Genomic DNA, 112,371 nt, shown 5'->3' with positions numbered 1-112,371 from the left:
CGAGGAGCTGGAACTTTCATCCGTGGGCGAGGACGACGACGAGGATTATTGACCCGCTCCGCAACGTGATGCGCCCGTTGAGTGAAACATCGGGGAAATCGAGGGTGCGTACCGTCGTTCCATGTTGATCGAGCAACGTCCATCGGGCGACTCGGAAGTGATCGCGCTCGTGGTCGACCAGCAGGTCGAGCTGCGGGCGCGCGACGGTGGCCGGGAGGGTCACGTGTACGCGGTCGAGCCGGCCGCGCGCTACCTGGTCGCGGTCGTCGGCGGCGATGCCGTGGCCTGCGGGGCGCTGCTCGCGATCGACATCGACGCCGCCGAGGTGACCCGGCTCTACGTTCGCCCGGCGTACCGGGGGCGCGGGCTGGGGCGCCGGATGCTCGCCGCGCTCGAGGACCTCGCCGCCTCGCGCGGGCACCGGGTGCTGCGCCTGGAGGCGGGCGTCACCTCGCCGGAGGCCATCTCGCTGTTCCTCGGCGCCGGCTATCGGCCCATCGCGCGGTTCGGGCGCTACGCGAAGTACGAGGGCAGCCGCTGTTTCGAGAAGCGTTTCGACGACGCCGGGCGCGAAACGCGGGTGGTGCGCCGGGCCGCCGCCGATCCTTCCGTCGCGGAGCTGGTCGGGCTGTCGGCCGATGAGGCGGCCAACCGCTACGGCGATCCGGGGGCGCGCCGGTTCCCGGTCGACCCGCATGCCAAGTTCGTCCTGGCGACGGTGGACGGGGTGAGCGCCGGGTGCGGCGGCATCCAGCCGCTGGACGACCAGACGGTCGAGATCAAGCGCATGTACGTGCGGCCGGCATATCGCGGCAACGGCATCGCCCGGCGGATGCTCGCCGCCCTGGAGGACCTGGCGGCCGGCTCGCACTACCTGTTCATCCGGCTGGAGACCGGCCCGCGGCAGCCCGAGTCCATCCGATTGTACGAATCAGCCGGTTACCGACCGATTCCGCCGTATGGGCCGTACGTACACAGCCCGCTCAGCCTGTGTTACGAAAAACTCGTGATTGCCCCCGAGCCCATCGCGTCCGAGCTCGGCTGAGGCTAGTCTCTGGTCGGTGGGCATCCTTGAGCGGCTGACCCGACCGGCCCGTTCACCACGGGAGCGCTTCGCCGACCACGTGCTGGCCGAGCTGCGCAGACTCGGATTCACCGACGCTGAATTCCGCCCGACCCAGTTCGCCATCGTGTGCGAATGCGGCCAGGACGCGTACAGCACACTGTTTCTGTCGAAGGCTTTTACGCAGTACCAGCGCAGCCACGTGGATCGTAAGCAGTTCGTGCGGGAGTTCGTGGCGCACAGCCTCACCCCACCGGCCCAGCCGGCGTCCTTCGCCGAGGCGCGGCCCGAGCTGCGGCTCGCTCTTCGCCACGCGGCCCGGGGGACGCGCACGCTGCGCCGCCCCGCCCTGCCGCACCTGGATGAGGTCGTGCTCGCCGGCGACGTACCGCTGGACATCGACAGCCCGGCGCGCTGGGGAGTGAGCGCCGAGGCGATCTTCGCCGAGGCCCACTACCGCACCCTGGCCCGCGCGGAGCTGCCCGCCTCGGCCGGGTTCTTCGGCCCCTCGGTGCTGCATGTGCCCGACTACGGCGGCGAGCAGCTGGTCTCCTGGGTCCTGCTGGACGGCTGGCTGGCCGAGCTCGACGAGCAGGTCGGCGGGCGGGCCGTGGCGTTCCTGCCGAGCACGCTCATGCTGCTGGTCTGCGCCGACGAGCCGCGCCTGGTCGAGCAGCTCTACGAGCTGGCCGCCGACGAGTACGCCCGCACGCCCCGGCCGCTGTCGCCGATGGCCTACACGAGCGACGACGACGGGCGGGTCGTGCCGTTCCTGCCACCGCGCGGGCACCCCGCGTATCCGGCCGCGGCGCGGGCCGCCCGGCGGCTGGCCGCCGACGTGGCCGAGCACCAGCGGCGCACCCTGGGCGATCCGCGCCTGGTGGGGGCCACCCTCGCCGCCCGGCCGGACGGGTCGGCGTTCACGACGGCCCAGTGGGTCGTCGGCACCCCGGCGCTGCTGCCCGCCGTGGATCTGGTGGGCGTGTCCGTGCCGGGCGAGAAAGTGTTCCACGTGCCGTGGGCGCTGCTGATCGAGGCCGATCTCGTGCTCGAGGAGATCGACTACCGGCCGGCGCGCTTCAGCGTGGTGTCGGCGCCGTCGTCGGCGTCCCTGGGCTACCTGCGGGAGCGGGCTGTGCGGTGGTGAGTCCCATCGCGTTGCGGACTCTGCTCACCGTCGCGTCGGCGCGTTCCCTGGCCTGCGCGGCGCCTTGAGCGAGCGCTTGTTCGATGTCCTGCGGTGTCAGTTCGTGGTAGCGGCGCTGGATCGGCTCCAGCAGGGCGATGACGGCGTCTGCCGTGGCGGCCTTGAGTGAGCCGTAATTCTCGTACTTTGCGGCGATTTGCTCGGATTTATCGCCTGTAATGGCTGAAAGCAGGTCGAGCAGGTTGGATACGCCCGGCTTGCGCTCCGGGTCGTAGACGACCTCGGTGCCGGTGTCGGTGACCGCTCGCATGATCTTGCGGCGCAGCACGTCGGGCGGGTCGAGCAGGAACAGCACGCCGTTGGTCGAGGCGTTGGTCTTGCCCATCTTGGCGGTCGGGTCGGACAGGTCGGCGACCCGCGCGGCGACCTGCGGGAGGACCGCCTCCGGGACGGTGAAGACCGGGCCGAAGCGCTCGTTGAAGCGCAGCGCCAGGTCCCGCGTGAGCTCGACGTGCTGGCGCTGGTCGCGGCCGACCGGCACCTCGGCGATGTCGTGCAGCAGGATGTCCGCGGCCATGAGCACCGGGTAGGTGAGCAGCGACAGGCGGGTACCGCTGCCGCCGCCCTTCTCCTTGAACTGGATCATCCGGTGGACCTCGCCGTAGGAGGCGACGCACTCCAGCAGGTAGTGCAGCTCCGCGTGGGCGGGCAGGTCGGATTGGCGGTACAGGATCGTGCTTCGTGTATCCAGCCCGCCGGCCAGCAGCAGGCCCGCGACCTGGGTGGTCAGCTCCCGCAGGCGGGCCGGATCGTGCGGGACCGTGAGCGCGTGCAGGTCGGCGACGAACACGGTGGTCGGCTGGCGGTGCTGCGCCTCGATGACCGGGCGGATCGCGCCGAGGTAGTTGCCCAGCTGAAGCGGGCCGGTCGGCTTGAACCCGGAGATGCGGCGGTTGGACATCGATGGACCTCCTGGACGGAGGCCGCCGGGCCCGGGCCGCACCACACACGGAACAGCCGCCCGGACCGGGCGGCCTTGGTGGTGTGTGGGGTGTCGCGGTGCGCGAGATCAGGCCGCCCCTACGGGGCGCGCCAGCTGTTCGATCGGGTGGTGCGCGACATGGCGACAACACTAGCACCGGCGGGCGGGTTCGGGATTTGCTGGCCCCTCCCAAGCGGGGAATTGTGGTGTTCGCTTGGGGGGCGTGGGGAGGGCGACAACGGGGGTGGAGGCCGTGCGGAACATCGACGACGACATTGACGGGGAGCGGGCCTGGCTGCGGCTGGAGTGTCCGGTGTGCCGGGGGTGGCTCGGCGTGCCGGCGGACGTGCCGCGGGGGCCGGCGGCGTATCGGGTGGCGCGCCGGATCGACGCGTTCACCCATCGGCACCGCGCGTGCGGGCGGCGGCCGTGACGCGGGTGCGGCAGTTCCGGCTGCTCGTGGCCGGAGAGATCGGCGAGCCGGCGGCGGACGCGCTGTTCGGGCGGGCCGGCGATCTGTGCGTGGAGGTGCTGCCCGCGGGCGGTTCGCTGCCCGTGCACCCGGATCTCCCGGGCGGCTCGGCGTGGGTGGCCTGGGTGGCGTTCGACCGGGTGGCGCCGACGCTGCTCGACGCCGTGGTGTCCGGGGTGCGCGACCTGGACGTGGCGGGGCTCGGGATCGCGGCCGCGATCGCCGACGACTCGCTGGTGACGCCCGCGACCATCGCCGAGCGGTTCGGGCGGGCCGTGGCCGCGGAGCAACTGCCGGCGTCGCTGGATCCGCGGCGGCCGGTGTTCGACTGGGGTGAGGTGGTGCAGCGGCTGGGCGCCTCCTCGTCCTCGGCGGAGGACGAGGAGGCGGTGCTGGAGGCCGTCTCGCTCACGCTGCGCGTGCGCGCGCTCGGGCCGCGGCTGGGGCGGCTCGGGCCGCTCCGGTCGCTGCTCTAGCGCTTGACTCGGGCCCGTTGCGGGCCGTGGCGTTCGGGCGGGTGTCAGGCGACGTCGAACTCGCCGTCCTTGGCGCCCGCCACGAACGCGTCCCACTCGCCCTGGGTGAAGACGAGGACGGGGCTGTCCGGGTCGGCGCCGTTGCGCAGGCCGATGAGGTCGTCGACGAACGCCACCTCAACGCGGCTGCCGTGGCTGTCGCCGGGGGCCGAGCGCCACACGGCGCGGGAGTGGTCGAAATCACCCTTCGGGTGGGGCATCGTCATGGGCGCCACCGTACCGCTGACGCTTCGTGAGCGTCGTACCCGGCGCCCCGTTCGGGTGACCGGTTTTCGATCATTACGATGCGGTGATGCGTGTGGGCATCATGGGCGGCACCTTCGACCCGATCCACCACGGGCACCTCGTGGCCGCGAGCGAGGTGGCCGACCGCTTCGGGCTGGACGAGGTGGTGTTCGTGCCGACCGGGCAGCCCTGGCAGAAGAGCGAGTTCGCGGTGAGCCCGGCCGAGGACCGATACCTCATGACGGTCATCGCCACCGCCTCCAACCCGCGCTTCACGGTCAGCCGCGTGGACATCGACCGCGGCGGGCCGACCTACACCGTGGACACGCTGCGTGACCTGCGCACGGCGTACGGTGCCGATGCCGAACTGTTCTTCATCACCGGCGCCGACGCGCTGAGCAAGATCCTGTCCTGGAAGGACGCGACCGACCTGTTCGAGCTCGCGCACTTCGTGGCCGTCACCCGGCCCGGGTTCGAGCTCAACGCCGAGCACCTGCCGGCCGACACGGTGAGCCTGGTGCAGGTCCCGGCCATGGCGATCTCCTCGACGAACTGCCGGCGGCGGGTCGAGGAGGGCAAGCCGGTCTGGTATCTGGTGCCCGACGGGGTGGTCCAATACATCGCAAAGCGCGGTTTGTACCGAAAAGTCGGCAACATCTGAGAGGCAGAATGTCGTACCCGCGTGAGAGGCTGGAACCAGCCCGGTGAAACCGGCCGGGGTGCTTCGACGAAGGGAGTCCGGTGCCCGCCACTGATCGTGCCCGCGAGCTGGCGCTCACCGCTGCGCAGGCGGCCGCCGACAAGAAGGCCGAGGACATCGTGATCCTCGACGTGGCCGACCAGCTGGTCATCACCGACGCGTTCCTGCTCGCCTCGGCGCCGAACGAGCGCCAGGTCCTCTCGATCGTCGACGCGATCGAGGAGCGCCTGGTCCAGCTGCCGGACAAGGCGAAGCCGGTGCGCCGCGAGGGTGAGCGCGGCGGGCGGTGGGTGCTGCTGGACTATGTCGACATCGTCGTGCACGTCCAGCACACCGAGGAGCGCGAGTTCTACGCGCTCGACCGGCTCTGGAAGGACTGCCCGCAGATCGAGTTCGTCGACCGCGACCTCCCCGCGACCGCATGACGCTGCTGGTTCTGTGGCGGCACGGGCAGACCGAGTGGAACGCGGCCGGACGGATTCAGGGGCAGACCGACACGGCCCTGTCCGAAGTCGGCGTCGAGCAGGCCGCCGAGAGCGCGCCCCGGGTCGCCGCGCTCCGGCCGAGCGTCCTGATCGCCAGCGACCTGCGGCGGGCGGCCACGACGGCCGCGGCGCTGGCCGCGGTGTCCGGGCTCGCCGTGACCCACGACCCGCGGCTGCGTGAGCGCGGGTTCGGTGAGTGGGAGGGGCTCGACCACGACGAGGTCGGCGCGCGGTGGCCGGAGGCGTTCGCGCGCTGGAAGCACGGCGAGGAGGTCGGCGACGCCGGGGTCGAGGAGATCGAAGCGGTGGCCAAACGGATGGTCGAGGCGCTGCAGGAAACCGTCGCCGCGGCCGGGCCCGACGCCGTGATCGTCGCCGCGACGCACGGGGCGGCGGCCCGGTTCGCCACGGTCTCGCTGCTCGGGTGGCCGCTGGAGCAGGCTCCCCGGATGGGGGCGCTGCACAACTGTCACCGCACGCACCTTCGGTATCACCCCTTGCGGGGGTGGATGCTCGAGGCCCACAACCTTCCCTAGGTTCCTGCGGAACCGCTTCTGTGGGGCTAGCGTCGGAGTGTCATGAGGTTCGCAGCGCTGATCGCCGGTGGTGGGCTCCTGCTCGGACTCGCTGGATGCGGGTCCGCGTCGGAGCCGGTCACCGCGCCTCCGCCCTCGGTAGTGCCCCCGTCTCCGGCCTCCCCATCGGTCTCCCCTTCGGCCGGTTCGTCCCTTTCGATGACCACCTTGCGGGGGACGATCAAGGACGGGGTCGAGCCGGGGTGCGTGCTGCTCGCGACCGGGACCAAGACCTATCTGCTGGTTGGCGGGGACCGGGCGGCGATGAAGAGCGGGGCGGAGCTGACGGTCTACGGCACGCCCGAGCCCGACCTCATGACCACCTGTCAGCAGGGCACACCCTTCCGCGTCACCCGCGTGGAGAAGTGATCCCTTCGTGCCCGCGGGCGCGATCCGCTACCGTGCGGGCATGACCGGCCCACACCCCGCCGTTGCTGTGGTCACCGACTCGACCGCCTATCTGCCGCCGCTGCCCGCCACCGCCGCCGGCGGGGGCCTCACCGTCGTGCCGCTCGCCGTCGTCGTCAACGGCGTGCCGGGCCTGGAGACCGTCGACATCGACTCGGCGACCGTCGCCGAGGCGCTCAACGCGCGCCGGGTCGCCGTCACCACATCGCGCCCCTCTCCGGAGGCGTTTTCGCAGGTGTACCGCCGGTTGCTCGACGAGGGCGCGGAAAGCGTCCTGTCCGTGCACCTCTCGGCGCGGCTGTCGGGGACCTACGACGCCGCTGTCCTGGCCGCCGCCGAGTTCGGCGAGCGGGTCGAGGTCGTCGACACCGAGTCGACCGGGATGGGGCTCGGCTTCCCGGCGCTGGCCGCCGTCGACGCGGCCGCGTCCGGGGCGACCCTCGCCGAGGTGCGGGCCGCGGCCGTCGCGGCGGCGGCGCGTACGACCACGCTGTTCTACGTCGACACGCTCGAGTTCCTGCGCCGCGGCGGGCGGATCGGGGCGGCGGCGGCCCTGCTCGGGACCGCGCTGTCCGTCAAGCCGATCCTCCACACGACCGGGCAGGGCGTCGTAGTCCGGGAGAAGGTCCGGACCGCCTCGCGGGCCCTGGCCCGGCTCGCCGACATCGCGGTCGAGTCCGCCGGGTCCGCCGACGCCGACGTCGCGGTGCACCATCTGGCCGCCCCCGACCGGGCGGACGCCCTGCTCACGACGCTCAAGGAGCGGCTCGGGGAGCGGCTTCGGGGCGCGTATCTCACCGAGGTCGGAGCCGTCGTCGGGGCCCATGTCGGGCCGGGGATGGTGGCCGTCGTGGTCCACCGGGTCGAGGGTTGTCCACAGGCTGACGCGTAGTTGTCCACAGGGGGCGGCGGGGGTGGGCCGGTTCGGCCTAGCGTGCCGGGCATGGATGACGAGACTGCCGCCTCGGACCGGCTCGCCCGGGTCACCGAGCTGCCCGATGCCTATCCGTGGGATGAGACCTTTCAGGATCGGCGAAGACCCAGGCCCGCGCTGCCCTCGATCGATCCGGGGCGGCGTGGGGTCCGGGTGCTGCTGGTCGTGGCCGGGCTGGTGGTGTGCGTCTCGGCCGGCCTGGTGTGGTTCTCGCGGCCGCATGTGACCGCGGCGCCGGCGGTCAGCGGGGTTGCGTCGGGTGTGTCTTCCGCGGCACCGGTGATGTTGGTCGTTTCGGTCACCGGGCGCGTGAACCGGCCCGGTCTGGTGCGGCTGCCGCCCGGATCGCGGGTGGCGGATGCGATCGAGGCGGCCGGTGGGGTGGCCGCGGGCGTCGATCTCACCGGGGTCAACCTGGCCCGCAAGGTGGTCGACGGCGAAATGATCGCCATCGGGGTGACGCCGCCCCCGGCCCCGCCCGGCTCCGGGTCCGGGGGCGGGTCCGGGCTGATCAATCTCAATACGGCCTCCGTTGCCGAGCTGCAGAAGCTGCCCGGGATCGGGGAGGTCCTCGCGCAGCGGATCGTGGAGTTTCGCGATCAGCACGGCGGGTTTCGGGCCGTCACCGACCTGCGGCAGGTCGACGGGATCGGGGACGCGAAGTTCGCGCAGCTCAAGGATCGCGTGACGGTATGAGCGCGGATCTGCGCCTCGCCGGGGCGGCGCTGGGGTGCTGGTTCGCGGCGATCGGGGCGCTGTTCCTGCCGGCCGGGGGCGGGTGGGCGGTCGCCGGGGGCGCCCTGGTGGTGGCGGCCGTCGCGGGGCGGTTCGGGGACGGCCACCGGTGGGTTCTGGCCGCCTGCGCGCTCGGGGTGGCGTGCGGCGCGGCGGCGACGGCGGCCCGGGTCGGGCAGCGGGATGCCGAGCCGCTGCGGGGGCTGGCCGAGCGGCACGCCACCGTGCGGGCCGGACTGAGGATCTCCGACGATCCGCGGCTGGGGCGCAGCGCGACCGTCGTCGTTCCGGCCCGGCTCGAGTGGGTCGCCGCGGGGGATGGACGGCGGATCGCGATCTCGGCGCGCGTGCTGGTGCTCGCCCGGGACCAGGGCTGGCTCGGGCTGCTGCCGGGGCAGGAGGTCGAGGCCTCCGCGCGGCTGTCGCCGCCCGACGGCGGCGATCTGCGAGCGGCGGTGCTCTCGGTGAGCGCCGGGCCGCAGCTGGTGGGGCGGGCGCCGTGGGTGCAGCGGGCGGCCGGTTCGCTGCGGGCCGGGCTGCAGCGGGCCTGCCAAGGGCTGCCCGCCGAGCCGGGCGGGCTGCTGCCGGGGCTGGTGGTCGGCGACACCAGCCGGCTCGACCAGGCCCTCGCCGACGACTTCCGGACCACCGGATTGACCCACTTGACCGCTGTTTCCGGGGCGAATCTGGCAATTGTGGTCGGACTGGTGCTCGTCATCGTGCGGTGGTGCCGGGCCGGGCCCCGGGTGGCCGCGCTCGTGTGCGTGCTGGCGCTCGCCGGATTCGTGATCCTCGTCCGGCCCTCGCCCAGCGTGCTGCGGGCCGCGGCGATGGGCGGGCTCGGACTGGTGGCGCTGGCGGTCGGGCGGCCGCGGGCGGCGGTTCCGTCGCTGGCGGCCGGGGTGTTCGGGCTGGTCGTCGTCGACCCGGAGCTGGCCGTCGACGCCGGGTTCGCGCTGTCGGTGCTGGCCACCGGCGGGCTGGTGCTCATCGCGCCCCGGTGGACCGCGGCGCTGGAGGATCGCGGCTGGCCGCGGGTGGCGGCCGAGGCGCTGGCGGTCCCCGCCGCGGCGCAGGCCGCCTGCGCGCCCGTCATCGCGGCGATCTCGGCCGGCGTCAGCCTCACCACCATCCCGGCGAACCTGCTCGCGGCGCCCGCGGTCGCACCGGCGACGGTCATCGGGATCGTCGCGGCCGTGCTGTCCGTGGTGGCGCCGGCCCTCGCGGCCTTCGCGGCCTGGCTGGCCTCGTGGCCCGCGCGGTGGCTGGTGTTCGTCGCTCATCGCGGGGCCGACGTGCCCGCCGGGCTGCTGCCGTGGCCCGGCGGGGTCTGGGGCGGGCTGCTGCTCGGGGTGCTGATCGCAGCGCTGCTGGTCGGGTTCCGGTGGGCGGTCGTGCGGCGCTGGGTCCTCGTCGCCGCGGTGGCCGCGGTGCTGGGAGCCGTGCCCGTGCGGCTGCTGGCCTCCGGCTGGCCGCCGCCGGGGTGGCTGGTGGTGGCCTGCGACGTCGGGCAGGGCGACGCGCTGGCCGTGGCGGCCGGCCCCGGGGCGGCGATCGTCGTCGACGCCGGGCCGGAGCCGGACCTCGTCGACGGGTGCCTGCGGCGGCTCGGCGTGCGGCGGGTGCCGCTGCTGGTCGTCAGCCACTTTCACGTCGATCACGTCGGCGGGCTGGACGGCGTGCTGCGCGGGCGCCAGGTCGACCGGCTGCTGGTGCCGGACTTCGCCGAGCCCGCCGCCGCCCGCGGGAGCGTCCTGTCGCACGGGGTGCCGCGGGTCGCGGCCGGGGCGGGGTCGGGGCTGGATGTCGGGGGCGTGCGGATCGACGTGCTCGCTCCGGTGCGGCCCGTGACCGGCACCCGATCGGATCCGAACAACAACTCGCTGGTGCTGGCGGTGCGGACCGGCGGGGTGCGCGTGCTGCTGACCGGGGACGCGGAGACGGAGGAGCAGCTGAGCCTGCTGGCCGCCGACGATCCGGGGCTGCTGCGGGCCGACGTGATGAAGGTCGCCCATCACGGGAGCGCTTATCAGGACGAGGGGTTCCTGCAGGCCGTGGCGCCGCGGATCGCGCTGGTCAGCGTCGGGGCCGGCAACGACTACGGCCACCCCAGCGCCGTGCTCCTGGCGCGGCTGGCCCGGGGTGGGGCGCGGGTGATGCGCACCGACCAGCAGGGGGATCTCGCCGTCCTCCTCGACGGCGAAGGGCGCCTGGCTGTAGCGGCCGGGAAGGGATGACACGATGGCTGGCGTGTCGAACCTTCCCCGCCTTCGCCTGGTGATCGGCGACGAAGAGCTGCTCGTCTCCCGCGCCGTCGCCGAGACCGTTGCCGCCGCCCGCGACGAGGACCCGCAGACCGAGGTGCGGCAACGGCCCGGCGGCGAGCTGGTCGTGGGGGAGCTGGCCGAGATGCTCAGCCCGTCGCTGTTCGGGGGGCGGCGGGTCATCGTGGTGCTCGACGGACAGGACGCGAAGAAGGACGTGTCGGCGGCGCTGGTGGCGTATGCGAAGGCGCCCGAGGACGACGTCGTGCTCGTGGTCACGCACGCCGGCGGGGCCAAGGGCAAGGCGCTCGCCGACGGGTTCAAGGCCGCCGGGGCCGATGTCGTGCCCGCCGTGAAGATCAGCAAGCACCGCGAGCGGGTCGACTTCGTGCGCAACGAGATCCGGCGGCAGGGCGGCAAGATCGGCGAGGACGCGGCCGAGGCGCTGCTCGCGGCGGTCGGCAACGACCTGCGCGAGATCGTGGCGGCCTGCTCGCAGCTGGTGGCCGACACCGGGGGGCGCATCGACGCGAAGGTCGTCGCGCAGTATTACAAGGGTCGCGCCGAGGTCTCCGGGTTCACCGTCGCCGATGCCGTGATGGTCGGGGACGCGGCCGCGGCGCTGGAGGCGCTGCGGTGGGCGCTGCACGTCGGGGTCGACCCGGTGCCGATCGCCGACGCCATCGCGGACGGGGTCCGCACGGTCGCGCGGGTCGCCGCCGCCGGGAAGGGCAGCGCATATCAACTCGCGGGAAGTTTGGGAATGCCTCCGTGGAAGGTGGAACGCGCGCAGCGCCAAGCCCGTGGCTGGACGGCCGAGGCGCTCGTTGATGCCATGCGGGCGGCTGCGGAATGCAACGCCGCCGTGAAGGGTGGAGCGGATGACCGCGGCTATGCGCTCGAGCGGGCGGTGTTCGCAGTGGTCGCTGCGCGCGGTGGAGGAATAGGACGATGACGACGAGCAACGGGTTGGCGCACCAGGCACCGCTCTACGTGCGTGCGCTGCGGCTTCGGCACCTGCACGTGGGCGGGTTCGTGAGTTTCCTGCTGTTCGAGTGCATGGTCGCCGTCGGCGTCCTGCTGGCCCTCGCCGAGTTGGTCAGCTGGTGGGCGGTCCCCGTCCTCCCGGCCGTCGTGGCGATCATGGTCAAGGTCAACGACATGGTGATCGGCGGCTCCCGCCGCGCCCGCGCATTGGCTCGAGTCGCCGAGCGTGGTTCACCCGATCGAGCGTCATCCACTCGGGTGGATCGCGATGTCCGCACGGGCGAGAGGCCCTCGGTTCCCCGTCGGACCGCGACCGCGCTCGATCGCGCGGAGATCGCCCGCGCCGGCACCGCCGCGGCCCGCCCCGCCACCGCCGCCGGTTCCGGTACGGGCTCTGGCACGCCAGCCGGCGTGCGCACGCGGACCGTCGAGCCGCCGGCGCAGCGCAAGAAGGTCGGGGTCATCAAGATCTCGGTGCCGGCCCGGGACAGCGGGTCGCGGCACGCGGCCGGGGAGGGTTCGGCGGACGGGGCGCCGGTCGACGCCGGCTACGGGATCTCGCCGGCCTCGGACGAGGTGCCGGCCGACGCTGAGGCGGCGCCGGCTCCGGCACACGCCGACACCGCCGCGCAGCCCGAGACCCGATACTCGCCGGACGGCTACTCGACGCCGGACGGTTACTCGACCAGGGACGGTTACTCCACGTCGGACGGTTACTCCACGTCGGACGGTTACTCCGCGAGGGACGGTTACTCCGGGCCGGGCTACCCGCACGGCGGGTTTGCGGCGGTCGCGGACGAGTGGACGGACACCGACTCGCACGGGTTCCAGCGGTCGCGGCCGTTGCATCCTTCGGGGTGGAGCGACCGGCCGGCGCAGGACCCGTGGGCGGAGCACGCGGCCGAGCCGGTGCGGCCGGCCGGGGTGCCGGCCGGCCGGCCAGGGGAGACCAACGTGTGGGGGGACCAGGCGGCGTGGAGCATGCCGGAGACCGGGGGCAGCGCGCAGGCCAACTGGGGGGACGAGACGGCCTGGGGTGACCGGGCGGCCTGGGGAGAGCCCCAGCGTGGATATGGCGCGAACGGGGCCGGGTACCCGGGCTCGTACGGATACGGGGCGGACTCGCCGGGCGGCGCCGGGCAGCACTCGACGGGGCAGCATCAGGCGGCGCACCACGGCGGCGGGCAGTATCCGCCCGCCCAGCCGGCCGCGGAGTGGGACGACGAGACCGGGTGGGCGGATCAGGCGGCCTGGCGCAGCACGCGGTCTTCCTACGGGACGCGGGCCTCGTGGGGGATGTATGGGGACTGGGAGCCCAGCTACGCGTCCGACTACACGGGAGAGAGCCCCGGGGCCGAGTTTCAGCCGGCCAGCCGGGAGCAGGCGGCCCGGGACCTGGCGGCCCGCGGCGAGGCGTACCGGGCCGCCGAGGGGCGTCACGGGGATGGGTACGACGGCTCGCACGCGGGCGATGACGGCGAGCGGCGGCGGGATGCGACCGAGGGCCGCTCGCTGAACCGGGAGGCCGGCGGCGGACGGCATGCCCGGCAGCAGGCGCCCGGACGCCGGCGCGCGGAAGACGCCGACAGCGTCGCCTCCGGGCACTTGGCGACGGGGCGGCATGCCGATCGGGGCTGGCGCTCGGAGGACGAGGTGACCCGGCAGCGCACCGGGAGCGTGAACCAGGGCCGTTTCGCCTGATCGACGCGGCGACTGAACTTCGTTTCCGCCGGCCCGCCTCGCGAGCCGGCAGGTAACCGATAGATCCGATTTATCCGGCATGCGAGTGCCGGTCGTGCGGTGGCCTTGGAAGGGCTTGGCAGGCTGGGCTTGCCAGGGGCTTCCAAGGCCACTTTTTGCTTGAGCGGCCTGGAGTGCCTTCTAGTTGGGGAAGGCCCCGCGCTGGGCGGTGCGTGGTCGGTCGTTTCGGCCAGGGCAGGGCCGAGCGCGCGGGCCCGGGCAGCGGGTGAGTCCTGGCACCGGGTCGATGCGAGCCCGTTCCCGGTGGCGGGGGCGTGCCATCGGGGCGAGCCTGGGCAGTTCGAGGGGTCGGGTCGAAGCGAGCCCGTTCCCCGGTGGCGGGGCGTCCTATCAGGGCGAGTCGGGGCAGTTCGAGGGGCGGGCGCGGTGGCGGGATGGGCAGGGCGCGGGGTGCTTTGGTGGGGTGGGGCGAGCGCGGGTGGCGGGCGGGCCAGCCGGGCTGGCCTGGGCAGTGTCCGTGGCCGCCGAGAAGGTCCTCACTCGTGGCCAGTGAAGGTCCCCACCTCGTAGGTTTAGTTGATCTTTGGGATCGTTCGGGGCCGAGACTTGCGGCGCCAACCAGCACGTCTGCAAGCCCCGAAGGACCTCTCGATTGAACCCCTACGAGGAGGCCGAGCCCGGGCGGTGCGAAGAGAGTCCAGGCGTGGCAGTGCGGGAGTCCGAAGGGGGATTCAGGCAGCGTGAAGGGGCGCGGGGCGGGCAGGGCTGGGTAGGCGGGCTTGGGCGGTGTGAGGGGTGGGCCAGAGCGGTGCGAGGAAACTCTGGTGGGGCCGTGGGTGCCGAGTGCGCGAGCCGGGCGGTGCTGGAGGCGCCTTTGTGAGGGCAGCGTGGGTGGGGTCCGGTGGTGGGGCGGGTCAACCGGGCGGCTCTGGGCAGAGTGACGCGCTGGTGGGGTGGGAGTACGGGGAGGGTTTGGGCATAGCGAAAGCGCCGCTCCACGTTTTGTGGGCGGCGCTTTTCGCTGGTGCGGGTGGAGCTGGGCCGCGGGTTTGCGGGCCGGCCTGGGGTCAGGCGGAGGTCAGCGTGCTCAGCTTCTTGGTGATGGCCGACTTGCGGTTGGCGGCCTGGTTCTTGTGGATCACGCCCTTGCTGGCGGCCTTGTCCAGCTTGCGGGAAGCGTCACGCAGGAGCGCGGCGGCGGTCTCGTTGTCGCCGGCGGCGGTCGCCTCGTGGAACTTGCGGATGGCCGTCTTCAGCGACGACTTGACCGACTTGTTGCGCAGGCGGCGCTTCTCGTTCTGCCGGTTGCGCTTGATCTGGGACTTGATGTTCGCCACGCGACAGCCTCGTCTTGATAGCTCGGTTGGTTTCCTTGAGCGCATGGAACAACGACGCGTCACCGTGCGCGATGAATCAGGCTACCAGGTCACCCTGCGGCCAGCCAAAACGGGTCCTCCGGTGGAAGGCGACGGTCAGAGGGCGCTGCCCTTGACGTACTGGTCCCAGGGGAGTTCCCAGTCGGTCCAGCCGTCGCCGTACTTCACGCGCTCCTCGGTGCCCTTCACGATGACCGGGTCGCCGATGTGGGTCACGCCGTAGAGCCACTGGGCCAGTTCCAGCGAGATGTTCACGCAGCCGTGGGAGACGTTGCGTTTGCCCTGGTCGGCGACTGACCAGGGGGCGGCGTGGATGTATTGGCCGCTCCAGGTGATGCGCTGCGGAAACTGTACTTTGGTGCGGTAGCCGTCGGGGGAGTCGACCGGCACGCCGTAGGTGGAGGAGTCGAACCACTCCCACTCGTTCTTCACCATCACGATGAAGTTGCCGCTGTCGGAGGGGTTGCTCGGCTTGCCCAGGCTGACCGGCATCGTCTTGAGCACCACGCCGTCCTCGGTGATGGTCATCTTCTTCGTGGCGTTGTCGACGTCCATGATGAGCTTCTTGCCGACCGTGGTGTCGACCGTGAGGTCGTTGCCGCCGTAGCTCTTGCCGCCGAAGGAGACGCCACCCAGGGCCGCGCGCAGCTTCAGCTTGGTGCCCGCCTGCCAGTACTCCTTCGGGCGGTAGTGCACCTCCTTGGCGCTGAACCAGTTCCAGACGCCCTCCTGCGGCGGGTCGGAGGACATGAAGAGCCGCTTCTGCACCCCGGCCCGCGCGTCCTTCGGGATGTCCTGCGCGAAGGACAGGATCATCGGCATGCCGACCCCGACGACCTGGTTGTCGCCGACCTGGCTGGTGACGCGGACCAGGCTTGCCGGCTTGGCCATGGTGGTGAACTTCACGGTGCCGGTGGCGCCGTCGGCGGTGACCGTGGCGGTGTACTCCGTGGCCCATTTGAGCTGCTTGTCCGGCACCCAGTGGACACCGTCGGTGGCGGCCGACGGGGCCGGCGACGCGGCGGTCGACTCCTGGGCCGCCGCGCCGGTCACCTCGGCGCCCGAGGCGTCCTTGAGCGAGACCGTCGCCGTGGCCGGGCCGGAGAAGACCAGGTCAACGGCGGTCGGGACGTCCTTGGAGCCGTCGGCGGGCGAGGTGATCGGGATCTTCTTGGCCTCGGCGGCGCCTCCGGAGCTGCCGCCGCCCGGGCTCTTCCACGTCGTGCCGGAGTTCGAGCACGCGCTGAGTGTCAGCGCGCTCACCAGGAGCAATGGCAACCATCGGGACCGCATGGAACCAGCTTGCCCGAAGGAAGCAAGCACGCAAACTCGCCGGCAGTGGATGCGCGGCGAACAAACTCACGGGCAGTACGCGGGCAGGCGAACGACGAACGTGGTTCCCGGCTTGTCGCCGTGGTCGGTGAGCGTGATCTTGCCGCCGTGGCGTTCGACGACCGTGCGGCTGATGGCCAGGCCCAGGCCGGTGCCGGGGACGCCCTGGTTGCGGATGTTCGAGCCGCGGAAGAAGCGCTCGAAGAGCCGGGAGCGCTCCTCCTCGGGGATGCCGACGCCGGTGTCGACGACCCGCAGGGTGACGCCCGCCATGTCGCTGTCCAGGCGGATCTCGACGCGGCCGCCGGCCGGCGTGAACTTCACGGCGTTGGTGACGAGGTGGTCGACCACCTTGCGCAGGCGGGGCGGGTCGCCGGAGACCGGTGCGGCGCCCTCGGGCAGCAGTACCGAAACATCGAGGTCCTTCTCCTGCGCGGCCCCGGCGTTGGCGTCGGCCACCTCGCGCACGACGGCCGCGAAGTCCAGCGGTCGCTCGACCATCGTGACGTAGCCGCTCTCGAGGCCGGCGAGGTCGAGCAGGTCGTCGATGATCGCGCGCAGGTTCTCCGCGTTGCGCGCGATCACGGCCAGGAACTGCTCGCGCGTCTCGTCGTCGTCGTGCTCGTCGTGCAGCAGCAGTTCGGTGTACGACGAGATGGACGTCAGCGGCGTGCGCAGCTCGTGCCCGACCAGCGCGATGAACTCGTCCTTGGTGCGGGCCAGCTGCTGGGCGAGGTCCTCGGCGCGCCGGCGCTCCAGGAACTGCCCGACGTGCGCGGCGATGCCCGAGAGCAGGGCGATGAGCGACTGCGCGGGCTCCTCGGCGGCGTCGCCGAAGAAGCTCAGGGTGCCGGTGACCTCGCCACCGTGGCGGATCGGGATCGCCAGGCCCACCCGCAGGCCGTACTTGGCCAGGGGCGGGACGTTGAGGCGGCTGCCGACGGCGGAGATGTCGGGGATCCACGCCGGCTGGCCGGTCTGCCAGGCGACGCCGGAGACGCCTTTGCCGGGGGCGAGCGGATCGGGCGGCGGGATCTCGTAGCCGGGCTCGGTCCACATCCCGGCGCTGCGCAGCACGTTGCCGACCTTGTCGACGAGCCACATCTCGGCATGCGGCCAGTGCAGGGTGCGGGCCACGGTCTCCAGCAGCTCCGGGCCGGCCTCCTCGATCGAGGTCGCCTGCTCCAGGATTCGCGACACCGCCAGCTCGCACTCGATGAGGCGCTGGGCGCGGCGGCGCTCGGTGACCTCGTGCAGGGCCGCGACGGCGCCGAGGCGGGCGCCGTCGGAGTCGCGGATCGGCTGGGCGTTGACGGTGAACGAGCGGCGCGGCTGGCCGGGCAGGTGGATGACGAACTCGGCGTCGCGGATGTGCTCGCCGCGGAACGCGCGGGTCAGCGGCATCTCGTCGCCCTCGATCGTCTCGCCGCCGGGCGCGCTGCGCGGCGCGGTCCACGCGTCGGCGGTGGAGCCGTTCGCGTCGTGGCCGGTGATGTCGCGCATGGCCCGGTTGAACAGGATCAGCCGGCCGCGCTCGTCGCAGGCGACCACGCCGGCGTCGAGGTTGTCGAGCAGGGCACTGAGGAAGTGCCGCTCCCGGGCGAGTTGCCGCTCGGCGGTGACCCGCTCGCTGATGTCGTAGATGAACGCGTGCGCGTGGCGGCCGTACGGGCCGTCGACGACGTTGAGCGTGATCTCGACGGGGAACTCGACGCCGGCGCGGTTGACCGCGTAGAGCTGCAGGCGCTGGCCCATGAGCCGGGGCACGCCGCCGCGGGTGAGCCGGGTCAGGCCCGCGCGGTGGGCGGCCCGGAACCGCTCCGGGATGATCAGCTCGTGCACGTGCTGGCCGATCGCCTCCTCGGCCGACCAGCCGAAGGTGCGCTCGGCGGCGTGGTTCCACCGGCTGATCCGGCCCGCGAGATCGATCGCGACGAAGGCCTCGAGGGCGGTCTCGAGTACCGCATCCGTCTCCGCGGCGGCGAGCGCGATGTCCTCCCGGGAGGTCTCGGCGGCGAGCATCACCTCGATGAGCCCTGCGCACTCGGCGATCGCGGCGACGTCCTCGTCCGTCCAGTGCCGCGGCACCGAGTCGGTCACGCACACCGCGCCGAGCGTGTGGCCGGCCGCGTCGTGGACAGGCTGGCCGAGGTACGCGGTGATGTGCCGGCTGTGGACGACGCCCAGGTCGCGCAGCACCGGATCGTCGCGCGCGTCCCGGACCACCAGCGGGCTGTCCTCGCTGACCACGAACTGGCAGAACGAGCTCGTCGCCGGCACAGCCTGCACCCGGTCGAGGTCCGGCGGCAGGCCGTGCCGGCCGATGACGTGCATCCGCTCGTCATCGACGAGCGTGAGCAGGCCGACCGGGGCCGCGACGGAGCGGGCGGCGAGCCGGACAAGGCCGTCGACCGGGGCCGATGACGAGTTCAGCAGCATGTGGGCGCGGCGCAGGGCGCGCAGGCGTTCGGGCTGCGCGAGTACGCCGGTGTCGAGTTGCGGCATTCCACCCCCAACCCGCAATTCCCGTAGCCCGATGATACCTGTGAAAAGGGGCAAAACCCGGCTAAAGCCGCAGCTCGGTGGCGCGCGTCAGGGTCGATTCCGGCGGTTCGCCCGCCGGCGAGGCGGATCAGCCAGTCGCAGCGGGCCGCGATCTGCTGCTCGTGCGTGGCCGGCAGGACCGTTGTGCCGCGCTCGACGCGCATGGCCGGGTCGAGGTTGCCGGGTGGGCTCGTGGGCCGGCGGCAGCCGCGACCCGCTGCGGCTGGCCGACCTCGCCACGCGCCCCCGTAGATGTGCCCAGATGAACAGGGTCACCCGTAGGGTTCTGCGCATGCCGATCCATCACGCGGTGCTGTCGCTGCTGTCGCGCGGCCCGAGCCACGGCTACGAGCTCAAGGGCGCCTTCGAGACGGCGGTCGGGCCGCAGTGGGGACCGCTGAACATCGGCCACCTCTACCAGATCCTGGATCGGCTCTCCCGGGACGGGATGGTGAGCTCGCAGCGGCACGCGCAGGCGGTCAAGCCCGACCGGGTGGTGTACGAGATCACCGAGACGGGCCGGGCCGAGCTGCGCCGGTGGCTGGGCGAGGCGTCACCGCGCAGCGGCGGGTTCCGCGACGACTTCTTCCTGAAGGTCACGGCGGCGGCGCGTTCGGGCGACGCGGACACCGTCCGGACCGTGCTGACCCACCAGCGCACCTATCTCATGCGCGAGCTGCGCAACCTGGACGGCCTGCGCCGCAAGGCGGCGGATCCGGTGGTGGCGCTGCTGCTCTCGGCGGCGACCCGGCACGTGGAGGCGGACCTGTCCTTCGTCGATGACGCCGACCGCGCCCTGCTGCGCACCCCCGGCGCCCTGCCCGCGGCACCCGCCGTCCCGGCGGCGCGGGGCGAGCTCTCCGCCGGCGCGTAGGGGCGGTCCGGGCTCAGCGGGGGAGCAGGGCCGCGGGGCGCAGGCCCGGGATCTCGTACGGCTCGCCGAGGATCTGGGCCGCGGCCAGGCGGGCCAGGGCCGGGGCGGTCTGGATCCCGGTGCCGCCGAGCCCGGCGAACCAGAAGAGGCCCGCCTGCCGGGGGTCCGGGCCCACCAGCGGGTTTCGGTCGCGGGTGAAGGTGCGCAGGCCGGCCCAGCTCGTGCGGACCAGGGTCAGCCGCAGGGTCGTCGCGGCCGTCACGCGCTCCACCGCCAGGGCGACGTCCTGCGGCGCGGCGACCGTGTCCGTCGGCGGGGACGGGGTCTCGTCCGCGGGGGAGACCAGCAGGCCGCCGCGCTCCGGGCGGAAGTAGAAGCGGTTCGCCACGTCCATGACCAGCGGCCAGGCGGGGCCGACCCCCTCGGCCGTGGTGATGGCCACCGTGCGGCGCAGGTTCGTCAGGCCCGCCGGGGTGACCTCCAGCCGCGCCGCGACCGCGTCCGCCCACGGGCCCGCGGCGTTGACGACCCGCGTCGCGGTCAGCTCGCCACGGTCGGTGGTCAGGGTCCACTCCGCCCGGGCCGCGTTCCAGGCGCCCGTCTCCAGTCCGATGGCCGTACGCAGGACGGCGCCGGCGTTCGCGGCGCGGGTGCGGTACTGCCGCTGCAGCCCGTCCACGTCCACGTCCTGGGCCGTGCGCTCCACCGCGGCGCGGGCCGTGGCCTGCGCCCGCAGGGCGGGGCAGAGCGTCCGGGCCGCCGCCGGGTCGACGCCCCGCAGGCTCGGGTTCGCGGTGAGCAGGTCGTTGAGGGCCGGTAGGTCGTCCTCGCCGGCGACCCAGACGACCGGGCGGGTGCGCAGTAGCGGGGTGCCGGACTCGGCGCCGAGGGAGTCGAGGATGATCCGGGACGCGCGGGTCAGGGCGCGCAGCTCGGGGCTGCCCGCCGTCTCCGACAGGGCCGCGATCGAGCGGCCCGTGCTGTGGTAGGCGAACTGATTCTCCCGCTCGAGCAGCACGATGCGCAGCTCCGGGCGCGTGCCGCCGGACTGTTCCGCCAGCCGGCCGTCCAGCTCGGCGAGCTCGGCGGCGAGGGACAGGCCGGCGATGCCCCCGCCGATGATCGCCACGTCTGCGCGTTCGATAGGCCGATTGTCGCAGGGAATGAAGCGCGCCGAGTCGGGTACGGGCGCCCGGATGCAGACCTCAGGCAATTTCGCCGCGCTGGCCGAGGGGTGGCGTGACGCCTCGGTGCTCGTGATCGGGGACGCGCTGCTCGACGGGTGGCTGCGCGGGCGGCCGGCCCGGCTGAGCCGGGAGGCGCCGGTGCCGGTGATCACGCTGGACTCCACCCGGGAGGTGTGCGGCGGGGCGGCCAACACCGCGGCGAACTTCGCCGCGCTCGGGGCGCGGACCACGCTGGTCGGGGCGGTCGGGGACGACGACGCCGGGGCGCGGCTGCGGACCTGCGTGTGGGACGCGGGGGTGGCCGACCGGCTGGTGACGGCGATCGGGCGGCGGACGGTCACCAAGCGGCGGGTGGTCGCGGACGGGTACGTCCTCGTGCGCTTCGACGACGGCGACACCGTCGCGCTGTCCCCGATCGCGGCCGAGACGCTGGTCCGGCGGCTCGACGAGGCGCTGGGCACCGAGCCGGACGCGGTCGTCGTCTGCGACCACGGGATCGGCACGCTCGGGCCGGGGGTGCGGGCGCTGCTCACGGCGCGGCGGCTCGACCTGCCGCTGTTCGCGGTCGACGCCCACGACCTCGCGCCATGGGCGTCGGCCGGGCCGGACCTGGTGACCCCGAACCGGGCCGAGGCGGCCCGGGTGCTGGGCAAGGAGGCCCAGGATCTCGACCCGCAGCGCGATCGCGGGCAGCTGCTGCGGCACACCGGGGCGGCCGTGGTCGCGGTGACCCTGGACGTGGAGGGCTCGGCGGTGCTCAGCCTCGACGCGGAGAACGTCACCACCGCGGCGCCGCCGTCACCGGTCGCGCACGCGGCCGGGGCGGGTGGGGCGTACCTGGCCGGGTTCGTGCTCGGGCGGCTCGCCGGAGCGGAGCTCGCCGAGGCGGCGGCCGTCGCGCAGCGTTGCGCTTCGATGGCGATCCGTGGTGTCGGCACGGCGGTGGTGCCCGAACAATTGGCATCGGCAATGACGAAAACAAGCCTGTGATATAAACAAAAGTCGATGTATGACCTATTCGGCCGCGAAGTCGGCGTGCGGACCGTCGCCGGCGCAGCGCACGACCACCCGAATCGCGTGGCCGTCGGAACGGAATGTGACCCGGGACTCCGGCCCGGGCGCGTGGTCCGCGTCGGCGATGCGGAAGCCGGGGGCCGGGCTGAGATAGCGCACCATCACCTGCTGTCCGTTACAGCCTGCCACGATGTCGCCGCCGGGCGTGCGCAGGATCCGAGGCGAGCCGGGCGACGGCGAGGGGGAGGCCGACACGGGCGGGCCCGGCGCCGGACGGACGGCCTTGAGCAGGGCGTCCCGGGCCGCGTCGACCGAGTGCAGGCCCAGTGCGGAAAGTGCCCCCGCGGTCAGCACCCAGGCCCCGACCGCCATCACCCAGCGTCCACGTCGCATGGTGCCGGGCTGCCCCCGGACGCCTTTCGTACACCGGGCGAAGGGCGAGAAAAGGGGCGGAGCCGGTTTCAGACCCTGACGACCTTGCTGGTGACTTCAGGCCCTTCCTGTCCGTATCATGCCCGAGGCGCCACCCCTCTGCCCCGCAAACTCAGCGAGGAACCGACCGCATGAAGAGTCCGTCGTGGAGAATCCGCACCTGGTCGATCCGCACAAAGATCGTCACGCTGCTGGTGCCCCCATTGGCGTCGCTCGTGGTGATGTGGGTGTTCGCGACGACCCTGACCGCCGGGGCCGCGAACGAGCTGGTCAACAGCCAGACGTACCTCGTGCTGAGCGGTAAGCCGTCCGAGAACGTCATCGTCGAGCTGCAGCGGGAGCGCAAGCTCACGCAGGTGTACCTCGCGACCGGGCGCCAGGAGGGCCGGCCCGAGACCGCCGCCCTCAACGACCAGCGCACCAAGGTCGACGCGGTGCTCACCGACTTCCGCCGCCGCGCCGCCGACTCCAGCCTGCAGGACGCGATCCCGGAGCTGGCCCGCGGCCGGCTGCGGGAGATCATCGCCGAGTTCGACCAGCTCACCGTCGGCCGGACCGGGATCTCGCTCGGGCAGATCGACCGGGGCGAGGCAATGAACGTCTACAACAAGCCGATCGACGCGATCTACCGCTGGTACAACTCCCTGCCCGGCATCAGCGACGCCCAGCTCACCCGCAACGCCCGCACGGTCATCGCCACCAGCCGCGGCCGCGAGCTGCTCGCCCGCGAGGACGCGCTGATCAACGGGGTGGCCGCGGCCGGAAAGTTCCAGAAGACCGAGAGCGCGGACCTGATCGCGACCATCGGCGCCAAGCGCAACACCTACGCCGAGGCGGTCGTGGAGCTGCCCGCCGGCGGCCAGACGCTGTGGGGCCCGATCGTGGCCAGCGACTCCTACAAGCGGCTGCAGGACCTCGAGAACAAGATCCTGTCGGACGCCCGGGCCGGGGTCGCCCTGCCGGTCGACATCAACGCCTGGCGCGACGCCTACGACGGGCTCGCCGCCCAGCTGCGCGACTTCGACCTGCGCTTCGGCGAGGTCATCGTCGCCGACGCCGGACCGGTCGCGACCGGCATCATCCTGCGGCTGGTCGGCGCCGGCGTGCTGGGCCTCATCGCGGTCGTGCTGTCGATCCTGCTGTCGATCCGCATCGGCCGCTCCCTGATCCGGCGCCTGGTCGGCCTGCGCCAGGACGCGCAGGACCTCGCCGACGTGCGGCTGCCGGAGCTGGTCGCCCGGCTGCGGCACGGCGAGAAGATCGACATGGTGTCCGCGGCGCCGCCGCTGGAGTACGGCGCCGACGAGATCGGCAAGGTGGGCAACGCCTTCAGCGCCGTCCAGCGCACCGCCGTGCAGTCCGCGATCCACGAGAACCAGCTGCGCCAGGGCCTCAACGAGGTCTTCCTCAACATCGCGCGGCGCAGCCAGACGCTGCTGCACCGCCAGCTGGGCCTGCTCGACCGCATGGAGCGGCGCACCACGGACCCGGAGGAGCTCGAGGACCTCTTCCGCGTCGACCACCTCGCCACCCGCATGCGCCGCCACGCCGAGGACCTGGTCATCCTGGCCGGCGCCGCGCCCGGCCGCGGCTGGCGCAACCCGGTGCCGATGGTCGACGTGATCCGCGGCGCGGTCTCCGAGGTCGAGGACTACGCGCGGGTCGGGTTCCTGGCCCTGCCCGAGGCCTCGCTGGTCGGCCGGGCCGTCGCCGACGTCATCCACCTGCTCGCCGAGGTGATCGAGAACGCCACCGCGTACTCGCCGCCGCACACCCGCGTGCAGATCAGCGGCCAGCTGGTCCCCAACGGCTACGCGGTCGAGATCGAGGACCGGGGTCTGGGCATGGCGCCGGAGGCGATCGAGGAGGCCAACCTGCGGCTGCAGCAGCCGCCGGACTTCGACCCGGCCAACTCGGCCCGGCTCGGCCTGTTCGTCGTGGCACTGCTGGCCGCGCGGCACGGGGTGCGGGTCACGCTGCGCGCCTCGGCGTACGGCGGCATCACCGCGGTGGTGCTGATCCCGCCGCACCTGATCACCGGGGCCACCCACGAGCTGACCGCGCCGACCCCGGCCGAGGAGCAGCAGGCAGCCGGGGAGACGGTGCTGGAGCTGGAGCCGGCCGAGGTGGTGCGCCCGACGCTCGCCGACGCCGGGCCGGCCCCCGCTCCCCGCCATCGGCACGTGGCGAGCGAGCCGGAGACGCCGGTCGTGTACGTGCCGGAGCCGGCGGTGCCTCCCGCCGTACCGCTGCAGCGTGTGGCGGTTGAGGATCGCACCGAGGAGCCGGAGCTCACCGATGACGGGCTCCCGCGCCGCCGCCGCCAGGCCAGCCTCGCCCCGCAGTTGCGCGAGCGGCCGGAGGAGGAGATGACGGTCGACGGCATCCCGGCGGCGCAGTTCGCCACCACGTCGGTCGGCGGGCGCTCGCCCGAGCAGACCCGCGCCATGATGACCTCGCTGCAGGCCGGTTTCACCCGTGGCCGGCGCGACGCCGGGCAGGTCCAGCCCGGCCCGGAACTCGGCGAGGACGACGAAACGGACACTCCGGAAAGGGACGCATAGGTGACGCACTCGACGAGCCGCACCGGCAAGCTCGACTGGCTCCTCGACGACCTCGTCGAGCGGGTCGAGTCGGCGCAGCACGCCGTGGTGCTCTCCGCCGACGGGCTGCTCATGGGCGCGTCCAGCGGGCTCGGCCGCGACGACGCCGAGCACCTCTCGGCGGTGGCGTCCGGCTTCCAGAGCCTGGCGCGCAGCGCCGGGCGGCAGTTCAACGGCGGCTCCGTCCGCCAGACCATCGTGGAGATGGACAACTCGTTCCTGTTCGTCACCGCGGCCGGACAGGGCGCCTGCCTGGCGGTGCTCAGCGCCGCCGACTCGGACATCGGCGTGATCGCCTACGAGATGGCGATGCTGGTGACCAGGGTCGGGCAGTACCTCACCGCGCCGTCACGACCGGGTCCCTCCCACGATGCCGCCGGGTGATCACGACTGGCTGGACTCCGACGCCGGCCCGGTGGTGCGCCCGTACGCCGTGACGGGCGGCCGGGCCAAGCCGGCGGTCGGCGCCTTCGACCTGGTCGCGTTCGTGGTGAGCCGGGTCGACGGCTCGGGCGAGCAGAACCTCCTGCCCGAGCAGCGCGCGATCCTGGCGCGCACGAGCGAGCCGGTGTCCGTCGCCGAGCTCGCGTCCCATCTCGATCTCGCGCTCGGCGTTGTGCGCGTCCTGCTGGGCGACCTGCTCCAGCAGGGGCTCATCGAGATGCACGAACCGGAGTACGAACAGTCCGTCGGGCCGCTCCGGCCCGACGATCGCATCCTCAAGGCGGTTGTCAATGGTCTCCGAGCGCTCTGACGGTCACGTCCCCCTCGCGGTGAAGATCCTCGTCGCGGGCGGGTTCGGCGTCGGCAAGACCACGCTCGTCGGCGCGGTGAGCGAGATCCGTCCCCTGCAGACGGAGGAGGTGCTCACCAACGCCGGCGTCGGCATCGACGACGTGCACGGCGTCGAGGGCAAGCGCACCACGACGGTCGCCATGGACTTCGGGCGGATCAGCATCAGCCCGGACATCGTGCTGTACCTCTTCGGCACCCCCGGCCAGGACCGCTTCTGGTTCCTGTGGGACGAGCTGGCGCTGGGCGCGCTCGGTGCCGTGGTGCTCGCCGACACCCGCCGCCTGACCGACTGCTTCCCGTCGGTCGACTACTTCGAGCGGCGCAACACCCCGTTCCTGGTCGCGGTGAACTGCTTCGACGGGGTGCAGAAGCACAGCGCCGCGGCGATCGCCAAGGCGCTGGACCTCGACCCGGACGTGCCGGTCGTGCTCTGCGACGCCCGGGACCGGCGCTCGGTCAAGGACGTGCTGATCGCGCTGGTGGAGCACGTCATGACGCTCAAGCGGGTGGCGGCCTAGCTCGCCGGCCTGGGTCCGGATCTCGGCCACGGCGGTGGTCTCCCACCACGCGCCGCGCCTGGTCGGGCCGATCGCGTAGATGTTGCCGGCCGGTCCGATGATCCGTCCCCGCCCGTCCACGTCGAGGCCGGTGCCGGTCGCGTCGGGCTGGGCCAGGCCGTCCTCGATCAGCGCCCGGCCGATCGGCGTCGCCAGTGCGCCCTGCGGCCCGGTGCAGTTGATGACGGTCGCGTGGTGGAGTGCCACTTTTTGCGACGTGACGGTGAGTGTCTGATTTTTCATCATTTTGTGGATTTTTTCGGTTGTCCTGGGCGGCATGCGGTGGCGGTGGACCTCCCAGTACGCGGCCACGTGCCGCAGGAAGCGCAGCCGGGCGTCGACCGAGAGCTGCCACCAGAGCCGGTCGGCCTGCGGGCGGATCGCGTCCACCGCGGCGCGCCAGTCCGGCTGGGCCGCCGCGTACTCGCGCACCGCGCGCAGCAGGCCGGCGAGGTCGCTTCCGTGGTACTCGAAATCGCCGGCCGCCGCCGGCTGCGTCTGCGTGTGCGGGCGGGGGAGCAGGCCTCGGCGGGAGAACGCGACGATCGGCGCTCGCCCTTCGAGGCTCAGGGCCACGTCGATCGCGGTGAGGCCGGTGCCGATCAGCACCACCGGGCGGTCGCCGCGCACGGCGTCCAGCGCGCCGGGCGCCCACGGGTCGGGTATGTAGTGCGGGTGGTCGCGCAGCTCGGCGGCGAGCGCGGGCGGGCAGGCCGGCGCGGCGTGGCCGAGGGCGAGCACGGTCCGGTCAGCTTTCACGGGCGGATTGCCGGTGAGCAGCGTGCTGTCCCGGTGGATTCGGGTCGCCGTGGCGCGGATGTGGGTGAAGGGGACTCGGCGGAGGCGTTCGTGCAGGTAGTCGCCGTAGACGCCGCGCGGGGCGAAGTCGGCCGGGCCGATGTCCAGGCCCCGGCCGCGGCACCAGCGGACGAAGTCGTCCGGGTCGCCGTCGAGTGCGCTCATCGTCGCGGCGCGCGAGTTGAGCAGGTGGGCGGGGTTGCGGGTGCGGTACGCCGCGCCCCGGCCGAGCTCCTCGAAGGGCGCCGGATCGACGATCAGGATCTCCTGCGCCGCGTTGTCGTGCAGGTGGATCGCCACCAGCGCCCCGCTACAGCCCCCACCCACCACCACCGTGGTGCCCGTGCGCCCCATCGACATTCGCCCCCTCGCGGAAAATCCTATTTAACAGATAGATTTAACAGTACTCCCGGATGGTGTGACGTGTAGGAACGCGGTCCTTCGGGCAAGTCGTTGGCATGTCGTCCCTCTTACGCACCAAGTCGATCTTTCGCACCAAGTCGATCGAGCAGTCGATGCGGGACACCGACGAGCCCGGCCGCCGGCTGCGCAAGAACCTCTCCGCCTTCGACCTGACCGTCTTCGGCGTGGGGGTGATCATCGGCACGGGCATCTTCGTGCTGACCGGCCAGCAGGCGGCCCGCAACGCCGGACCGGCGATCGTGCTGTCGTTCGCCCTGGCCGGCGTCGTGTGCGCGCTGGCCGCCCTGTGCTACGCCGAGTTCGCCTCGACGGTGCCGGTCGCGGGGTCGGCGTACACCTTCTCCTATGCCACCCTGGGCCAGTTCGTCGCCTGGGTGATCGGCTGGGACCTCTGCCTGGAGCTGGCGCTCGGCGCCGCGGTGGTGTCGCGCGGCTGGTCGGCGTATCTGCAGGAGCTGCTGGACCTGCCCGCGTGGCTGGCCGGCGACAAGGCCCGCCCCGACTTCGGCGCCGCGTTCATCGTGCTGGTGCTCTCGATCGTGGCGATCGTCGGCGCCAAGCTCTCCGGGCGGGTGACCGGCGTCCTGGTGGCGATCAAGGTGGCCGTCGTCCTCTTCGTCATCGGCCTCGGGCTGTTCTTCGTCAAGGCGGCGAACTACACCCCGTTCGTCCCCGCGGCCCGGCCCGCCGCGAAGGAGTCCGGCGGCGACGCGCCGCTGCTGCAGGTGCTCGCCGGCATCGCGCCCCAGCACTTCGGCTGGTTCGGCGTCGTCGCGGCGGCCTCGATCGTCTTCTTCGCGTACATCGGCTTCGACGTGGTCGCCACGACCGCCGAGGAGACCCGCCGCCCGCAGCGTGACGTGCCGGTCGGCATCATCGGCTCGCTGGTCGTCTGCGCCGTGCTGTACATGGCCGTGTCGTTCGTGGTCACCGGCATGGTCCACTACGGCGACCTGGACACCGCGGCGCCGCTGGCCAAGGCCTTCGACCTGGCCGGGCAGGGCTGGGCGGCGAACCTGATCTCCCTCGGCGCGGTCTGCGGCATCACCTCGGTCATCCTGGTCCTGCTGCTCGGCCAGGCCCGGGTCTCCTTCGCCATGGCCCGTGATGGGCTGCTGCCGCCGGTGCTGGCGAAGGTCCACCCGCGCTTCGGTACCCCGTGGGTGATGTCGGCGATCACCGGCGCGATCGTGCTGGTGCTGGCCGCGTTCGTGCCGCTGTCCGAGCTGTCCGAGCTGACCAGTATCGGCACGCTGTTCGCGTTCGTCCTGGTCTCGGCCGGCGTGATCGTGCTGCGCCGGACCCGCCCCGACCTGCCCCGCGGGTTCAGGGCGCCGCTGGTGCCGTGGCTGCCGGCGGTGAGCGTGCTGGCGAGCCTGTGGCTGATGCTGAACCTGCCCGTCATCACCTGGGTGCGGTTCCTGGTCTGGATGGCGCTCGGCCTGATCCTGTACTTCGCCTACGGCATGCGCCGCGCCCGCCTGTCGACGGCTCGTTCGGAGGCGTCCGGTCCGTCGTCCTAGGCTGGGGGGTATGACCGATTGGGGGCTGCAGTCCGACGACTATCACTTCGACCTGAGTCCGGACGACGTCGCCGACCCCGAGGCGGTGTTCGGCCACGGTCCGCTGACGCCGTCGTCGTACGGCCACGCCGGGCTCAGCGCCGCCGACGACCCTGGCCTCTCGGCCGGGGAGATGGGCGGCGACGCCGAGACGGTCGGGTACGACTCCGACGGGGACGGCCATGTCGACATGCTCCTGGCCGACACCGACCACGACGGCCGGACCGACGTGGCGATGTGGGACACCAACCATGACGGCCTGATCGACCAGGTGGCGTACGACCAGGACCACGACGGCAGGATCGACCTGATCTACCACGACGACGACTTCGACGGCCAGGTCGACCGGGTCGAGTCGGTCGACGGGACCGATGACCTCCCGGGCTATGCCTCGAACTGAGCGTTATGGAATGTCACGTTCCGTATTGCTCAAGATCAATCATTTGGGCGGGGATGGTAAGGTGCAATAAAGCGGAACGCGCACCCGCACTCGGGCTACGGATTCCTGATCTTGTTCATCTGCTTCGCGTACGAGCGCTTCCCGACGGTCCTCCACAGCAGCCGGGCCGGCAGCGGCAGCAGCCCCAGGAACCGGTCCCGCTCCTCGGGCGTCGCCTCCTCCAGCAGTGCGCCGAGCACGAACAGCAGCTTGTCCTTCGGCGTCTTGGCGCGCGCGTGCTCGCTGAGCGCCGACCACTCCTCGACCGTGAGGTGCTCGTGGATCAGCGGCAGGACCTGCTGCTCCTCCTCGTCGAGGTGCAGCAGCAGGTCGCGGCGGTGCTGGGCGAGCGCGGCGACGAGGGCGTCGCGCTCCGGCTCGGCCGGGGACCGCTCCCAGGCGGCGAGCCGGCGTTCGACCTCCAGCAGCCCGGCATCGACGACCTGGTGCTGCTCCTCCATGCGCAGCACGAGTTCGGCGTCGAGGTCGACGCGGGCCAGCAGCTTGGGCCAGAGCAGCTCGTCCTCGCTGGTGTGATGGTTGTGCAGGCCCTCGATGTACTCCCGGGCGAGGCCGGCCAGGACAGCGGCGCGCGCCGTGTCGCCCGGGCGGACGGCGCCGATGAGGTCGTGCATGTACCGCGACTCCCGGCGGAAGACGCGGTGCACGATGACCATCTCCTGGACCCAGGGGCGCTCGGCGGTGACGGTGGTCATATGGGTAGCTCCTCACGTTGCGGCGGTTCGGTGCATCGACGGCCCGCGTTCATGGCGGGTTCAGAACTGGTGCGTCCATAACGTCGCCGTACTGTCTTGTAGTGGTCTTGGAGGCCGCTTGGCGGCGGCTACCATGACGCGGTCATGCTGCTGCGAGTCCTCGGCCCCTTCGCGGCCGAAACGGGTGAAGGCTTGGCGGTCGACCTCGGCGGTCGCCGCCAGCGCGCCGTGCTCGCGTTGCTGCTCTCCGCCCGCCGCGAGGTCGTCTCGGTCGACCGCATGATCGAGGACCTCTGGCGCGGCGAGGCCCCGCCGCGGGCGATCGCGTCCCTGCAGGCGTACGTCTCCAACCTCCGGCGCCTGCTGGAGCCCGACCGCGAGCGCCGCGCCCCGGCCCGCCTGCTGGTCAGCGCCCCGCCCGGCTACGCGATCCGGCTCCCGGCCGAGGCCGTGGACGCCTGGCGGTTCGAGCGCCTCCTCGCCGAGGCCCGCGCCGCCTTCCCGCAGGACCCGCACCGCGCCCGGCTGCTGCTGCGCGCGGGCCTGGAGCTCTGGCAGGGCGACGCGTACGCCGAGTTCGCCGGCGAGTCCTGGGCCGAGCCGGAGGCGGCGCGGCTGGAGGAGCTGCGCCTCGCCGCCCGGGAGTTGCTGCTGGACGCGACGCTGCGCACCGGGGCGGCGGCCGAGGCGGTCGCGGAGGCCGAGCTGCTCACCCGGCAGGCGCCGCTGCGTGAGGAGAGCTGGCGGCTGCTGGCCCTGGCCCTGTGGCGCAGCGGGCGGCAGGCCGACGCGCTCGCGGCCCTGCGCCGGGCCCGGACGATCCTGGCCGAGGAGCTGGGACTGGACCCGGGCCGCCCGTTGGTGGACCTGGAGGCGGCGATCCTGGCCGGCGATGCGTCCTTGCCTGGCTTCGCCGGCGTTGCTGAGCCGCCGCGTGTTCCCGCGAGCCTGAATCATCCCGGCCTTACCGATAAATCGGATATATCCGGTTTGTTCGGCGCTGCGACCGCTGGGCTGTTTGTAGCGGCCGGGCCTCCCAGCGGCGGGCCCGGCGAGCTGTCCGTAGCGGCGGGGCCTTCCGGCGGGGCGCCTGGGGAGCTGTTTGTAGCGGGCGGGCCTTCCGGCGGCGGGCCCGGCGAGCTGTTCGTGGGCCGCGCCGACGAGCTCGGTGCGCTCGTGGACGCCGCGGCCGGCGCGCCCAAGGTGGTGCTGCTCAGCGGCGAGGCCGGGGCCGGTAAGAGCAGCCTGCTCGGGCGGTACCGCCAGGAGCTGGCCCGGCTGGGCTGGCTCGTGCTCGTCGGGCGCTGCCCCGAGGTCGAGGGCGCCCCGCCGGCCTGGGCCTGGGTCGAGGCGCTGCGCCAGCTGGCCGAGGTCGCCCCGCCAGGGGAACTCGCCGGCGAGGTGCGGCCGCTGCTCGACGAGGATGCCGGCGGGATCGCCGAGAGCGAGGACGTGGCCGCGGGGCGGTTCCGGCTGCACCGGGCCGTCTCCCGGTGGCTCGCCGACGTCGCCGCCGAGCGGCCGGTTGCGGTCGTACTCGACGACCTGCACGCCGCCGACGACGAGACGCTCATGCTGCTGGCGAGCGCCGCCGAGCTGGTCGCGCAGGGCGGGCCACCGCTGCTGCTCGTCGCCGCGCTGCGCCCCGCCGACAACCGGGAGCGCCTCGCCGGGACCATGGCGGCCCTCGCGCGCCGGTCGCCGGTGCGGGTACCGCTGCCGGGCCTCGACCCCGGGGACGTGGCGCGGCTGGTCGAGGCGTTCGCGCGCATGCCCGTCGACGCCGGCACTGTCGCGGCGCTCGCCGAGCGCACCGGCGGCAACCCGTTCTACGTGCGCGAGTCGGCGCAGCTGCTCGCGTCCGAGGGCGCGCTGGTGGCCACCTCCGAGGTGCCGGAAGGAGTACGCGACGTGCTGCGGCGGCGCCTGTCCCGGCTGCCACCGGCGGTGGTCGCGGTGCTGCGGCTCGCGGCCGTGGTCGGGCGGGAGGCTGACGTCGAGACGCTGGTCGAGGCGGCCGACGCCGACGAGGGTGCGGTGCTCGACGCGCTCGAGGCCGGGCTCATCGCGGGGCTGCTCACCGAGCCGGCGCCCGGGCGGGTGCGGTTCGTGCACGGGCTGGTCCGCGACACGATGTACACCGACCTCTCCCGCCTGCGCCGCGCCCGGATGCACGCCCGGGTCGCCGCCAGCACCCGGCGGCTGCGGCCCGACGACTACCCGGCCCTGGCCCACCACTACGCGCGGGCCGCCTCCTCCGAGACCGCGGCGGCGGCCGTGGACTACGCGGTGCGGGCGGCGGAGCTGGCCGAGCGGCGCTACGCCTACGACGCGGCGGCCGAGGCGCTCGGCGCGCTCGAGGCCGCGGGCGCGGTGGCCGGCGACCGCGACGCGCTGCTTGTCGACCTGCTCGGCCGGTTGCTGCGGGCCCAGGCCAGCGCGGGCGCGGTGGCGGCGGCGCGGCGGACCCGGCAGCGGGCGGTCGACGTCGCCGAGGCCTCCGGGCGGGAGGAGTTGCTCGTCGCGGCGTTCACCGCGTGGACGGTGGCGACGCCGTGGCAGATCCGTGAGTACGGCGTCGCCGACGAGCGGCTCGTCGCCGTGCTGACCCGCCTGCTGGGCCGCCCCGGCCTCGCCCCGGGCGACCGCTGCCGGCTGCTGGACGCGCTCACCAATGAGCTGGACGGCGAGGGCGACGAGCGCGGCGTCGCGGCGGGGCGGGAGGCGCTGGAGATCGCTCGCGGCCTCGGCGACCCCCGCCTGCTCGCGCTCGGACTGGCCGCGCGGGGCCGGATAATGCCGTACGACCGGGACGTGCCCGCCCGCCGCGCGGTCGCGCTGGAGCTGCGGGCCCTCGCCGCCGAGCACGGGTTCGTGGCCTACCACTCGCTGGCCGAGCAGCAGCTGGGCAACTGCGCCGCCGCCGAGAACGAGCCGGCACAGGTGCGCGCGGCGATCGCCCGGCAGGGCACGCTCGCCGCGGCCTACCACCTCGCCGAGCCGCTCGCGATCGAGCTCGCCGGCCGCGCCACCCTGGCCCACATCGAGGGCGACTTCGCCGGGGCCCGCGCCCTCTACGACGAGTGCCACGAGCACCTGCGCCGCAAGGGCTCCCTGCACGGCGACGGCTTTCACTTCATCGCCACCTTCAGCGTGCTGCTGAGCGAGGGGCGCGTCGCCGAGCTCGTCGAGCCGACCCGGCTGATCAGCCGGCAGTTCGGCGCGCTCGGCCACGACGCGTACGCGCTCACCCTCGCCGCGGCCGGGCGCATCGCCGAGGCCCGCGCGGTCCCCATCGGCGAGCACCCGATCCGCGCGGACTACCTCGGCTCCGCCTTCTGGACCGTGCGCGCCCTGGCCGTCGTGGCGCTCGGCCGCGCCGACCTCGCCCAGCCGGTCATCGACGCCCTGCTGCCGGTGCGCGACCAACTGGGCGGGGTCGCGAGCACCTCGATCGCGTTGCAGCCCGTCGCGCTGAGCCTGGGGGAGCTGTACCGCCTGCAGGGCCGCCCCGAGGAGGCGGCCGACTGCTTCCAACTCGCCGCGGACGTGGCTAGCCGCTGGAACTCCCCGCACTGGCTGGCCCGGGCGAAGTCGGCGCTCCCCGCCTGAGCGCGCCGGCCGCGACGAGCGCGACGGCCCCGGCGGCGAACCCGGCGTTGCCCCACCAGCGGACCGGGTCCCCGGGCTCCAGAAGCGCGGTCAGGGCGAAGCCGCCCCAGGCGTACGTCAGCAGCGCCCCGGCCGCGAGCGCCATGACGTGCCGCTGCTCCAGGCGCGTCCCGGCGAGCCATACGGCGCCGGCGGCCAGCCAGGCGATGCCGAACCAGAATCCGGCCCACGACTGCGGCCGCGCGAAGAACACGCTGCCGGCCACGAACGCGATCACCCCGGTCAGCCAGACCCCCGGCGCCGGCCAGGCCGGCCGCCGCCGGCGGCGGGCGAGGAAGGCCAGGGCGATGAGCAGCAGGGCCGCGGCGGCCGTGCCGATGCGCTGCGCGGGACCGGCGACGAAGTGCTCGCTGTCGCGGATCTCGGCGTAGATGATCCAGGAGCCGAAGAGGTAGAGCAGCGCGGTGACGGCGAGGCCCGGCCGCCCGAGCCAGGGCCGGCGCGGGTCCCCGGGCGAGAGGTGCTCCACGAGGGCGATCGGCACGGTGATGCTCCAGATCGCGTGCCCCGCCACGAAGGACAGGGTGTTCGCGGCGCTCAGGCCCAGGGCCGGGACCGGGGTGACCGCCTGGAAGTCGTGGCCCTCGAAGGACGGGTTGAACATCGACTGGTCGACCAGGCCGGCCTCGATCACGCCGTACGCGGCGCCCAGGAGCAGGATCGCCGGGAAGCCGCGACCGGTCCGGCGCACGATCTCGCGGATCAGCAGGGCGCCGCCGCCGTACATGGGGACGAGGAACATCAGGGCCGGCAGGACCCGCACGGAGAGGTTGCCCAGCAGGTACTCGCCGACCAGCGGCGCGAGCAGCAGCAGGCCGGACACGGGAAGGAATCGGCGCACAGGCTCAGTGCAGCCGAACCCGAGCCGCGCTCCCAGCGGCAAAAGTCGATGGCCGCCGCTTTCGTAAGTGGACTCCAAGTGGACCGAAAGCGGTGTCGGGGAGGCTGACGCTTGAGGTACCAACGCGAATGCAACCGTCCCGGAGGACGTCATGTCTCGTTTGCTCGGCCGGCTCGGCGGCGCGGCCGCCGCTCACCCCTGGCGCACGATCAGCGCGTGGCTGATCGCGCTCGTCGCGTTCACGGCGTTGTCCGTGGGGTTCGGCGGCACTCCCCACGACGACTACAACGTGCCCGGCACCCAGTCGCAGGCCGGCACCGAGTTCCTGCGCGCGCACTTCCCGCAGCTGTCCGGCACCGACGCGCGGGTGGTCGTGCACGACGACCACGCGCTCGACCCGGCCGTGCTCGAGGCACTGCGCGGGCGGCTGGCCAAGATGCCCTCGGCCACGGTCGTCGCGCCCGCGCGGCTGTCGGTGGACGGCGACACGGCGCTGATCGGGGTGCAGTACGACATCCCGGTCACCGACTTCGAGGGCACCTCGGCCATGGACGCGCTGCGCGCCGCCGTCGAGCCGCTCAAGCGGGAGGGCGTGCAGGTCGAGCTCGGCGGGCAGGTCGCCGAGAACATCTCGGCCCCCAGCGGCACCGCGGAGGCGGTCGGCATCGTCGCCGCCCTGCTGATCCTGGTGCTCGCGCTCGCCTCCGTCGTCGCCGCCGGGCTGCCGCTGGTCGTGGCGATCGCCGGGCTCGGCATCGCCACCGCGGTCATCACGCTGCTGGCGAAGATCACCGACATCAGCAACACCGCCCCGACCGTCGCCACCATGGTCGGCCTCGGCGTCGGCATCGACTACGCGCTGCTGCTCGTCGCCCGGCACGTCGAGTTCCTGCGCCGGGGCCTGACCCCGCGGGCGGCGGCCGCCGAGGCCAACGCGACCGCGGGCGCCTCGGTCGTCGTGGCCGGGCTCACCGTCCTGGTGTCGCTGTTCGGGTTGAAGATCGCGTTGCTGCCGGTGTACGCCTCCTACGGCTACGCCACCTTCGCCGCCGTGGTCGCGGTGATGGCCGCGGCGCTCACGCTCGTCCCGGCGCTGTGCGGCCTGGCCGGGCACCGGGTCCTGCCACGCAACGTCCGCAAGGGCGTCGCGGCGCCGGTCCCCGAGCGGGCCAACCTCACCGCGCGCTGGGCCGCAGGCGTCGGCCGCCGCCCGGTGGTGGCCGCGCTCGCCTCGCTGGTCGTGCTGGCCGGGCTGGCGGCGCCGATGCTGGGCATGCGCACCTGGCCCCAGGACGCCGGCAGCCAGCCGGCGTCGAACACCACGCGCCTGGCCTACGACCTGGTCTCGGCCGAGTTCGGCCCGGGCGCCAACGGCCCGCTGCTGCTCGCCGTCGACACCACCAAGGTGACCGACGTGGACGCCCTGGTGGCCCGGCTGCGCACCGAGCCCGGGGTGGCCTCGGTCGCACCGCCGGCGCTCAACGGCACCGCGGCGGTCATCGCGATCGAGCCGACCACCGGCCCGCAGGACGAGAAGACCACCCGGCTCCTTTCGCACCTGCGCGCCGACGTGCTGCCCGACGGGGTGCTCGCGACCGGGCTGGTGGCGGTCTTCGCCGACATCTCCGACCGGCTCGCCGAGCGGCTGTGGATCGTCGTGGCGTTCGTGGTCGCGCTGTCGCTGCTGCTGCTCACCGTGCTGTTCCGGGCGCCGGTGGTGGCGGTGAAGGCGGCGGTCATGAACCTGCTGTCGGTCGCCGCGGCGTACGGCGTGATGACCGCGGTCTTCCAGACCGACGCGGGCGCGAAGCTGGTCGGCCTGCCGCACGCGGTGCCGGTCTCCAGCTGGGTGCCGATCCTGCTCTTCACCGTCCTGTTCGGACTGTCGATGGACTACGAGGTCTTCCTGCTGTCGCGGGTCCGCGAGGACTGGCTCGCCACCGGCGACGCCCGCGGCAGCGTGGTCCGCGGCCTGTCCGCGACCGGGCGGGTGATCAGCAGCGCGGCGGCCATCATGGTCGCGGTGTTCGTCGGCTTCGCGCTCGACCCGGACGTGACGGTGAAGATGATCGGGGTCGGGATGGCGGCGGCGGTACTCATCGACGCCACCCTCGTCCGCCTGGTCCTCGTGCCCGCCACGATGTCGCTGCTCGGCCGGGTCAACTGGTGGCTGCCCCGCTGGCTGGACCGCCTCCTGCCGCACGTCGAGGTCGAGCGGTCCCCGGCTACGGCCCGCCCAGCGAGTCCTGGGCAGCCTCCGCGATCTCCGCTCGGGTCAGCCCCGGAAGGCGCGCCGCCGGCCGATCGATCAGCGCCGAGCGCTACGCCTCGGTGAGTCCGGGTGCGGGCGCGTTCAGCAGCTGCTGGGCCGCCCGCACCACCAGGTCCGGGCGGCGACGGGCTGTTCCCGCCGGCGCCCGGCGGCGCGTACCATCAGTATCCAGCGGGTCGGGGGTCAGCGTGATGTGGCGATTACGACGGGTCACGGATGGCGCTGAGATTTGCGCTGAGATTTGGACGCGGCTGGTACGGTGAATCAGCGGAGCGGCACCGGGCACCGACCTGCCGCCCGTTTATCGCAGTCCGAGCGTCGCGAGCACCCTTCGGCTGGCGTCGGCGACGGGCCGCAGCACCCACGTGTGGACCCAGCGCGCGGGTGGCACGACGAGATGGCGCCACGCCCACGCGACGGGCACCACGACGAGGTAGCGCCAGGCCCAGGTGACCGGGATGACGACGAGGTAGCGCCACAGCAGCACCACGGAGTGCTTCCAGGCCCAGGCGACCGCCATCGCGACCGGGACGACCACCCACCGCCACACGAACGCGATGGCCTTGCCGATCGGGGTGAGGATGTAGCGGTACACCTGCGTGAGCGCCCAGCCGACGGCCTTCGCGACCTCGAGCAGCACCCGGCCCAGCGCCCGCCAGAACGGCCCGAGCGCGCGCACGAACCACACCAGGGCCTTCCACAGCGCCACGCACACCGGTGCGATGACGTGTTCGGCGAGCCAGACCAGCGGCACCCAGAGGATGTTGACCGTGATCCAGCGCAGCGGGACCCAGATCACGTAGTAGAACGGGAGCCAGATCGCGTAGTACAGGACCGGCTGGATGACGTACGTGACGAGGGGCGCGCCGACGTACTTCCACAGCATCCGCGCGATCCAGACCAGCGCGTCCCAGGCCAGCTTGACCGGCACCACGAAGATGACCGCCAGCACGCGGATCGGCCACGCCAGGCACCCGGGCAGCGGCTGCACCTCGTCGCGCGCGCTCGGGGCCGGCCGGCGCCGCGGCTGGCTCATGACCGGCCCTCGCCGCGACCGGCCAGCTCGTGGCGGGCTCGCATCAGGGCGAAGCCCAGCAGGTTCAGGCCGCGCCAGCGCGCCGGGTCGTTGGCCGCCCTGTCGTCCGCGGCCAGGCCGATGCCCCACACGCGGTCCAGGGGGCTCGCCTCGACCAGGACCCGCTTGCCGGTGCCGAGCAGGAACTCGCGCAGGCCGGCGTGGGCGGCGAACTTGGCGATGCTGCCCGCCACCACGATCGCGAAGCGCTCGCGCTCCCACGTGGGCTCGTCGAAGCCGGCGATCGTGCGGCCCAGGGTCTTCGCCTCGTTCGGGTGCGAAACATTCAGGATGCGGGCCGCGGTCGGCTCGTCGCCGAACAGGCGGGCCTTGCTCCACATCATGTAGTGCTCGGCCGACGCGAACCCGACACCGTCGGCCTCGAACGGGGCCGGCCACCACTGGCTCAGGCAGCTCGGGCCGATCGAACCATCGGGGCGGGCGCGGTGACCCCAGAAGTGCAGATACTTGACGCGTTCCCCGGACTCGATGCGGCGGAGCAGCTCTTCGGTGGACGACGGTGGCGCGGACATGACCCCGAGTGTGCACGATCCGCGCCGCCCGTCATGTCAGATAATCGCTGCCCGCGGCGGTGGGCAGGATCACGGTGACGGTCAGGCCGCCGCCGTCGCGGGGGTCGGCGAAGACCGTGCCGCCGTGGGCGGTGGCCACCGCGCGGACGATCGAAAGACCCAGGCCGGCGCCGGTGCCGCCGGCGCGCTCGGGGCCCAGGCGGCGGAAGGGCTCGAAGAGGTTGGGGACCTCGTAGCGGGGGACGACCGGGCCGGTGTTGCGGACCGTCACGTATACGCCGTCGGGACGGGTTCCCGACTCCACGCGGACCCAGCCGCCCGACGGCACGTTGTGGCGCACGCCGTTCTCCACCAGGTTGTGCACCATCCGCTCCAGCAGCACCGCGTTGCCGCTCGTCGGGGCCTCGTCGGCCACCGCGGTCACCTCGGGCGCCTCGGCCGTGTGCTGGGCGGCCACGTGCGACACGACGTCGGCGAGGTCCACATAGGACCGGTCGGCGACCGCGCGCTCGGAGCGGGCCAGCAGCAGCAGGCCGTCGATGAGCTTCTCGTGCCGCGCGTTGACGGCCAGCAGCGTGCGGCCCAGCTGGCGCAGCTCCGGGCCGGCGTCGGGCGTGTCGGTGCTGACCTCGAGCAGGGTGCGGTTGAGCGTGAGCGGGGTGCGCAGCTCGTGCGAGGCGTTGACGATGAAGCGCCGCTGGACGTCGAACGACTTGTCCAGGCGGGCGATCATGAGGTCGAAGGTGTCGGCGAGCTCCTTCACCTCGTCGTACGGGCTGTTGAGCGCGATCCGCTCGTGCAGCCCGCGGTCCGGGGCGCCGGCGATGCGGCGCGCGGTCTCGGTGACGCGGTGCAGTGGCTGCAGGAGGCGGCCGGCGATGAGCCAGCTGAAGGCGAGGCCGACCGCGACCACCACGGCCAGGGCGATCCCGCCCTGGGTGAGCAGCGCCTGCAGCGCCGAGGACCGGATCTCGCCCTGGATGTTGGCGACCGTGGTGCCGGACAGCCCGCCCCCCGCGCCGGGCGGTTGCAGCTCGGTGTCGAGGCTCTTGGTGATGAACATCTTGTCGCCGAGGCGCTGGAAGACCAGCAGGTACGTGATGCCGAGCAGCAGCAGGCCGCCGGCGAGGAGCATCCCGCCGTACACCAGCGTCAACCGCGTCCGGATCGTCATCTTTCTCATGGGATGCGGTACCCCACTCCCGGCTCGGTCAGCACGACGGCGGGGTCGCCCAGCTTCCGCCGCAGCTTGAGGATCGTCATCCGGACGGTGTGCGTGAACGGGTCGGCGTGCTCGTCCCATGCCTTCTCCAGCAGCTGCTCGGCCGAGACCGCCGCGCCCCGGGCCCGCAGCAGCTCGGCGAGGACCGCGAACTCCTTGCGCGAGAGCGGGACGTAGCGGCCGTCGCGGTACACCTCGCGGCGGTGCGGGTCCAGGCGGATGCCGGCCCGCTCCAGCACCGGCGGCGCGGCCGGGCGGGACCGGCGCCCGAGCGCCGCCACCCGCGCGGCCAGCTCGCGGAAGGCGAACGGCTTCGGCAGGTAGTCGTCGGCGCCGAGGGCGAGGCCCGCGACCCGGTCGTCGACGTCGGCGGCCGCGGTGAGCATGAGGACCCGGGCCGCCGACTCGCGCCGGGCGAGCTCGCGGCACACGTCGTCGCCGTGCACCACGGGCAGGTCCCGGTCGAGCACCACGACGTCGTAGTCGTTGACGCCGAGCCGCTCCAGGGCCGCCGCGCCGTCGTGGGCCACGTCGACGGCGTGCGCGTCGCGCCGCAGGCCCTGGGCCACGGTCTCGGCCAGCAGGGGCTCGTCCTCGACGACCAGTATCCGCATGCCCTCCATCGTCCCGCGCCCGTGTCAACCCGGCGTCAACGTTCGCGGTTACGGCCGGTTGACGCGCCGCGGCCTTGACTGGCCCACGGCGACCGGCGAGCGCCGGTCGTGTACATCGGATGGAGGGCATCATGCGCATCAGGACAGGGCTCGCGCTCGGCCTGCTGCTCGTGCTCGCGGCCGCCGGCTGCGCCCGCGGCACCGGCGACGAGGGCGTGGCGAGCGCGGGCGGGGCCACGCCGGCGGCGTCGTCGAGCGGCCAGGGCAACACGGGTCCCCGCAACCCGCAGGCGGACCAGGAGCAGTTTCTGAAGTTCGCGCAGTGCATGCGCGACCACGGCGTGCCGATGGAGGACCCGCAGTTCGACGGCGGCGCCGTCAGCCTCGCGATCCCGGAGGGGACGGACAAGTCGAAGGTCGACGCGGCGCAGGCGGAGTGCAAGCAGTACATGCCGGGCGGCGGCGAACCGCCCAAGCTCGACCCGGCCGACCAGGAGAAGCTGCGCAAGTTCTCCCAGTGCATGCGGGACAACGGGATCGCGAGCTTCCCCGACCCGAGCGAGGACGGCGGGATCCGCTTCAACGGCGAGGGTGGCGTCGATCCCAAGAGCGAGCAGTTCAAGGCCGCGCAGAAGGCCTGCGAGCAGTACCAGCCCAAGCCTCCCGGCGGCGGGGAGGCCGGCGAGGGCACGACGCAGAAGCACTCCAGCGGCGGTGGTGCGTGAGCAACCGTCGCAGGCGCGGTCGTGCCGGCCGGGTCGTTTTCGGGGTGGCCGCGGTGGCCGCCGTGGGCGCGGCCGCGGTGGCCGGTTTCGGCCTGCCCGACCAGGGCACCAGCGGCAGCGGTACGCATTCGACGCTGCCGCCCAAGACCGCCAAGGTGTCCCGGCAGACGCTGGTCGACACCCAGGACGAGGACGGCAAACTCGGCCACGGCGACAGCCGCACCCTCAACGGCCGCGGCCCGGGCACGCTCACCGAGGTGCCCGCCGCCGGCTCGACCGTCCAGCGCGGACAGGCGCTCTACCGCACGGACGACACGCCGGTCGTGCTGCTGTACGGCACGATGCCGTCGTATCGCAACCTGGCCGTCGGCGACGAGGGCCCCGACGTCAAGCAGCTCGAGGAGAATCTCGCGGCGCTGGGGTACACGGGGTTCACCGTCGACGACGAGTACACCTCCTCGACCGCCTCGGCGGTGAAGAAGTGGCAGGACGACCTCGGGCTGACCAAGACCGGCACGGTCGAGGCCGGGCGGGTCGTCTACGCCATCGGGGCGATCCGCGTCGAGGAGCACAAGGCGGAGGCGGGCGATCCGAGCGGGGGCGCGATCCTGGCGTACACCAGCACGACCCCGGTCGTCACGATCGATCTGGACACGAGCGACCAGCGGCTGGCCAAGTCCGGCAACGCCGTCACGGTCAAGCTCCCCGACGGCCGGGGCGTGGCCGCGAAGATCACTCAGGTGCGGACGGTCATCCAGCCGGCCCAGGGCAACGAGCCGGCGGCGACGAAGTACCGGCTCACGATCACCCCGGACGACGTGCAGGCGTTCGACGGGCTGGACCAGATGACGGTCACGGTCACGTTCACGGCCGGCAAGCGGGAGAACGTGCTCGCCGTGCCGGTCCAGGCGCTGCTCGCGCTGGCCGAGGACGGTTACGGCGTGCAGGTCGTGAACAACGGCGCAACGCGGGTCGTGGCGGTGCAACTCGGCCTGTTCGCCGCCGGCAAGGTCGAGATCACCGGCGACGGGATCGACGCCGGCACGGTCGTGGGGATGCCGGCATGAGCCCCGTCGTCGAGCTTGAGTCGGTGCGCAAGGAGTATCCAGGCGGGGTGGTCGCGGTGCGGGACGTGAGCCTGACCGTGGCGGCCGGGGAGTTCGTCGCCATCGTCGGGCCGTCGGGGTCGGGCAAGAGCACGATGCTGCATCTCATCGGTACCCTCGACCGCCCCTCCGCGGGCGCGGTGCGCATCGACGGCCACGAGATCGCCGGGCTGCGCGACCGGCAGCTGTCCGCGCTGCGGGCCCGGCGCATCGGCTTCGTCTTCCAGCAGTTCCACCTGGCCCCGGGCCAGCCCGCGCTGGACAACGTCGCCGACGGACTGCTCTACGCCGGCCCGCCCCGCGCCGAGCGGCGCCGCCGGGCCGAGGAGGCGCTGGTACGGGTCGGGCTCGGCGACCGGCTCGACCACCTGCCGCACGAGTTGTCCGGCGGCGAGCGGCAGCGGGTGGCGATCGCCCGGGCCGTCGTCGGGGAGCCCGCGATCCTGCTCGCCGACGAGCCGACCGGCAACCTCGACTCGGCCGCCGGGGCCGGCGTGATGCGGCTGCTCTCGGAGCTGCACCACGCCGGCACGACGATCCTCGTCATCACCCACGACCGGCAGATCGCGGCGAGCCTGCCGCGCCAGGTGCGCATGCGCGACGGGGAGGTGGTTCCGGATGACGACGTCGTTGGCGCCGGCGCGGCTGCACTCGGCTGACGTCGTGCGGGTCGGCGGGGCCGGTCTGCGGACCCGGCCGATGCGCGCGTTCCTCTCCGCGCTGGGCATCGCGATCGGCATCGCGGCGATGACCGCCGTCGTCGGCATCTCCTCGTCCAGCCGCGCCGAGCTCGACCGGCAGCTCGCGGCCCTGGGCACCAACCTGCTCACGGTGGCGCCCGGCAACGACCTCTTCGGCGGCAACGCGACGCTGCCCGACGAGTCCGTCGCGATGATCGGGCGGATCGCGCCGGTGACCGCGGTCGCGGCGGTGGGGAAGGTGCCGGACGTGCACGTGTACCGCTCCGACCGGATCCCGGCCGGGCAGACGAACGCGATCACGCTGCGGGCCGCCGATCCGGCCCTGCCCGGGACCGTCGGCGCGTCGATGGCCGACGGGGTGTGGCTGAACGCGGCGACCGCGCAGTACCCGACCGTCGTGCTCGGCGCGGCCGCGGCCCGGCGGCTGGGGATCGCCTCGGTGGAGGGCGGCGTCCAGGTGTACATCCACCAGCGCTGGTTCACCGTGATCGGCATCCTCGCCGAGGTCCCGCTCGCCCCCGAGCTGGACGCGTCGGCCCTGGTCGGCTGGGACGCGGCGAAGACCTACGCGGGCTTCGACGGCCACCCCACGACCGTCTACACCCGCTCGAAGGACTCACAGGTGCAGGCCGTACGCGCCGTGCTCGCCGCCACCGCCAACCCGTCCGCGCCGAGCCAGGTGAAGGTGTCGCGCCCCTCCGACGCGCTCGCCGCCCGGCAGGCCACCGACAAGACCTTCACCGGGCTGCTGCTGGGCCTCGGCGCGGTCGCCCTGCTCGTCGGCGGCGTCGGGGTGGCCAACACCATGGTCATCTCGGTGCTGGAGCGGCGGGCCGAGATCGGGCTGCGCCGCGCGCTCGGCGCGACCCGCGGACAGGTCCTGGTGCAGTTCCTCGCCGAGTCGCTGCTGCTGTCGGCGCTGGGCGGGGCCGGCGGGGTGACGACCGGGATCCTGGTGACGACGCTGTACGCCACCACGCGCGACTGGCCGGCGGTGGTGCCGGCGTGGGCGAGCGCCGGTGGGGTCGCCGCCACGCTCGTCATCGGCGCGATCGCCGGGCTCTACCCGGCGGTGCGGGCGGCCCGGCTCGCCCCGACGGAGGCGCTGGCCGCAACCTGACCGGCCTCGGCCCGGGCCTGCCGGGCGAACTGGTACGCGGCCATGAGGTGGCCGAGGTAGCGCTCCGCGGAGTACGCGTCCGTGGCGGCGCGCCCGGCCTCGGCCACCTCGCGGTGCAGCTCGGGGTCGGTGAGGACCCGGGCCAGGGCGCCGGCGAACGAGTCGGCGTCCGGGGCGGCGTTCAGCCGGCCGCCCGCCCCGCCGGGCCGCTGCGCCAGGGCGGCGTCGGCGAGCACGACCGGCAGCCCGGTCGCCTCCGCCTCGATCAGGACCAGGCCCTGGGTGTCGGTGGTGGAGGCGAAGGCGAGGACGTCGGCCATGCGGTAGTACGCCGCCATCCGGCTGTGCGGCACGGGCCGGACCAGCCGCAGCGCGTGCGCGACGCCGGCCTGGCGGGCGAGGCGGATGACGGTGAGCCGGTTCTGCTTCACGCCGACCATCACCAGCCGGGCGTTGGGCAGCCGGCGCAGCAGCCGGGCGAACGAGGCCAGCAGCAGCGCCGGGTCCTTCTCCTTGGTGGCCCGGCCCACGGCGAGCACCACCGGCGCGTCCTCGGGCACGCGCAGCGAGCGGCGCAGCTCGGCCCGGCCCAGCGGGCAGTCGGCGAGCTGGATCGAGGTCGGCACCGTCCACACCGGCGGCAGCCGCTCGAACTCGGTGAGGCCGGCCGCGGTCTTCGCCGACGGCGCGATCAGCACCGACGTGCGGTCCATGAACTCCTGCCCCAGCCGTACCAGCTGCGCCCGCCGCTCGGTGCCGGAGCGGGCCAGGCGCAGGTAGTCGCGCATCGTCCAGCCGAGCTCGAGGCGCTGCGCGGCGTGCACGGCACCGAACTGGATCTCCATGAAGTGCGCCGAGTACGCCAGCAGGTCGGTGTGCCAGGTCATCACCACGGGGAGGTCGTGCGCGCGGGCGTAGCGCAGCCCGCCGATCCCGACCGGCCCGGGCGTGTGCACGTGCACGACGTGCGGGACCGGCCGCATCCCGGAGAAGTGCGGCAGTCCGACCCGGATGTTGCGCAGCGGGACCGGCACCGAGCGGACCCCGCAGGGCTCGTCACGCCCGCGCAGTAGCGGTGCGGGCTGGTACACCTGGATCTCGTGCCCGGCCGAGCGCAGCAGGGACACCGTGGCGGCCACCGAGGTCGCGACGCCGTCGGAGCGCCCCGGGTGGCTGTCGCAGAAGTGCGCGATTCTCACGCCGGACATGGTGCGGTACGGCTCCCGCGCAGACGAGAATCCGCATCCGTTGTACGCCATGTGTTCATTGACCGGCATCCCCGCCGTCGACCGCGGGTCCATCGCCGCGGCATCCGCGCGTTCACGACGCGGTCATGACCAGGCCCAGGGCGGCGTCGCGGACCTCGGCGACCGGGTGGTCCCGCAGCGAGCGGACCGCGGCGCGCCACGCGGGCGGCCAGCCCAGGCGCCCGCCCTGGGCGGCGTAGGCGACGGCGATCAGGCCGTCGGCCAGGGCCGGGCCGGCGACCAGCGCGGTGACCATGGCCTCGGACGGCGGCTCGGGGGCCCGCTCCAGGCGCCGGCGCAGGGCCTCGGCCAGCCGCGCGGCCAGCACCGGGCGGCCGGCGGACAGCTCGCGCAGAGCGGCCAGGGAGCCGGGCGAGGCGAGATCGGCCGCCGCGACCAGCAGGTCCCCGGCGAGCGGCGCGAAGCCGTCGGCGGGGGCGAGGACCGCGGCGGCGGCGCCCGCCTCCGCGCGAGCCGGGGCGTCCGGCGCGGCGGTGGCCAGCCGGGTCGTGAGGATCCCCACGACCGTCTCGATGCGGCGCCGGGCCGGCCGGTCCGGCCGGGAGTCCTCGGCGTCGCCTCCGTTGTCCAGGGTGGACAGTGCGCGGCACGCCTCGGCGAGCAGGCCCGGCTCGGCGGTGCCGGCCGCGACGGTGTCGGCGAGGGCACGGGCCACCGTGGGCCAGACGGTGACGTCCTCCAGGTCACGCAGGCGGTCCAGGATCAGGGCGCCGGCGTCGGGGATGTGGCGGGCCCAGGCCGGGAACGCCTTCCAGGCCGCGGCGGCCGTCTCACGATCCCGGTCGCCGCACGCCGTGGCGATCAGGGACGCGTAGCCGGAGCGGTGCGGCTGCGGCAGGTCCGGCGGGGACGCGGCGAGGATGGGGACGGTGAGCGCGCGGCCGCCGCCGGCGATCGCGGCGTGCAGGATGCGCCACATGCCGGGGCGGTCGGTGTGCCGGCGCGCGGCCGCGACGATCGCGGCGCGCACGTCCGCGTGCAGGTCCGGCTCCTGCCACTGCCGCCACAGGAGGTCGGCGGCGGCGGGGATGCGGAGGTCGGCCAGCAGCCGGACGGCCTCCTTGCGGCTGGTCACCTTGCCTCGCACGGCCGCGAGCACTGCTGCGGCCTCGCCGGGCGGGGCGAAGCGGGCGGCGCGCCCGGCGGCGAACATCGCGACCCTGGCCCGGTCTCCGGCGGCGTGGGACAGCAGCAGCGGCAGCGTGTCGCCCGGGTGATCGGTGCGCGGCAGGGCCGCCAGGGCGGCCTCGGCCAGGTTCACCTCGTTGGCGTCGACCCAGCGCAGCAGCGCCGGGCGGCCGTGGCCGGGGACCTCGGCCAGCCGGCGCAGGGCCTCCGCCCGGGCGGCGGCGGTCTGGCCGGGGTCGCGGACCGTGGACTCGAGCAGCGCGGCGTACGCGGCGCGGTGGCGCTCGTCCCAGCGGCGCAGGTGGACGCGGGGCGGCGGGGCCGGGACCCAGCGCACGCCCCCGGTCACGAACCGCCCGGCCGGCACCGGGCCGCCCAGCACGCCGTCGAGAAGGTCCGGGCGGCGCGCCGCGACCGCGCGCCACACCGCCGGGACGGCTACCGCGGTCGGGTCGGCGCGCACGGCCTCGGCCGCCCTCGCCGCGCGGTGGGCCGGGTCGTCCAGCCAGAGCTCGATGGCGCGGCGGGCCACCGCCGCCGGGGTGTCGCCGGTCGCCGCGCGGGCCAGGAGGGACTGCAGGCCGGGCAGCGCGCGGGCGCGGCGGCCCAGGGACCCGGCGAAGGCGAACAGCGGCTCGAAGTCGCCCCGGTCGGCGGCCGCGCTCAGCCACGGGCTCACCGCCGCGAACGCGTCCGCCTCCTGGCCGCGGCGCAGCCTCGTGTCGAGGCGGCCCAGCGACGGTAGGCGGCCGTTGCCGGCCAGGCGGTGCAGGGTGCGCTGGGCCCACGCGAGCAGGGCGGGGCTGTCGAGGCGCTCACGCAGTACCGTCGCGGCCAATGTGGACAGACGGCTCAGCGTGGCCGGGCTCGTGTCGCGGGCCTCGACGGCGTCGGTGACCACCGCGTCCAGCGGCGCGGCCAGGTCCGCGTCGAGCCGCGCCGGCGGTAGCGTGGCCAGGGCCGCGAGGGCGCGGCCGCGGACCGGGTCCCGCTCGTTGCGCAGGCGCACCAGCGCGCGTACGGCCGCCGGGACCGCCGCCGGGTCCTCGGACCGCGCGGCGCAGCGCACCAGCAGCTCCCACCCGCTCGCCCGGTCCTCGACGTTGCCGCCGCGAGTCGCGGCCAGCAGGGCCGGCTCGGCCTCGGTCCAGGGCAGCATCGACGTGTAGTGCCGGGTCCGGCGCTCGTCCTGGGCGATCTCGGGCCGGGCCAGGGCGCGGCGGGCCTCGGCGACGCGGGTCCAGCGCGGCAGCGCCTCCAGGACCGCGTCGGCGGGCACCGTCCGGGAGCGGTCCACATCGGACAGTGCCGCCTCGAACAACGCCGGGCGGTCGGCCGGGGGCATCACCGACAACAGGCGGGCCAGCTCGTGCGGGCGTTCGCGCAGCCGGTGGGCGAGGCGGGCCAGGGGAGCGGGGCCGAGGCGGCGCAGCCGGCGCAGGAGACTCTTCGGCAGCGGCTGGCGGCCCAGCCAGGCGGCGCGGGCCGGCGCGGTGAGCACGGCGAGCAGGCGGGCGGGGTGGGCCTCGGCGAGGGGGCCGAGCTCGTGCACGCCGAAGACGTGCTCGGTGGGGGCGTAGCGCTCCAGCAGGGCCATCGCCTCGTCCGGGCGGGCGCGGGCGGCGGCGAGCACGGCGCGGTACCAGCGAAACCACCAGCCCGACCGCTCGGCCTCCGGCAGGTCCCGCAGCTGGCGTCCGGCCTCTCGCAGCAGCTCGGCCGGGCGGTAGCGGCCGAACCGGGCCCGGTTGGGCAGGGCGTGGGACAGCTCGGGCAGCAGCCGGTCCAGGGTCGCCGAAGCGCAGGCGCTCAGCAGGCGGGCGGCCTCGGCGTCGCCGTACACCGCGCGCACCTCGTCCACGAGCGACTCGGCGCGGGCCGTGTCCTGCACGGCCGTGATCCGGCGGTAGAGCCGCAGGCGCTCGTCGAGCGGAAGGTCATGGTCCACCGGCCCATGGTGCACCGGCCGCCGGCCCGGCGCAGCCGCCGGTTCACTCCACGGGCTCCAGGGGCGGCAGCCGGTACTCGTCGCGCAGGATCGGGCCGCCCGGCTGGTACACGCGCAGGACCGGGTGGTACTCGCCCCGCGGGGCCCGCAGCCAGTTGGCCGCCGCGCCGGGGTCCTCGCGGCCGATCACGATCGTGACCGAGCCGTCGGGGCCGGTCCGTGCGTCGCGGGCCGGCAGCGTGCTCGGGCCCCGTTCGCCGGGCACGGTCAGCGACCAGCCCGCCGTGCACGGCGGCGGCGGGGCGAGGCGCAGCGCGTAGCCGTGGGCGCCGCTGAGCCGGGCGCCGGAGCGGTCCTTGTGCGCGGCCGGGTACACGGCCTCGTACGCATGGTTGCCCCACAGGTTCGTCCGCGCCGCGACCGCGCGCGCCGCGTGCGCCGCCTCCCGGTCGCCGATCGTCCACTGCGGACTGTCCACAGTGCCCACCTCGAAGTAGTCGAGGTTGTAGTCGAACGCGTGCAGCTCGTTGGTCCACCCGTTCACCGGCGCCGGGTGCGCCTTCGCCGCCGCCTCCTCCAGGGCGTCGCGGCCGCGCTCCAGCCCGTCGGCCAGGGCGCGGCGTTGCTCGCGGGGCATCGTGGGGTAGGGCGAGTTGCCGCCCTCGAAGACCCCCAGCGGGGCGAACCGGCGCTGGTAGCGGCGCTCGGCCGGCGAGGGCGGGAACGCGGCCAGGCCGCGGCGCAGCGCCTCGAGGAAGAGCAGGTCGTCCGGGACACCCGCCTGCGGGCCGGGCAGGCCGTCGAGCGGCACCCGCGGGTACATCCGCTCGATGGTCAGCGCGTCCTGCAGCGCGTGGGCGCCCGGCCCGGCGGCGAACCGGGCGACGAGGGTCGCGACCATCGTGGGCACCCGGATCACCTCCGCGGCGGGCGCCTCCCGGCCGGCCCAGCCCGGCGGGACGAGCAGGTACTCACGCTCCTCGTCGGGGGTGGTGCGGCTGCCGACGTACGCGAAGTTGTGCGTCCACGCGTCGATGAACTGGACCACGTGGTAGCGGCCGCCGGTGCCCGGCACGCGCAGCCAGAGCGGGCCGCCGGAGAGGTCGAGCTGGGCGGTGGAGTACAGCAGGTCGGGGTTGGCGGTGGGGCTGTCGGGCACGCGCCGCTGGTGCACGAACGCGTTGAAGACCGGCGCCTCGGCGACGGCCCGGAGGTCGTGGAGCAGGGGGTAGCCGTAGCCGTACGCCTCGGCGGCCAGCGCGGCCAGGTCGTCGCTCATCGCACGCCTCCCTCGTCCCGGTTTCAAGCGTCCGGTTCCGGGCCCGGGATGCCGGGTGAGTCCGCGGGTGAGCCGGGCTACCGGCGAGGGTTGGTGCGCTTGGTCGGCGGGGCCGTCGCCGGGTCCTCGGGCCAGGGGTGACGCGGGTAGCGGCCGCGCAGCTCGGCGCGGACCTGCGGGTATCCGGTGCGCCAGAACGAGGCCAGGTCGCGGGTCACCGCCACCGGGCGGCCCGCGGGGGACAGCAGGTGCAGCAGGAGCGGGCGGTGGTTGAGCTCCGGGGTTCGTTCGAGGCCGAACATCTCCTGGACCTTGACCGCCAGCAGCGGGCCGTCCTCCGCCGCGTAGTCCAGGCGTACGGTGGATCCGCTCGGCACCGTCAGACGCTCCGGCGCCAGGCGGTCCAGGTCCTTCGCCGCCGGCCAGGGCAGCCCGGCCTGCAGCGCGCTGTGCAGGTCCGTGCCGTCCACCATGGACTCGATGAGCGCCGCATCGCTCACGTCCGGCCACGGGTCGCCGAGCGTGCGATGCAGGTAGGCCAGGCGGTGCCGCAGCGGGGTCCAGGGCACGCCCTCGCGCCGCAGCCGGTCGCGGCGGGCCGCCTCGGCCAGCTCCCTCGGGGCGGCACCGATGCGGCGCTCGGACAGTACGATCGCGCCCAGTCTTTCGACCCGCCGGACGCCCGTCGCACTGGTTTCGTCCACAGTGGACAGCAGCGCCGAGCCGGCCTCGCGGGCGATGTCCTCGTCGATCGGGGCGGCCAGGCGGATCCGCGCGTTGACCCGGCCCACCGGGCGGTCCGCCGCGGCGATCGCCAGCCACTCGTGGCCCCGCAGCGGCGAGTCCTTGGCCAGCTCGGCCTCGGTTCCGCCGGCCATCAGGTAGGCGTCGCGCCGGCGCCTCGCGATACGCTCGGGGTAGGCCAGGCCGGCAATGACACCCGCAGCCCGGTCGGCGGCCGTCTCGCGCTCCTTCGGGTTCTCGATCATCCGGTACAGCAGGGTCGCCTCCCTTCGCCAGTGCTCCGTCGTCCTCCTGGCCGCGGCGATGTCGTCGGTCCGGTACGTGTCCTCGGCCAGGATCGCGACCACCTCGGCGGCGTTTCGCGCGCCGACCAGCGGGGCGCCGTCCAGCAGTGCCCTGGCCAGTCTCGGGTGGGCGCCGATCCGGGCGATCTTGCGGCCGCGGTCCGTGGCCCGCCCCTGCTCGTCCACCGCGCCCAGGGCCCGCAGGGTCCGCGTCGCCACGGTCATGGCCGCCTCCGGAGGCTGATCCGGCAGCGCGAGGCCCGTGCCGCCCGGGGTGCCCCAGCAGGCCAGGGCCAGGGCGAAGCCCGTGAGCTCCGCCGTTCTCACCTCGGGCTCGGGGTCCGGCGGCAGGCGGTCGTCGTCGGCCTCGGACCAGCATCGGTACACCACGCCGGCCCCTTCCCGGGCCGCCCGGCCCGCCCGCTGGGCCGTGCTGGACCGTGCCGCTCGCACCGTCACCAGGGCGCCGAGGCCCCTCGACAGGTCGATCTTCGGGATGCGCGACAGGCCGGAGTCGACCACGACCCGCACTCCGGGGACCGTCAGGCTGCTCTCCGCCACGGCGGTCGCCACGATCACCCGGCGGGTGTCCCGCTGGGTGAGGGCCTCGTCCTGGGCGGCGGCGGGGAGTCTTCCGTGCAGGGGGAGGGTCGGGATCCCGGGGATGCTCCGGCGTACCTGTTCGATCTCGGCCGCCCCCGGGACGAATACCAGGATGTCGTGTTGGGTTTCCAGCCAGGCTCGCCTGGTCACGTCGGCCACGTGGTCCATCGTCAGCGGTTGCCTGGCGGGCGGGGACCAGCGAACCTCGATCGGGAACAGTGCGCTGTCGGCCTCGACGGTCCGCGATTTCAGGACCTGACCGAATTTTTCCGGATTTATGGTGGCGGAAGCCGCCAGGAGGCCCAGGTCGGGGCGGAGGGTGTCCCTGGCCTCGATGAGGAATGCGGTGGCGAGGTCGGTGTCCAGGTGCCGCTCGTGACACTCGTCGATCATCACGACACTGGTGCCGGGGAGCTCCGGGTCCTGCAGAAGCCGCTGGACGAGCAGGCCCGTGGTGACGACCTCGATCCGGGTGTCGCGGCCCACCCTCCGGTCGCCGCGCACCGAGTAGCCGACCGTCTCACCCACCCGCTCGCCCCGGATCTCGGCCATGCGCTTGGCCGCCGCCCGCGCCGCGATTCGCCGCGGCTCGGCCACCACGATGCGGCCCGGGATGCTGTCGGCCAGCGCCAGCGGGACGAGCGTGGTCTTCCCGGTCCCGGGTGGCGCGACGAGCACGACGGCACCGCGGCGGGTCCCCTCGACGACCTGGTCGAGCACGTCGGCGACCGGCAGCTTCTCCACGACGGCCATCCTCCTCTACCCTCGCGATCGTGCCCGAGTTGCCGGAGGTGGAGTCGGCGCGTGCCGTGCTGGAGCGGTACGCCCTGGACCGTGTCATCGCGGATGTCGACGACACCGACACGTACGTGTGCCGCCCGCACGCTCCCGGCTCCATCCGCGCCGCGCTTTCGGGTGCTTCGCTGACGGCGGCGCTGCGGCGGGGCAAGAGCATGTGGTGTACGACTTCTGCGGGCCCGGTGCTGGGCATCCACCTCGGCATGTCCGGAAAAATCGTGTTTATCGCCTCCGATGGGGACGAAACGGACGGCGGCGACTACTGGCAGCGCGGCCGCGCCCGGGGCGACCACCGCTTCACCCGCTTCTCCCTCACTTTCACCGACGGCACGAGCCTGCTCCTGGTCGACCCCCGCCGCCTCGGGAGGGTGAGACTGGACCCGCCGGTGGAGCGGCTGGGCCCCGACGCCCGGACGATCACGCCGGCCCAGTTCCGGGCGGCGCTGGCCCGCGGGACGGTCGCGGTGAAGGCGAGACTGCTGGACCAGGAGGCCCTGGCCGGCGTCGGCAACCTGCTCGCGGACCAGGTGCTGTGGCAGGCCAAGGTCAACCCCAGCCGCCCGGTCGACGAACTCTCCCGGCCCGACCTGGACCGCCTGCACCGAGCCCTGCGCCAGGCGGTGGAGTCGGCGATAGCGGAGGGTGGCGTACACACCCTGCCGGTGGTGGAGGCCAGACGAGAGAGCGGCACCTGCCCAAGATGCGGCACAGCGATGCGCCGAGCCACAGTGGCCGGCCGCACAACGTGGTGGTGCCCCCGCGACCAGCCCTCATGACCGAGCTCCACGACTGGCGGGACGTTCGCACCGAGGAGCGGGCCCGCACGGAGATCGCCTGACTCTGGGTTGCCCTCGCCCACACTGCCTCGTCAGGGCAGAAGTATTACGCCAGCATTTGACGCGTATTACACTGAGGGGGATGGTGGATACCGCCTGTCAAGGTTCTACTGAGGTGATCTCAACAAGGAATCGGCAGGTAGCGGTGCTCGAAATGGGTGAGCGCGAGTGCCGCTTTGACGAAGTCGCCGATTCTGGTTGGGCTGGCGGTGGTGTGTTGCAGGGCGTGCCAGCGGGTGGTGAGGAGTGCGAAGCCGCGTTCGCCGCGGCAGCGCATCGATCGCAGCAGGAGGTTGTAGGCGCGGTTGTCGATGGCCAGGGCGCTGCCGTCGGTGGGCTGTTTGACCGGAGTGTGGACGCCGCGGCCTGCGCCTTCGTAGCCCGAGTCGGCCAGGGTGGGCAAGTCCAGTTGCGATGCCGCCCAATACAGGGCAGCGAGGACGTCGTGATCGTGGGCGACGGTCAGGTCGTGCAAATGTCCCGGTGACACTGGTGCGGTCCAGATCGGCAGGCCGTCCGGGCGCATGATCGCTTGGATGTTCCCGCCGAAGTCGCGGTGCTTGCCGGAATACCAGGCGTCGATGGTTTTGCCTTTGACACTGGTGGTGGTTTGGGCGCAGCGGTCGGTGGTGAACACTTTGCCGTCCAGGATCACATGGGACCAGCCGTCCTCGGCCACGCGGCGCAGCGCGTCGTGGAGGTCCGGGGCGGTCGCGGCGAGCAGGGCGGTGACCTCGTCGCGGTAGCGGTAGGCGGTGGCGCGTGACACGCCGAACCCGGCTGCGAGGAGGGTCAGGTCCTCGCGTTTGCGGTACCAGACCAGGACCAGCAGGGCGTGATACCAGCAGGTCAACGCTCGTGTTCCGCGTCGGGTTCCGCGTCTGCGGCGGTCGGCGCGTAGGAGCCCGGCGACGTGGTGGACCAGTTCCCTGGGGACGTCGAGCATGGCACGATAGGCGATCACTGGGGTCCTCACCGTGGGCGGGTGTTCTTGTGGTGAGAACTGCCTACCGAGGGCCCCAGCCCTCTTCCAGCACCGTCCACATTGGACGTAATGTCCGTGTCGTCCAAATCAGCCAGCATTCCTCGCTGAGATCACCTCACTGGGTGCCAACATCACCTATGCCACCAAGCGCGCGACCCGTGCTGAGGTGTTTGCCAACCGGCCGGCCATTCGCACGAATTTGCGCGGGCGGGTGGCGACGCACCTAGCGCTCGGCGTCACGGACGAGGGGCGCAGCCTGACGGTGGCGTTCATTTATCAAGCGGAGACGAACACGGCATATCCGATCACGGCCTGGGAGCAGAAATGAGCAGGGCAGAGGAAGAAGTCGACGAGGTCACTGGCATGAGCTTGGCCGACATGGCGGCTGCCGCCGAGGACCTGTACGAGCACCGTGAAGAGGCGGTTGGTGACGAGGTCCCAAGCGAGCCGACGTCCGGGATTCGTTCGGTCGTGTCGGTTCGGTTCGGCCGTGGCGAGCTGGACAGCATCGTCGCGGCGGCGGCCGCGGCCGGCCAGCCGGTCTCGACGTACATCCGCAACGCCGCGCTGGCGGCATCGGCGGCAATAGACCTCGAGGCGGCGCGGCGCGACCTCCGAACGGCGGCGAACGCCCTTGACGAGTTCCAGCGCCGACTGGGCACCGTCGCCTGACCGCCCGCCACGCGAGGCCAATACGAGTGGCCTCACGAAGACACTTGCTCACCTCGTGATAGCCCGGAAACGGCCCCTCCGGGGAATAACGTCGCAGGCGAGGGTCCGCTCGGTCCGGAAGCGGTTGAGTCGCCGGCGTTGCGGTAGTTCGAGCACCAATCGCCGTCAGTAGTCAATGTGGATCTGGATGACGGCCGGCGACGCGATCATCGACGCGGAAAAGACCGGCCCGGGCACGTTCAAGGGCACGCTGAACCCAGCCAAGGTGGATGAGGCGTCCTTGGTGTACATGGTGTACATGGTGTACGACCCCGACAACAAACCGGTCCCGTTCGAGGCCACGGTCGACCCGCAGGTCCGGCACAGCGGCGCAGGCGCCCGGCCCGCCCAAGCAGGTCGCGCTGAACGTCCCGGTTGCTCAAAGCAGCCGTCGAGCGGCCTCGTTCGGCGCGGACCCCGGCTCTTGCCCGCGACGGCGGCGACGGGCACGATCGTCGCGGTGGGCGCGGACTTCTTCTGGCGGCGAGCGGCGCCGGACATCGTGCAGGGTCTCGATGAGGCGAGCCTGAGAGCTTCTGGTCCCCTGGTGGCTGGACAAGCGTTCCCAGCAGGAAGTAGCGGCCGGCATTACGGTCGGTGTGGAGAATCGGTGGAGCAACTCCAAGGTCTGAGCGCCATTTGCGGTGCGACAGTACCCTCCCCGCCGCCACTGTCTGAGGCCAGTCAGGACCCCGCATCACACGAGGTGTCTCACGTCATCCTGGCAAAGCAGGGGTGTAACGCGCCTCCCCCATCAGACGGGCATCGACGAGAAAGGCACAGGCGATGCGCTGCGTTATCCGATCGCTACGGCTGAGAATCCATACGGCCGATCCAAACAGTCTCCCAATACACCAATAGGATCCTCTCGTTGCCGGCATCTTCGGCCCAGTCTTCAACTCGGGATAAAGTGACCTACAGGGACGTTTCACTCTCGGGCGAAGGGCTGGCCGTCCTCATGGAGCCGGTCCTGCCCTCGCTCGACGAACGCGCCCGTCCAGACTGGGCGCGGCTGCTGGCGGCGCAGGCGGGGCGGATGGTCTCGGGCCGGGTGACCGACAAGGCGTGGTTGCTGGGCAACTACCGGATGCGGCTGAATACCGCCGAGAGGGTGGGTCTGCCAGCGCCGGAAGGGCTCACCGCCGTGGTCGAGACCATGGACGCCGCGCCCGAGTCCGAGGTCGTCTTCCTGCTGTTCGCGTGGGGTGCCCACGGCTACCTCATCTGGCTCGCGCCGGACCTGTCGCGGGTTGTCGCGGTGTGGCGGGCGCGGGACCGACGCGTTCCGGACGCGGCATAGATAGGCCGCGTCGGCCTACGGGCCGCGCCAGTTGGATGCCCGACGATGAACTGTCTCCGCCGGTGGGCTCTCAGCAGGCGGTTGCAAGACAACGCACGTCGCCGGATTCCTGACCTTGCTCCTCTTCCAGTACGGGCGGAGGACGTGACCGTAGGTATTCATGACCACCGCGATCGGCGATTCCGCTCTCAAGCAACGACCCCCCGCAGTCGCCACCTGCTCAGGAGGCAGAATGCCGACCATGAAGTAACTGTCGTGGAGGCCCTCGGCGCCGGCTACGACGAGCCCGGCGGCGGCGTCGGAGCCGGTTCCCGCGCCGAGCCGGAAAAGCTTGGCGATCGCCGGCTTTGACCAGCGCTTGACCAGGCGTTCTGACCGGTCCCAGCTGATGCTTGACACTCTGGCGGTTTGACATGGTCGCCGACCGAAGCTGATTGGGCTCCTTCCGCGCGACGGTCGCGACCCATACTCTGCCGACATGCTCTCCACGATGTTCGCTGGCACCGCTCAGCATCCGCGCCTTGTTCTCGGTGGGGCAGTGGGCGTTGCGGTGGGCCTGGTGGGAGTGGGACTGCTGACGGCACCGGAAAGCGACAGTAGACACGCGATGCCGGCGCTCCTGTCCTTGCTTGGACTCGCGTCGGCAGTCATGGCTCTCGCTGCGTGGTTTCGGGCACGGCCGGCAGCGTTCGTCGTCGATCAACGTACCGTCGCGTTCCGCACCCTGCGATGGCCGGGCCACGTCTACAACGCCACCACAGCCGTCATTTTCAGTGCGACGCAGGTCGCGTTCTGGCTCAGCATCCCTGATGGGAATCAGGACCCGGCGTTCGACGATCCCGCCTGGCATCTGCAGAGAAGCATCCTCGGCGCCATGGCCGTTGTGCTGGCAGCGCTGAGCATCGTGCTGGTCCTCGCGGCGTGGCGCGATATCGGCGTTCAACTGCGGCCGGACGGCCTGGTCGACCGAAGTCCGCTCGGTACCCTGACCGTGCCGTGGGATGCCCTGTCAACGGACTCCTTGCCGCAATCCCAGCCAACTGCCACATCGCTCCTGCTCACCTACGTCAGGCCGGACCTGGTCCGCCGCCACGGTGTGCCGTTCAGCCGGCGGCGAATCCGCACAGACGCCGTCAATGCATTGTTTCTCGCCAATGCTATTCACTACTACCTCGTAAACCCGCAGCACCGACAAGCGATCGGCACCGAGGCCGAGTACGACGACCTTCGCAGCGCCCTGTTCCGCACGAGGCCGGTGTAGTCCTCCCGGCGCCCAACTGACCCTGTTCGACACCAGGTCATCGCCACCGACACCCCGCCCGGCCGCGGTTCCATCCAATACCTCGAGGCGCGCCACCGGGCCCGCGCCAGGGTGGAAGAGGAAGGACACGGGTTTCGGCCGGTTCCCCTCCCGGGTATTCGCGATCGACCAGGCCTGGCTGCAACTCGCCCTGACCGGCATCGACCTGATCGCCTGGACCCAAACCCTGCTCCTCGACAACGACCTGGCCGAAGCCGAACCCAAGAACTGCGTTACCGGCTGCTCCACGTCGCTGCCCGGATCACCCGCACCGCCCGCAAGACCCGGCTGGCCATCGCCGAACACCGGCCCTGGACCGACGCCCTGTCACCGCATTCGCCCGGCTGAACGCACTGCCCCGACGAGCGAAACGCGGGAGGACCCCACGTGGTGTCTCGGGCTTCGGGCGTGGCTCGAAGCCTGAGCAGGCCACGTTCGCCATCGACGGGGGCCTTTGAGCGGGCTTCAGGCGAGTGGTGTAATGATGGGCTCATGGAGACGCTCTATGAGCACGCGGGTGGCGAGCAGGGGCTGCACCGCTTCGTCGATATCTTCTACGCCAGCGTGCTGGCCGACCCGCTCCTTCAGCCGCTTTTCGGGGCCGGGAAGCCCGAACACGTCGCGCACCTCACCGCCTTCGACGCGGAGTCGTTCGGCGGGCCGGATACGTTCTCGCGCACGATGGGCTTCAGCGCCCTCATTGACGCCCACCGTGGCTTGAAGATCACCGAGCCCCAGCGGCAGCGCTTTGTTGAGCTGTACATGCAGGCTGCGGACGCTGCCGGCCTGCCCGCCGACGCGCCGTTCCGGCAGGCGCTGCGCGAGCACGTCGAGTTCGGTTCGCGGGTCGCGATGCAGAACTCCCATGCCACGAACGACGCCGAACTGCATCCGCTCCGCGAGGTACCACAGTGGACGTGGCCCGACCAGGTCTGAACTCAGTGGCCCGACCCTGGGGCGGGGCCTGTGGCGTAGGGCGGCTGGCCTGCCACCGAAGCCGTACAACCCGCGACGATCATCGGCGAGCTGAGCATCCGCAGGGTGGACTTCCGGCCGCCCCGGGCCCTCCACGACCGCGCACGGCCCCGCAGCCACTGCTCGAAGCCGTCCAGCATGACCTGATCGAACTGCTCCTGCGGCCGGTAGCCGCCGCTGATCGCCCGGGCCAGGTTGGGGTACTGATCGAGCGATCGACGGCAGCGACCGGACGCTGTACCTGGGCGACACCCAGGTGCACTACAACGCCGCCACCGGAACCCGCTACTACGTTCACGGCGAGGAGACCATCGCCGTCCGTAGCGCTGGCGGCCTGAGTTGGATCGTCGGCGACCAGCACGAGACTGCCCAGCTCATGGCGGACGCGGTCACTCTCTGGCCGTGGCGAGGAAGCGCACAACGCCCTACGGCGAGGACCGTGGCGTCACCGGCCCCAGCTGGCCTGCCGTGCTTGACCGCGGGTTCGCCGGCGGCGTCGCTGACCCCACCGGCCTCACTCATCTGGGCGTACGCGAGTACGACCCCACGATCGGCCGGTTTGTGTCCGCGGACATGCTGCCCCGGCTCGCCGAGCTGCGGAATCGCATTGAACTAGTGGCGCTACTTCGTTGTTCTCGACGGCGGGCCTTTCGCCGGTCCAGGAATGCAAGCGGTCTGGCGGGCCTGAATCAACTGCCGCTGGGGTCCTATTGAGGTGTCGCTCGTGGCCACGGCCGGCCGCGGTGCGGCGACCCGTCCGCGGCGCGCCACGCCGTGGCTGCCGCGTCCGTGGCGGTGCGTGGGCGGCAGAACGACCCGGATTCACCGTACCTTCGTCAGGAAGGCCGTCGCCTCACCGGTTGTCCAGGGTCAGGCGCAGGATGCGGTCGTCGCTGGGCTCGGGGCCGCCGGGTCTGCGCCCGTCCCGGTTCGACGTGGTCATCCAGATGCTGCCGTCGGGGGCGGCGAGCGCCGTGCGCAGCCGGCCGTAGCGTTCGAACAGCGCCTCCCGCGGGCGCCCGGCCACGCCGGCCTCCGGCCGCCATCGCACGCTCGCGGTCGGATCCGGCGGGGCGGTGGGCGACGGGCTCTCGCGGTCGACGCCGGCGGGCGGGGCGCTCGGGGGTTTGCCCAGCGGTACCAGATAGATGCGTTGGCCCCGCAGACACGTCACGATCGCGGTGCTACCCACCACCGCCACGCCGGAGCTGACGCCGACCTCCGGGTGCCACGCCACGATCGGGTCGACGTACTTCGGGTTGTCGCCGATCCCCTCGATCCGCGGCCAGCCGTAGTTGGCGCCCGGGCGGATGATGTTCAGCTCGTCCCAGACCGCCTGGCCGATCTCGGACTCGTACATGGTGCCGTCCGCGGCCCAGGTCATCCCCTCCGGGTTGCGGTGCCCGTAGGACCACACGAGGGAGCTCGGGAACGGGTTGCCGGGCGGGGGCTTGCCGTCGGTGGTCATCCGCAGGATCTTGCCGCCGAGGTTGTTCAGGTCCTGCGCCGCGTCGGTGTGCGAGGCCTCGCCGGTGCTGGCGTAGAGGTAGCCGTCGGGGCCGAACGCGAGCCGGCCGCCGTCGTGGATGCCGCTCTTCGGGATGCCGGTGACGATCGGCCGCGGCTTCGAGCGCCCGTCGAGGCGCAGGCGGGCGACCCGGTTGTCGTCCCGCGTGGTGTAGTAGATGTACACAGTGTGGTCCGTCTTGTACGACGGGGACACCGCGATGCCCAGCAGCCCGCCCTCGTTGTCGGAGACGGCCTGCACGATGCGGGCGACCGTCGTGACCTGCCCCTTCGGCGTGACCCGCTTGATGAGCTGCGTGGCCCGCTCGGTGACGAGCACGTTGCCGTCGGGCAGGAACGACAGCCCCCACGGCACGTCGAGGTGCTTGGCGACCGTGGAGACCGAAACCAGGCCGTCCGCGGCGGCGGACGGGTCGGCGGCGCCGTGGTGGAAGTCGGTGGGGTCGATGGGGTCGACGTGCGGCAGCTGGCGCCCAGAGGCCCCGGCCAGTGCCGAGGAGCATCCGGCAAGCAGCCCGGCGGCCAGCAGCACCGCAATTCTCGAGCGACGCACCAAGCCAACGTGCCCGCGCCGCGGATGACACACCCTCACCCGCCTGTGGGAGTCCAAACCCTCACATGGGCATTGAGCGGTCCGCCTACCCCCTCCAGGGGTAACTGGGTGCAGTCGCTCACCGCGTGGCATCGCTCGTCAGCCCCGCTGATCGGCATGGGTTCTGCTGCCAGGTGGATCACAAGCGTCGTGGGTGCGGCGCGGTGGGCCGCAGCCGCGGCCGTCACCTCGGCATCATGCGCTTATACCTTCCCGAGCGGGGCAGGTCGCACATCAAACCGGTGAGCGGCCGAGCCCAGCACGGGCCCGGCCACAAAGGTGAGTCTCTCGTGAAGGTAGGCCTTGGCCGTGCGGGTTTTGTGGGATGCGCTGGCAGCCAGCATTGATCGTTTGACGTTGGCCGGGTGGATTCAGATCATCTCAGCCATAGGTGCGGTCGCCGCGGCGATTGCCGGCGCCTCGGCCGCTCGCTCGGGGCGCGGTGCGGCCCGAACCGCTGCCAAGCAGTTGCCGGAGTTGCAGAAACAGGTCGAGATCAACGCGGCTCAGGCGAAAGCCGCCGACGAGCAGGTCGTCCTCGCTCAAGAAATGCTGAAAGCCGCCACGGCGGCGGTCCGGGAAGCGGCACGCGCCAGGACCGACGAGCGGGCTCCCCTCGTCGTTGCGCTGCTTGAGGCGCCGCAATGGCCCCCACTGATCGATGCGACGCGTGACCGGATGCCCTACGGGAACGAATTGCGACTGCTTGACCATCGTTCTGTGGCGCAGGCCGAAGCGGCCTCGCCGGAGCGGCTCTTCGCACGAAATGGAGAGCGTAACGGGCTCATGTGGTTTCAGACCCGGGGTGTACTGATCAACGAAGGCGCGACCACCGCACGGGTACGGCTCGATGACGAGGCCCAGTTCGTGGAGGCGACCACCGCGAGGAGAGAGCGCCTCTTGCGACCGGGAGAGGTAGCCCGGTTCGAATGGGGCGCGGGTCACACGATTGCGGAGTGGGCGGACGCCCGCGAGAAACCTGACCCGCCCAACCCGCTTGGCGCCTGCTTCTTGACGATCACCGTATTCGACTCGTTCGAACAGGGCATCTTCGACCACATTCACGTCGTCATGAGCGGCCGGCCGATCGTCTCGGTGGACGACTCTTTCGACGAAGTGAGGCTCGCTTCCCGGGAGCCCGAGGCGGAAATGGGAGTCACGGTCTTCCCCACCCGGCGCACGTACCGCTCCGACGGTCCGCGAAGGGACCCTCTCCCGTGGGACGGCACATACGCGGCATGGTGGAAGGAACGGGGACGGCGCGCCACGAAGCCTGCGTAGGACGCGTTCCCGCGCGGCTGTCTCGTTGTCTCGGCTGCCCGACGACCGGTAGCCGTGGACGCTGAGGCTTTGCCGCGTCGATTGCGGGCAGCGCCCAGTGGGCGGGGCGGCGGGTCGTCTGGACCACGCCCCTGGGCCACCGGGAATGAGCTGGTGACAGACGCCGGCTGGCGTAACCCCCGGTGAGCCCCGCCGGGCTGGCCCCGAGACGGCGGCCAAGGTGGTGCATCCACTGTGGAGTTTCAAAGCTGGCTCGAAGTCCATTCATACGCCGATCCGGCGGATCGCTATCGTCGTGCTGGCCTCTCGGATCTTCGTCGTGGCCGTCGCCGTTGCTGTCGGGTGGCCAAGACATCGACAAGGGTGTATGCCGAAGAGGCAATGCCCTCATGGGAGGAGTGCGCCGCGTAGGACCTAAACCCATAACCCGCAGATCAATTCTAGACCGCGATCTTGGGCGAGTCGTCCGTCCCTCTGGTCCGCCACTTTGTCCGACTCGTCGGCCTGCGGTGCCGGCGTTCATGCTGCTCAGTCCAGTCGGTGCTCGCTGGTCCCGGCACGGTGGAGCACCCGTGCCGCACCCGTGTCTCAGGCTGGCGGCTTCAGCAGTTCGGCTCGCCACGTCGCGAAGCGAGCCCGCAACGCGTCGAGTGTGGGGCCGTCCGTGCCATACTCGGTGAAGTCATCATCGTCGAGGAACTGCGCCTGTCCGAGTGCGTCGGCGAACAGCCGACGGTCGAAGCCGCTGTCCGCCCGTTCCGCGAGGCGAAGCAGGGTCTCGTGGTCGTAGCGGCCGGACTCGACGGCGGCGTCGATGTCGATGAAGTCGCGGGCGAAGGCGCGGCCGTACAGTGCGGCCATCTTGTTGGCGATGGCGTCGTCGGGGTGCAGGACTGGGCCGATCGCCATGACGACGGGCTCGTTGGCGCGCCAGTCGACGCCGAGCTCGACCTTCGAGACGTGCTGTCCGTCGGTCACGGTGAGGCGAGCGAAGGTGTCGTACTCGACGTTGACGCTCACCTCGAGCCCGTCCTCCTGGTACGCCCCGACGACTGCTTCCGTCGCGGTCTTGAAGTCGGCGCGCCGGTCCCAGGAGGTGAAGAGGTCCACGTCCTCGCTCGGCCGCTCCAGCAAGCCGGCGGCCTGCACCGCGTATCCGCCGGCAAGCGCGAACCCGAACCGGTCAGCGGCGGCCAGCCCGAGTCGCGCAAGCCGTTCGTGGAACGGGTCCATCTCAGGCCGCCGCGTTCCGGGCTTCGGCGAGTTCGGGGAAGCGGCCCTCCCAGCGGCGGCGAACCTGGGGCGGTAGCCAGAGCTGGGGCCAGAGTCGGAGCAGCGTGGTTCCGTCGAGCAAGTTGCGCAGGTCGTCCACCGTGGACGCTTCGCTGAGGACGGTGCGGTACATCGACGCGAGTCGCGAGGGCTTGTCGAGGACGTACTCGGCGTTACCGGACCAGTCGAGATGGTGCGGCAGGGTAACGGTGCCTTCGGTGGGCCCCTGCAACTCGTCAAGGCTGTCCGCGACGAGGTACTGCTTTCGGTCGCCGTACGGCACGTAGTCGGCCGGGGGCCTGACCGCGGTGTCGACCATCTTGCGCCGGCTGGTGTTGACCGCTCGTCGGGCCTCGGGGTTCAGCGCCTGTCGGATAGTCTCGCGGCTGTACCCGGTCACGCGCTGAAGGTCGACAGCTCGCCAACCGGCGGCGTGGAAGGTGCGCAGCGCGGCGTCGCGCTTTGCGAGAGCGGCCTTCTTGGTCGCCTCGTACTCTGCGACCACTGCGCGCACCTGGTCCTCGGAACCGGCCATATCAAGCAGCCTACCGTGCTAGGCCAAGTGCGCTAGGCGTTGCGCTGCGGTGACTGATCAGGTGTTGGTCGGCGGGTTGACTTGACCTGCGTGGTTTGTGCTGGATCATGATCGGGTGTCCGGATCGCCGTCCATCGTGGAGCTGCTTGAGCGGCTTGCCCGGTTGGAGGCTCGGATCGGTGCGCTTGAGCGTGAGAACGGCGGGCTGCGGCAAGAGAACGCGGTGTTGCGGGCGGAGAACGCAGATCTGCGGGCCCGGCTCGGGCAGGACTCGTCGAACTCGTCGAAGCCGCCGTCGTCGGACGGCCTGGGGAAGCCGGTGCCGAGGTCGTTGCGGCAGCGGTCGGGTCGCCGCCCGGGCGGGCAGCCCGGCCATGAGGGCCGCACGCTGTGGCAGGTCACCGACCCGCACGAGCGCATCACGCATGAACCGGCCGGCTGCGGCCGGTGCGGTGATGACCTGAGTGGTGCCCCGCTGGCCGCGACGGTGGTGCGGCAGGTGTTCGAGCTGCCCGATATCGGGGTGCGGGTGAGCGAGCATCGGATTGTCTCGCGCCGGTGCGGGTGCGGGCAGGTCACCGCGGGCCGGGCGCCGGACGGGGTCGATGCCCCGGTGCAGTACGGGCCCCGGGCCCAGGCTGCCGCAGTGTATTTGCAGCAGGCGTTGTTCGGGGCGCAGGCGCGGACCGCGCAGGCGATGGCGGATCTGTTCGGGGTGGCGATGTCGGCCGGCGCGGTCGCTGCCGCGCACGCTCGTGCCAGCGACGTCCTGGCTGATTCGGAGTTTGTCGATCAGGTCCGTGACGCGCTCAGCAGCGCGAGCGTGGTCCATGTCGACGAGTCCGGGTTGCGGGTCGCGGGGCGGCTGCACTGGGTGCACGTGGCTACCACCGGCAGATACACCCTGGTATGGGTCCATCCGAAGCGTGGCCGGGCCGGGATCGACGCCGGGCAGATCATGGGTTGCATGACCGGGATCGCCGTGCACGACGCGTGGGCCCCGTACGACACCTACACCCCGGGTGGACACCAGTTGTGCTGTGCGCATCTGTTGCGCGAGCTTGCCGCCGCCGGCGAACTGGCACCCGAGGCGGTGTGGCCCGGACAAGCGACAGACGCGCTGCTGGCACTCAAGACCGCCGCTGACACCGCCCGCGCTGCGGGCCGGACCGGGATCGACGCGGAGCTCCTCGCGGAGCAGACCGGCTTGTTCCGCCAGGCCGCCCTGGTCGCGGTCAAGGACCACCAGCACGAGACCTGCAAGACCGGCCGGAAACTGACTGCCCTGGCCCGGCGGATGCGCGACCGGATCGACGACTACCTGCGCTTCGCGACCGATCTGCGGTCCCCGTTCGACAACAACACCGCCGAGCGGCAGATCCGCATGGTCAAAATCCGGCAGAAAGTATCCGGCTGCTTACGCACCCTCGACGGAGCCCAGCAATTCACGCTGATCCGCTCCTACCTCGCCACCGCCGCCGCGCACGGCCGCAACATCATCAACGCCCTCACCGAACTCGCCACCGGCCATCCCTGGCTACCCACCGCCGCAGCCACCACCTGATCAGTCACGCGCTGCGTAGGCGGCAAAGTGTTGTTGGCTGCTTTACTCAGATCCCGTTCCTTCCAGCCGGGGGAAGCTTCGGCAGGCTGATCAGCACATCCAGGTCAAGGTTGCTCCTTGAGGAGCGCTTTGAGATGGCGGCCTCGATGATTTCAATACGGCCGTTGCACGCAGCGAAGTCGGGGCTCGCCTTGCCGAACCACGAGGTGGTGACGAGAACGCCTTTAGCGGCGGCCTTGTCGTCCATCACGCCGGCCAGTGCGTGGACTGCCTCCAAGTACGATCTTGGCGTAGCTCTTCGCCTGGGTGATGCAGAGTCCGCCGACGATGGATATTCGTTGATTTCGGGTGTGCACACCGGGTGCTGCGATTGTGGAGCAAAGCGATAGCCGCCTATATTGACATCTCGGGAGGTCGTCTGCCGGAGCTGTCACGCATCATGTGACGCTGATTCGTAACGGATCAAATGGAGTCCGACAGCTGGCGTGCCTGCCTGACTCCGGTTGATGGTTGAGACCGCGGCCTCGGTTGATGTTGGCACGATCGTGGGGTTGCATGACTCGCGGCACGACGTTGTGGTCGCGTCTTGCACCAGCTGAGTGTCAGTGGTCGTTGCTGGGGCTCCTGATTCCGCGTCGGGCGAACGATTGGGCAACCTGATCGAAGATTGAGACAGCAAGCTGTGGTTGGTCGGCTGCTTCGGCGACCGCAAGTCCAACCTGGTCGTCGTATCCCACCAGTCGCGTGTGGCGTTCGACGATAAGGCCGAGTTGGTAGATTAGTCCGACAACCGCCGCGGCGTCAGCGCCCTGATATCAGTAGGGCGCGGTAATCGCTGCCTCATCGCCATACAGGCTTAGTTGGATGCCGGTCGGTTCATGGTCCAGTTCAAAAAATTTCGCATTCTGGTGCAACTCCACGTCGCCCAGGAGTTGCTGCGCTTCGGCCGCGATGTGTGCCCACGCTTCCGCGTCCGGTGATCCGGTATCCGTGTTTTCCTCAACCCGCTCCTCCAAGGCTTCAAGCGCCTGGTCCCAGGACTGGTCGTCGTTCTTACGCAAAAACGCGAGGTCGTAGCTCATGTGAGCGCACAGTACCCATCCCGCAAGGTTCTGCATCGTCCGGGTCGTCCCGCCGACACCAGCGGCGGCTGATGCACAACTCTCGGCATGCTCGCCTGTACGCCCACCCCGTCGCGATCATGTCAAGTCTCAACCCCGGTACGCATGCGAAGCAGATCGACCGGTTTACTGCGCGGCACACACACCCGTAGATCGAGGGCAGCCGCTTGGTGGCCTGCGAGAGGTAGGACTGGAGGTAGGGCGATGAACACCTACGTGTTTTCGGTCGTGCTTGACCGGCGGCCTACCGACGATGAGATGGATCGTCTCTACGATAGTGGCGCCGACGATGGGGCGTTTGCATTCGAGCGCGGCGTCTCTATCGTAGAGTTTGACCGTGAAGCGCAATCGTTGGCTGACGCAATCGCAACAGCAGTGCGCGCACTGGAGGCGGCCGGATTGACGCCGGTTCGAGTGTTGGACGAAGACTTGATGACGCTCGCGGATATCGCAGATCGGATCAAGCAGAGCCGTGAGTCGGTGCGCAGGTACGTGACCGGCGATCGTGGGCCTGGCGGGTTCCCGCCTCCCGTCAATCCCGCACGGGATGGCACGCTTTTCTACCGCTGGAGCGAGGTTGCTCCTTGGGTTCGTGAGGCTCTGGGCATAGACGTGGCCGACGTCGATCCAGCGCTAGTAGTCGCGAATCTGGTCCTTCAGGCTCGCCAGCTCCGAACGCGCGTCGAAGGCGTGGACGCACTCACGAACCTGTTCGCTGCCTGACACGTACGTGTCAGGTCGCGGACGCCGCGCGGGGTTTCGCTCTTCTGTTGTTGGCGGGTGTTTCACCCCGTGCGGTGACTCTGCAAATCGCGATGCACCACGAACACCTGCGGTTGTGTCCTGCCCGGGGGCCGACCGGATGGTGCCTCGATGAGGCGGGCAGGTTTTCGGGGGGTGTGGGTGGGCGGAGCCCCCCACTGGGGAGCGAGCGAAGCGAGCGCGAAGAATACGGGATTCACAACGGCAAGCGGCCCCCGCCGAGAAGCAGGGGCCGCCGATTGAATCCCGTACGCCGCGCAGGACTTGAACCTACAACCCGCAGATTAAGAGCGCGATCCCGGTGGTGAGGCCCGGTTGCGTTTGGTGTCGGCTGATACCGGTCTGTGTCGATTTAGGTGGCACCAAAGCCGTCGACGCTGTCAGCGCGTCGCGCGCAGTGCCGGTCGGTACGGAAGCCGTCGATCACGCATCGATCACACGTTTCGGCCCGCAACGTTCCGGGCTCGACTCGGACCGCCACGACGTCCGCGATGGCTCAGCACGCCAGCGACGCGCCGGAACACGGGCAGCGCAGTCGCCACGCCGACTACTGGCGCGGCGAGGTCAACACCTGGTACACGGCGATCGTCGCCTCGGTGCGGGCGAGCGTGCCGGACGCGGCGGACGTCGAGCCGTTTCGCCCGGTCCGGCCGCTGAGCACCGGGCAGGTCGAGGTCCACGCCCGCGACCACACCGCCCGTCCGATCGTCCTGCGCCTCACCGGCCCCGAGGCCCTCGCCCGTCTGGCACGCGCCGGCGAACAACTCTCCGACGAGATCATGGACGGCGTCGCCGAGCCGTTCGGCGACGACCGGTGCGACGTGCAGCCCGGGCGGGGTCGTCGGAGCTCCTCATCGCCGACGGCGGTTGGCGACGATGGTCGCACGACGCGACGACGAGCAGGGCGCACCGGCCGCCACGGCAATAGCCCATCGTGAGCCATGGACGCCATCCGGCGCCTCGGATGGCCAGCCTGGTTCCGCCTCCGCGCAGCACGTCCCGCTCGGCCGTTCGGACCCACTCGTGGTGCTTGAGCGTCGATCGGCATGCTGATCGACACGTTCCGCAACGGCTGGGCGGCTCGGCCCGTCCGACCGCGGAGAGCACGTCGACCGACATCAACACCGACGTCGACCAGGCCCGCATCGACCGTCGTTCCACGCCGGCAACTGGTGCAACCAGAACTGCGCCGGCCTCGGCGAGCGTCCGCGGGCGACCCCGGCCGCCGGCATCGACGCCTATATCTGGATCAAGTCCCCGGGCGAGTCGGACGGTTCGAGGTCGCTCGTCCCGACCGGCCCGAACAACCCGGGCGGCAAGGGCTTCGACCGGATGCGCGACCCGACCTACAGGAGCAACGGCCTCTGGGGCGCCCTGCCCGACGCCCCGGCCTCCGGTGCGTGGTTCTCGGCCCAGTTCCAGCAGCTGATGACGAACGCCTACCCGGCTCGGTAACCAACCGCGACGAACGAACCGCAACAAAAAGAGAGGATCCCTTCCGGGGCCCTTTCCTCTTTTCTGTGATCAACTACCCGGCATGCACGCACTGTTCCGCCTCACCGGCAAGCCCGTCGTGGACCTGCTGCTGGTGTTCTTCTGGTGGCCGATCGCGTTGATGATTTGGGCCGTCGGCGCCCTGATCATGCTCCTCGAGCCGGCCATCGAGCGGCAGCGTGCGACGTACCACCGGCCCATCGTGCCGCCAGACGTGCGGCGCATGCCGGCCGGCGAGGCGCACCGCCGGGCCGCGATGGACATCGCCACGGGACGGATGTTCGCCGCCGAGGGCGTGATCATGCCGGACCGCCTGGACTCACTCGCCGATCTACGCACGGCCGTCGACCGCGCACAGACCCTGGGCGAGCTCGCCCACCTCGTCGGCGTCCCCGTCGAGGCCCTGGGCCCCCTGCCAAAGCCCGCCCGCAGCCGCCACCACACCGTGCTCATCGTCGCCGGGGTCACCCTGGCCTTCTCCTGCGTCGCCTGCTGTGGGGTCGCGTTGGTCACGGCGCCGCCGCAGCCGAAGTCCTGGACCGAGTGGTGCGGGCAGTACCACAACGCGGACGGCTCGCTGAAGGTCGGCCCGTCGGACATCGGGCAGGCGGTGCACGCGGCCGAGCGGCTGCCCGTGCCGGCCGATCCGACGGCCGCCTACGAGCTCAACGCCGCCATCACGGCGGCCGCCGTGCCCAACTCGGGCTCCCAGCGGCTCGCCGCGGCGCACCTGACCAACGTCGCCGCGACGACGTGCACCTGAGGCGGCCGCGATCAGCGGGGCGGCCCGCCGGAGTGGGGTCGCGCAGTCCCTGGTCGAGGCGGCGCGGGAACCCGCAGCAGGCGCAGAGATGAGCTGTCGCAGGAAATGCCGGATTCTTGCGACGACCGCGCGGGGGCCAGGCCAGCGGTGAAGGGCCCGTCTATGGCCTCTTGCGTGGCTGTCGGTAGATCTTTCGTCGGGATATCCATCGTTCCCGGTCGATGACCATGCGCTGCAGAGGTGCGACACTGCCTGCATGGCATTCGCGGCGATCCACCCCGAGGTCGGCCGCATCGACGCGACCCTGCAAGACCTCGGGTGCGGGCTGAGCTGGGCCGCGGTGTACAAGGTTCGGCCCCGCATCCCGCTGAGCTGCCCCGATTGCGGCTACGGCGTCCACACCAAGATCTCCACCCGCAAGCTGCACTACTTCGCCCACGACCCGGGCCGCCCGGCCGGCTGCGCCTGGCTCAACGAGTCCCTGGAACATCACCTACTCAAACTCGAACTGGCCACCGCGGTCCGCGCCGCCGACTGGCACGCCGAACTGGAGGTCCGCGCCCCGGACGGCACCTGGCGCGCCGACGTGCTCGCCTCCTCCCATGACGGCACTCGACGCATCGCCTGGGAGGCCCAGCTGTCGCCCATCACCAACGACGACATCCGGGAACGCACCGAGCGCTACCAGGACAACGGCATCGACGTGTGCTGGGTCAGCCCCGCCGACGGAGTGCCCTGGATCGGCACCGTGCCATCCATCCGGAAGAAGCAGGCGGCCCGGGTCGAATTCGACCCCGCCGGAGCCACCGCGGACTACGCGTACGGCATCGCGGTCTACCTGCGCCGCCCGCTCTACGGCATCCTGCGGCCCAGCCCAGCCTTCCTGCACCGGCTTCCACCGACCGTGCCCGTCTTCGTCCGCAACGCCCGCGAAGCACAACTCATCACCGCCCCCGGCAAGATCGACCCCGCCCGCGTCGTCCACTTCGACCTCCCCGACCACGAACAGATGTCACTGATCTAGCCCTCGGTGCGCCGCCGGGCTCGCCCGACCCCTCACTGTCAGGCCAAGCAGTCGTCAGCGTCTGGGCGTCATCGAGTGATCCGCAGCGGCGTACCAAAACGGATTGTGAACATCCCGGGATGCCCAGGTGTCGGTTCTGAGTGGATGTCGACGACCTCACGCAGGTCATCGGGCCAGAGCGTCGCGCCCAACGCCATCGTGGCGTCCGACCAGCACACGCCGTCGAGATCCTCGACCGCCAGCGCGGGTGCGGTCTGCAGATCCGCGCCACGAAAGTCGGACAGGACATCCCAGAGAGCATCCAGCAGCCGAGTCAAGTCTCTGGCCTGGTGCCGGCACCTGGCCAGTTCTCGTGAACCCGCCCCGGGGACCGGCTTGCCTGCCCACCGGTCGCGCAGTATGACCAACACTTCGGCGCACGACTCGATCAGTAGAGCCACCGCTTCTGCGTCGGTAGCACGCTTGCTTGGCGCGGCGCGGACAGAGGGTGGCTCAGAAGTGGATGGACGCATTCCAACCACGAGGCTTCCATTTACGTGGTCCAATGCTTGCCGAACCGAAAGGGCGTCATCGTCAATGTCGGCTGACGCAGTGAACGACCAAACCGTCGGGCCTTCTTTGGCGAGGTTGCTTGCGATGCGTGCGAATCGCTCGTGGTCGCCGGCGGCGTTTGCTGCTCGAGCGGCGGCGAGGAGTGCCTGCTCTTGCCGCGTTGGGTCGGTGATGGACCGGGCGAGGGTTTCGGCTCGGTCGTGGTCGCCTGCAGCGGCTGCTGCTCGCACGGCGGCGAGGAGCGCCTGCTCTTGCCGCGTTGGGTCGGTGATGGACCGGGCGAGGGTTTCGGCTCGGCACCGGCCCATGCTGTTCGGGCTGGCGTACCGACTGCTGGGCAGCGTGCACGACGCCGACGATGTTCTGCAGGATGCCTACCTGCGCTGGGCCGGCACCGACCGGACGGCCGTGGCACTGCCGCGCCGCTACCTGACCAGGGTGGTGGCGCGGCTGGCCGTCGATCAGCTACGGGCGCGGCGGGAGACCTACGTCGGCGAGTGGCTGCCGGAGCCGGTCGCCACCAACCCGTCCCCGTTCGGAGCGGTGGACACCTCGGACCTCTCGATCGCCGTGCTGCACCTCATGGAGCAGCTGACCCCGCCGCAGCGCGCCGTGTTCGTGCTGCGCAGCGCCTTCGACCTGCCGTACGACGAGATCGCCGGCATCATTGAGCGCACCGTCGAGGACTGCCGGCAGCTGCACCACCGGGCCGAGCGGGCGCTGCGCGACGGGCGGGCCCGGTTCGCGCCCACGCCGGCCGAGCACCGGCGACTGCTTGCCGACTTCGTCGCCGCCGCCCGCGAGGGTGACGTGACCCGGCTGCACGGCCTGCTACACGCGGACGTGGTCGGCTGGTCCGACGGCGGCGGCCGGGTCCGGACCGCCCGGCGGCCAGTCTGCTCGGCGTCGAAGGTGGCCCGGTTCTTCGCAGCGATCTACTCGCGCCAGTCAGCGCTGCGGGCCGTGCCGCTGGAGGTCAACGCCGCACCGGCCATGCTGATCGTGTATCCCCGGTCGCGGCACCTGCTGGTGCTCGACGTGGACGCCGACGCGATCCGGCGCATCTTCGTGCTGGCCAATCCCGACAAGCTCGGCGCCGTGCCCAGCGCGCTGGAGGTTTCCTGAGCGCCGGCGCCCGACCAAGCCTAGCGCCCGGCCGGAATGCCGGCCGCCTCGTGCCCCAAGCATCATGACGGTGCGGCGGTCGGCAGAGCAGCCGCGCTCATTTGCCGCAAAGCGGGCGGGCGGTCGTCCTTTGATGCACCGTCAGCTCCGCTACCGTCTTGCGCAGCGTTACTCGACAAGAAGAGAGAACGACCCGCTGTTGGTCAACCATGGCCGTCCACGGGAGCCACGGTCGTCTGCCATATTTATCCGGCGCCATGTCATGTCACGGGTTCGTTGTGTGGACTATCAGGGTCGAGCTCGGCGGGTGTGAAGGGCGACGACATCTCCGCGGCGGTCGAGTTGTTCCCGGAGCGCGATGTTGTCGTGGTGCAGCGCGGCGATGACGGTGGCTGCGGCATCGAGTTGCCGGCGGAGTCGGGTTGCGGTTTCGGTCTTGTCGGCGAGTTTCCGGCGGAGCGTTGCCACCTCCTCGGCGTGGCGAGCTTGGTCGGCGGTCAGGCCGCCGCGCTCGGCGACTCGATCGTCCCATTCGGCCATGATATGAACGGCTCGGTTCATCGTGGCGCGGCTGACCTTGGCTTCCTTCCAGAGGTTCTCTTTTGATCAGCCGGCCGTCGGTGTGCTGGGACTTGCCGGCCAGCAGTCGTTCCATCGCCTCCCACAGCTTTTCGGCTGTGTGGGCTGACACGGTCACGGCTGTGGCGTGTTGCCGTTCGGTCGTGCTGCTGTTGTCCGAGGTGACGGGCGTGGCTGCGGTGTCGGTCATTGCTCGGTCCTTCGGATCACGGCGCGGACATCGTCGAGCTGTTGCTGGAGTTGAGCACGCCGACCGGGTGCCGCCTTGGGGGTGTCCAGCAGCGTGAGCAGGCTCTGTTCCTCGGTCCTCCAGATCCGCAGGTGCTCCGGGGCGATGATGCTGTTGGCGCACCGGCCGGGCTGGCATCTGTCGATCAGCGGACCGGCGATGTCCCGCTGGGATGATCGCGTTCTCGATGCATCTGGCCCCGGCAGGGTCTGCGTCGTTCATCGCGCAGTGGTTGAGCTTGCCGAACCGCAGAGACAGGTGCGTCTTGCGGAGCAGGTCGTATTCGACCCTGACGTCGCCGTGCCCGGCTAGACCGTTGGCGCGCAGTTCTTCGGCGGCGTGCGCAACGGCGTCGAAGGACCTTGTGAGGTTGTCCGCGCTGGGGCCGTAGCCGATCGTGTCACCACGGCGGTGGGCGTCGTAGAGGTCCCGCAGCTTCTGGAAGCGGGATGCTTGCACCGCGGTATCGAAGTACGTGGCCCAGGCCGGTGCCTGGGCGCTGTAGCCCTGGGTGTGGCGGTTGGCCAGTGCCCGGGTCGCCATGTGCTTGAGCTGCATCCCGATGGCGATCTCCGACCCCGGGAACTGGCTGGTCAGCTCGGAGTCAGGGAACTGTCCGTTCAAGGACTGCCCGTCGGGGCACGCAGGACGACGGACACAGCTTCGTGAGAGGTTGGGCGACCTCCCCACTGCGCTGACCGCGCTGCACAAGAGCCTTGTCAAAGACCTCGATCATCCGGGCGCTCAGCCGCGCTGCCCGCACCGGCCGACAAATCCTGCGTGAGGGGTCTGGTGGATCAGGACGAGAGCGGCAGCGACCGTCTCCGCGAGTGTGTCGTGGACAGGTACGCCATAGCGGCGCGCGGTCCAGATCAGGTAGCGGTTGCGCTCGGGGTTCGGGCAGTCGCCCGGGCATCCGAGCACAACCCGTCCGGAGCGGACGTGCAGCCCGAACTCCACATTGGTGGCAAAGCCTGGCAGAGTCCGCACGTCGCGCGGGATCCAGAACAGGATTGCCGTCGCCGCATCGAGGCCGGTGGCCTCCCACTCGATCTGGTCGTGGTACTCAGCGGCCCGGTGCCCGCGCCGGGACTCCGGAGTGAGTATCGTCAGCGGGCCCGCGCCGGTCCAGGCAGCGTCGAGCACCGCGATGGCATCTGGACGCCACGAGGGCACCGTCTCGACGCGTGGGGTTGGCCCTGCTAGGAACACCGATGGCCCTGCCGGGAAGCGGTTGACTCGGCCGCGAGCTCCGCAGCGCGGGCCATAGCTCGGGCGGACACCTCCGGTGCCACTCCGACGTCGGCGACGTGTTCATGCGGAATGACCAGGACGTGGCCGGGGTCACCGGGCGCCGCGGGGAGATGGCGATGACGTCGTCCCAGCGGCGGACGACGGCGGCCGGGGCCTCGCCGCAGATGATCGCGCAGAAGATGCAGGTCTTCATCGCGTCTCACCACCCAAGGTCAACGCCCATGTCGACGAAACCTTGCCGCAAACGCAAGGCCCGCACGAGAATTCTCCCAGGTCGCTGCCAGCATGACCGGCCGAGTTATGGCACCCCGCGCACCCTAGACGTTGCCCTCAAATAGGGGTAAGCAGGGCATAAGACTTGGCGACGTGTGTGGGGCCTGTCGAATGGGGGCAGCTGGGGTGGATTGTGCTGATTCGCCCGTTCGGGGTGACGTGGTGTACGAGAGTGTTTACACACGTGTCACTCGGCTGTGCGTCGCCGAGCACATGGTCGTGTGCAAGGAGCCGCTGGGATCGGATGCTCAGCGGCGGGTGCGGCACGAGTTGGCGATGCTGGAGCGGCTGCGTGGTGTCGAGGGGGTCGCGCGGTTGGTGGAGGCGCCGGGGCGCCCGGGGTCGATCGTGTTGGCGGATGCTGGTGAGGTGAGCCTGGCCGGGTTGGCGAAGCCGCTGCCGGTTGGTGAGCTGGTCGGGTTGGCGGTGGGGTTGGCTCGGGCGGTGGCAGGGATGCATCGGCGGGGTGTGTTGCACCGGGACATCACGCCGGCGAACGTGCTGGTCTCCCGTGATGGTGCACCCTGCCTGGTGGATTTCGCGTTGGCGACGTCGTTCGCCGAGATCCGTCCCGAGTTCACGCATCCCACCAAGATTGTGGGGACCCTGGCATACCTGGCGCCGGAGCAGACCGGGCGGACCGGCCGGTCGGTGGATCAGCGGGCCGATCTGTATGCGTTGGGTGCGACGTTGTACGAGTTGGCGACGGGTGCGCCGCCGTTCGGTTGCGGGGATCCGCTGCGGCTCACGCATGACCATCTGGCGCGGGTGCCAGTGCCGCCGGCGCAGGTGAATACCGCGGTGCCGGAGCCGCTGTCGCAGATCGTCATGCATCTGTTGGAGAAGGAGCCGGACAACCGGTACCAGACCGCCGACGGCGTGGTCTACGACCTGGAGCGGCTCCGGGACGCCGGCCCGGGGGCGGTTGCGCTGCGGGTCGGCGAGCGCGATGTGCCGCTGCGGCTGCTGCCCCCGTCGCGGCCGGTGGGGCGCGATGGCGAGGTGGCTGTACTGGCGGAGGCGTTTGCGGATGCGGTCGAGGGCCGGTGTCGTGGGGTGCTGGTCGCCGGAGCGCCGGGGGTGGGCAAGACGGCGTTGGTCGATGAGCTGCGGCCGGTGGTGACGGGCAGTGACGGCTGGTTCGTGACAGGCAAGTTCGACCAGTACCGGCGGGATCTCGATTTCGACGGGGGCTATCAGGCGTTTCGCGCGTTGGGCCGGTTGCTGCTTGCCGAGCCGGAGGACGAACTGACCAAGGTCCGCGAACGGATCTTGGAGGCGGTCGGCCCGAACGCGGGCCTGCTGACCGCGGTGGTGCCGGAGTTCGCGGCGTTGCTGGCGGTGCCGCCGGATCCTGGGGATCCGTTGACCGCGCAGGTGCGGGCGCCGCGGGTGGGTGTGGACGCGTTGCGCGCGGTCGCCTCGCGGAAACGGCCGGTGGCGTTGTTCGTCGATGACCTGCAGTGGGCGGGGCGCGCGGCACTGGGCTTCGTCGACCTCGTGCTGGGCGAGGAGCAGATCGACGGTCTGCTGCTGGTGGGCGCGTACCGTGAGGAGGACGTGGACGCGGCGCATCCGTTGGCGGCGCCGCTGTCGCGATGGCGTGAGCTCGCTGAAGTGCGGCACCTTCGGCTGGGCAACCTGCCGGTGTCCAGCTCCGCAGGCATGGTCGCCGAGATGCTCCGCTTGGATCGGGCCACGGCCGCGGGCCTGGTCGACGTGATCAACCCGTCGGGCAATCCGTACGAGATCGTGGAGGTGCTCAACGCGCTGCGCCGTGATGGCGTGCTGACCGCGACGGCCACCGGGTGGCGGTGGGACGGCCCGGCCGTGCGTGCCCACCTGGACCGATCCGACGTGGCCGGGCTGCTGGCGGCCGGTGTGCAGGCGATGCCGGCGGCGTCGCGGCGGATGGTGCAGGCGATGGCGTGCCTGGGCGGGCGGGCGGAGCTGAGTCTGCTGCAGACCGCGACCGCCGAGCCGGCGAGCGTGGTGGAACAGCGGCTGGCCCCCGCTCTAGACGAGGGGCTGCTGGTGGTGGAGCCGGGGATACATCAGGCGGTGCGGTTTCGCCACGACCGGATCCGTGAGGTGATCCTGCCCGGGCTGCATCCCGGGCAGCGGCGCAGCCTGCAGTTGGCCATGGCGCGGCGGCTGGCGGCGGTGCCGGAGCTGTACGCGGTCGCGGCGGAGCAGTACCTGCCGGTCGTCGACGCGGTCGGCGAGGCCGTGGAGCGGCGCCGGGTGGTGGCGTTGCTGCGCCGCGCCGCCGACCAGGCCGCGTTGATCGGGGACTACGTGCTGGTGAACGGGCTGCTGGCCGCGGCGCTGCGGCTGATCGACCCGGGTGAGACCGCCACCCTGGTCGAGGTGCACACCCGTCGCCACGCCGCGCTGTACAGTCTGGGGCGTCTGGACGAGGCGGACGAGGAATACGACACGATCGCCGGGTTGTGCACCACCGCCATGCAGCGTGCCGACGCGACGTGCATCCAGGTGCGCAGCCTGACCCACCAGCGCCGTCGGGCGGAGGCGATCAGGCTCGGCCTGGAGTCGCTGCACGAGCTGGGCATCGACGTACCAGCCGCGGACCGGCTCCCGCTGGAGCTCGACCACCAGCTCAGCTATCTGTACCAATGGTTGGACCACACCGACGACACCGACGAGCTGACCCGGCCGGACATCACCGATCCGACACTGCTGGCCGCGACCCGGCTGCTCGACACACTTTTCCCGGCGACCTACTTCGCCGAGCTTCACCCCCTGTTTACGTGGCTGAGCCTGGAGGGGTTCCGGATCTGGATCGAGCACGGCCCCGCCCGGACCTTGATCGGGCCGGCCGCCACCGCCGCGTTCGCCGTGGTGGGGCTGCGCAATGACCGCGCCGCGTATCGGGCGACGCAGCGGGTGCTGGCCTTCAGCGAGGCGCGCGGCTACGAGCCCGACACCTCGGAGGCGCGCTTCCTGTCCACGCTCGTGAGCTGCTGGTTCGAGCCGGTCGAGAACCTTGTCCCAACGGTTCAGCTGGCCCGCGAAGGGCTGCTCGCGGGCGGCGACCTGGCCAACGCCGGATACACCTACTCCTCGACCGGGATGAGCCTGCTGGAATGCGCACCATCGCTGGACGCCTACGTCGCCGAACTGGAGACGGGACTGGCCCTCCTGCACCGTACCGGCGACGAACAAGTCCGCCAGTGGCTCGACTCGTTCCGGTGGCTGGCCGGTGTGTTGCGCGGCGAAAGCTCCGCCGCAGCCGGTGAGGACGCCTCCATCGACCGGTACGTCGGCAACCCGACAGCGCTCTTCCACGCGCACGTCACCCGCGCGATCGCCGCCGCCATCCTCGGCGATCCGGCCGGCCTGATGCGGCACACCGCGGCGGCGACGCTGCTACCGGGCATCCTGGGCCTGTACGTATCCGGCATGATCTACCCGCTGCGTGGGCTGGCTCTTGCCGGGCAGGCCCGTGACAGCCACGGTGCCGAACGCGACGGTCTACTGTCCGAACTGGACGAGGTGACGCGGTGGCTGGCCGCCCGCGCCGCGGACGCACCGGCGAACTTCCAGCACCTGCTCCGGTTCATCGAGGCGGAGCGGGCCCGGGCCGCCGGCGACTTCCACGCCGCCACTCTCGCCTTCGACGCCGCCCTACGCGAGGCCGCCCGGCACCAGCGGCCCTGGCACCGGGCCCTGATCACCGAGCACGCGGCCCGCTTCCACCTCGCCCACGGCCTCGAACACACCGGCTACAACCTGCTCATCGAAGCCCGCCAGCAGTACCTCACCTGGGGCGCCACCGCGAAAGTCGCCCAACTCGACTGGGCCTACCCGAGCCTTCGCCCACAACCCGGCACCACCACCGTCCCGCAGCGCGCCGACCAGAACGGTAACCAGCCCGAGGACCTCCCGCACCAACGGGCCACCGTCACCACCGGAGCGCTCGACCTGCTCGGCATCCTGTCCGCCTCCCAGGCCCTGAGCTCCGAAACCAGCATCGAACGGCTCCACGCCCGCGTAGCCCAAGTCCTCAGCGCCATGACCGGCGCCACCCACGTCCACCTACCACTCTGGAACGACGAACGCCACGACTGGCTGCTACCCACCCCAACCACCGGCACCCAACCCACAGTCCCGATGTCCGTACTGCGCTACGCCCAGCGCACCGGCGAACCGATCATCGTCGCCGACGCCACCCGCGACGACCGCTTCGCCCGCGACCCCTACTTCACCAACCTCACCTGCTGCGCGCTCCTGGCCCTCCCCATCCACAGCCGCGGCACGCTCCGGGCGGTACTGCTGCTGGAGAACCGCCTCATCCGTGGCGCCTTCACCACCGAACGACTCGACGCCGTCAAACTCATCGCCGGCCAACTCGCCGTCTCCCTCGACAACACCCACCTCTACGCCGAACTCACCACCTCCCGCGCCCGCATCGTCGCCACCGCCGACCAAACCCGCCGCCGCGTCGAACGCGACCTCCACGACGGCGCCCAACAACAACTCGTCTCCCTCGCACTGCAACTGCGCACCGCACAGGCAGCACTACCACCCGAACTCGACGCCATCGGCGCACAGCTCGACCACGCCGTCACCACAGCAACCGACGCACTCGAGGAACTCCGCGAAATCGCCCGCGGCATCCACCCAGCCATCCTCACCGACGGCGGCCTCACCCCAGCACTACGCGCATTCGCCCGCCGCTGCCCGATCCCGGTCCACCTCGACCTACGCACACAACAGCGGGCCCCCGAACAGGTCGAGGTCAGCGCCTACTACCTCGTCGCCGAAGCACTCACCAACGCGGCCAAACACGCACACGCCTCCACCGTCACGATCACCGTCGAAACCGACCCCACCGACACCGTCCTCCACGTCACAGTCGACGACGACGGCGCCGGCGGCGCCGACTTCACCCACGGCACCGGCCTACTCGGCCTCAAAGACCGCGTCGAGGCACTCGGCGGCCGAATCACCCTCCACAGCCCCCACGGGGCGGGAACCAGCCTACGGGCAGAACTCCCGCTCACCGCCACGAACGGCGACGTGACCTCCGGCTACAGATCTTGAAAGGTTGAGGCTGTCAAGTAAACGGTGGAAGTATTGTTCAGGTCTGAGTCGTCGTGGTGATGGTTGTCTATGCGCGGGGGTTGGAGAGGCGGCCGTCGAAGGTGATCTCGAAGGCGTTGAGTGCGGCTTTCCAGCGGTTGGACCAGCGTTGCCGGCCGCGGCCGGTGGGGTCCAGGCTGATGATGGTGAGGTAGAGAACCTTCATCGCGGCCTGCTCGTTGGGGAAGTGGCCGCGGGCGTTCACGGCCCGCCGGAACCGGGAGTTGAGGCTCTCGATGGCGTTGGTGGTGCAGATGATCGACCGGATGTCGGTGTGGAAGGCCAGGAACGGCACCATCTCCGCCCAGGCGTTGGTCCACAACCGGACGATCGCCGGGTACTTCTTCTCCCAGGCGGCGGCGAACTCGGCGAACCGATCCAGGGCGGCCTGCTCACTCGGCGCGGTGTAGACCGGCTTGAGCGCCGCAGCGATCGCGGTCCAGTCCCTGCGGGCGGCGTACTTGAACGAGTTACGCAGCAGGTGCACGTTATTCCGATATCGGAATAACGTGCATTATCCCGAGGCCGTGGTTATGCCGATGCTGTGGCGCGAGCAGGACTGGTTGTGCAGGTCTGGACTGTTGTTGTCGGCATAATCCTGGCGGGTTGACGCTGGCTTCTCCATCGACTGGAGAGGTTGGCGATGATGGATCTTTTCGGCGCCCGGGTGGTCGGGCCTCTGGAGTTGCACGCGGTGGGGTTCGCTGATTACCTCGCTGGGCTGGGTTACACGCTGCCGACTCGGCGGCAGCACATGACGCTGGTGGCGCATCTGAGCCGACGGACTGGCGGATATCGAGCCGGCGCAGAACCTGTGCGTATTCGGCCGAGGTGTAGTTGCTGCCGCGGTCAGAATGGAAGATCGCGCCGGGTTGCAGTTGATGATTGCGGGCGGCCATAGTGATCGCGGCGGTGAGTAGTGGTGTGCGGTAGTGGTTGTCGATCGCCCATCCGATCACCGCTTTCGTATAGCAGTCGATCACGGTGGCCAGATACACCCAGCCTTCCCAGGTGGGAATGTACGTGATATCACCGACGAGTTTCTCGCCGGGCGCTGCGGCGGTAAAGTCGCGGCACACGAGGTCAGGGATCGTCGCGGCGGCCGGGCTGGCGTCAGTGAGGCTGTGTCGCCAGGGCCGCGGCTGGCACGGCACCAGGCCCAGGTGCCGCATCAGCGCCCGGACGAGCTCGACCGAGCATCGCTGCCCTTGCCGGGCAAGGGCAGCGTGGACCCGACGGTGGCCGTACGTCTCATTCGACTCCGAGAAGATCGATAAAATCAGTGATTTGATGAATTCGCGCCGACGCATTGTCGCAGAGACCGGACGGCCGCGCCATTCATAGAAACCAGACGGCGACACTTGCGGCCACCGGCACATCTTCACAATCGTATAACGGGACCGACCATACTCGTCGAGGGTGTGCTTCTCCGCGTCGATCAGCTCGTACCGAGCTTCTACCGATACTCGCTGGCGAAGAAGGCGGCGGCTTTTCCCAGGAACTCGCGTTCCGCACGCAATTCCCGGACTTCCTTCTCCAACTCGCGCAACCGAGCCCGCTCCGACACCGTCAACGGTGCCTCGTCGCCGGCATGCGCTTTGCGGTACTCGTTCACCCAATTCCGCAGCGTCTGCTCACTCATCCCGGACTCGCGGGCAACCGCTGCGATATTCAGCGAGCCCTCGACAACCTGCCGGGCCATCTGCTCCTTGTATTCTGGACTAAACGACCTGCGACGCTTCGGCATGAAATGACCACCCTTTCACGGACAATTCTACTGGGGTTCCGTGTCCGGAAAATTCGTGGCCTCTCATGACGGTGGCGGTGGCTCTCCGTTACGTGCAGGTGCGGGCCGCGTCCGGTTACCGGGCCTTCCGTTCGCGGAGGTCGCTGGATCCGTTGTTGTGCTACCTGGGCGGTGTGGGCGCCGCGCCGGACGAGCCGCCCATCGTGCTGACAACGGCCGATGCACTGGTGGAGCGGTTCCGGACGTATCTGCTCTCGGAACGCGGGTTGAAGCCCAACGTCGCCGCTTTCTACGTCGCATCCGTGCGCCCGTTCGTTTCCACGGTGGTGATCGGTGATGCCGTCGACGTCGCGAGCCTGTCGGCGCGGACGGTGATCGCGTTCCTGTCGCACCTGACGCGGTCGTTGGCACCCAAGACGGTGCAGGGCCGTGCGTCGGCGTTGCGTTCGTTGCTGCGGTTCTGGTTCCTCGACGGCGTGACCGACACTGACGTGTCGGCGTGCGTGCCGAAGGTCGCCCATCGGCAGTCGGGCCTGCCCAGAGGGCTGCCGGCGGATCAGGTGGCGGCGCTGCTGGCGTCGTGCGACACGGGGACGGCGAACGGTCTGCGGGACCGGGCGATCCTGACCATGTTGGTGCGTATGGGTCTGCGCGCAGGCGAGATCGCGGCGCTTGCGTTGCAGGACGTGGACTGGCGGCAGGGCGAGGTCACGGTGCGTGGCAAGGGCGGCCGTCGTGATCGGCTGCCGCTACCGGCTGACGTCGGGCGGGTCCTGGTCGATTATCTGGAAGCTGGCCGGCCCTCGGGCGCGCTGGAACGGTGCGTGTTCGTTCGGGTGAAGGCCCCGCACCGCGGTCTGACCAACACCGGGGTGACGCAGGTCGTCAACGCGGCCGCTCACCGCGCCGGGCTGGGCACCATTTACGCCCACCGGCTGCGACACAGCGCGGCGACCACGATGCTGGCCGCTGGCGCGCCGTTGGCGGAGATCGGTCAGGTGCTGCGCCACCGAAGTGTGTTGACCACAGCCCTCTACGCCAAGGTCGACATCGAGGCGCTGCGCTGTTTGGCGATGCCCTGGCCGCACGAGGTGGCCCGATGACCGCCGATCTGCGCACCGCGCTGGCCGAGTACCTGCAACTGCGGCGCGGCTTGGGCTTCGGCCTTGCCCGCGACGAAAAGCTGCTCCTGCAGTTCCTCGACTACCTTGACGATCTCGGCCACACGGCGTTCATCGTCGATGACGCGTTGGCATGGGCGAAGCTGCCCGGACCGGCCAGCCCCGGCTGGCTGGGAATGCGGCTGTCCATGGTGCGCAGCTTCGCCGCCTATCTGCACACCCTGGACCCGACGGTTCCGGTGCCGCCACCCGGGCTGCTGCCCCGTCGGGGGCGCCGGGCCGTGCCCTACCTCTACTCCGGCCATGATCTCGGCGCCCTGCTGGAGCAGACCCAGTCGCTCAAGACGCCGCTGCGCACAGCCACGATGCGCACGCTCATCGGGCTGCTCGCGGTGACTGGCATTCGTCTCGGTGAAGCGCTCGCCGCCGATGACAGCGTGCCCGAGACGTAGCTCCCGGTCAGTCAACGCGAGGATGCCCCGGCCGAATGGCCGGGGCATCCTCGATCATCTATTCAAGCGCGAAACCAGCTTCCACGATCAGTGATCGGCCGGTAGCGGTGTGCTTTTGCAGTTCTGTGACGTGCCCCCGGCGGGATTCGAACCTGCGCCGTTACGATGCTCATCGCCACATGTCGCGTTGGGCTATGTCCTGCGTCATATTGGCTAATCGCCTGGTGTCGGACTGTGGCGACGTGTAGCGAGCGCTACGGATCACACGCCGATCACACGATCGTCCATCGTGGACAATCGAAAGGCCACGCTCCTGAAGCGTTTTCCCAGGTCGTGGCCCTGTTAATCTGGTACGCCGCGTAGGACTTGAACCTACAACCCGCAGATTAAGAGTCTGCTGCTCTGCCAGTTGAGCTAGCGGCGCTGGCTGAACGGAGGTAACCCTAGCACGAGCCCCCTGGGGCCCAGCAAACCAGATACCCCCGTCCAGGGCGTGGGTTGGGTTACTCCTCCTCGTCCTCCCAGAAGAAGTCTGTCTCGGAGGGCTGGTCCGGGTCGTCGGAGAGCAGCTCGGCGTCCGGGCCCGTCAGGTCGTCCAGCTCTTCGTCCGGCTGGTCCCAGGTCACTGGTGAGTTCGGCATCTCGGCTGTCATGGCACACCCCCGTGAGGTACCGGTGTCGTCGTTCCAAACTGGCGTAGCGGGACCTACCCGGGGCTCGTCGTCCTAACCGCGACCGGCCAGGTGGAGGCGCGCAGGACCAGTGTCGTGGGCATCAGGAGCTCTTCGGGGGTCCAGTCGCTGGTCGTCATCGCGCGGCGGAGCATGCCCGCGGCCAGGACGCCCTGTTCGAAGACGCGCTGGCGGACGGTCGTCAGATCGAGCAAGGCGCTCAGTTCGTGGTCGTCGAAGCCGATGACCGATACGTGACGTCCGGTGCGGCGCAGGGCGCTGAGGGCGCCGAAGGCGAGTTCGTCCGATTCGGCGAAGACCGCGGTCGGCGGGTCGGGAAGGGTGAGCAGGCGGCGCATGGCCTGTTCACCACCGTCCATGCCGTGCGGGACCGACATGATGAGCCGCTCGTCGAGCGGGATGCCGGCGTCGGCGAGGGTCTGCGCGTACGCGCGCCGCCTGGCGTGGGCGACCGGCAGGAACATGCTCTGGTCGTTGAACGTGGAGATCATGCCGATTCGGCGGTGGCCGAGGGCGAGCAGATGCTGTACTGCCGAAGCGGCCGCGGCCACGTCGTCGATGCGGACGCAGCCCGCGCCGGGGACGTCGTGGCCGACGGCGACGATCGGGACGCCCAGGGATCGAAGGTCGGCGATCTCGGCGTCGGTGAACTGCATGGCGACGGTGAGCACGGCGTCGACGCGGCGGCGCAGGGGGAGGGCGCCGAAGAAGCGCTGGCGGCTCGGGATGTCGCCGATGTTGTACAGCAGCAGGTCCAGCGAGTGCTCGCGCAGCACGGACTCGGCGCCGGCGACGATCTGGCCGAAGAACCAGCGGGAGGCGTACGGCACGATGACGCCGACCGTGTGCGTGCGACCGCTGGCCAGGCGGCTCGCGATCGGCGAGACGACATACGACAGCGACGCCGCGGCCTGTAGCACGCGGTCGCGTGTCTCGTCGGAGACGTTGGGCAGCCCGCGGAGTGTTCGCGACACGGTTGCGGTCGAAACCCCCGCAAGCCGGGCTACGTCCTCCATGCTGACGGGCGGTGGAACGTCAGCCACAGGCGAAGGCTAGGCAACGCGAGGTCGGACGTGCAACATGTCCGGCACGTTGCTAACTCGTTATCGATGAAAGTCGTAGAAGGACTCGACAAACCAACCTTGCAAGCGCTTACATCCGAGGAACGCAAGGCACACCCCAGCACGCCGGGTACGTGGGCGAGGGTTCGCCCCGGACCGGGTATAGCCAAAGGAGGCTAACCATGGCCGTCCTCTCGAGGCGGCGTCGGGCGCTTACGCTCGCCGGTGTGGCCACGCTGGCCCTCGCCGCGTCCGCCTGCGGCGGTTCCAGCGACTCCGGCTCCGACAACGCCGACAAGCCCGAGTGCGCGCCGTTCGCGCAGTACCGCGTCAACAAGACGAAGCACGTCTCGGTCTACGCCACGATTCGCGACACCGAGGCCGACAAGCTTGAGCAGTCGTGGAAGACGTTCGAGGACTGCACCAATATCAAGATTGACTACGAGGGCTCCGGCGAGTTCGAGACCCAGATCAAGGTGCGCGCCGACGGTGGCCAGCCGCCGGACATCGCGGTCTTCCCGCAGCCGGGTCTGCTCGCCCCGTTCGCCAAGGCCGGCCAGCTCAAGGTGCTGCCGTCGGCGGTGCAGGCGAACCTGGACAAGAACTGGTCGAAGGACTGGGCCAAGTACGCGACCGTCGACGGCAAGGTCTACGGCGTGCCGCTGGGTGCCAACGTCAAGTCGCTGGTGTGGTACTCGCCGGGCCTGTTCAAGGAGAAGGGCTGGGCGGTCCCGACCACCTGGGACGAGATGATCGCGCTGTCCGACAAGATCGCGGCGAGCGGCATCCAGGCCTGGTGCGCCGGCATCGAGTCCGGTGACGCGACCGGCTGGCCGGCCACCGACTGGATCGAGGACATCGTCCTGCGTGACCAGGGTCCGGACGTGTACGACCAGTGGGTCAACCACACGATCCCGTTCAACGACCCGAAGATCTTCTCGGCCGCCGAGCGCGCCGCGACGATCCTGAAGAACCCGAAGTACGTCGGCAACCCCAAGACGATCGTGACCACCTCGTTCCAGGAGGGTGGCCTGCCGGTCAAGGACAAGAAGTGCGGCATGCACCGTCAGGCCAACTTCTACTCCAACCAGTGGCCGAAGGGCACGAACGTCGGCCCGGACGGTGACGTCTACGCCTTCTACTTCCCGCCGGTGGACCCGTCCAAGGGCAAGCCGGTCCTCGTGGGTGGCGAGTTCGTCGCCGCGTTCGCCGACCGCGACGAGGTCGTCAAGGTGCAGACCTACCTCGCCTCGGGTGAGTGGGCCAACAGCAAGGCGAAGCTCGGCGACTGGATCTCGGCCAACAAGAACCTCGACGTGAGCGCGGTGACGGGCACCATCGACAAGCTCTCGGTGACGATCCTGCAGGACTCGGCGACCGTGGCCCGGTTCGACGGCTCGGACCTCATGCCCGCCCAGGTCGGCACGAAGTCCTTCTGGACCGGCATGACCGACTGGATCAACGGCACGAAGGACACCAAGCAGACGCTGGACTACATCGAAAGCACCTGGCCCAAGTAAGTGAACTGCGATCCGGGTCCGGCGCCGTGCATCACGGCGCCGGACCCGGCTGGTCGGAGGGCACCCCATGGATTACGACTTCTCCGAAGACGTCGCCAAGATCTGGCCGGCGCTCATGTTCATGGCCGGCTTCGTCGTGGTCGTCGGCGCGCTGCTGTTCGTGCTCGACATCCTGCCCCGGTGGGGGAGGGGCAAGGAGCGGCTGCAGATGGCCGGCTTCCTCGGGCCGGCGCTGGTGCTGCTCGCCGTCGGGCTGGTCTACCCGCTCGTGCGCACCGTGTACCTGTCGTTCTTCGACGCGGGCGGTGACGCCTTCATCGGCATCGACAACTACACGTGGATCTTCACCAACGACGACACCCTCATCATGCTGCGCAACACGCTGCTGTGGGTGGTGTGCGTGCCGCTGTTCTCGACGGGCTTCGGCCTGCTGTACGCCGTGCTGGTGGACAAGGCCCGCGGCGAGGGTATCGCCAAGTCCCTGATCTTCATGCCGATGGCGATCTCGCTCGTCGGCGCCTCGATCATCTGGAAGTTCATCTACGCGTACCGCGACCCGGGCGTTGAACAGATCGGCCTGCTCAACCAGATCCTGGTCTGGTTCGGCGGCAAGCCCCAGCAGTTCCTGACGAACTCGCCGGGCAACACGTTCTACATGATCGTCATGCTCATCTGGATCCAGGCCGGCTTCGCCATGGTCATCCTCTCCGCCGCGATCAAGGCCATCCCGGCCGAGATCGTGGAGGCGGCCCGGCTGGACGGCGCCAACCCGTGGCAGATGTTCTGGCGCGTGACGATGCCCAGCATCCGCCCCGCCGTGGTCGTCGTGGTCGTGACCATCACGATCGCCACGCTGAAGGTCTTCGACATCGTCCGGACCTCGACCGGTGGCCAGTTCAAGAGCAGCGTGCTCGCCTTCGAGATGTACAACCAGGCGTTCCGCTCCTACGACGGCGGCAAGGGCTCGGCGCTCGCGGTCCTGCTGTTCATCCTGGTCGTGCCGATCGTCATCTACCAGGCCCGGCAACTGCGGCAGCGAACGGAGATCCGATGAGCAGCACCGTCAGCACCGACGCTCAAGACGCTCCCGAGACCCGCGCAGCCGTGCCCAGCGCCGACGGCGAGTCGATGGCGAGCCGGGTCCGCCGCAAGCTCACCTCCCGGGCCGCCAGCGTCATCTCGATCATTATCGCGCTGGTCTGGACGATCCCGACCTTCGGCCTGTTCGTCTCGTCGCTGCGACCCGAGAACGACATCAAGACCACGGGCTGGTGGACGTTCTTCAGCCACCCCAGCCTGACCCTGGACAACTACAACGAGGTCGTCTTCGGCACCTCGGCCACCTCCGGCCGGCTGGCCAGCTACTTCGTCAACTCGCTGGTCATCACGGTCCCGGCGGTGCTGTTCTCGGTCACGATGGCGGCGATGGCGGCGTACGCGCTGTCGTGGCTGACCTTCCGCGGCCGCGACTGGATCTTCATCGGCGTGTTCGCGCTGCAGATCGTGCCGCTGCAGATGGCCCTCATCCCGATGCTGCAACTGGTCAAGGGCTACACCGAGTGGGGCGGCGGTTTCTTCGCGGTGTGGTTCGCGCACACCTGCTTCGGCCTGCCGCTGGGCGTGTTCCTGCTGCACAACTTCATGGCGGAGCTGCCCAAGGACCTCTTCGAGGCGGCCCGGGTCGACGGCGCCGGTCCGGCGATGACCTTCCGGCGCATCGTACTTCCCCTGGTCACGCCGGCGTTGGCCTCCCTCACGATCTTCCAGTTTCTGTGGATCTGGAATGATTTGCTGGTGGCACTGGTGTTCACCTCGGGGCAGGGCAACCGCCCGCTGACCGCGCGGCTCGCCGAGCTCGCCGGCACCCGGGGCAACGACTGGCAGCGGCTGACCTCCGGCGCGTTCGTGTCGATGATCATCCCGCTCGTCGTGTTCCTGTCGCTGCAACGTTATTTCGTACGCGGTCTGCTGGCCGGTGGAGTCAAGGGGTGAGTTCGCTGCTCTGGTGGCGCGATGCCGTGATCTATCAGGTCTACCCGCGCTCGTTCGCCGACGCGGACGGGGACGGGATGGGGGACCTGCGCGGCATCACGTCGCGCCTCGACCACCTGGTCGAACTGGGGGTGGACGCCCTGTGGATGTCGCCGTTCTACCCCTCTCCGCAGCACGACGCGGGGTACGACGTCGCGGACTACCGTGACGTCGACCCGCGCTTCGGCACCCTCGCCGACTTCGACAAGCTCGTGGCCGCCGCCAAGGAGCACGGCCTGCGCGTCGTCGTCGACCTGGTGCCCAACCACACCTCCAGCGACCACGTGTGGTTCAAGGAGGCGCTGGCCGCGGTCCCGGGCAGCCCGGCGCGGGACCGGTACCACTTCCGCAAAGGCCTCGGCGTCAACGGCGAGCTGCCGCCCAACGGCTGGCAGAGCGTCTTCGGCGGCCCGGCCTGGACGCGGGTGAGTGACGGCGAGTGGTACCTGCATCTGTTCGACGCCACCCAGCCCGACCTCAACTGGGACCTGTCTGAGGTGCGGCAGATGTTCTCCGACGTCCTGCGCTTCTGGCTCGACCGGGGCGTCGACGGCTTCCGCGTCGACGTGGCCCACGGCCTGATCAAGGAGAGCGGGCTGCCCGACTGGACCGAGGCGCAGACGCCGATCACCACGCCCGGGGCCGAGCACCGCACCCCGCCGATGTGGGATCAGGACGGGGTGCACGAGGTGTACCGCTCGTGGCGGCGCATCCTCGACAGCTACCCCGGCGACCGCATGATGGTCGGCGAGGCCTGGGTCGCGCCGGCCGAGCGGCTCGCGCGTTACGTCCGCCCGGACGAGATGCATCAGGCGTTCAACTTCAACTACCTGATGGCCCCGTGGACCGCCACCGACCAGCGTGCGGCGATCGAGTCCAGCCTCGCCGGCGTCGAGCCGGTCGGCGCGATCTGCACCTGGGTGCTGTCCAACCACGACGTGGTCCGGCACGCGACCCGGCTGGGCTTCGAGCCCGGCCACTCGACCCAGGGCGGCATCGGCATCGGCGATCCCCAGCCCGACGAGGCCCTCGGCCTGCGCCGCGCCCGGGCGGCCACGCTGCTGATGCTGTCGCTGCCGGGGTCGGCGTACGTGTACCAGGGTGAGGAGCTCGGCCTGCCGGAGCACACCACCCTGCCGGACGAGGCGCGGCAGGACCCGACGTGGATCCGCTCCCGGCACGAGGTCCGCGGCCGCGACGGCTGCCGGGTGCCGATCCCGTGGGAGGCGGGGGCTCCGTCGTACGGCTTCGGGCCGAGCGGCACCAGCTGGCTGCCGCAGCCGTCCGACTGGGACCGCTTCGCCGCCGACCGTGAGCGTGGCGTGCCCGGGTCCACGCTGTCGATGTACACGGAGGCGCTGCGGCTGCGGCGGACACACGGGCTCGGCCGCGGTACCGTCGCCTGGAACGACGCCCCCGACCAGTTGGACTTCCGCAACGGCCCGGTCCGGGTGATCACCAACTTCGGCCGGGTGCCCGCCCCGCTTCCGCGGGGTGAGGTTCTGCTCGCGAGCGGTGACCTGGCCGCGGACGGTTCACTCCCGCCGGACACCACGGCGTGGCTGCGGGCGTGACAGCGGCGGCTACCGTCGAGATATGACCGCACTGATCGCGACGCTGTACAGCTTCCTGAGCCCGGCCACCCTGGACGCCCTCGACACCGGCCTGGAGCTGGAGCGACGGCGGCGCAGCTTCGGCGGCAGCGTGATCGGCGGCTGCTGCTGCGCCGTCGTGGTCGTTGTCGCGATCGCCATTCTGGTGATCGTCATGCGCCGGCGCCGCCCGCGGGCTTGATTTCCGCCGCCGCCCTGCCGATGGGGAGATTGCGACCCTCCGGGAAGGGAACAAGGCAGACATGGCGCGAGTCCTGCTCATCGACGACGACGCGGAGATCCGTGAGACCACCGCCATCCGACTGCAGATCGGCGGCCATCACGTGATCTCCGCGGCGAGCCCGCAGGAGGCCCTGACGGTGGCCGCCGCCCAGCCCCGCTTCGACGTGGCGGTGCTGGACCTGCACCTGCCCCGCGCGGACGGGGACGAGTTGCTGGACCTGCTCCGCCGCAACTCCGCGACGGCGGACCTGCCGGTGATCTTCTACAGCGCGAACACCGCGCATACGACGTCCGTGCACGGGCTGTCGCTCGCCGACACGCGGCTGACCAAGGGGCGGCCGCTGAAGAGTCTGCTGGCGACGATCAACTGCCTGTCGCATTAACGGAAGAAGTCACAGAAAACGCAGCGGGCGCAGGGGAATCGGGAGTGCCCGGCCGACGGCGGTTCACCCGGTGCGAAGTAGCGAAAGTCGAGTTTTCGCAGGTCAGGCGGGGGTAGGCTTCCCACCGGGCGCGGGCGCCGCGGCAGAGTGGCGAGCGGGAGGGGCGGTTCTCCAGTCCTGAACACCGTGCCGACCTAAGGGGGTGTCCGCTTGATGCGGATCGATTTGCGGATCGCGTGCGACGTTGTTGCCGGGGGGCGGGAGGGGTTGCGTCATGTGGCCGCCTGAGCATGAGCGATTTGCGGACCGTGCGGCCGCCGGCCGCGTCCTCGGCAATGCCGTCGCCGAGCATCTGCAGACTGTCGCAGCACCGGCCGCCCCGGATGCGAACCAGGCACCGCTGGTGCTGGCGCTGCCCAAGGGCGGCGTGCCGGTCGCGGTCGCCGTCGCCGACGTGCTCGGGGCCGAGTTCGACCTGGTGATCTCGCGCAAGATCGGGTTGCCCTGGCAGTCCGACCACGGGGTCGGGGCGATCGCGGAGAACGGGCCGGCGGTGTTCGACCTCAGCGCCGTGGCCGCCGTCGGGCTCAGCGTCAGCGACCTCTCGCCCGCCGTGCAGCGCGAGCGCGTCGAACTGCGGCGCCGCCAGGAGCGCTACCGGGGCTCCCGGCCCGCCCCCGACGTCACCGGCCGGGTGGTCGTGGTCGTCGACGACGGGCTCGCCACCGGCGTGACGGCTCGGGCCGCGGCGCGGGCGCTGCGGGCCGGCAAGCCGGCGCATCTCGTGTTCGCCGCGCCGGTGTGCGCGGCGGAGTCGGTGGATCTCCTCGCCACCGATGTGGACACCGTCATCGACATCCACAGCCCCCGTGAATTCCACGCGCTCGGGCTGTATTACAACGACTTCGCCCCGCTGACCGACTCCCACGTGCAGCAGATGTGCACGCAGATGTGGAGCGACAGCCGGGTGCCGACCCCGGTATAAAGTGATCTGAACTCGCGATCCCGGCGCCGATTTCGGTGCCGGGATCGCGGTGTTTATAACGCCCGGGGTGGGTAGAGCATCACCCCATGAGGGCGGAAGCGCTGCAGGCCCGCGTCGAGCGGCGGGGTGATGCCACGGTTGTGCGCCTCGGCGGAGTGCTGGACATCGCCAGCTCGCCGTCGCTGCGCTCGGCGGTCCTGGCCTGCCTGGCTGCCGAGCCGGCGATGATCGTGCTCGACGTCGCCGAGCTGCGCCACGACGACGACATCGCGCTGACGGTACTGCCGGCTCTGGCGCAACACGCCGCGGCCTGGCCGGGCAGCGCGATGACCCTGGCCGCGGCGCCGCCGCAGCTCGCTTCGGCCCTGGACCGGATGGCGGTCGCGCGGCTGGTGCCGGTCTTCCCGACCACCGACGCGGCCCTGGCCGGGCGGGCGGGGCAGCCGGCGCCGGCCGCGTCGGGGCGCGTCCGGGCCACGCTCGCGCCCCTGCTCGACGCCACCGCCGCCGCCCGGCACCTGGTCGGGCGGGCCTGCACGCGGTGGGGCGCGGACCACGTCCGCGACGTCGCCGAGCTCGTCGTGACCGAGCTGGTCAGCAACGTCCTGCGGCACGCCGGAACCGAGATGGAGGTCGCCGTCGCGCGCGACCGGCGGCTGCTGCACATCTCCGTGCGCGACCGCGGGCCCGGCATGCCGCGGCTCGGCGGGCAGCCGCGCGGGGAGGACGCGATGCTCGCCGAGGACGGGCGGGGGCTGCTCGTGGTCGGCGCGCTGACGCAGGCGTGGGGCTGCACACCCGTACCGGATGGAAAGGTAGTCTGGGCCACCCTGCATTTGTAAAAGCATTGGAAATTGCGTGCGGAAAGGTCACCCGCGAACTCATCCTTTCGCATTGAAAAACGCCAGCAAATCGTGCGTACAGTGATCCGGAAAGCAAATCCGCCTGAGGAGATTAGGGGGAGTCTCCGCCATGGAGACAATGCCTACGGATTCGGTACTCGAACTGGACACCTGGCGGAACGGCGACGATGAGATTCTGCGTCCTTCCGGGGTCCTCGACTACGCGGCGAGTGTCGGGCTGCAGGTCGCGCTGTCGCGGCGGCTCGACGCCGGTCAGCTCAGCCTGACCGTGGACCTGTCGCGGCTGCGGCTGCTCGACTGCGCGGCGGCGGACACGCTGCTGCGGGCGCAGAACGAGGCCCAGGAGCGCGGCGGCGCGCTGCGTGCTCCGGGCGCATCTGACCTGGTGCTGGACGTACTGGAGATCATCGGGGCGGCGAAGCAGCTGCGGGCGTACGACGATCCGCCGCCCGGCGCGCCGCCGGTGCACGAGGAGCCGGCCGATGAGGAGGCCGAGCCACCGAGCCAGTGGACGACCGTCAACGAGCTGCTGCGCCAAGCGGCGGCGATGGACCGCGGCGACCCGCGCCGGGGCGCGCTGCGGGACCGGGCGGTCGCGCACAGCCTGCCGCTGGCCGACCGGCTGGCCCGGCGTTTCCACGGGATGGGGGAGTCGCCCGCGGACCTGAGCCAGGTGGCGGCGCTCGGGCTGATGAAGGCGATCGAGGGCTTCGACCCGGACTACGGCACCGACTTCGGCGGCTACGCCACGCCGACAATCGTCGGGGAGCTCAAGCGGTACTTCCGGGACAAGGGCTGGGGCGTGCACGTCCCCCGTCGTCTGCAGGAGCTGCGCATCGAGATCAACCGCGTGCGCGACCTGCTCGGGCAGCGCCTCGGCCGCTCGCCCACCCCCAGGGACGTCGCCGAGCACCTCGGCATCGACGAGGAGCAGGTGCTGGAGGCGCTGGTGGCGTCATCGGCGTACCGTCCCGTGTCGCTCTTCGCCCCGCTGGGGGGTGACGACGACGCCGGGACATTGGCCGACGTGCTCGGCGACGACGACCGAGACATCGACGGCGTCGAATTCCGCCAGGCGATCCGCCCGCTCATCGCCCGCCTCCCCGAGCGCGAGCGGCGGATACTCTCCCTGCGCTTCTACGGCAACCGCACCCAGGCCCAGATCGCCGCCGACCTCGGCATCTCCCAGATGCACGTGTCGCGGCTGCTCAGCCGGACGCTCGACGGGCTGCGGCGGGCGCTGCTGGACGGTTGAGTTCGATGCGCGACGGGTAGTACGCCCCCGGTTCGACGAAGGGGGAGCCGTGACTGACCTCCACACCGTGGAGATCGCCGCCGTACTGCGCCAGCTGACCGCCCGCCTGATCGCGAGCGACGACCTCGACGAGGCGCTGGAGGACCTCGTCGAGACCGCCGCCGACGTGGTGGAGGGCGCATCCTGGTGTGCGGTGACGCTGGTCCGCGCCGGCGGCCCGTCCACCGCGGCGGCCTCGGCGGGCCTGCCCGAGGCGCTGCTCGACAGCCAGTACGACAGCGGCACCGGACCGTCCATGGAGGCGATCCGTACCCGTGACCTCATCCTGAGCGACGATTTGTCCGCCGACGTACGCTGGCCGCGCTGGCGCGCCCGGGCGCTTTCGGCCGGCGTCAACGCGGTGCTGGCGGTGCCGGTCGACATCGACGAGCATGCGATCGGCGCCCTGACCGTGTACGCCGCCGACCCCCGGCGCTTCACCACCGACGTCGGCCTGACCGCGATGCTGGTGGCGGAGCACGCGGGCCTGCTGCTGTCGGCGGTCCTCGACCGCGGCCGCCGCGCCGGGGTCCACGCCGAGCTCGCCGAGGCACTGGCCGACGGCGAGACGGTCAACCGCGCCGTGGGCATCATGATGGTCCAGCGCGCGTGCTCGGCGGAGACGGCGCTGGAGGTGCTGCGCAGCACGGCGCAGCGGCTCGACCTGCCACTGACGGCGGTCGCCGAACGCCTGGTCCAGACGGTCGAACGCCGCGTCAGCCCGCCGCCGTCCTGACCTTGGGCGTTTGGCTGATATGTCGGGCGCTGCCGCGCCGCGACATATCCGGATTTTTCGCCTGACGGGGCATAAGGGCGAATATCGGTAGGCCAAGGCCGTGCTGTCGCTCCGTTTCTGCTGGTCAGGGGTTTTTGTCGTACCCCTGTTCTAGGTTCTTGTCATGGGCGAGGTGCTGACCGGGATCACCGATTCGGAGTGGCGTAGCCGCTTGGATGCGATGCTGGCCGAGAGTCGTCGTCGTGTGGCTCGTCGTCGTGCGGTTCGGGCCGAGTTTGCTGAGGCTCGCCGTCGTGGTTTGGAGGCGCGTCATGCCGAGCGGCTGGCCCGTCTGGATGCCGAGGCTCGCACCGCCGAGATCAGCGCTCATTGGGCCGAACAGGACGCCCGAGCCGCCCGCCGTCGCTCTCTGGCGCCCCAGCCCGATCCGGGCCGTCTCCCAGCCCAGCCCGATTCGGGCGGTCAGGTGGCTCAGTCAGGCTTTCGCGGTCCGGTGACTCGGGCCGACTCTCGCCGTTCGGTCACCCAGTCCAGTCCTCGCCGTCCGTCGGCTCAGTCCGATCCGGGCTGTCTGCCGGCCCAGCCCGATTCGGGCGGTCAGATGGCTCAGTCAGGCTTTCGCGGTCTGCCAGCTCAGTCCGATTCCGGTGGTCTGGTGGCTCAGGCGGACGCGCGCCGTCCGGCCACGCTGCCTGATTCCCGCCGTCCGGTGGCTCAGTCCGATTCCGGTGGTCTGGTGGCTCAGGCGGACGCGCGCCGTCCGGCCACGCAGCCTGATTCCCGCCGTCCGACGGTTCAGCCAAACCTGGGCTGTCGGCCGGCCGAGCCCGGCTCCCGTGGTCCGGGGTTCCGGCCTGACTCCCGTCGGTCGGCCACCCAGCCCAGTCCCCGCCGTCCGTCGGCTCAGCCCGATCCGGGTTGTCTGCCAGCCCGGTCCGATTCCGGCGGTCCGGTGGCTCAGGCGGACGCGCGCCGTCCCGCCACGCAGCCTGATTCCCGCCGTCCGACGGTTCAGCCAAACCTGGGCTGTCGGCCGGCCGAGCCCGGCTCCCGTGGTCCGGGGTTCCGGCCCGACGCCCGTCGGTCGGCCACCCCGCCCAGCACTTGCTCCGATCTGTCCGCGTCCACCTCGCCCTGGCTGTCTCGCCCGCATGACCTTGCCGCCTCACCGGCGCAGCCCTCGTCGCTGCCGACATCTCGTACGCAGTCGCCGAGGTCACCGTCGCCGCCTACGTCCCGCGCGCCATCGCCAGAACGTTCGCCAAGGCCTTCGCCGCCGTCGGGTTCCCGGCATGCACCGACGTCATCGCACCCCCGGCCGGTCGAGTCAACGTGCCCCCGGCCGGTTCAACCGCCGCCTTCCAGGCCTGTCCGGTTGTTGTGGTGTCGATCCGTGGCGTCACCACCACCGCCGCACCGGCCGGGCCGTTGTGGCGAGGCTGTGTCATCGCCGTTGCCGCAACGGCCGAGCCGATCCGGCGACGCTGCGCCACCGGCCACCGCCCTGGTCCCCGCCACCCGTCGGCCAGCTGCCTCACCGGCGCAGCCCTGGGCGCCGCTGAGTCCGCCCTCGGGCCGGCCGCCGTTTGGTTCTCCTGGGCCGTGTCGGCCTTGTCATCCGCGCACCGAATCTCGCCGGTCGTGGCCGTGGCCTTGGACCGTCCGGCGGCCTGAAGGCGGTGGCGGGGCGTGCGGCTCGACGACGACATCCCGCTCGCTGGCCCCGGGTCGGTTGGTCTCCGCGTTCGCCGCCTCGGGTGGTAGGGGGCGAGTAGGGGTGGGGGCACGGTCGCCGCCGGCGTGATCGTGGTGTCGTCGCCGGGCGGGGTCGAGGCTCTGCCGTTGCCCTGGTTGCCGGGCCGGCCGCCGGGGCGTCACCGGCCTGGCCATGCTGCGCGGCTTGAACTGCTGCGACGCGGGTGTACCGGCGGGCGGGCACGCGCATGCGGGGCCTGGTTGTCGAGCTCCACGTCGCGGAGCGGGCGAGTTCGTCGCCTGCTATGTGTTGAGTTCGAGCAGTCGTGGTGCGGCAGCGGGTGGCTTGCTGTCTGGGCATCCGCTTGCTGGCGGGCGGGGGTAGGTCGAGTGACGGGGACCTCGTTGTGTGGTCGCCTCGGTGCTTCGTCCTGGCGCGGCTTGTCCGTGGCCGTGGCGGCATCACCATGGCCGTTGGCGCGGCTCGGGGTGCTTGGGTGCGGAGGGGCGCTCTTGTGGTCTGTTGTATTTGTCGACCGTCGGGGCGCGCGGAGCGTAACTGCAGGGGGTCAAGAGACGGGGGTGGCGGCTATTGGCGGGGCTGAAAGTCGTGGTGGCGGGTTCCGAATTGTTCGTAAACGGGACTGGAGTTCGCGTGTCGGGCGACGGGGTATAAATGCGATAAGTTGTGACAGTGGCGTGCCTCGTTTATCGGGGCGAATCAGCCTTTTACGGTCAGCAAAGGGCGTAGCTCGGCTACTGGCTCGGCCACTGCGGCCTTGCGCAGGCTGTCCACCACGGGGCGGACCTCCTTGTAGGCCCAGGGCGCCTCCTGCTTCAGGTCGCGTCGCCAGGCCGAGATTACGTCGCGGCGGGCTGCCACCGTTGGGTCGCGATGGTTCAGCGGGGTCACCACCCGGAACTCGCGCAGGAACTCGTCCAGCTCCGCGTCGCCGGCCCGCGCGGCCGCGCCCCTGGGCACGCTTCGGCCGGCGCCGTGGCAGGCGCTGTTCAGGGCTCTTGGGTTGCCCAGGCCCCGGAGGAGGTAGCTCGGTGCTCCCATGGAGCCGGGCACGATCACGGGCTCGCCCCATCCGTCGGCGGACAGGCCCGCGGGGGTGGCGCCCTTGCGGTGCAGGACGGCTCCGTCGTCGCCGGGCCAGAGGAGGTTGTGGGGGGCGTCGTACACCAGACGGGCGTCCAGTTCGCCCACGGCCGCGGTCAGGCCGGTGCGCATCATGAGCGACAGGAAGTACCGGTTGCCGATCGCGAAGTTCGCGGCGTTCGCGAAGGCGGTCAGGTACCGCTGCCGGCTCTTGCTCGTCCGCTCCGTGATCGGCAACGGCAGGATGCCGTTCGCCGGGAGGGGCAGGGTTGGCGGCCACTCGCGGCGGGCCAGGTGCCGGCCCGTCGCGCCGGCCTGGTGGCCCAGGGAGAGCGAGCCGCTGTGCACCATCGTCACGACCCGGCCGGGGGTGAGGCCCCAGGCGTAGGCGGTCGGGCCGTCGTGGATCGCGGCGACGTATTGCAGCTCCGCGAAGTGGTTGCCGCCGCCGACGCCGCCGATGATCGAATCGTAGCTGGTGCCGCCGCCGCTGTTGACCCAGTCGCGGAACTCCTCGGCGGAGGCGGCGGGGAAGGCGCCGGCGTGGAGGCGGTCGGCGTCGCGCACGTGGTGCTCTAGCGGGCCCTCGGCGAGCAGGCCGGGCAGCCCCTCGCGCAGGAGGCCCTCGCGCTGGGCGGGGGTGAGGCCGATGTGCCGGCCGCCCTCGAAGAACAGGTGGCGCAGGCGGCGTTCGAGCTCGTCCAGGCGCGGGCGGACCTGCTCGACGTCGAGCGACGTGGCCTCGACCCGCATGCCGCAGTTGATGTCGTTGCCGACCGCCTGTGGCACGAGCGCGCCGGAGGTGGAAAGGACGGTGCCGATCGGGATGCCGGCGCCCTTGTGGAAGTCGGGAGTGCACACGACGCGCTCGATGCGCGGGGACACCCCGTCCCCGGCGAGCGACTCCAGGGTGCGCTGGGTGTCGAGGACCGTCAGCAGCTCGTCGAGGGCGGCCGGCTCGATGGGGACGCCGGGGCCGGCGCAGAGCTCGACCGGGATGTCGTACGGGTTGGGCAGGGCGGTCCAGGAATCGTCGAGCCGGACGAGCCGGGGGTCGCTGCGCTTCGTCATCGTCCCCCGAGGGTAGGGCCGGGGGACGACGACGGCGATCGAATTAGACCGTGAGCGTCCAGCTGTCCAGGGTGCCGGCGCCGCCCCGGGCGGTGTCGCGGACGCGGATCTTCCACACGCCGTTGCGGTTGTACTTCGACAGGTTCACGGTGTACACCGCGTTGAGGTTCACGGCCTTGTCGCGCTTGTTGGCGCTCTTGAGCCTCTTCACCGAGCCGTTCGGGGCGATCAGCTCGACGGTCAGGTCGCCGCGCTTCGGGTACGCCACGTGCACCTCGACCTTCGCCGCCCGCGAGGCCTTGCCGGCGCACGCGGTGACCGCCACCGCCGAGACCACGGTGCCGCGGTCGCGGATCGCCACGTCGGTGCCGTTGGAGCGCACGTTGCAGGGGGCGGTCACCACCGGCGCGGTGGCGACCGGGATCGTCGTCGGGGCGGGCGGGGCGGCTGGGGCGGCCGGGGTGCTCTCCGGCGTCGGCGCGGTCGTGAGGCCGGCGGTGTCCAGCAGGCGGTTCGGGGAGCCGGAGCCCGGGTTCGTCACGATGTTGTCCACCGCGCCGGAAACCAGCGCGTCGCGGACCTGCTGCGGGGTGGCCGACGGGTGCGCGGAGAGGTAGAGCGCGGCCGCGCCGGCGACGTGCGGGGCGGCCATCGACGTGCCGCTCATGACCGTGCTCGCGGTGTCGGAGTCCTTGCCGGCGCTGGCGATGGCCACGCCCGGCGCGAAGATGTCCAGGCACGAGCCGTAGTTGGAGAACGAGGCGCGGGCGTCGTTCCGGTCGCTCGCGCCGACCGTGATCGCGTCGGCGACCCGGGCCGGGGAGGCGCCGCACGCGTCGGCGCCGGAGTTGCCGGCCGCGACCGCGTACGTGATGCCGGAGGCGATCGACTCGCGCACGGCCTGGTCGACCGAGCCGTCCGCCTCGCCGCCGAGGCTCATGTTCACCACGGCCGGCTTCTGGGCGTTGGCGGTGATCCAGTCGATGCCGGCGATGATGCCGGAGTAGCTGCCGGCGCCGTCGCAGCCGAGGACCCGCACGCTCACCAGGGACACGTTTTTGGCCACGCCGTAGGTGGCGCCGCCGACCGTGCCGGCGACGTGGGTGCCGTGGCCGTGGCAGTCGCTCGCGTCGGTGTCGTTGTCGACGAAGTCGTAGCCGGAGCGGGCCCGGCCGCCGAAGTCGCTGTGCGTGAGGCGGACGCCGGTGTCGAGAATGTACGCGGTGACGCCGGGCGCGGTGGAGGCGTAGGTGTACGCGCCGTCGAGCGGCCGGTACTGCTGGTCGATGCGGTCCAGGCCCCACGGCGCATTCGACTCGGTGTCGGCGACCCGGACGGTCTTGTCCTGCTGGACGTACTCGACGAGCGGACTGGCCGCCAGGCGCCGGGCCGCTTTCTCGGTCAGCTGCGCCGAGAAGCCCTTGATTGTGGCGCTGAACGAGCGGCGCACCGAGCCGCCGAACCGCGCGGCGAGCCGGCTCGCGTCGTCCGCCGTGGTGTCGGGCGCCACCGAGTCCTTGAACACCACGATGTACCGGTCGCGGATGGTCCCGGCCTCGTTCGCGCCGAGGATCGTCCCCTCGGGCGCGGCCAGGGCGGGCGTGCCGGCGCCGACCAGGCCGGCGGTGGCCGCGGCCGCGATCAGGGTCGTACGGAGGAGCGCTCGCATGGGCCGGAACTCCATTCGGTGGACAGCGGATGGGTGCCGTTCCAGGTTCGGCAGCGCGGGGTGCGGTGTCGGGTCGTCGTCCGGTTGCCTGAAGGTTGCGCCAGACTGGGGGACATGGAGGACTCGCTGGCGGTGTTCGATATCGATGGGGTGGTCGCGGACGTGCGGCATCGGCTGCGATACCTCGAGCGCCGCCCGAAGGACTGGGGCCGCTTCTTCGCCGCCGCCGGCGACGACCCGGTGCTCGCCGACGGCGTGGCGCTCGCCCGCGAGTACGCGGCGAACCACGTGCTCGTGTGGCTCACGGGCCGGCCCGAGTATCTGCGCGAGGTCACCGTGGCCTGGCTGCGCACGGCGGAGCTGCCGGCCGAGCTGCTGTTCATGCGCCCCGCGAACGACCGGCGCCCGGCGCGCGAGTTCAAGGCCCGCCAGCTCGCCCGGATGGCGAGGGAGTCGCGGGTCGAGATCGTCGTCGACGACGACCCCGAGGTGGTGGAGCGGCTGCGGGGCCTGCGCTATCCCGTGCGCCTGGCCGACTGGGTCCTGCACTCCAAGACACTGCGGAGTGCCCAGGAGCAGGAGGGCCGCACCTAAGCGGCCGGCACCCGCGGCTGTGCGAGCAGGGCGGTCAGGGCCGGGCCGGGCAGGGGCCGGGCGAAGAGGAAACCCTGCGCCAGGCCACAGTCCAGCTCTCGCAGTACCGCCGCCTGCCCCGGGGTCTCCACGCCCTCGGCGACCGGCTGGAGGTACATGCTGCGGGCCAGCTCGACCACGGCCCGGAACAGCGCCTTGTCCTGCCGCTCCTCGATGCGGTTCACGAAGGCCCGGTCGATCTTCAGCACGTCCAGCGGCAGCGTGCGCAGGTAGGCCAGCGACGAGTAGCCGGTGCCGAAGTCGTCGATGGCGATCCGGATGCCGAACGCCCGCAGGCGCGCCAGGCGCCGGCTTACCTCCTCGGTCTCCTCCAGCGACGCGGTCACCAGCACCGTCTCGGTGATCTCCAGGACCAGGGCGGCGCCGGGCAGGCCGGTGCGGCGCAGCACGGCCAGGACCTCGTCGGCGAACCGCGGGTTGCGCAGCTGGCGGCCCGAGACGTTCACCGTCACCGAGATGCCGTGCTCGTCGTGCCAGGCCTTCGCGTCCGCGCAGGCCCGCTCGAGCACCCAGGCGCCGAGCCGGCCGATGATCCCGATCTCCTCGGCGACCGGGACGAACACGGCCGGCGAGACCGGGGCGCCCTCGGGCGCGGTGAAGCGCAGCAGCGCCTCGACCGCCGTGACGCGGCCGGTGTGGACGTCGACGACCGGCTGGTAGTGCACGGCGAAGCCGGTCCCGGCCTCGACCGCGGCGCGGAGCTGCTCGGCCAGGGCGGTGTGCGCGAGTTGCGCCTCGCGCAGGCCGGGGTGGTAGCGCACGGCCCGGTTCCGGCCGGCCTCCTTGGCCGCGTAGAGGGCGATGTCCGCGCTCTGCAGCGCCTCGCCGGTGCTGGCGGGCGCTCCGGCGTACACCCCGATGCTCGCGCTGATGTGCTGCTCGCGGCCGGCCACGCGGTAGGGCAGCGCGAGCTCCCGCACGAGCGCCGCGGCGAGCCCGTCGAGCTCCTGCGGCGGGCAGATGACGGCGAACTCGTCGCCCCCCAGGCGCGCCAGCAGGGTGGTGCCCGAGCCGGCGCCGGCGACCGCGCGCAGCCGCGCCGTCGCGGTCAGCAGCAGCTCGTCGCCGGCCGGATGGCCGAGGGTGTCGTTGACGTCCTTGAACCCGTCGAGGTCGATGATGAGCAGCCCGATCTCGCCGCCGGTGTCGAGCCCGTCCTGCAGCCGGCTGCGGAACAGCTCGCGGTTGGCCAGGCCGGTGAGCACGTCGTGCTGGGCGCGGAAGGCGAGCTCCCGCTGCAGCCGGACCCGGTCACGCAGCGCGCGGCCGAGGCGCAGCACCATCGCGACCATCAGGGCCCCGGTGAGCACGGCGGGCACGAGCGCGTGCCACCACGAGCCGGCCTCGCGGTGCACGACGAGGTCGGCCACGAGCAGTCCGGGGCCGAGCAGCGACAGGGCGATGAAGCCGCCGATCGGCGTGCCGCGGTCGTCGCCGGCCTTGCGCGGACGCAGGGCCACGGTTCGCGCGCCGGGGTGCAGCGCCGCCGCGGTGAGCAGCGATGCCCGGATCAGCCAGCCGGCGGCGGTGAACCAGCCGGTCACGGTCGAGCCGCGGCCGACGACGTAGCTGACGGTGTAGAACGCGTCCGCGAACACCGTCGTCGCGCTCGAGCCGAGCAGCAGCAGCGCGGCGGTGCCCGGGCGTACGGCGAGGGCGACCCGCAGCAGCAGCGCGACGGTCACCAGGCCGCACCCGGCGATGAGACTCACGCCCAGGGCGTCCAGGGGCTTCAGGCCGGTGCGGTGCAGCAGCGGGTCGAGCACGAACGCCCACGTCAGCTGCGCGATCCCGATCATGATGATCGCCGAGTCGAGGATCCGCGTCGCGGACCACGGGCGTAGCCGCCGCGCGATGAGCCACAGGCCGGCGGCGGTGAGGGGGAGGCAGAAGAGGTACCCGGCCCCGAGCGCCACCGGCCCCAGCGGGAAGGTGCTCGCCGCCGGCACCACCACGCCGGCCAGCAGCAGCCACCACGCCGCCCGCGGCTGCGGCCGGTGCCGATGCAGGGCGACGCCGGCCACGACGATGCAGCCGAGCAGGAGCGCGAGGTTCAGCGCGCCGTGCCCGTCGGGTGAGATGGCCGTCGCCAGCGCCGACAGGACGACGGCGCCGGCGAGGAACCAGAGCCAGATTCGCACATAGCCATTCAGCGGGACGGGCAGTGCGGCCCGGGTGCGCGACGGGATACAAGCCGGATCAGCGCCGCCGGGTCACTCTGGCCGCCACGGTGCCGTGCTGGGCGCGATTCGCTGCGGGCGACCTTACCTGTTCGGCCACCGTTCGGTGGTGTTGATCCGCTTATAGTGCTTTTATGCGGATCCGCTGGCTCTGGGTCGCCGCGGTACTGCTGCTGCTCGCCAGCGTCGCGCTGGGTGCGACGGCGGCGGGGGACTGGTGGGGGCGCACCCGTGAGGTCCGCTCCGCCCAGCATCGGCTCTCCCAGCACCTGGACGAGCAGTGGGCGGCCGGCCGCGGCGGGATTCCGGAAGTCTTCGACCGGGGCCCGGCCCGTATGCCGCTCGGCGGGGATCCCGTGACCGGGGCCTTCGCCGGCCCGGTGGCACGCCTGCACCTGCCCACGATCGAGGCCGACCTCGTCGTGCTCGGCGGGGTGAGCGCGGCGGACCTGCGGCTCGGCCCCGGCTACATCCCCGGCACCGCGCCGATCGGGGCGGCGGGCAACACCGGCATCGCGGGGGAGCGGCTGCCCGGCGTGTTCTGGGACCTCGACCGGCTCGGCATCGGCGACCCGGTGGTGCTGGAGACCAGCGACACCTGGTTCGTGTACCGGGTCATGGAGGCCCGCGTCGTGCGACCCGAGGAGAACGCGGTGCTCGGCCCGCCGCCGCCCGGGGCCGGCCCGCTGCTGACCCTGGTCACCTGCGAGCCGCGGCTGAGCACCGCCCGCCGCCTCATCCGCCAGGCGACGCTCGTGCGCCGCGACCCGCGCACCGGCCCACGCCCGGTGGAACTGGCCTGATCACACTGCGTGCTCGTGTTGTCACCCGGGCGCCGCGAATCTCCTTTACCGGCCACCGTGGGTGCCGATGAGGTCCAGTGGGTGCGGGCCGCGGGGTTCGTCCCGATGCGTGGTTGTGTCCCCACTGAGGGGCCGAAAGGAGCGCCTGGCCGTGAGCGAGTTGGGTGACATTGTCCAGGAGTTTCTCGTGGAGTCCCACGAGAACCTCGACCAGCTGGACCGGGACCTGGTCGCGCTCGAGGCCCAGCCGGGCTCGCGCGACCTGCTCTCCTCGATCTTCCGGACGATCCACACGATCAAGGGCACCTCGGGCTTCCTGGCCTTCAACCGCCTGGAGCGGGTGACGCACGTCGGCGAGTCGCTGCTGTCCCGTCTGCGCGACGGCGCCCAGGGGATGACCCCGGCCACCACCGACGCGCTGCTGCGCATGGTCGACACGGTTCGCGGGCTGCTCTCCGAGATCGAGGAGAACGGCCAGGAGCTGCCGGGCGACGACTCCGAGGTGGTCGCCGCGGTCAACGCCTGCATCACCGACGACGCCGCCCGGCCCGCCGCTGCGGCCGCTGCCGCTGCTCCCGCCGCCCCGGCCCCTCCGGCTGCTCCCGCCGCCGCGGCCCCGCCGGCCGAACCGGTCATCGTCGTCGAACCCCCGGCCGAGGTGGTCGTGGTCGAGCCCGTCATCGCGGTGGTCGAGACCCCGGCGCCCGTCGAGCCGGCCCCGCCGGCCGCCGCCCCGCCACCCGCGGCTCCCGCGCCGCCCGCCCCGGCCCCGGCCCCGGCCGCCGCCACCCCGCCGCCGGCCGCCGAGCCCGCCCCGGCGGCGTCCCCAGCTCCGGCGCGCCCGGCCGCGGGGCCCGCGGCCGAGGGCGGCGACGACGCCGTCTCCCGCCGCAGCGTCGCCGACCAGTCCATCCGCGTCGACGTCGACCTGCTCGACAAGCTCATGAACCTCGTCGGCGAGCTGGTGCTGACCCGCAACCAGCTGGTCCGCGCGATCGGCGCCGTCTCCGACCCCGGCATGACCCGCACCGGCCAGCGGCTCAACCTCATCACCTCCGAGCTGCAGGAATCGGTGATGAAGACCCGCATGCAGGCGATCGACCACCTCTGGTCGAAACTGCCGCGGGTCGTGCGGGACCTCTCCTCGACGTTCGGCAAGCAGATCAAGCTCGCCCAGGAGGGCAAGGAGACCGAGCTCGACCGGTCGCTGCTGGAGGCGGTGAAGGACCCGCTGACGCACCTCGTGCGCAACGCCGTCGACCACGGCATCGAGACGCCCGACGACCGCGTGGCGGCCGGCAAGCCGGCCGAGGGGACGCTGACCCTGCGCGCGTACCACGAGGGCGGGCACGTCATCGTCGAGGTGCGCGACGACGGCTCCGGCATCGACCCCGACAAGATTGCCCGGATCGCCGTGGAGAAGGGCATCGTCTCGCGCGACCAGCTCGCCACGATGGACCGGCGCGAGATCCTCGGCCTGGTCTTCAAGCCCGGCTTCTCCACCGCCAAGGCCGTCACGAACGTCTCCGGCCGCGGTGTGGGCATGGACGTGGTGAAGACGAACATCGAGCGCATCGGCGGCGCCGTCGACGTCGACTCGGTGGTCGGCAAGGGCACCACCTGGCGGCTCACGATCCCGCTGACGCTCGCCATCATCCAGGCGCTGACGATCGAGTGCGGGCAGGAGCGGTACGTCATCCCGCAGGTCGCCGTCCACGAACTGGTCTACCTCGACGGGCAGTCCGGCCGGGTGGTCGAGCACGCGATGGGCGCGCCGGTGTACCGGCTGCGGGGCAAGCTGCTGCCGCTGGTGTACCTCGACGACACCCTGGGCCTGGCCCGCGACGGCGAGCACGACACGGACGTGTACGTGGCCGTGCTGCAGGCCGAGGGCAAGCGCTTCGGCCTCGTCGTCGACCGCGTGCTCAACACCGAGGAGGTCGTGGTCAAGCCGCTGACCTCGCGGTTCAAGGACATCGGGGTCTATGCCGGGGCCACCCTGCTCGGCGACGGGCGCGTCGCGCTCATCCTCGACGTCGCCTCGCTGGCCCGCCGCGCCCATCTGGCCGCCGCCGGCGCCGAGCGCGAGACCGCCGAGACGACCGTGCGCCGCGGCGGGGGCAACGCCGACCGGCTGCTCATCGCCGGTGTCGGCGACCGGCGGGTGGCGATCCCGCTGGACATGGTCACCCGGCTGGAGGAGTTCCCGGTCGAGCGCATCGAGCGCACCGGCAGCCGGGAGGTCGTGCAGTACCGCGACCAGATCCTGCCGGTCCTGCGCCTGTCGCACCTGCTCGGCGCCTACGAGACGGAGCCCGGCCCGACGGTCCCGGTGGTCGTCTACACCGAGAAGGGCCGCTCGGTCGCCCTCGCCGTGGAGAAGATCATCGACATCGTCGAGGAGGGCCTGGACGACTCCAAGCGCGACTTCGGCGAGGACGGCCTGCTCGGCTCGGCCGTCATCCAGCAGCGCGTCACCGAGCTGCTGGACGTGCGGCGGGCCATCCTCGCCGCCGACCCGATGTTCCACACCTCGATCGACCCCGACCCGTACGAGCAGCACGACCCCTACCAGGCCGGTGCTGAGGCCGACTACACCTACCAGCCCGCCGGAGCCTGAGCCATGGCCAGCCGCCAGTACGCCACCTTCGAGGTCGCCGACCAGCTCTTCGGCCTCGACGTCGCCAAGGTCCAGGAGGTCCTCTCCTTCGACCAGTACACCCCCGTGCCGCTCGCCCCGGAGTCCGTCGGCGGCCTGTTCAACCTGCGCGGCCAGGTCATCGCCGCGGTGGACCTGCGCGTCCAGCTCGGCCTGCCGCCGCGCACCAAGAGCGCGGAGCCGGCGATGAACGTCATCGTCAAGACCGACGAGGAGTCCGTGTCGCTGCTCGTCGACCGGATCGGCGAGGTCGTGACGCTGCAGGACGACACCTTCGAGCCGCCGCCGGACACCCTGCAGGGCCGCGCCCGCCACCTGATCACCGGCGCGTTCAAGCTCGACGGCCGCCTGATGCTCGCGCTCGACACCACCAAGGCCGTCAACACCAACCCGCCCGGCACCAACCGCGAGGAATAGTCCATGAGCTGGTTCACCAACCGCAGTGTCCGGGCGAAGGTACTCACGGCGATCGCGGTCGCCTCCGCCGTCTCGCTCGTGATCACGTTCTTCGGCCTGAAGTCGCTGAGCGGCGCCAACGACACCATGCGGCAGTTCACCGCCAAGAACACGCAGTTCGTGGCCCTGGCGGACATGCGGCAGGGGCTGGCCAACATTCTTGGCGCGCTGAGCCCCGACCAGCAGAAGAGCGCGTCGGCCGGGCTGTCCGACGCGATCAGCCGGTACCGCGCGGGCGCCGCGAGCGGGCACGACGACGAGCTCGCCGCGCTCGAGGACGCGGTGTCGAAGTACGCGGCGGTGCGCGACGGCGAGGCGGCCAAGGCGGCGGCCGCCGGCCGGATCGACCAGTATGTCCAGATCATGCTGGCCCAGGGCCAGCCGCAGATCACCAAGGCAGCCGACACCATCGGCCGGCTCCAGGCCGAGGACGTGGCCGAGGCGGAGCAGTGGCGGGCCAGCGCCGAGGACGACTACCGGACCAGCCGCATGCTCATGATCACGGCGGCCGTGGTAGGGCTGATCGCCGCGTTCGGCATCGGGTTGTGGGTCACCGCGCTCGTGGTCGGCCCGCTGCGGCGGGTCTCCGACGTGCTCGGCGCGGTGGCCGAGGGCGACCTGAGCACCAAGGTCGAGGTGCGCTCCACCGACGAGGTCGGCGTGATGGCCGCGGCGCTGAACCGGGCGACGGACAGCATGCGCGTCACGGTGCAGACGATGGACCACACGGCCACGTCGCTGGCCGCGTCGGCCGAGCAGCTCACCGGCATCAGCGCGCAGATCGCCTCCGGGACCGGCGAGGCGAGCGACCAGGCCGGCGTGGTCGCGCTCGCGGCCGAGGAGGTCTCGCGCAACGTGCAGACGGTGGCGGCCGGCGCCGACGAGATGGGCGTGTCGATCCGCGAGATCGCGCAGAACGCGAGCGAGGCGGCGAAGGTCGCCTCCCAGGCGGTCATGGCGGCCGAGTCGACCAACCAGGCGGTGAGCCGGCTGGGGGAGTCCTCGACCGAGATCGGCAACGTGGTCAAGGTGATCACCTCGATCGCCGAGCAGACCAACCTGCTCGCGCTGAACGCGACCATCGAGGCGGCCCGGGCCGGCGAGGCGGGCAAGGGCTTCGCGGTCGTCGCGAACGAGGTCAAGGAGCTGGCGCAGGAGACCGCGCGGGCGACCGAGGACATCTCCCGGCGCGTCGAGGCGATCCAGGCCGACACCACCGGCGCGGTCGCCGCGATCGGCGAGATCGGGCAGATCATCTCCCGGATCAACGACTACCAGCTCACCATCGCCTCCGCGGTGGAGGAGCAGACGGCGACGACCAACGAGATGAACCGCAGCGTCGCCGAGGCCGCGACCGGCTCCGCCGAGATCGCCAACAACGTCTCGACGGTGGCCACGGCGACGCAGAACACGTCACGCAACGTGTCCGAGGCACAGCGCGCGGCGTCCGATCTGTCCCGGATGTCCAGCGAGATGCGGGCCCTTGTCGCGAGGTTCCGGATCTAGAGCCACTTGGTCAACGCTCTAGGCGAAAAGCGGGATGACATCGCGGGGGCGGTGCCGGCCTGCCGGCCGGCGCCGCCCCCGGCCCTTTCGGTGGACAGACCGAGGTGCAGGTGCGTTGCAGACTAGTTGCCATGTACAGCCTGGTTAGCGCCCCTGTTCTCGGCTTCGACCTCTCCCGTCTGCAGGGCGGATCGGCCGCGGCCGATGTACTGCTCCGTGGTCTATCAATTACGCAGAGTGACCTTCCGGCCATCGCCGCGGCCCGGTCCGACGACGACTGGGACCGCGTCGACCTGTGGCGCGACGTCGACGCCGCGGCCCAGCAGCGCCGCGCCAACGCCGCGGACGCGGGCACGCTGACCGTGATCGAACGCGCCCCGCTGGGGACCCTCGACGGCCTGCTGCACTGCCTGCGGTACGACGTGCTGGACTGGACCTGGGGCAAGCGCCCGGCGCAGCAGTCCACGATGCCGGCCCCGCACGCCCGCACCCCGCGCCAGCGCCAGAGCCCGGTCGCGAGCAAGGCCACGGGCGTCCTGTCCGACGCCGCGGCCGCCGCCTACCTGCGCGAACTGCTCTCGGACGAGTCCCGCCGCCGCCTGTCGGCCCCGTGGACGTCGGCGCTGCGCAACCTGGCCGAGCGCGAGCACGACCTGGGGCCGCAGGCCGCCGACGTGCACCGGCTGCTCTCGCGCGTGGGCACCCTGACCTCGTCGGACATGCGGAGCCTGAACAAGGTCACCGACAGCGCCCGCCCCGGCCTGTCCGACTGGGCCCCCGCGGTGCACTCGGCGTCGTGGGCGGTGTTCCTGTCGGGCCGCGTCCGCTCCGGCGCCGCCGCCCAGCTCATGCTGGTGCAGGCCCTGGACCGCTCGGGCGTCCCGGTGGCCGACCGCGCGGGCGGCGTCTGGAACCTGCTCAGCGGCGCGGTCCAGGCCCTGATGGTGCGCGACCTGCTGGACTCCGCCACCGCGCGGCGCCTGCTCGACCCGTACTTCACCGCCCTGGGCCCCCTCGCCGCCTGACAGGCGATGTCCACGAGTACCTCCCCGTCCGGGAGATGCTCGTGCTCTGTCCGGAATAGTCCGGGCCGAGGCGGTTCTTTGGCGATTTCCCTTATCCGCGCCCGACGCCGCGCCGATTAGCCCGCTGGAACGTGATGGGACTCGCTGTTGCCGCGGGCCCCCCGGTGCTGGAGGCAGGGCGCGTGATCTCGGTTCTGGTCGTGGACGACTCGGTCGTCGTCCGGCGTCTGATCACCGACGCCCTCGGCGACGACCCGGAGATTCGGGTCGTCGGTACGGCACCCAACGGCAAGGTCGCGATGACCAAGATCGAGCAGCTGCGGCCCGACCTCGTCACGCTCGACATCGAGATGCCCATCATGGACGGGCTGCAGACCATGCGGGCGATCCGGGCCAAGTACGCGCGGCTGCCGGTGATCATGTTCTCCACGCTCACCGCGGCCGGGGCGACCGCCACGCTCGACGCGCTCTCCGCGGGGGCCAGCGACTACGTGACCAAGCCGGCCAACGTCGGCAGCGTCGCCGAGAGCATCCGCAGCGTCCGCGAGCAGATCATTCCCCGCATTCACGCGCTCGCCGGCGGGCGCCGCGGGGCGCTCGCCGCGCCGCCGCGGCCGCTGGGCGGGCCCAACCACGCGCCCGCGCCGTCGCTGACCCGGCCGCCGGGCGGCAGTGCGCTGCCGGGTGTGGTGCGACCGCCGAACGTACCGCCGAACGGGCCGGCCGTCGCGCCGATCCGGGCCGTGCCGCGGGGCGGGGCGATCGAGGTCGTCGCGATCGGGTGCTCGACGGGCGGGCCGGACGCGCTCACGTCGGTGGTGCGGGCGCTGCCGGCGAGCCTGCCGGTGCCGGTGGTGGTCGTGCAGCACATGCCGCCCGTGTTCACCAAGATGTTCGCCGACCGGCTCGACCGTACCGCCGCCGTCACCGTGGTGGAGGCGACCGGGGACATGGTGGTGCGGCCGGGGACGGTGTACATCGCGCCGGGCGACTTCCATCTGGAGGTGCACCGGCGCGGGACCGAGGTGGTGACCAAGCTCAACACCGGGCCGCCGGAGAACTTCTGCCGGCCGGCCGTGGACGTGCTCTTCCGGTCGGTGGCGCGCGTGTACGGCGGCGCGACGCTGGCGATCGTCCTGACCGGCATGGGCCAGGACGGCAAGCGCGGGGCGGAGCAGTTGCGTTCGGCGGGGGCCGAGATCGTGGCGCAGGACGAGGCGACCTCGGTCGTCTGGGGTATGCCGGGCGCGGTGACGCAGGCCGGCCTCGCGCACGCCGTGCTGCCGCTCGGCGATATCGCGAATCATCTCATCAGCCGTACCGCAGGTGGCCGCGGCGCGAAGTCCATGGAGGTGACCCGATGACCTTGACCGCCCAGGAGTTCGCCTTCATCGCCGGCCTCGTCCGGCGGGACGCGGCGATCGTGCTGGAAGCCGGCAAGGAGTACCTGGTCGAGGCACGGCTGCTGCCGCTGGCCCGCCAGTCGGGCCTGCCGAGCGTCTCGGAGTTCGTCAACCGCGCGCAGCAGAAGCCGAACTCGGAGATCCACGCGAAGATCGTCGACGCGCTCACCACCAACGAGACCTCGTTCTTCCGCGACGGCGAACCGTTCAAGCAGCTCGTCGACACGGTGCTGCCGGACCTGCTGCAACGCCGGGCCGCCGCCCGGACGATCAAGGTCTGGTCGGCGGCGAGCTCGAGCGGGCAGGAGCCGTACACGCTGGCCATGGTGCTGCAGGACAACCTGCCGCCGGGCTGGACCTACGACATCGTCGGCACCGACATCTCCACCGAGATGCTGACCCGGGCCGAGGCGGGGCAGTACACGCAGCTCGAGGTGAACCGGGGCCTGCCGGCGCCGCTGCTGGTCAAGCACTTCGAGCGCAACGGCGCGCACTGGAAGGTCACCGCGGCGCTGCGCAAGAGCGTGTCGTTCCGCCGGCTCAACCTGGCGGCGCCGTTCCCGCCGATGGGGCCGTTCGACATCGTGTTCATCCGCAACGTGCTGATCTACTTCGATGTCCAGACCAAGCGGAGCGTGCTGCAGCGCGTCGCCGGGACCCTGCGCCCGGACGGCTGGCTGTTCCTCGGCTCCGCCGAGACAACTATCGGCATCGACGACAGGTTCGAGCGGGTGGTCGCCGGCCGGACGTCCGCATACAAACTCCGGGCGGCCGGCAAGGCCGCCACCCCCATGAGCGCTGTAGGAAAGGGGTGAAGCCAGATGCTCACCATGGTGATCGACGATTCGCGCGCGATGCGCCTGATTCTCAAACGGATCGTGGCACAGCTGGGCTTCGACGTGGTCGAGGCGGGCAACGGACAAGAGGCGATGGACTACCTCACGGCCAATGTCCTGGAGGGTGATGGTGAGGTACCCGGCCTGGCGCTCGTCGACTGGAACATGCCCGAGATGAACGGGCTGGAGTTCGTCACGGCGGTCCGTGCGGAGCCGCGGCTGCGCGGGATGACGCTCATGATGGTCACTACGGAGAGTGAGCAGAGCCAGATCGTCCGGGCCTTGGCCTCGGGGGCGCACGAGTACGTGATCAAGCCCTTCACCCCGGACGCCATCATCGACAAGCTGGCGCTGCTCGGACTCGTCCCGAACGGAGTCGCGGCATGACGATCCCCACCGAAGAGGACCTGAAGGTCATCGCCGAGCAGGTCTGGTCGTCGTACCTCGACCTCGACGGCGCGAGCCCGCTGATCGCGCTCCCGGCCGAGAAGCCCGAGACCGACGTCACGGCGTCGGTCTCGGTCACCGGTGCGTGGCGCGGCCACGTGCTGGTGAGCTGCTCGGAGCCGGCCGCCAAGAACGTCGCGGCGGCCCTGCTCGGCATCGAGTTCGACGACGTGGCCGAGGAGGACGTCGCCGACGCCCTCGGCGAGCTCGCGAACATCATCGGCGGCAACGTCAAGAGCCTGCTGCCGGAGCCCTGCGCCCTGTCGCTGCCGCACGTGCACGTCGACGGGGCCGCCGGCCGCTACCCCTCGGTCACCGAGATCTGCCACCTCGAGGGCTCGTGGCTGGCCGAGTCGGTGATCGTCACCGTTCTGGAAAGCACCGCCGATCTTGCTGGAGCACCCGCATGAAGATTCTCATCGCCGACGACAGCCGGGTGATGCGTCAGATCGTGACCCGAACCCTGCGCCAGGCGGGGTACGAGGGGCACGACCTCGTCGAGGCCTGCGACGGGCAGGAGGCCTTCGACAAGGCGGTGGCCGAGAAGCCGGACCTCGTGCTGTCGGACTGGAACATGCCGCACATGACCGGGGTCGAGGTCCTGCGCATGCTGCGCGCCAACGGCAACCAGGTCCCGTTCGGCTTCGTGACCTCGGAGGGCACGCCGGAGATGCGGCAGGCGGCCGAGGACGCCGGGGCGCTGTTCCTCGTCACCAAGCCGTTCACAGCCGACACTTTCAAGGACGCGCTCGATCCTATTTTGGGATGATATGAACTATGTCGCATGTTCTGCCCGTTCCCAAGGCCGTCAAGGACCTGTTTGACGACCTGCTCGGCCGGCCGGTCACCGTGAACCTGGCCGACCCCATGAAAGCCGCCGACGTTCCCCGGACCCTGGTCGCCGTCTACACCGACAGCCGGCTGCAGCTCATAGCCGTGATCGGGATGGACTTCGAGCTCACCGCCTACGCCGGCGCCGCGATCGGCCTGATCCCGCCGGGCGGCGCGGAGGCCTGCATCGAGGACCAGGAGATCTCGAAGATGATCGGCGAGAACGCCATCGAGATCTGCAACATCCTCGCCGGTCTGGTCAACAACGACGACGCGCCCCGGGTCAAGCTGCACCAGACGTTCCTGCCCGGCGGCGGCCCGCCGAAGGACGCGGTGAACTACCTGCTGGCCC

103 protein-coding genes, 1 tRNA gene and 4 pseudogenes (2 of these 108 cut by a window edge) are annotated in these 112,371 nt (G+C 71.5%); 70 read left to right on the top strand and 38 right to left on the bottom strand.

Going from position 1 to position 112,371, the window contains the following annotated elements; translation table 11 throughout:
- The 3 genes from obgE to ACQPY0_RS52085 form a co-directional block, all read left to right on the top strand.
- Positions 1-52 carry the 3' end of a GTPase ObgE gene (obgE, locus tag ACQPY0_RS52095; protein ID WP_432979099.1) on the top strand. It extends 1,403 nt beyond the left edge of the window, so the window shows 52 of its 1,455 coding nt (coding positions 1,404-1,455); its start codon lies off the left edge, out of view; it ends in the stop codon at positions 50-52.
- 69 nt (positions 53-121) lie between these two features.
- Complete coding sequence (locus ACQPY0_RS52090; RefSeq protein WP_432979096.1) at positions 122-1,045, top strand: GNAT family N-acetyltransferase; 924 nt, start codon at positions 122-124, stop codon at positions 1,043-1,045.
- Positions 1,046-1,061: 16 nt separating this feature from the next.
- A complete protein-coding gene (locus ACQPY0_RS52085) occupies positions 1,062-2,210 on the top strand; it encodes a hypothetical protein (protein ID WP_432979093.1) in 1,149 nt (382 codons plus the stop codon).
- Here ACQPY0_RS52085 and trpS read toward each other — a convergent pair.
- Positions 2,143-3,171 (bottom strand): tryptophan--tRNA ligase, encoded by a 1,029-nt coding sequence (gene trpS / locus ACQPY0_RS52080; RefSeq protein WP_432979090.1) that lies wholly within the window; start codon positions 3,169-3,171, stop codon positions 2,143-2,145. The two genes, ACQPY0_RS52085 and trpS, sit on opposite strands and share 68 nt — an antisense overlap.
- 274 nt (positions 3,172-3,445) lie before the next feature.
- Between trpS and ACQPY0_RS52075 the strand changes: the two genes are divergently transcribed.
- Positions 3,446-3,625: a hypothetical protein gene (locus ACQPY0_RS52075; RefSeq protein ID WP_432979087.1), complete on the top strand. Its 180-nt coding sequence runs from the start codon at positions 3,446-3,448 to the stop codon at positions 3,623-3,625.
- Positions 3,622-4,140 carry a hypothetical protein gene (locus ACQPY0_RS52070; RefSeq protein WP_432979084.1) on the top strand — a complete coding sequence of 173 codons (519 nt, stop codon included), beginning with the start codon at positions 3,622-3,624 and terminating at the stop codon, positions 4,138-4,140. Before ACQPY0_RS52075 ends, ACQPY0_RS52070 begins: the two co-directional genes overlap by 4 nt.
- Before the next feature lie 44 nt (positions 4,141-4,184).
- On the opposite strand, the gene ACQPY0_RS52065 is transcribed toward ACQPY0_RS52070, so the two are convergent.
- Positions 4,185-4,400: a DUF397 domain-containing protein gene (locus ACQPY0_RS52065; protein WP_432995771.1), complete on the bottom strand. Its 216-nt coding sequence runs from the start codon at positions 4,398-4,400 to the stop codon at positions 4,185-4,187.
- Positions 4,401-4,507: 107 nt separating this feature from the next.
- Here ACQPY0_RS52065 and nadD point away from each other — a divergent pair, with 107 nt between their 5' ends.
- The 9 genes from nadD to ACQPY0_RS52020 all read left to right on the top strand — a co-directional run bounded on the left by nadD (position 4,508) and on the right by ACQPY0_RS52020 (position 13,214).
- Positions 4,508-5,086, top strand: a complete 579-nt coding sequence (nadD, locus tag ACQPY0_RS52060) for a nicotinate-nucleotide adenylyltransferase (protein ID WP_432995769.1) — start codon at positions 4,508-4,510, stop codon at positions 5,084-5,086.
- A gap of 80 nt (positions 5,087-5,166) precedes the next feature.
- On the top strand, positions 5,167-5,550 hold the full coding sequence (rsfS, locus tag ACQPY0_RS52055; RefSeq protein ID WP_432979081.1) for a ribosome silencing factor: 384 nt from the start codon (positions 5,167-5,169) through the stop codon (positions 5,548-5,550).
- Positions 5,547-6,146, top strand: a complete 600-nt coding sequence (locus ACQPY0_RS52050) for a histidine phosphatase family protein (protein ID WP_432979078.1) — start codon at positions 5,547-5,549, stop codon at positions 6,144-6,146. Before rsfS ends, ACQPY0_RS52050 begins: the two co-directional genes overlap by 4 nt.
- Positions 6,147-6,344: 198 nt before the next feature.
- Positions 6,345-6,554, top strand: coding sequence for a hypothetical protein (locus ACQPY0_RS52045; RefSeq protein ID WP_432979075.1), 210 nt, complete (start codon positions 6,345-6,347; stop codon positions 6,552-6,554).
- Positions 6,555-6,594: 40 nt separating this feature from the next.
- Entirely contained in the window at positions 6,595-7,485 is an 891-nt protein-coding gene (locus ACQPY0_RS52040) for a DegV family protein (RefSeq protein WP_432979072.1), read from the top strand.
- A gap of 51 nt (positions 7,486-7,536) precedes the next feature.
- Positions 7,537-8,223, top strand: coding sequence for a helix-hairpin-helix domain-containing protein (locus ACQPY0_RS52035; protein ID WP_432979069.1), 687 nt, complete (start codon positions 7,537-7,539; stop codon positions 8,221-8,223).
- Positions 8,220-10,499, top strand: a complete 2,280-nt coding sequence (locus tag ACQPY0_RS52030; RefSeq protein ID WP_432979066.1) for a DNA internalization-related competence protein ComEC/Rec2 — start codon at positions 8,220-8,222, stop codon at positions 10,497-10,499. Before ACQPY0_RS52035 ends, ACQPY0_RS52030 begins: the two co-directional genes overlap by 4 nt.
- Positions 10,500-10,503: 4 nt before the next feature.
- Entirely contained in the window at positions 10,504-11,481 is a 978-nt protein-coding gene (holA, locus tag ACQPY0_RS52025) for a DNA polymerase III subunit delta (protein WP_432979063.1), read from the top strand.
- Positions 11,478-13,214, top strand: a complete 1,737-nt coding sequence (locus ACQPY0_RS52020) for a hypothetical protein (protein ID WP_432979060.1) — start codon at positions 11,478-11,480, stop codon at positions 13,212-13,214. Before holA ends, ACQPY0_RS52020 begins: the two co-directional genes overlap by 4 nt.
- Before the next feature lie 1,067 nt (positions 13,215-14,281).
- Here the strand turns inward: ACQPY0_RS52020 and rpsT are convergent.
- From rpsT to ACQPY0_RS52005, 3 genes are all read right to left on the bottom strand, one after another.
- Positions 14,282-14,551: a 30S ribosomal protein S20 gene (gene rpsT, locus ACQPY0_RS52015; protein ID WP_432979057.1), complete on the bottom strand. Its 270-nt coding sequence runs from the start codon at positions 14,549-14,551 to the stop codon at positions 14,282-14,284.
- Positions 14,552-14,686: 135 nt separating this feature from the next.
- Positions 14,687-15,853, bottom strand: coding sequence for an Ig-like domain-containing protein (locus tag ACQPY0_RS52010; protein ID WP_432979054.1), 1,167 nt, complete (start codon positions 15,851-15,853; stop codon positions 14,687-14,689).
- Between the two features lie 96 nt (positions 15,854-15,949).
- Positions 15,950-18,427: a PAS domain S-box protein gene (locus tag ACQPY0_RS52005; protein WP_432979051.1), complete on the bottom strand. Its 2,478-nt coding sequence runs from the start codon at positions 18,425-18,427 to the stop codon at positions 15,950-15,952.
- Positions 18,428-18,758: 331 nt separating this feature from the next.
- On the opposite strand from ACQPY0_RS52005, the gene ACQPY0_RS52000 reads away from it, so the two are divergent.
- The gene (locus tag ACQPY0_RS52000; RefSeq protein ID WP_432979048.1) at positions 18,759-19,340 is read left to right on the top strand and encodes a PadR family transcriptional regulator; all 582 of its coding nucleotides are present in this window, start codon (positions 18,759-18,761) and stop codon (positions 19,338-19,340) included.
- A gap of 13 nt (positions 19,341-19,353) precedes the next feature.
- On the opposite strand, the gene ACQPY0_RS51995 is transcribed toward ACQPY0_RS52000, so the two are convergent.
- The gene (locus ACQPY0_RS51995; RefSeq protein WP_432979045.1) at positions 19,354-20,469 is read right to left on the bottom strand and encodes an NAD(P)/FAD-dependent oxidoreductase; all 1,116 of its coding nucleotides are present in this window, start codon (positions 20,467-20,469) and stop codon (positions 19,354-19,356) included.
- Positions 20,470-20,536: 67 nt separating this feature from the next.
- On the opposite strand from ACQPY0_RS51995, the gene ACQPY0_RS51990 reads away from it, so the two are divergent.
- Complete coding sequence (locus tag ACQPY0_RS51990; RefSeq protein ID WP_432979042.1) at positions 20,537-21,517, top strand: bifunctional heptose 7-phosphate kinase/heptose 1-phosphate adenyltransferase; 981 nt, start codon at positions 20,537-20,539, stop codon at positions 21,515-21,517.
- A gap of 24 nt (positions 21,518-21,541) precedes the next feature.
- Here ACQPY0_RS51990 and ACQPY0_RS51985 read toward each other — a convergent pair whose 3' ends face one another.
- Positions 21,542-21,934 (bottom strand): hypothetical protein, encoded by a 393-nt coding sequence (locus ACQPY0_RS51985; RefSeq protein ID WP_432979039.1) that lies wholly within the window; start codon positions 21,932-21,934, stop codon positions 21,542-21,544.
- A gap of 170 nt (positions 21,935-22,104) precedes the next feature.
- Here ACQPY0_RS51985 and ACQPY0_RS51980 point away from each other — a divergent pair, with 170 nt between their 5' ends.
- From ACQPY0_RS51980 to ACQPY0_RS51965, 4 genes are read left to right on the top strand one after another with little or no spacing between them, the layout of a single operon-like run.
- Entirely contained in the window at positions 22,105-24,537 is a 2,433-nt protein-coding gene (locus ACQPY0_RS51980; RefSeq protein ID WP_432979036.1) for a sensor histidine kinase, read from the top strand.
- Positions 24,538-24,960, top strand: a complete 423-nt coding sequence (locus ACQPY0_RS51975) for a roadblock/LC7 domain-containing protein (protein WP_432979033.1) — start codon at positions 24,538-24,540, stop codon at positions 24,958-24,960.
- Complete coding sequence (locus tag ACQPY0_RS51970) at positions 24,947-25,330, top strand: DUF742 domain-containing protein (protein ID WP_432979030.1); 384 nt, start codon at positions 24,947-24,949, stop codon at positions 25,328-25,330. The genes ACQPY0_RS51975 and ACQPY0_RS51970 overlap by 14 nt, the downstream gene beginning before the upstream one ends.
- A complete protein-coding gene (locus ACQPY0_RS51965; RefSeq protein ID WP_432995767.1) occupies positions 25,311-25,889 on the top strand; it encodes a GTP-binding protein in 579 nt (192 codons plus the stop codon). Before ACQPY0_RS51970 ends, ACQPY0_RS51965 begins: the two co-directional genes overlap by 20 nt.
- 822 nt (positions 25,890-26,711) lie before the next feature.
- On the opposite strand, the pseudogene ACQPY0_RS51960 reads toward ACQPY0_RS51965, so the two are convergent.
- A pseudogene (locus ACQPY0_RS51960) lies at positions 26,712-27,080 on the bottom strand (FAD/NAD(P)-binding protein); the annotation flags it as partial.
- Positions 27,081-27,184: 104 nt separating this feature from the next.
- On the opposite strand from ACQPY0_RS51960, the gene ACQPY0_RS51955 reads away from it, so the two are divergent.
- Positions 27,185-28,672 carry an amino acid permease gene (locus ACQPY0_RS51955; RefSeq protein WP_432979027.1) on the top strand — a complete coding sequence of 496 codons (1,488 nt, stop codon included), beginning with the start codon at positions 27,185-27,187 and terminating at the stop codon, positions 28,670-28,672.
- Between the two features lie 10 nt (positions 28,673-28,682).
- Positions 28,683-29,111 (top strand): hypothetical protein, encoded by a 429-nt coding sequence (locus tag ACQPY0_RS51950; protein WP_432979024.1) that lies wholly within the window; start codon positions 28,683-28,685, stop codon positions 29,109-29,111.
- A gap of 95 nt (positions 29,112-29,206) precedes the next feature.
- Here ACQPY0_RS51950 and ACQPY0_RS51945 read toward each other — a convergent pair whose 3' ends face one another.
- Positions 29,207-29,866, bottom strand: coding sequence for a hemerythrin domain-containing protein (locus ACQPY0_RS51945; protein ID WP_432979021.1), 660 nt, complete (start codon positions 29,864-29,866; stop codon positions 29,207-29,209).
- Between the two features lie 144 nt (positions 29,867-30,010).
- Between ACQPY0_RS51945 and ACQPY0_RS51940 the strand changes: the two genes are divergently transcribed.
- Positions 30,011-33,478 (top strand): ATP-binding protein, encoded by a 3,468-nt coding sequence (locus ACQPY0_RS51940; protein ID WP_432979018.1) that lies wholly within the window; start codon positions 30,011-30,013, stop codon positions 33,476-33,478.
- Here the strand turns inward: ACQPY0_RS51940 and ACQPY0_RS51935 are convergent.
- Complete coding sequence (locus ACQPY0_RS51935; RefSeq protein WP_432979015.1) at positions 33,420-34,379, bottom strand: hypothetical protein; 960 nt, start codon at positions 34,377-34,379, stop codon at positions 33,420-33,422. The two genes, ACQPY0_RS51940 and ACQPY0_RS51935, sit on opposite strands and share 59 nt — an antisense overlap.
- A gap of 151 nt (positions 34,380-34,530) precedes the next feature.
- Between ACQPY0_RS51935 and ACQPY0_RS51930 the strand changes: the two genes are divergently transcribed.
- Positions 34,531-36,714 (top strand): MMPL family transporter, encoded by a 2,184-nt coding sequence (locus tag ACQPY0_RS51930; protein WP_432979012.1) that lies wholly within the window; start codon positions 34,531-34,533, stop codon positions 36,712-36,714.
- 238 nt (positions 36,715-36,952) lie between these two features.
- Here the strand turns inward: ACQPY0_RS51930 and ACQPY0_RS51925 are convergent, their stop codons facing one another.
- From ACQPY0_RS51925 to ACQPY0_RS51910, 4 genes are read right to left on the bottom strand one after another with little or no spacing between them, the layout of a single operon-like run.
- Entirely contained in the window at positions 36,953-37,687 is a 735-nt protein-coding gene (locus ACQPY0_RS51925; RefSeq protein WP_432979009.1) for a hypothetical protein, read from the bottom strand.
- Positions 37,684-38,259 (bottom strand): NADAR family protein, encoded by a 576-nt coding sequence (locus ACQPY0_RS51920; protein WP_432979006.1) that lies wholly within the window; start codon positions 38,257-38,259, stop codon positions 37,684-37,686. Before ACQPY0_RS51920 ends, ACQPY0_RS51925 begins: the two co-directional genes overlap by 4 nt.
- 31 nt (positions 38,260-38,290) lie before the next feature.
- A complete protein-coding gene (locus tag ACQPY0_RS51915) occupies positions 38,291-39,442 on the bottom strand; it encodes a sensor histidine kinase (RefSeq protein ID WP_432979003.1) in 1,152 nt (383 codons plus the stop codon).
- The gene (locus ACQPY0_RS51910) at positions 39,439-40,095 is read right to left on the bottom strand and encodes a response regulator transcription factor (RefSeq protein ID WP_432979000.1); all 657 of its coding nucleotides are present in this window, start codon (positions 40,093-40,095) and stop codon (positions 39,439-39,441) included. The genes ACQPY0_RS51915 and ACQPY0_RS51910 overlap by 4 nt, the downstream gene beginning before the upstream one ends.
- Positions 40,096-40,226: 131 nt before the next feature.
- Here ACQPY0_RS51910 and ACQPY0_RS51905 point away from each other — a divergent pair, with 131 nt between their 5' ends.
- The 4 genes from ACQPY0_RS51905 to ACQPY0_RS51890 are packed head-to-tail and all read left to right on the top strand — an operon-like array spanning position 40,227 to position 43,747.
- Complete coding sequence (locus tag ACQPY0_RS51905; RefSeq protein ID WP_432978997.1) at positions 40,227-40,820, top strand: hypothetical protein; 594 nt, start codon at positions 40,227-40,229, stop codon at positions 40,818-40,820.
- A 53-nt stretch (positions 40,821-40,873) separates the two neighbouring features.
- Positions 40,874-41,887, top strand: a complete 1,014-nt coding sequence (locus tag ACQPY0_RS51900; RefSeq protein WP_432978994.1) for a peptidoglycan-binding protein — start codon at positions 40,874-40,876, stop codon at positions 41,885-41,887.
- On the top strand, positions 41,884-42,585 hold the full coding sequence (locus ACQPY0_RS51895; RefSeq protein WP_432978991.1) for an ABC transporter ATP-binding protein: 702 nt from the start codon (positions 41,884-41,886) through the stop codon (positions 42,583-42,585). The genes ACQPY0_RS51900 and ACQPY0_RS51895 overlap by 4 nt, the downstream gene beginning before the upstream one ends.
- Positions 42,545-43,747, top strand: coding sequence for an ABC transporter permease (locus tag ACQPY0_RS51890; RefSeq protein ID WP_432978988.1), 1,203 nt, complete (start codon positions 42,545-42,547; stop codon positions 43,745-43,747). The genes ACQPY0_RS51895 and ACQPY0_RS51890 overlap by 41 nt, the downstream gene beginning before the upstream one ends.
- Here the strand turns inward: ACQPY0_RS51890 and ACQPY0_RS51885 are convergent.
- From ACQPY0_RS51885 to hrpB, 4 genes are all read right to left on the bottom strand, one after another.
- Positions 43,690-44,946 (bottom strand): glycosyltransferase, encoded by a 1,257-nt coding sequence (locus ACQPY0_RS51885; RefSeq protein ID WP_432978985.1) that lies wholly within the window; start codon positions 44,944-44,946, stop codon positions 43,690-43,692. The genes ACQPY0_RS51890 and ACQPY0_RS51885 overlap by 58 nt on opposite strands.
- 121 nt (positions 44,947-45,067) lie before the next feature.
- Positions 45,068-48,091 (bottom strand): hypothetical protein, encoded by a 3,024-nt coding sequence (locus ACQPY0_RS51880; protein ID WP_432978982.1) that lies wholly within the window; start codon positions 48,089-48,091, stop codon positions 45,068-45,070.
- A 43-nt stretch (positions 48,092-48,134) separates the two neighbouring features.
- Positions 48,135-49,370, bottom strand: coding sequence for a DUF1254 domain-containing protein (locus ACQPY0_RS51875; RefSeq protein WP_432978979.1), 1,236 nt, complete (start codon positions 49,368-49,370; stop codon positions 48,135-48,137).
- A gap of 77 nt (positions 49,371-49,447) precedes the next feature.
- Positions 49,448-51,754, bottom strand: coding sequence for an ATP-dependent helicase HrpB (gene hrpB / locus ACQPY0_RS51870; RefSeq protein ID WP_432978976.1), 2,307 nt, complete (start codon positions 51,752-51,754; stop codon positions 49,448-49,450).
- A gap of 20 nt (positions 51,755-51,774) precedes the next feature.
- Here hrpB and ACQPY0_RS51865 point away from each other — a divergent pair, with 20 nt between their 5' ends.
- Complete coding sequence (locus tag ACQPY0_RS51865) at positions 51,775-52,575, top strand: Fpg/Nei family DNA glycosylase (protein ID WP_432978973.1); 801 nt, start codon at positions 51,775-51,777, stop codon at positions 52,573-52,575.
- A gap of 181 nt (positions 52,576-52,756) precedes the next feature.
- Here the strand turns inward: ACQPY0_RS51865 and ACQPY0_RS51860 are convergent, their stop codons facing one another.
- Positions 52,757-53,581 (bottom strand): transposase family protein, encoded by an 825-nt coding sequence (locus ACQPY0_RS51860; protein WP_432995377.1) that lies wholly within the window; start codon positions 53,579-53,581, stop codon positions 52,757-52,759.
- Between the two features lie 363 nt (positions 53,582-53,944).
- On the opposite strand from ACQPY0_RS51860, the gene ACQPY0_RS51855 reads away from it, so the two are divergent.
- Positions 53,945-54,292 carry a plasmid mobilization protein gene (locus ACQPY0_RS51855; protein ID WP_432978970.1) on the top strand — a complete coding sequence of 116 codons (348 nt, stop codon included), beginning with the start codon at positions 53,945-53,947 and terminating at the stop codon, positions 54,290-54,292.
- A 165-nt stretch (positions 54,293-54,457) separates the two neighbouring features.
- On the opposite strand, the gene ACQPY0_RS51850 is transcribed toward ACQPY0_RS51855, so the two are convergent.
- Positions 54,458-54,583: a hypothetical protein gene (locus tag ACQPY0_RS51850; protein WP_432978967.1), complete on the bottom strand. Its 126-nt coding sequence runs from the start codon at positions 54,581-54,583 to the stop codon at positions 54,458-54,460.
- A gap of 658 nt (positions 54,584-55,241) precedes the next feature.
- Between ACQPY0_RS51850 and ACQPY0_RS51845 the strand changes: the two genes are divergently transcribed.
- The 5 genes and pseudogenes from ACQPY0_RS51845 to ACQPY0_RS51825 all read left to right on the top strand — a co-directional run bounded on the left by ACQPY0_RS51845 (position 55,242) and on the right by ACQPY0_RS51825 (position 58,620).
- Positions 55,242-55,631 (top strand): hypothetical protein, encoded by a 390-nt coding sequence (locus ACQPY0_RS51845; protein WP_432978964.1) that lies wholly within the window; start codon positions 55,242-55,244, stop codon positions 55,629-55,631.
- Between the two features lie 478 nt (positions 55,632-56,109).
- On the top strand, positions 56,110-56,892 hold the full coding sequence (locus ACQPY0_RS51840) for a hypothetical protein (protein WP_432978961.1): 783 nt from the start codon (positions 56,110-56,112) through the stop codon (positions 56,890-56,892).
- Between the two features lie 27 nt (positions 56,893-56,919).
- Positions 56,920-57,293 (top strand): annotated as a pseudogene (locus tag ACQPY0_RS51835) (transposase); the annotation flags it as partial.
- Positions 57,294-57,423: 130 nt separating this feature from the next.
- Positions 57,424-57,867, top strand: coding sequence for a group II truncated hemoglobin (locus ACQPY0_RS51830; protein ID WP_432978959.1), 444 nt, complete (start codon positions 57,424-57,426; stop codon positions 57,865-57,867).
- A 441-nt stretch (positions 57,868-58,308) separates the two neighbouring features.
- Positions 58,309-58,620: an RHS repeat-associated core domain-containing protein gene (locus tag ACQPY0_RS51825; protein ID WP_432978956.1), complete on the top strand. Its 312-nt coding sequence runs from the start codon at positions 58,309-58,311 to the stop codon at positions 58,618-58,620.
- Between the two features lie 139 nt (positions 58,621-58,759).
- Here the strand turns inward: ACQPY0_RS51825 and ACQPY0_RS51820 are convergent, their stop codons facing one another.
- Positions 58,760-59,986 carry a PQQ-dependent sugar dehydrogenase gene (locus ACQPY0_RS51820; protein WP_432978953.1) on the bottom strand — a complete coding sequence of 409 codons (1,227 nt, stop codon included), beginning with the start codon at positions 59,984-59,986 and terminating at the stop codon, positions 58,760-58,762.
- 342 nt (positions 59,987-60,328) lie between these two features.
- Between ACQPY0_RS51820 and ACQPY0_RS51815 the strand changes: the two genes are divergently transcribed.
- Positions 60,329-61,306 (top strand): hypothetical protein, encoded by a 978-nt coding sequence (locus tag ACQPY0_RS51815; RefSeq protein ID WP_432978950.1) that lies wholly within the window; start codon positions 60,329-60,331, stop codon positions 61,304-61,306.
- 588 nt (positions 61,307-61,894) lie between these two features.
- On the opposite strand, the gene ACQPY0_RS51810 is transcribed toward ACQPY0_RS51815, so the two are convergent.
- Entirely contained in the window at positions 61,895-62,539 is a 645-nt protein-coding gene (locus ACQPY0_RS51810) for a nucleotidyl transferase AbiEii/AbiGii toxin family protein (protein WP_432978947.1), read from the bottom strand.
- 1 nt (position 62,540) lies between these two features.
- Positions 62,541-63,113: a hypothetical protein gene (locus ACQPY0_RS51805; protein WP_432978944.1), complete on the bottom strand. Its 573-nt coding sequence runs from the start codon at positions 63,111-63,113 to the stop codon at positions 62,541-62,543.
- Positions 63,114-63,228: 115 nt separating this feature from the next.
- Between ACQPY0_RS51805 and tnpC the strand changes: the two genes are divergently transcribed.
- Positions 63,229-64,677, top strand: a complete 1,449-nt coding sequence (tnpC, locus tag ACQPY0_RS51800) for an IS66 family transposase (protein WP_432978941.1) — start codon at positions 63,229-63,231, stop codon at positions 64,675-64,677.
- A 46-nt stretch (positions 64,678-64,723) separates the two neighbouring features.
- Here tnpC and ACQPY0_RS51795 read toward each other — a convergent pair whose 3' ends face one another.
- Positions 64,724-64,924: a hypothetical protein gene (locus ACQPY0_RS51795; RefSeq protein ID WP_432995765.1), complete on the bottom strand. Its 201-nt coding sequence runs from the start codon at positions 64,922-64,924 to the stop codon at positions 64,724-64,726.
- 568 nt (positions 64,925-65,492) lie between these two features.
- Complete coding sequence (locus ACQPY0_RS51790; RefSeq protein WP_432978938.1) at positions 65,493-65,759, bottom strand: hypothetical protein; 267 nt, start codon at positions 65,757-65,759, stop codon at positions 65,493-65,495.
- Positions 65,760-66,002: 243 nt separating this feature from the next.
- On the opposite strand from ACQPY0_RS51790, the gene ACQPY0_RS51785 reads away from it, so the two are divergent.
- From ACQPY0_RS51785 to ACQPY0_RS51765, 5 genes and pseudogenes are all read left to right on the top strand, one after another.
- The gene (locus ACQPY0_RS51785; RefSeq protein ID WP_432978935.1) at positions 66,003-66,521 is read left to right on the top strand and encodes a hypothetical protein; all 519 of its coding nucleotides are present in this window, start codon (positions 66,003-66,005) and stop codon (positions 66,519-66,521) included.
- A 530-nt stretch (positions 66,522-67,051) separates the two neighbouring features.
- Entirely contained in the window at positions 67,052-67,498 is a 447-nt protein-coding gene (locus ACQPY0_RS51780) for a hypothetical protein (protein WP_432978932.1), read from the top strand.
- 96 nt (positions 67,499-67,594) lie between these two features.
- A pseudogene (locus ACQPY0_RS51775) lies at positions 67,595-68,015 on the top strand (glycoside hydrolase family 6 protein); the annotation flags it as partial.
- Positions 68,016-68,097: 82 nt separating this feature from the next.
- Positions 68,098-68,817: a hypothetical protein gene (locus ACQPY0_RS51770; RefSeq protein WP_432978930.1), complete on the top strand. Its 720-nt coding sequence runs from the start codon at positions 68,098-68,100 to the stop codon at positions 68,815-68,817.
- Between the two features lie 256 nt (positions 68,818-69,073).
- Entirely contained in the window at positions 69,074-69,841 is a 768-nt protein-coding gene (locus ACQPY0_RS51765) for a competence protein CoiA family protein (RefSeq protein ID WP_432978927.1), read from the top strand.
- A 68-nt stretch (positions 69,842-69,909) separates the two neighbouring features.
- Here ACQPY0_RS51765 and ACQPY0_RS51760 read toward each other — a convergent pair whose 3' ends face one another.
- Positions 69,910-70,158 (bottom strand): hypothetical protein, encoded by a 249-nt coding sequence (locus ACQPY0_RS51760; RefSeq protein WP_432978924.1) that lies wholly within the window; start codon positions 70,156-70,158, stop codon positions 69,910-69,912.
- Positions 70,159-70,699: 541 nt separating this feature from the next.
- Between ACQPY0_RS51760 and ACQPY0_RS51755 the strand changes: the two genes are divergently transcribed.
- The 3 genes from ACQPY0_RS51755 (at position 70,700) to ACQPY0_RS51745 (ending at position 72,638) form a co-directional block, all read left to right on the top strand.
- Positions 70,700-71,518, top strand: a complete 819-nt coding sequence (locus ACQPY0_RS51755; RefSeq protein WP_432978921.1) for a sigma-70 family RNA polymerase sigma factor — start codon at positions 70,700-70,702, stop codon at positions 71,516-71,518.
- A 309-nt stretch (positions 71,519-71,827) separates the two neighbouring features.
- Positions 71,828-72,124, top strand: a complete 297-nt coding sequence (locus tag ACQPY0_RS51750; protein ID WP_432978918.1) for a hypothetical protein — start codon at positions 71,828-71,830, stop codon at positions 72,122-72,124.
- 307 nt (positions 72,125-72,431) lie between these two features.
- Positions 72,432-72,638 (top strand): hypothetical protein, encoded by a 207-nt coding sequence (locus ACQPY0_RS51745; protein ID WP_432978915.1) that lies wholly within the window; start codon positions 72,432-72,434, stop codon positions 72,636-72,638.
- A 432-nt stretch (positions 72,639-73,070) separates the two neighbouring features.
- Here the strand turns inward: ACQPY0_RS51745 and ACQPY0_RS51740 are convergent, their stop codons facing one another.
- Entirely contained in the window at positions 73,071-73,502 is a 432-nt protein-coding gene (locus tag ACQPY0_RS51740) for a nucleoside 2-deoxyribosyltransferase domain-containing protein (protein WP_432978913.1), read from the bottom strand.
- Between the two features lie 513 nt (positions 73,503-74,015).
- Here ACQPY0_RS51740 and ACQPY0_RS51735 point away from each other — a divergent pair.
- Positions 74,016-78,920 carry an AAA family ATPase gene (locus tag ACQPY0_RS51735; protein ID WP_432978910.1) on the top strand — a complete coding sequence of 1,635 codons (4,905 nt, stop codon included), beginning with the start codon at positions 74,016-74,018 and terminating at the stop codon, positions 78,918-78,920.
- A gap of 67 nt (positions 78,921-78,987) precedes the next feature.
- Here the strand turns inward: ACQPY0_RS51735 and ACQPY0_RS51730 are convergent.
- From ACQPY0_RS51730 to ACQPY0_RS51720, 3 genes and pseudogenes are all read right to left on the bottom strand, one after another.
- Positions 78,988-79,446: pseudogene (locus ACQPY0_RS51730) on the bottom strand (transposase); the annotation flags it as partial.
- A gap of 1 nt (position 79,447) precedes the next feature.
- Positions 79,448-80,398, bottom strand: coding sequence for an IS3 family transposase (locus ACQPY0_RS51725; RefSeq protein WP_432995763.1), 951 nt, complete (start codon positions 80,396-80,398; stop codon positions 79,448-79,450).
- Between the two features lie 17 nt (positions 80,399-80,415).
- Positions 80,416-80,661, bottom strand: a complete 246-nt coding sequence (locus tag ACQPY0_RS51720) for a transposase (protein WP_432978907.1) — start codon at positions 80,659-80,661, stop codon at positions 80,416-80,418.
- A gap of 110 nt (positions 80,662-80,771) precedes the next feature.
- Between ACQPY0_RS51720 and ACQPY0_RS51715 the strand changes: the two genes are divergently transcribed.
- The gene (locus tag ACQPY0_RS51715) at positions 80,772-81,809 is read left to right on the top strand and encodes a tyrosine-type recombinase/integrase (protein WP_432978904.1); all 1,038 of its coding nucleotides are present in this window, start codon (positions 80,772-80,774) and stop codon (positions 81,807-81,809) included.
- Positions 81,806-82,279 (top strand): hypothetical protein, encoded by a 474-nt coding sequence (locus tag ACQPY0_RS51710; RefSeq protein WP_432978901.1) that lies wholly within the window; start codon positions 81,806-81,808, stop codon positions 82,277-82,279. Before ACQPY0_RS51715 ends, ACQPY0_RS51710 begins: the two co-directional genes overlap by 4 nt.
- Positions 82,280-82,627: 348 nt before the next feature.
- Here ACQPY0_RS51710 and ACQPY0_RS51705 read toward each other — a convergent pair.
- The 3 genes from ACQPY0_RS51705 to ACQPY0_RS51695 form a co-directional block, all read right to left on the bottom strand.
- Positions 82,628-82,703, bottom strand: a tRNA-Lys gene (locus ACQPY0_RS51705).
- A 79-nt stretch (positions 82,704-82,782) separates the two neighbouring features.
- Positions 82,783-82,920, bottom strand: coding sequence for a hypothetical protein (locus tag ACQPY0_RS51700; RefSeq protein ID WP_432978898.1), 138 nt, complete (start codon positions 82,918-82,920; stop codon positions 82,783-82,785).
- 65 nt (positions 82,921-82,985) lie between these two features.
- The gene (locus ACQPY0_RS51695; protein WP_432978895.1) at positions 82,986-83,945 is read right to left on the bottom strand and encodes a LacI family DNA-binding transcriptional regulator; all 960 of its coding nucleotides are present in this window, start codon (positions 83,943-83,945) and stop codon (positions 82,986-82,988) included.
- Between the two features lie 269 nt (positions 83,946-84,214).
- On the opposite strand from ACQPY0_RS51695, the gene ACQPY0_RS51690 reads away from it, so the two are divergent.
- The 10 genes from ACQPY0_RS51690 to ACQPY0_RS51645 all read left to right on the top strand — a co-directional run bounded on the left by ACQPY0_RS51690 (position 84,215) and on the right by ACQPY0_RS51645 (position 93,679).
- Positions 84,215-85,552, top strand: a complete 1,338-nt coding sequence (locus ACQPY0_RS51690) for an ABC transporter substrate-binding protein (RefSeq protein ID WP_432978892.1) — start codon at positions 84,215-84,217, stop codon at positions 85,550-85,552.
- A gap of 67 nt (positions 85,553-85,619) precedes the next feature.
- On the top strand, positions 85,620-86,606 hold the full coding sequence (locus tag ACQPY0_RS51685; protein ID WP_432978889.1) for a carbohydrate ABC transporter permease: 987 nt from the start codon (positions 85,620-85,622) through the stop codon (positions 86,604-86,606).
- Positions 86,603-87,544, top strand: coding sequence for a carbohydrate ABC transporter permease (locus ACQPY0_RS51680; RefSeq protein WP_432978886.1), 942 nt, complete (start codon positions 86,603-86,605; stop codon positions 87,542-87,544). Before ACQPY0_RS51685 ends, ACQPY0_RS51680 begins: the two co-directional genes overlap by 4 nt.
- 77 nt (positions 87,545-87,621) lie before the next feature.
- Positions 87,622-89,157 carry a glycoside hydrolase family 13 protein gene (locus ACQPY0_RS51675; protein WP_432995761.1) on the top strand — a complete coding sequence of 512 codons (1,536 nt, stop codon included), beginning with the start codon at positions 87,622-87,624 and terminating at the stop codon, positions 89,155-89,157.
- Between the two features lie 22 nt (positions 89,158-89,179).
- Positions 89,180-89,377 (top strand): hypothetical protein, encoded by a 198-nt coding sequence (locus ACQPY0_RS51670; protein WP_432978883.1) that lies wholly within the window; start codon positions 89,180-89,182, stop codon positions 89,375-89,377.
- Between the two features lie 61 nt (positions 89,378-89,438).
- The gene (locus tag ACQPY0_RS51665) at positions 89,439-89,801 is read left to right on the top strand and encodes a response regulator (RefSeq protein WP_432978880.1); all 363 of its coding nucleotides are present in this window, start codon (positions 89,439-89,441) and stop codon (positions 89,799-89,801) included.
- Between the two features lie 274 nt (positions 89,802-90,075).
- A complete protein-coding gene (locus tag ACQPY0_RS51660; RefSeq protein ID WP_432978877.1) occupies positions 90,076-90,786 on the top strand; it encodes a phosphoribosyltransferase family protein in 711 nt (236 codons plus the stop codon).
- Between the two features lie 86 nt (positions 90,787-90,872).
- The gene (locus ACQPY0_RS51655; protein WP_432978874.1) at positions 90,873-91,628 is read left to right on the top strand and encodes an ATP-binding protein; all 756 of its coding nucleotides are present in this window, start codon (positions 90,873-90,875) and stop codon (positions 91,626-91,628) included.
- A gap of 130 nt (positions 91,629-91,758) precedes the next feature.
- Entirely contained in the window at positions 91,759-92,904 is a 1,146-nt protein-coding gene (locus tag ACQPY0_RS51650) for a SigB/SigF/SigG family RNA polymerase sigma factor (protein ID WP_432978872.1), read from the top strand.
- 49 nt (positions 92,905-92,953) lie between these two features.
- Positions 92,954-93,679, top strand: coding sequence for a GAF and ANTAR domain-containing protein (locus ACQPY0_RS51645; protein WP_432978869.1), 726 nt, complete (start codon positions 92,954-92,956; stop codon positions 93,677-93,679).
- A 124-nt stretch (positions 93,680-93,803) separates the two neighbouring features.
- Here the strand turns inward: ACQPY0_RS51645 and ACQPY0_RS51640 are convergent, their stop codons facing one another.
- The 4 genes from ACQPY0_RS51640 to ACQPY0_RS51625 form a co-directional block, all read right to left on the bottom strand.
- On the bottom strand, positions 93,804-94,049 hold the full coding sequence (locus tag ACQPY0_RS51640) for a hypothetical protein (protein WP_432978866.1): 246 nt from the start codon (positions 94,047-94,049) through the stop codon (positions 93,804-93,806).
- An 859-nt stretch (positions 94,050-94,908) separates the two neighbouring features.
- Positions 94,909-95,172 (bottom strand): hypothetical protein, encoded by a 264-nt coding sequence (locus ACQPY0_RS51635; protein WP_432978863.1) that lies wholly within the window; start codon positions 95,170-95,172, stop codon positions 94,909-94,911.
- Between the two features lie 923 nt (positions 95,173-96,095).
- On the bottom strand, positions 96,096-97,550 hold the full coding sequence (locus ACQPY0_RS51630; RefSeq protein WP_432978860.1) for an RtcB family protein: 1,455 nt from the start codon (positions 97,548-97,550) through the stop codon (positions 96,096-96,098).
- Positions 97,551-97,593: 43 nt separating this feature from the next.
- On the bottom strand, positions 97,594-99,219 hold the full coding sequence (locus ACQPY0_RS51625; protein WP_432978857.1) for a S8 family serine peptidase: 1,626 nt from the start codon (positions 99,217-99,219) through the stop codon (positions 97,594-97,596).
- Between the two features lie 114 nt (positions 99,220-99,333).
- On the opposite strand from ACQPY0_RS51625, the gene ACQPY0_RS51620 reads away from it, so the two are divergent.
- Entirely contained in the window at positions 99,334-99,813 is a 480-nt protein-coding gene (locus ACQPY0_RS51620; protein WP_432978854.1) for an LNS2 domain-containing protein, read from the top strand.
- Here the strand turns inward: ACQPY0_RS51620 and ACQPY0_RS51615 are convergent.
- Positions 99,810-102,014, bottom strand: a complete 2,205-nt coding sequence (locus ACQPY0_RS51615) for a putative bifunctional diguanylate cyclase/phosphodiesterase (protein ID WP_432978851.1) — start codon at positions 102,012-102,014, stop codon at positions 99,810-99,812. The two genes, ACQPY0_RS51620 and ACQPY0_RS51615, sit on opposite strands and share 4 nt — an antisense overlap.
- Before the next feature lie 173 nt (positions 102,015-102,187).
- On the opposite strand from ACQPY0_RS51615, the gene ACQPY0_RS51610 reads away from it, so the two are divergent.
- The 11 genes from ACQPY0_RS51610 to ACQPY0_RS51560 all read left to right on the top strand — a co-directional run.
- On the top strand, positions 102,188-102,856 hold the full coding sequence (locus ACQPY0_RS51610; protein ID WP_432978848.1) for a class E sortase: 669 nt from the start codon (positions 102,188-102,190) through the stop codon (positions 102,854-102,856).
- Between the two features lie 151 nt (positions 102,857-103,007).
- Positions 103,008-105,476 carry a chemotaxis protein CheW gene (locus ACQPY0_RS51605; protein ID WP_432978845.1) on the top strand — a complete coding sequence of 823 codons (2,469 nt, stop codon included), beginning with the start codon at positions 103,008-103,010 and terminating at the stop codon, positions 105,474-105,476.
- Between the two features lie 3 nt (positions 105,477-105,479).
- Complete coding sequence (locus ACQPY0_RS51600; RefSeq protein ID WP_432978842.1) at positions 105,480-105,932, top strand: chemotaxis protein CheW; 453 nt, start codon at positions 105,480-105,482, stop codon at positions 105,930-105,932.
- Between the two features lie 3 nt (positions 105,933-105,935).
- Entirely contained in the window at positions 105,936-107,477 is a 1,542-nt protein-coding gene (locus ACQPY0_RS51595) for a methyl-accepting chemotaxis protein (protein ID WP_432978839.1), read from the top strand.
- Positions 107,478-107,839: 362 nt separating this feature from the next.
- A complete protein-coding gene (locus ACQPY0_RS51590) occupies positions 107,840-108,502 on the top strand; it encodes a hypothetical protein (protein WP_432978836.1) in 663 nt (220 codons plus the stop codon).
- A gap of 182 nt (positions 108,503-108,684) precedes the next feature.
- Complete coding sequence (locus ACQPY0_RS51585) at positions 108,685-109,866, top strand: protein-glutamate methylesterase/protein-glutamine glutaminase (protein ID WP_432978833.1); 1,182 nt, start codon at positions 108,685-108,687, stop codon at positions 109,864-109,866.
- Positions 109,863-110,720, top strand: coding sequence for a CheR family methyltransferase (locus tag ACQPY0_RS51580; RefSeq protein WP_432978830.1), 858 nt, complete (start codon positions 109,863-109,865; stop codon positions 110,718-110,720). The genes ACQPY0_RS51585 and ACQPY0_RS51580 overlap by 4 nt, the downstream gene beginning before the upstream one ends.
- A gap of 6 nt (positions 110,721-110,726) precedes the next feature.
- Complete coding sequence (locus ACQPY0_RS51575; RefSeq protein ID WP_432978827.1) at positions 110,727-111,128, top strand: response regulator; 402 nt, start codon at positions 110,727-110,729, stop codon at positions 111,126-111,128.
- A complete protein-coding gene (locus tag ACQPY0_RS51570) occupies positions 111,125-111,598 on the top strand; it encodes a chemotaxis protein CheX (RefSeq protein WP_432978824.1) in 474 nt (157 codons plus the stop codon). Before ACQPY0_RS51575 ends, ACQPY0_RS51570 begins: the two co-directional genes overlap by 4 nt.
- Complete coding sequence (locus tag ACQPY0_RS51565; protein WP_432978821.1) at positions 111,595-111,957, top strand: response regulator; 363 nt, start codon at positions 111,595-111,597, stop codon at positions 111,955-111,957. Before ACQPY0_RS51570 ends, ACQPY0_RS51565 begins: the two co-directional genes overlap by 4 nt.
- A gap of 8 nt (positions 111,958-111,965) precedes the next feature.
- Positions 111,966-112,371: the 5' portion of a hypothetical protein gene (locus ACQPY0_RS51560; protein WP_432978818.1), read on the top strand. Its footprint extends 77 nt past the window's final position; the window shows 406 of its 483 coding nt (coding positions 1-406); the start codon lies at positions 111,966-111,968; its stop codon lies off the right edge, out of view.

This window comes from Dactylosporangium sp. CA-233914, assembly GCF_050942935.1.
GTDB lineage: Bacteria > Actinomycetota > Actinomycetes > Mycobacteriales > Micromonosporaceae > Dactylosporangium.
This window is presented reverse-complemented; position numbering and strand designations above follow the sequence as displayed.

What these genes read in the sequence shown, in the direction of transcription:
- ACQPY0_RS52090 (WP_432979096.1), top strand. Translation starts at nt 122, where the DNA reads ATGTTGATCGAGCAACGTCCATCGGGCGACTCGGAAGTGATCGCGCTC.
- trpS (WP_432979090.1), bottom strand. Translation starts at nt 3,171, where the DNA reads ATGTCCAACCGCCGCATCTCCGGGTTCAAGCCGACCGGCCCGCTTCAG.
- ACQPY0_RS52065 (WP_432995771.1), bottom strand. Translation starts at nt 4,400, where the DNA reads ATGCCCCACCCGAAGGGTGATTTCGACCACTCCCGCGCCGTGTGGCGC.
- nadD (WP_432995769.1), top strand. Translation starts at nt 4,508, where the DNA reads ATGGGCGGCACCTTCGACCCGATCCACCACGGGCACCTCGTGGCCGCG.
- ACQPY0_RS52050 (WP_432979078.1), top strand. Translation starts at nt 5,547, where the DNA reads ATGACGCTGCTGGTTCTGTGGCGGCACGGGCAGACCGAGTGGAACGCG.
- ACQPY0_RS52045 (WP_432979075.1), top strand. Translation starts at nt 6,345, where the DNA reads ATGACCACCTTGCGGGGGACGATCAAGGACGGGGTCGAGCCGGGGTGC.
- ACQPY0_RS52040 (WP_432979072.1), top strand. Translation starts at nt 6,595, where the DNA reads ATGACCGGCCCACACCCCGCCGTTGCTGTGGTCACCGACTCGACCGCC.
- ACQPY0_RS52035 (WP_432979069.1), top strand. Translation starts at nt 7,537, where the DNA reads ATGGATGACGAGACTGCCGCCTCGGACCGGCTCGCCCGGGTCACCGAG.
- ACQPY0_RS52030 (WP_432979066.1), top strand. Translation starts at nt 8,220, where the DNA reads ATGAGCGCGGATCTGCGCCTCGCCGGGGCGGCGCTGGGGTGCTGGTTC.
- holA (WP_432979063.1), top strand. Translation starts at nt 10,504, where the DNA reads ATGGCTGGCGTGTCGAACCTTCCCCGCCTTCGCCTGGTGATCGGCGAC.
- ACQPY0_RS52020 (WP_432979060.1), top strand. Translation starts at nt 11,478, where the DNA reads ATGACGACGAGCAACGGGTTGGCGCACCAGGCACCGCTCTACGTGCGT.
- ACQPY0_RS52005 (WP_432979051.1), bottom strand. Translation starts at nt 18,427, where the DNA reads ATGCCGCAACTCGACACCGGCGTACTCGCGCAGCCCGAACGCCTGCGC.
- ACQPY0_RS52000 (WP_432979048.1), top strand. Translation starts at nt 18,759, where the DNA reads ATGCCGATCCATCACGCGGTGCTGTCGCTGCTGTCGCGCGGCCCGAGC.
- ACQPY0_RS51990 (WP_432979042.1), top strand. Translation starts at nt 20,537, where the DNA reads ATGCAGACCTCAGGCAATTTCGCCGCGCTGGCCGAGGGGTGGCGTGAC.
- ACQPY0_RS51985 (WP_432979039.1), bottom strand. Translation starts at nt 21,934, where the DNA reads ATGCGACGTGGACGCTGGGTGATGGCGGTCGGGGCCTGGGTGCTGACC.
- ACQPY0_RS51980 (WP_432979036.1), top strand. Translation starts at nt 22,105, where the DNA reads ATGAAGAGTCCGTCGTGGAGAATCCGCACCTGGTCGATCCGCACAAAG.
- ACQPY0_RS51970 (WP_432979030.1), top strand. Translation starts at nt 24,947, where the DNA reads ATGCCGCCGGGTGATCACGACTGGCTGGACTCCGACGCCGGCCCGGTG.
- ACQPY0_RS51965 (WP_432995767.1), top strand. Translation starts at nt 25,311, where the DNA reads ATGGTCTCCGAGCGCTCTGACGGTCACGTCCCCCTCGCGGTGAAGATC.
- ACQPY0_RS51955 (WP_432979027.1), top strand. Translation starts at nt 27,185, where the DNA reads ATGTCGTCCCTCTTACGCACCAAGTCGATCTTTCGCACCAAGTCGATC.
- ACQPY0_RS51950 (WP_432979024.1), top strand. Translation starts at nt 28,683, where the DNA reads ATGACCGATTGGGGGCTGCAGTCCGACGACTATCACTTCGACCTGAGT.
- ACQPY0_RS51945 (WP_432979021.1), bottom strand. Translation starts at nt 29,866, where the DNA reads ATGACCACCGTCACCGCCGAGCGCCCCTGGGTCCAGGAGATGGTCATC.
- ACQPY0_RS51940 (WP_432979018.1), top strand. Translation starts at nt 30,011, where the DNA reads ATGCTGCTGCGAGTCCTCGGCCCCTTCGCGGCCGAAACGGGTGAAGGC.
- ACQPY0_RS51930 (WP_432979012.1), top strand. Translation starts at nt 34,531, where the DNA reads ATGTCTCGTTTGCTCGGCCGGCTCGGCGGCGCGGCCGCCGCTCACCCC.
- ACQPY0_RS51925 (WP_432979009.1), bottom strand. Translation starts at nt 37,687, where the DNA reads ATGAGCCAGCCGCGGCGCCGGCCGGCCCCGAGCGCGCGCGACGAGGTG.
- ACQPY0_RS51920 (WP_432979006.1), bottom strand. Translation starts at nt 38,259, where the DNA reads ATGTCCGCGCCACCGTCGTCCACCGAAGAGCTGCTCCGCCGCATCGAG.
- ACQPY0_RS51915 (WP_432979003.1), bottom strand. Translation starts at nt 39,442, where the DNA reads ATGAGAAAGATGACGATCCGGACGCGGTTGACGCTGGTGTACGGCGGG.
- ACQPY0_RS51910 (WP_432979000.1), bottom strand. Translation starts at nt 40,095, where the DNA reads ATGCGGATACTGGTCGTCGAGGACGAGCCCCTGCTGGCCGAGACCGTG.
- ACQPY0_RS51905 (WP_432978997.1), top strand. Translation starts at nt 40,227, where the DNA reads ATGCGCATCAGGACAGGGCTCGCGCTCGGCCTGCTGCTCGTGCTCGCG.
- ACQPY0_RS51895 (WP_432978991.1), top strand. Translation starts at nt 41,884, where the DNA reads ATGAGCCCCGTCGTCGAGCTTGAGTCGGTGCGCAAGGAGTATCCAGGC.
- ACQPY0_RS51890 (WP_432978988.1), top strand. Translation starts at nt 42,545, where the DNA reads ATGACGACGTCGTTGGCGCCGGCGCGGCTGCACTCGGCTGACGTCGTG.
- ACQPY0_RS51875 (WP_432978979.1), bottom strand. Translation starts at nt 49,370, where the DNA reads ATGAGCGACGACCTGGCCGCGCTGGCCGCCGAGGCGTACGGCTACGGC.
- hrpB (WP_432978976.1), bottom strand. Translation starts at nt 51,754, where the DNA reads ATGGCCGTCGTGGAGAAGCTGCCGGTCGCCGACGTGCTCGACCAGGTC.
- ACQPY0_RS51860 (WP_432995377.1), bottom strand. Translation starts at nt 53,581, where the DNA reads ATGCTCGACGTCCCCAGGGAACTGGTCCACCACGTCGCCGGGCTCCTA.
- ACQPY0_RS51855 (WP_432978970.1), top strand. Translation starts at nt 53,945, where the DNA reads ATGAGCAGGGCAGAGGAAGAAGTCGACGAGGTCACTGGCATGAGCTTG.
- ACQPY0_RS51850 (WP_432978967.1), bottom strand. Translation starts at nt 54,583, where the DNA reads ATGTACACCAAGGACGCCTCATCCACCTTGGCTGGGTTCAGCGTGCCC.
- ACQPY0_RS51840 (WP_432978961.1), top strand. Translation starts at nt 56,110, where the DNA reads ATGCTCTCCACGATGTTCGCTGGCACCGCTCAGCATCCGCGCCTTGTT.
- ACQPY0_RS51830 (WP_432978959.1), top strand. Translation starts at nt 57,424, where the DNA reads ATGGAGACGCTCTATGAGCACGCGGGTGGCGAGCAGGGGCTGCACCGC.
- ACQPY0_RS51810 (WP_432978947.1), bottom strand. Translation starts at nt 62,539, where the DNA reads ATGGACCCGTTCCACGAACGGCTTGCGCGACTCGGGCTGGCCGCCGCT.
- ACQPY0_RS51805 (WP_432978944.1), bottom strand. Translation starts at nt 63,113, where the DNA reads ATGGCCGGTTCCGAGGACCAGGTGCGCGCAGTGGTCGCAGAGTACGAG.
- ACQPY0_RS51795 (WP_432995765.1), bottom strand. Translation starts at nt 64,924, where the DNA reads ATGGACGACAAGGCCGCCGCTAAAGGCGTTCTCGTCACCACCTCGTGG.
- ACQPY0_RS51790 (WP_432978938.1), bottom strand. Translation starts at nt 65,759, where the DNA reads ATGAGCTACGACCTCGCGTTTTTGCGTAAGAACGACGACCAGTCCTGG.
- ACQPY0_RS51785 (WP_432978935.1), top strand. Translation starts at nt 66,003, where the DNA reads ATGAACACCTACGTGTTTTCGGTCGTGCTTGACCGGCGGCCTACCGAC.
- ACQPY0_RS51780 (WP_432978932.1), top strand. Translation starts at nt 67,052, where the DNA reads ATGGCTCAGCACGCCAGCGACGCGCCGGAACACGGGCAGCGCAGTCGC.
- ACQPY0_RS51770 (WP_432978930.1), top strand. Translation starts at nt 68,098, where the DNA reads ATGCACGCACTGTTCCGCCTCACCGGCAAGCCCGTCGTGGACCTGCTG.
- ACQPY0_RS51765 (WP_432978927.1), top strand. Translation starts at nt 69,074, where the DNA reads ATGGCATTCGCGGCGATCCACCCCGAGGTCGGCCGCATCGACGCGACC.
- ACQPY0_RS51755 (WP_432978921.1), top strand. Translation starts at nt 70,700, where the DNA reads ATGCTGTTCGGGCTGGCGTACCGACTGCTGGGCAGCGTGCACGACGCC.
- ACQPY0_RS51745 (WP_432978915.1), top strand. Translation starts at nt 72,432, where the DNA reads ATGATGCTGTTGGCGCACCGGCCGGGCTGGCATCTGTCGATCAGCGGA.
- ACQPY0_RS51720 (WP_432978907.1), bottom strand. Translation starts at nt 80,661, where the DNA reads ATGGCCCGGCAGGTTGTCGAGGGCTCGCTGAATATCGCAGCGGTTGCC.
- ACQPY0_RS51715 (WP_432978904.1), top strand. Translation starts at nt 80,772, where the DNA reads ATGACGGTGGCGGTGGCTCTCCGTTACGTGCAGGTGCGGGCCGCGTCC.
- ACQPY0_RS51710 (WP_432978901.1), top strand. Translation starts at nt 81,806, where the DNA reads ATGACCGCCGATCTGCGCACCGCGCTGGCCGAGTACCTGCAACTGCGG.
- ACQPY0_RS51700 (WP_432978898.1), bottom strand. Translation starts at nt 82,920, where the DNA reads ATGCCGAACTCACCAGTGACCTGGGACCAGCCGGACGAAGAGCTGGAC.
- ACQPY0_RS51690 (WP_432978892.1), top strand. Translation starts at nt 84,215, where the DNA reads ATGGCCGTCCTCTCGAGGCGGCGTCGGGCGCTTACGCTCGCCGGTGTG.
- ACQPY0_RS51685 (WP_432978889.1), top strand. Translation starts at nt 85,620, where the DNA reads ATGGATTACGACTTCTCCGAAGACGTCGCCAAGATCTGGCCGGCGCTC.
- ACQPY0_RS51680 (WP_432978886.1), top strand. Translation starts at nt 86,603, where the DNA reads ATGAGCAGCACCGTCAGCACCGACGCTCAAGACGCTCCCGAGACCCGC.
- ACQPY0_RS51675 (WP_432995761.1), top strand. Translation starts at nt 87,622, where the DNA reads ATGGGGGACCTGCGCGGCATCACGTCGCGCCTCGACCACCTGGTCGAA.
- ACQPY0_RS51670 (WP_432978883.1), top strand. Translation starts at nt 89,180, where the DNA reads ATGACCGCACTGATCGCGACGCTGTACAGCTTCCTGAGCCCGGCCACC.
- ACQPY0_RS51665 (WP_432978880.1), top strand. Translation starts at nt 89,439, where the DNA reads ATGGCGCGAGTCCTGCTCATCGACGACGACGCGGAGATCCGTGAGACC.
- ACQPY0_RS51660 (WP_432978877.1), top strand. Translation starts at nt 90,076, where the DNA reads ATGTGGCCGCCTGAGCATGAGCGATTTGCGGACCGTGCGGCCGCCGGC.
- ACQPY0_RS51655 (WP_432978874.1), top strand. Translation starts at nt 90,873, where the DNA reads ATGAGGGCGGAAGCGCTGCAGGCCCGCGTCGAGCGGCGGGGTGATGCC.
- ACQPY0_RS51650 (WP_432978872.1), top strand. Translation starts at nt 91,759, where the DNA reads ATGGAGACAATGCCTACGGATTCGGTACTCGAACTGGACACCTGGCGG.
- ACQPY0_RS51640 (WP_432978866.1), bottom strand. Translation starts at nt 94,049, where the DNA reads ATGAGCGCTGATCTCGGCGGTGCGAGCCTCGGCATCCAGACGGGCCAG.
- ACQPY0_RS51630 (WP_432978860.1), bottom strand. Translation starts at nt 97,550, where the DNA reads ATGACGAAGCGCAGCGACCCCCGGCTCGTCCGGCTCGACGATTCCTGG.
- ACQPY0_RS51625 (WP_432978857.1), bottom strand. Translation starts at nt 99,219, where the DNA reads ATGCGAGCGCTCCTCCGTACGACCCTGATCGCGGCCGCGGCCACCGCC.
- ACQPY0_RS51620 (WP_432978854.1), top strand. Translation starts at nt 99,334, where the DNA reads ATGGAGGACTCGCTGGCGGTGTTCGATATCGATGGGGTGGTCGCGGAC.
- ACQPY0_RS51610 (WP_432978848.1), top strand. Translation starts at nt 102,188, where the DNA reads ATGCGGATCCGCTGGCTCTGGGTCGCCGCGGTACTGCTGCTGCTCGCC.
- ACQPY0_RS51600 (WP_432978842.1), top strand. Translation starts at nt 105,480, where the DNA reads ATGGCCAGCCGCCAGTACGCCACCTTCGAGGTCGCCGACCAGCTCTTC.
- ACQPY0_RS51595 (WP_432978839.1), top strand. Translation starts at nt 105,936, where the DNA reads ATGAGCTGGTTCACCAACCGCAGTGTCCGGGCGAAGGTACTCACGGCG.
- ACQPY0_RS51580 (WP_432978830.1), top strand. Translation starts at nt 109,863, where the DNA reads ATGACCTTGACCGCCCAGGAGTTCGCCTTCATCGCCGGCCTCGTCCGG.
- ACQPY0_RS51575 (WP_432978827.1), top strand. Translation starts at nt 110,727, where the DNA reads ATGCTCACCATGGTGATCGACGATTCGCGCGCGATGCGCCTGATTCTC.
- ACQPY0_RS51570 (WP_432978824.1), top strand. Translation starts at nt 111,125, where the DNA reads ATGACGATCCCCACCGAAGAGGACCTGAAGGTCATCGCCGAGCAGGTC.
- ACQPY0_RS51565 (WP_432978821.1), top strand. Translation starts at nt 111,595, where the DNA reads ATGAAGATTCTCATCGCCGACGACAGCCGGGTGATGCGTCAGATCGTG.